Source organism: Emticicia fluvialis (assembly GCF_024793945.1).
Taxonomy (GTDB): Bacteria; Bacteroidota; Bacteroidia; order Cytophagales; family Spirosomataceae; genus Emticicia; species Emticicia fluvialis.
On record NZ_JANUSD010000004.1, the window covers coordinates 229547 to 344889 of the forward strand.

Genomic DNA, 115343 nt, shown 5'->3' on the forward strand with positions numbered 1-115343 from the left:
TTTCAGGTTTGTATTATCAAATTGCTAATTATTAGCTATTTATGTCTTGTTTTTTTTATTTTAATCTTCTTTTAATGCTCGTTTAATTTGGGTATAATTCAATAAATACAATTTTGCTGAATCAAAATCACAAAAATGATACGGATTCACTACGCCTTTTTATGGATAAGCCTTCTGGCAGCACCAATTGCCAAAGCCCAAGACTCGCTGAGCCTGACCCTACCCGATGCAGAACAACAGTTTAACCAGAAAAATCTCCAGTTAATTGCTGCCAGACTTGGTATTGCAGAAAGCAAAGCCTATGAGATTCAGGCCGGTTTAAAACCAAACCCATCGGTTTACCTTGAACACATGCCTTATAACACGCAAAAAAAAGAAATAGGCGGTTTTAGCAGCAACAATGCACAGCAGGTTGTGCAATATCAGCAGTTAATTGAGGTGGCAGGTAAAAGAAGCAAGCGATTGGCATTGGCCAGGTTAGGAACAGAACAGGCGCAAAATCAGGTTCAGTCGCTATTAAGAGACCTGCAATATGCCCTGCGCACTACTTTTTATGACCTATATTACCAGCAACAGCAATTAAAAGTGTATGATGAAGAAATTCTGACACTTCAACAAACGGTAAGTCTGTATCAGCAGCAATATGATAAAGGCAATGTGCCTTTAAAAGATTTGGCTCGTCTGAAAGCATACCTTTTTAATCTGAATAGCGAGAGACAAACGATTCTTGCTACCATTGCCGACGACGAAGCCGACCTGAACATTTTAACAGCCAACCGAGGCAAATATTTTATAGCTGCCGCCAATTTGCCGGAGGTAAACCTTGGACAATTTAAAATAGGCGATTTATTAACACAGGCAGAAGACAACCGGAGCGACCTGAATTTAATAAAAACCGGCGTAAAACTTGAAAACCAGAATCTGGTCTTACAAAAAGCCTTGGCGAAGCCGGATGTGAACCTTCAATTTACATACGACCGAAACGGGGGGTACATTTCCAATTATCTGGGTGTAGGTGTTGGTGTTACATTGCCGTTCTTTAATAAAAATCAGGGAAACATAGAGGCCGCCAAAATCAGGGTTCAGTCAGGTCAGGCTGCTTTGCAGGCCTACCAGTTGCAGGTTCAGCAAAATGTAATAACGGCGTTTAATAAGGCGCTTCAGGCAGATAAAATGTACCAGACCTTTGATAATCGTTTTGCTGTAGATTTTTCAAAACTCATTGATGGCGTTATACTCAACTACAAAAAACAGAATATTGACGTGGTTGAATTTATAGACTTCTTTGATTCTTATAAAAGTACGGTTATAGAGTTTAATCAATTACAAAACAACCGTATGAAAGCCATTGAAGACCTCAATTATGCTGTTGGCAAGATAATCATCTAAATAATAAAGCGGGTATACTGCCAATTGCAGCCTGGGTGAAGTTGATAACCTTCGCCCAAAAAAAAGTACTAACCAAATAAATGAAATATAAAATAAAAAAGAAATGAAAACGCTTCGTGTATTCAATATAGTTATTTTCTCATCTCTTATCTGCCTTTCGTCTATCGGGTTTACCTCATGCACTGACGCTGGAGGTGAAGAGAAAAAGACTGATTCTGCCGATAGTTCCTCGCCTTTATCTGCAGAACAAATGAAAAGGCTGGTGACAGAAACTGCTGAAATGAAGACAGTAGCCAACGACCTGAACCTGACAGGAAAAATTCAGTTTAATGAAGATAAAATTGTAAAGGTATTTCCGTTAGTGGGTGGGCATATTGAAGATGTTAAAGTTGAACTGGGCGACTACGTAAAAAAAGGGCAGGTACTGGCCATTATTAAAAGTGGTGACCTAGCCGATTTGCAGCAACAAGCCATTACGGCTCGCTCGCAATTGTCGGTAGCGCAGAAAAATGCACAAGTGGCAGAAGATATGTCTAAATCCGGGTTGGCATCTCAAAAAGACCTGGTAGCTGCGCAAGAGCAATTACAGGCAGCCAAAGGAGAATTGCACAGGGTGGCCGAACGCCAGAGTATTTTGGGTGGCAATGGTGCTGCTTATGTAGTAAAAGCACCAGTAGGCGGATATGTGGTTGAGAAAAAGGCTGCCCCCGGTATGGAGTTACGGTCTGATGACCCCGAGAGCCTGTTTACGATAAGCAATCTTGACCAGGTATGGGTTATTGCTAATGTGTATGAGTCTGACCTGGCCAATGTAAAGCAGGGTTATGCCGCCGATATTTCAACGCTTGCTTATCCGGATAAAGTATTTAAAGGTAAAATTGATAAAATTTTTGATGTGCTTGACCCGTCATCAAAAACTGAGCAGGTAAGAATTGTATTACCTAATAATGATAAAAACTTTTTTCTGAAACCCGAGATGTTTGCTAACGTGCATCTTGAATATGCCGGAACCGACCAGAAAGTGGCTGTTCCTTCTAAAGCAATTGTATTTGATAAAAGCCAGAATTTTGTGGTGGTTTTGAAAGGCAGTAAAGACCTGATGATAAAAACGGTTGATGTTTACAAATCAACAGGCACAACTACGTATCTGAATAGTGGCCTTGAACCGGGAGAAAAAGTTGTTACCGAAAATCAGCTTTTAATTTATCAGGCTTTAAACAACTGATAAACCGGTTAGGTTATTAATCTATTATTTTCGATTCAGCATAAAAACAGGTCTTTTGTTTCAGCAGAGCCACCGGCTTCCTGCATGGCCCCAGACCGTGCCTAAATCACAAAAACCATGAACAAATTCATAAAAAATATAATAGCATTTTCATTGAAAAATAAGTACTTCATATTTTTCATGACACTGCTTGCCATTGTAGCCGGGTTTATCAGCTACCAGAACACTCCGGTTGAGGCTTTTCCGGATGTAACCAATACACAGATAACTATTATTACGCAGTGGCCAGGCCGTAGTGCAGAAGAAGTTGAAAAGTTTGTAACTATTCCGCTTGAAATTGGTCTGAATCCGGTTCAGAAGAAAACAGATATCAGATCTACCACCGTATTTGGTTTGTCGGTAGTAAAAGTAATGTTTGAAGATGAGGTAGATGACGCCTTTGCCCGCCAGCAGGTAAATAACCTGCTGCGTGAAGTTGACCTGCCCGATGGCGCCAACCCTGAGGTAGAGCCTCCGTATGGTCCAACAGGTGAGATTTTCAGATATACCCTTGAAAGCCCGACAAGAAGTGTGAGAGAACTAAAAACACTGCAAGACTGGGTTGTAGAAAGAAATCTGAAAAGTGTGCCAGGTGTGGCCGATGTGGTGAGCTTTGGCGGCGAAGTAAAAACTTATGAAATATCTGCCGACCCACGTCGGTTGCTCGACTATGACATTACACCGATACAATTGTATCAGGCGGTGTCGAATGCTAACATAAATGTTGGTGGAGACGTAATTGTAAAAAACTCTGAGGCTTACGTTGTGCGGGGTATAGGGTTACTGAAAGGCGTTAAAGACATTGAGAATATTGTAATTAAAAACAGCAACGGTGTGCCCATTTATGTTCGCAATGTGGCTAATGTGTCAGAATCAGCACTGCCAAGATTAGGGCAGGCTGGAAGAGACGAACGCAGCGACGTGGTTGAGTGTATCATTGTAATGAGAAAAGGCGAAAACCCAAGCCAGGTAATTGAAAAAGTAAAGGCAAAAATTGAGGAAATCAACACCAGTATTTTGCCTAAAGATGTAAAAATCAATACTTTTTATAACCGCGAAAACCTCATTCATTTTGCTACCCATACAGTAACACATAACCTGTTAGAAGGAATAATATTTGTTACCTGTATTGTGTTTATTTTCATGGCCGACTGGCGCACTACCGTAACGGTTTCTATTGTTATTCCGCTGGCATTGTTGTTTGCTTTTATATGCCTGCGCTTAAAAGGTATGTCGGCCAACCTGCTTTCAATGGGCGCTATTGATTTTGGTATTATTGTTGATGGCGCGGTGGTAATGGTTGAAGGTATTTTTGTAACGCTTGACCAGCTCTCGCACAAAATAGGTATGGAGCGTTTCAACAGGTTGTCTAAACTGGGTTTGTTGAAAAAGACCGGAACCGAGCTAGGTAAAGCCATTTTCTTCTCCAAAGCCATTATTATTACCTGTCTGATGCCCATTTTCAGTTTTCAGAAAGTAGAAGGGAAGATGTTCAGCCCTCTGGCCTGGACCCTTGGTTTTGCCTTATTGGGCGCCTTGATTTTTACCCTTACGCTTGTGCCGGTTCTTGCCAGTATACTGTTAAAGAAAAACGTAAAAGAAAAACATAATTTCTTTGTTGATTTTATTGAAAAGAAATCACTGAAGTTGTTCTCATACACTTACAAGCACAAAAAGGTTAGTATTATTATAGCAGCGATTCTGGTTGTGGTAGGTTTCTTTAACTTTAAGTTTTTAGGTACCGAGTTTCTTCCTGAGCTGAACGAGGGTTCAATTTATGTAAGAGCAAGTATGCCCATGAATATATCGCTGGAAGAGTCGGTAAAACAAACCCAGCAGATGCGCGCGATATTCCGTAGTTTCCCTGAGGTAAAACAGGTTATTTCTCAAACCGGAAGACCCAATGACGGTACAGACCCAACCGGGTTTTACAATATTGAGTTTCTGGTAGATATTTACCCTAAAGAAGAATGGAAACGGCACATTTCAAAAGAAGAGCTGATTGACGAAATGAATAAGAAGCTGGAAATTTATCCGGGTGTTCTTTTTAACTTTTCGCAACCTATTATGGACAACGTTGAAGAGGCTGTGTCGGGCGTAAAGGGTAGTATAGCGGTTAAAATATACGGACAAGACCTGCCTACTTTAGAGAAAAAAGCCTTAATGGTATATGACCAACTAAAAACCGTAAAAGGAATTGAAGACCTGGGGGTTATCAAAAACATTGGCCAGCCTGAATTAAGGATAGAGCTTGATGAACAAAAGCTGGCACTTTACGGAGTAAATAAAGCAGATGCCCAGGCGGTTATTGAAATGGCAATTGGTGGTAAAGCCGCTACCCAAATTTATGAAGACGAGCGCCACTTTGACCTCCGAATCAGGTATGCGCCGCAGTTCAGAAACAATGAAGAGGCCATTGGGAATCTGATGATACCTACTTCAATTGGTAACCAGATTCCGTTAAAGAGTGTGGCGCATATTTACTCCCAAACAGGTCCGGTTCTGATTTTCAGAGAAGCCAACCAACGTTTTATTGGTGTTAAGTTCTCTATCAGAGGCCGCGATATGGGGTCGGCCATTGCAGAAGCGCAAAAGAAAGTAAATGCAGTAGTTAAGCTAGATAAGGGATATAAAATGAAATGGGCAGGTGATTTTGAGAACCAGCAAAGAGCTACTGCCAGACTGGCTCAGGTAGTGCCTATCAGTCTTTTGCTCATATTCCTGATATTGTTTGTGCTTTTTGGCAATATTAAAGATGCCGCCCTTGTGCTTACCAATGTACCTTTTGCAATTATCGGTGGCATTGCCTCATTGCTTATATCTGGCACCAACTTTAGTATATCGGCGGGTATCGGGTTTATTGCGTTGTTTGGTATCTGTATTCAGAACGGCGTTATTTTGATATCGGTATTCAAGAAAAACCTGCATGAGAAAATGACACTTAACACGGCTATCTATGAAGGGGTGCGCTCAAGGGTTCGCCCGGTTATTATGACAGCCCTCATGGCCATGATAGGTTTGATACCTGCTGCCATTTCAACCGGTATTGGTTCTGAAACCTCAAAACCGCTGGCAATCGTAGTTATTGGCGGGCTTATTACAGCCACAGTTTTAACACTTTTCGTATTTCCGCTTATTTTCTTCGTGTTTTATCGTAAGAAATTTGCAGCTGCACTTGAAGAGTAATCTTTGGATACAATATTTTTTTTATATTTCACGGTAGTTTCTAATAACAGGGGGCAATGCCCTCTGTTATTATTTGCAAAAAACATTTGAACCTAAAAAACAGCTTTATGAATAAGGATATTCTGAATGAAGAAGATAATGCAAACCTGTCGTTTGGTGACAGAATGGCTGATAAGATAGCCACCTTTGGAGGAAGCTGGACATTCATTCTGTCGTTTATTGGTTTTTTAATAATCTGGATATTTATTAATATTTTCTGGCTAAAAAACCGTGCTTTTGACCCTTACCCGTTTATATTACTTAATCTGATATTATCTTGTATAGCAGCTTTGCAGGCGCCTGTTATTATGATGAGCCAGAACAGGCAGGAGGAAAAAGACAGAGAGCGCGCAAAGATTGATTTAAAAATCAACCAGAAAGCGGAGAAAGAAATCAGGAGCCTGCATAAAAAACTGGATTTGCTGATAAAACAGCATGAGGAGTTCAGACATGAAATGAATGAACGCCACAAATAATGCTGAAAACCCAGGTTCGCTCAATAATAAGCATGCAAAAGTTCGTTTCCTTTCATCAGAATAGGCAGCGAGTCTACATCTCTTAAAAAGATGAGGTCTTTTTCAAACTCATACATCTGGTAGCTTTTATTAAACTCTGCGTCTCCATCCAGCAGGCGTATGGTATCCAGCGCAAAATTGGCACCCCCGGCCGCAAAGCACTGGGTGGTAGCAATATGCCTGATGTTTACCTCTGTTATATACGGCTTACCGTTTTCATCTTCTTTCAGGTCTACCGTAAAAAAACCGTGTTTTTGAGCGTTGGTGTAGGCAAAAAGGTAGTTCATAGCTCTTTCAACCTCATGAACCAGCAATGGGTCATTGATTAACCTTCCGAATGAAACATTTCCTGTTATGCCAGATGGTGCCACTTTAGCCATAATGTATTTCATTCGCTCGCAGCAGGCGGCCCTCAGAAATGCACCTTCATAGTATAGCACCTTACACGCCAGATTTCGGCCCGGCAGGTATTGGCTTGCCATAAATTCCTGCACGTTCGGGTTAATTTCAATCCAATTGCGCAAGGCGGTTTTATTTTCAATTTTCAAAGCGCCCAGGCCACTGGTGCCCGTGGTGCTTCGTACCCAAAAGCTTTTATTGAAGGAATCGAATATTTCGTCGGCATTATAGTTGTCTCGAGTAAAAGTAATCGACAAGGGGGCCATGTCTATGCACTGAAGCACATCTGTCATACGTGATTTATTAACTAACAACTCTGCAATGGCGTTATCAGGTATTAAAGTTTTGCAGGGTAAATTACCGGCGGCTTTCCTTTTGCTCCATTCAATTACTTCGGCCTCTGGCAAAATAACAGCCATATCAATGCTTTGCTCGGTAATTAACTTTTCTATTACCGGCCAGTAATCGGGGCTGCCAGCTGGTGGCACAATAAAAGTATGATTGAATAATTCGTTCTGATAAAGCCCAATAGCTAAGGGGTTGGTATCGGTTCCGATAAGTTCGAAACGTTTGTAAACGGAGTATTTTCTTAGTGCGGTGGCAAAACTTCTTGGGGTAGGGCCGCCAACACCGGTTATAAGTATTTTCATGCTATAATTACAATCTGGTTCTTAAAATCCTTCAAACAATAGCAATAGCTAAACTGCTTAAAATGTAAATTTCATGCACATCCGGTAAAACCGGATTATTTTTTACTTCTGGATAATAAAAATAAGATATGTGAAAATTAAGTTGTAAAATACTTTTACCATCACAGCATTGTTCTTAATGCAATATTGTAAAAAAAAATTTATTTTACAAATATTCAATTAGCCAGAGGCTGTCAATGATGTTTATAGAATAAAGGTTTGGCAACTTTAAGTATATAAAGGAAAAGGATAGAGTTGATATGGATGAAACAATAAATTTGTTTAGTCTCAAACCTGAAAAAAAAGCAAATGCCTGAAAGACCGTAATTCATATTGAAGCCAGGTCTTTCAGGCATTTGCTGTGAAACTCACAAACAACTTATTAATAAGCCCTTGCAAAAATAACTCTTTTTGATGAAGGTTTGCCAGTTAAAATACACTTGCCTTCTTCCTCTTTAGTGTCTAACGGAATACAGCGGATAGTCGCTTTGGTAAGCTCCTTTATTTTTTCTTCTGTTTCTGAGGTACCATCCCAATGGCAATGCAAGAAACCACCTTTTTCTATCTGTTCTTCAAATTCCTGCCAGGTGTTTATTTCAAAAGAGTTTTCTTTTCTGAAATTCAATGCTTTCTGATAAATGCTCTCCTGAATTTCATTCAACAAATCTTTTACATAAACGGCTATGCCTTCTATTGCACGTGTTTCTTTGCTTAAGGTGTCTCTTCGGGCTACTTCTATTACACCATTTTGTAGGTCTCTCATACCTATGGCCATGCGTACAGGCACCCCTTTTAGTTCATATTCTGCAAATTTCCATCCCGGGCGGTTGGCGTCGCTGTCATCAAACTTAACGCTGATACCATAAGATTTAAGCTCTTTGATAATTGGCTGAATGGTCTCTTTAATGGCCGATAAATCTTCTTCACCTTTATAGATAGGCACAATAACTACATGTATTGGCGCTAATTTTGGAGGAAGCACAAGCCCGTTGTCGTCTGAGTGAGCCATTATTAAGGCACCCATTAAACGTGTGCTCACACCCCATGACGTACCCCATACGTGTTCCAGTTTCCCCTCTTTCGACTGGAATTTCACATCAAAAGCTTTTGCGAAATTCTGCCCAAGGAAGTGGCTGGTACCAGCCTGAAGGGCTTTACCGTCTTGCATCATGGCCTCAATACACATGGTTTCTTCAGCACCGGCAAAACGTTCATTTGCAGACTTGAAACCTTTTACCACTGGTACAGCCATAAATTCTTCGGCAAAAGTGGCATATACATCAAGCATTTGTTTGGTTTCTGTCAAGGCCTCTTCGCTGGATGCATGGGCGGTGTGTCCTTCCTGCCAAAGAAATTCGGCCGTACGTAAAAACATACGGGTGCGCATCTCCCAACGCACTACATTGGCCCACTGGTTAATCAGTATCGGTAAATCACGGTATGATTGTATCCAGTTTTTGTAGGTACTCCAGATGATGGCTTCACTGGTAGGTCTTACAACTAATTCTTCTTCAAGTTTAGCTTCAGGGTCAACCATGAGCGAGCCAGGTTTATCCGGGTTGCTTTTCAATCTATAATGCGTTACAACGGCACATTCTTTGGCAAAACCCTCGGCGTTTTTTTCTTCAGCTTCAAACAAACTTTTGGGTACAAAAAGCGGAAAATAAGCATTGGTATGCCCTGTTTCCTTAAACATGTCGTCAAGGGCGCGTTGCATTTTTTCCCAGATTGAATAACCATAAGGTTTTATAACCATACAGCCTCTTACTGCCGAATTCTCGGCCAAGTCTGCTCTTTTAACTAATTCGTTGTACCACTCCGAATAATTCTCACTGCGTTTTGGAAGACCTTTACTCATAATTGTCAGTTAAATTAAACTTTATCGCCTGTAATGAATCTAACAGGTGTATATTTACGTTATATCTATAAAAAGCACAATCCTGCCTACTTTTAATTAAACTTTCATTTGGATTGGCTTGCAAAGATAAGTTTTTATATTAAGTTTGTCATAGTTAAATTCGTTACTTTTAGGTAATCTGCGGTAACGGGATGCGATGTAAAAATCTGGTTTTACTGGTTTCTAAATTTTTTTTAATTTTTTCAATAAGCCATACAACCATTTAAGGTGCCTGTGCATCATTCACATAGACAACAGGTTATATTTGCTCACAATTAATTCAATATAAAATGAACACTTTCAAATCTTTCAGGTATCTGTCGGTTGCAGTGCTTTTGGGTGCCTGGGGTTGTAGTCAGAAGCAGGTTGCCACCAAGGGCGATTATGATGACTTGTACGGTTCATCAAAAGATGCCCCCGAGGTAGCTTATAAAACATCTACACGACCTTCCATATACCAGAATCCTGACTTTGAAGATAATTTGCGTTATCAGAGAGAAGAGTCGCCAGTTCAGGCTGAAGGAACTGATGAATATTATGATGAAAATTACGTAAACTCACGCAAGGTGAAACGTTCGTATTCTGCCGAGCCGGGTTATTCATCAGGTTTCTCAGACGGATATCAATCAGGTTGGAATGATTATGCCTGGAGCCAGCCAATGGGATGGGCAAGTCCGTTCAGCCGTTTCGGATATTATTCGCCATTCGGATATAATTCTTTTGGTTACAATAGCATTAATATCGGTTTTGGTTTGGGCTTAGGCATGGGTTATGGTGGTTTCGGTGGCAGATATTATGACCCTTTCTGGGGAAGCCGCTTTTATGACCCATTCTGGGGCGGTGGTTTTTACAGCCCATATTACAGCTCTATTTATTCTCCTTGGGGATACTCTCCTTGGGGTGGTGGTTTTTACAGCCCTTACGATTATTATGGTTATGGTGGATACTACGGTGGTTACCCGGGCTATTATTACAACGCAACAGCGGGTGTAGTTGGCGCTGCAAGAAACCGTACTTATGGCCCACGTGACGGTGGCAGAGGCTCAGCTTACTATAATGATCGCTTCAATAATACCGCTATCAGAACCAATGAAAGCGGACGCCGGTCTGATGGAAGCAATGCCAGAACTACCTCGGTAGGTAGCGGTGGCAGAACTTATACCGGAAATGATGGTTATTATGCCGCACCAAGAAGAAACGGAGGCTATAACTCTTCATTTGATAATACCCCGAGCTCATCGCGTTCAAACAGCAGCAGTAATGATACTTACTACGCCCGGCCTCGCCGAAACGGTGGTTACGAAACGCCCGGCAGTAGCAGTAGTTCATATAGCCGTCCGTCTTCAAGCAACACCCGTTCGTCTAACAGTTGGTCAAGTGGTAGCGGAAACTCATCAAGAGGTTCTGACAGCTGGAGAAGCTCAGGCTCCTCAAGCAACTCAAGCTGGAGCAGCGGAAGCAGTAGCCGTGGTTCAAGTTCAGGTAGCAGCAGTAGCAGCGGCGCCTCACGCGGCGGCGGTGGTGGTGGCGGCGGAAGCCGGGGTCCAAGATAATAACCTGCCGGCCGAACAATTGAACGATGGTGCTTGTTAAGCTCTTGCGAGCGTACGTGAAAACGGTTTTATTTTGTAAAATATTCAGAAACCTCGCTGAATCAACTTTGTTTGGCGAGGTTTTCTATTAAATGAAAAAGCTTTTTTGTTGTACCCTTAATTTAGAAGAATGGTAAAACTTATACACGGTTAATACCGGTAAATGCATGTTGTGGCATGCAGGCTGATTCTTCAATCATAAAGTATAAAAAAAATGAAAATCTCACGCATTCTGATTACCGCGTCCTTTCTTTCAGGAGCAATCGGAGCCAAGGCACAATTAAGTTTGGGTGGCCACTTTTATGGTGAAGAAGCCCTCAGATTCTCGGAAACAAAAATTTCAGGTTCGGCCCGTATGCAGGGTTTAGGTGGTGGATACGTTTCTTTAGGTGCAGATGCTACCAATAATTACACTAACCCCGCCGGATTAGGATTTTACAATCGCTCAGAGTTGAGTATTACCCCTGTATTAAATTCTATTAATACTTCTTCGGTATATGCCGGTGAACAATTCGGCAGATCTTCTACCAGTCCGAACATCGGGCAGCTAGGGCTTGTTTTTAGCAGTGGTGGCGTTGGTACAAGAAAAAAACGCTCGGCATTTGCCATTACCTATTCAAGACAAAATAGTTTTTTGAGTGATTTCCGCTATAACGGTCTTAATCAGCGAAGTTCAATGATGGATTTTTTTGCTCAAAAGGCTTCACTGCGCGGTGCAGATTCTAAAACACTTGATGATGAGTTTAACCCTAACACCGGTACGGCGTTTACTTCAACGTCAATGTATTACCAGGCCTACATGATAGACCCATCGCAAAATGGCGGAGCGCCTTACAGCAAAATTGAGCAGGCTCTTCCGGCTGACCAGGTAGGTAATGTTTCGGCAACTGGTTCTACCAGCCAGTGGAATCTTGGTTATGGTATCAACTTTGACGATAAAACCTATATAGGCCTTGGTATTGGTTTTGTTAGACTGAACTATGAAAACACCAATTCGCATAGTGAAAGATTTACCAACGGAGTTATTTTTAACGGATTTGACTATAACGAGAACCTGTATGTTAGAGGCTCAGGTGTGAACTTTTCACTGGGCGCTATTTACAAAGCAACAGAGTCAATCAGTCTGGGTGCCAGTTTAACTACCCCTTCCTGGATTAGTGTTAGCGAAATTTATAATTCAAACATAAGAACAGACCCCAAACCCGGAAACCCGGTAATTCCTTCTAAAGCTTCTAACTATGTGGCTACAGAAGAGAACGTATTTTCTTATAACCTTACTACCCCATTAAGAGCCAGTGGTGGCGCTACTTTCTTTTTGCCTAACAAAGCAGGTTTTATTACTGCTGATGCCGAGTATGTTGGTTATAGAGGAATGGGAATAAAAGATACTCAGGACAAAGACTGGAGTTCTGATCAGAAACGTGGTATACAATCAACTTATGTAGACGCTGTAAATGTAAAAGTAGGGGCTGAGTACCGTATTCAGAGTATAAGATTACGCGCCGGGGCCAAATATATGCCAGACCCTTACAAAGTAAAAGCAGATAATCTGGACCGCTCTCAAATGTTGTTTACTGGTGGTATTGGGTACCGATCTTCCAAATTCTTTATTGATTTGGCAGGTGTATTTAACCAGTTTAAAGGCGCTTATACTCCTTATGAATTGTCTAATCCGGCAAATTATGGTTCTGCTGCCTTAACTACCAAGGCAACCAGTTTTGTGGTGTCGGTTGGTACATTCTTCTGATAAGGTTTTGGAAATGATATTAAATAAATGAAATACAAAGGTGTATAAACAAAAATGACAACCCGCAAGAGTTGTCATTTTTGTTTTACCGGATTTTCCTGGCAAATTCAGCCTCTAAAATCCAAAGAATGGCATCGGGGTCGGTGTCTCCCTCAATGGTAATATCGGCCTGTTGATAGTAGGTCAGGCGTTCATTATATTTTTCTGTTAATGTGTCAAGCAGATTTTTATTCTCGAGGTCATAAAGGGGTCTTTCATTTTTCTTCGATAACTGCATTCTTTCCAACAATCTGTCGGGCTTTACATCCAGAAAAATACTGATACCATTTTCTTTGATATACGCCAGTCCGTCCAGAAAACAAGGTACACCTCCTCCTGTGGCAACTACAGAACGCATATCTTTTTGAACTTTCTTCAACTGCTGATTTTCTACCTTACGAAAATATTCTTCGCCGTTTAATGCAAATATTTCAGAAATCTTCTTTCCCTCTGCAAGCTCAATCCGGGCATCTAAGTCAATAAATTCGTATCCTAAACTCTTGGCCAGTTGCCTCCCCAAAGTACTTTTACCTGACGACGGCATGCCAATCAAAAAAATGTTAGTAGTCATTCTGTCTGCTTGGGCGTAATTATTAAGTATTTAGTATATAACTATTTGAGCAGTTTAGTTAAATCTTCTTTATTGGGTATGCTATTGTTGCCCCATTTGCCTTTTACCACTCCGTTTTGTAACAAAATCACGCAAGGATTTGTTCGTGCCATGGTTTTTAATACGGCGGCATCGGCAGTAAAATAAGGAATTGAAAGGACATTGGCCTGCCTGAAGGCTTCAAATTCTGTTTGAATGGCCGAAGTTAATATAATGGGTTTTATACTGCTGCCTTGCACGCTTCCGGCCAAAGCTTTTATCTCAGTTATTTCTGCCTCGTTTACGTCTTTTATATTCTTGAAAACAAACAACAATTTATTGCCAATAAAAGTAGAATCAGTATACACGTTTCCCTGCGCATCATTCACAAAATAATCGGTGATTTTTGGTTTCACTTTATCATCATTCAGAGTAATGGATGTTACATATTTATATGTAGTGGTATCCATCAGAAACTCTGCCGATTTTACCTCTTCGTTGGTTTTTTTGTTCAGAAAAGTATATTCAAAAACGGGTTTAATGCCCGTGGGTTTCATCTGCTCGGGTATGCTTTTGCCAACTGCATAAGGAAGGAAATCAATAGGAGGCAGGTAACGGATGGCGTAAATGCCAATACCAAACGAGACTACCGAAACCAACGCCATAACACTATGCAGGTTAGAATCTTTATACCCGTTTCTGTATATAAATATAATTACAATCAGTACCGTAAGGAAAATGTCCTTGTTGAATGACGTCCACGGTTTTAGTTTCAGAAAATCGCCAAAACATCCGCAGTCTGTTACTTTATTAAAATACGCAGAGTAAAAAGTAAGGAAAGTAAAAAATACAATAATGACAAGCAGCAACCACGAGGTGATTTTCATGCGGTAAGAAAGCAACGTAGCAACACCCAGAATAACCTCTAATGCGCAAAAAATAAGCGACAACGCAAGCGAGTTATGCGCAAAAAACATAAAGAAGCCCTCTAAAGCTGGGATATCCTGCGAGAAAACCTCAAAATATTCTTCCAGCTTTATGCCTGTTCCTACGGGGTCAACTACTTTTACAAAACCAGAAAAAATAAAAATGACACCCACTATGATGCGAGCAATTTGTGCAGGTATTTTCATAAAAGAACAAGGTAAAGTTCGAACAGCCTATTGAATTATAATTTAGTTTTCTGCTTGTAGCGCTTTATTGCTGGCTTTGTGCCTGGCCCAGTTTTATCATGCAGAAAACAGCATAATTGATGATGTCCTGATAGCCAGCCCTTATGCCCTCAGAAACAATGGTTTTGCCCTGATTGTCTTCAATTTGTTTGATTCTGAACAGCTTCATTAGAATGATATCAGTCATTGAACCCACGCGCATATCGCGCCAGGCTTCACCGTAGTCATGGTTTTTATTAAATAAAAGTGCCATTACTTCATCTATTTCCTTATTGTACAGTTCATGCAACTCATCAAACGGAATCTCAATTTTTGTTTCGTCCACCAGCTTTTGTTGAATAAGGGCCATTACGCAATAATTGATAATGCCTATAAACTCTGGCACTATGCCTTCGTCTACTTTGCTGAAGCCTTTATCCTGGATGGTTCTGATGCGCTGTGCTTTAATAAAAATCTGGTCGGTGATGCTCGGAAGGCGCAGAATACGCCACGAAGTGCCGTAATCTTTGTTTTTTTTCTCGAAAAGATCCTGACAAATTTTTATAATATATCTGTATTCAAATTCGGTCTGATTCATGCGCACAATCCAAAAAAGGATAATTTTAAGGAATTCCGGAATATATAATCTATTATTGCAAAACTATAAAACTTCATGGCTATAAACAAATGTCAACCTTAAAAAGCAATGCCCTGGTGTGTCTTCCGAATGGACGATTGATGGATTTAACACGTCCGTCAGTAATGGGTATTCTCAATATTACACCCGATTCTTTTTTTGAAGGAAGCCGTTATCTGGCAGCGCCACAACAGATTGTAGATGTGGCAGGGAAAATGCTGGATGAAGGCGCATCCATACTAGACATAGGCGGATACTCAACACGGCCCCATGCAGCAGATGTAAGTATTGATGAAGAAACTGAGCGAATTCTTAATGCTATAGAACCAATAGCTAGGCATTACCCCAATGCCGTTATATCTATAGACACGTTTAGAAGCGCAGTAGCCAAAGCAGCTGTAAAGGCAGGGGCATCGATAATTAACGATATAGGCGGCGGCAATTTAGACAGCCTCATGTTTGGTATAGTGGCTGAATTAGCCGTGCCTTACATACTTATGCACAGCAGGGGCAACCCGGAGACCATGAGCAGGCTGAATGATTACCACGAACTGACTGTTGATGTGCTGGGTGAACTGCAAATAAAAGTAAACAGTTTAAGAGAATCAGGAGTAAAAGATGTTATCATTGACCCGGGTTTTGGCTTTGCCAAAGGCCCCAGACAGGGTTTTGAAATGATGAAAAATCTACCTGCCTTTCAGGTGCTTGGCCTGCCAATGCTGGTGGGGGTTTCTCGCAAATCAATGATTTGGAAAACTCTGGGTATAACTGCTTCAGAAGCTTTAAACGGCACAACGGCACTGAATATGGTTGCGTTGACGAATGGTGCGAATATCCTGAGGGTACATGATGTGAAAGAAGCAATGCAGACCATCAGACTCTATGAAGAAATTTACGGGTCATCGGCTGGTAGCAATGTTTCTGATTAGACGAATAACTATGCCATAAAAAATAACAGCTCCGATAAATATCAATCCCCATGATACGAGTTTGCTTTCAGTAAAGTACAGAAAAAAAGCAGTACCTGCTATGCCCACCCAAAAAAACAAACGGGCGGTAAAACGTTGCAACTGGCGATAGTTTTTTTCTTCAAAACTCTTGGTAAACCAGTTATTACCTGCAAATGCGCTACTTGGGTGCAAATTTGACTGAAAATTACCACTGGCAAATAAAAATAATGATAAGGCCACACCGAGGTAGCGGGGAGGGATGCTTTCTCCTTCAGAATCATGCAGCACATAAAAGAAAAGAATAAAACCCAGCGCTGAAAGGTAGGAAGACCAGATTAGCCTGATGCGTTTATCGCTGCGAATCAGAAAATCGGCATTGGGTTTCTTGCTGTCAAGATACTGCATCACTAAAGGCAGGAAATAAAAGAAAAGTGCTGCCAGGCCGTATAGTACCAGAATGCGTATTTGCCCACCTAAAATGGCATAGTTCCAGCTAGCCAGCAAGTAAGCAAAAGGGGCAAGTACAATGCCAATAATGAGCATTTCGAACATCAAACTGCGTTTCATGACATTCAAAGTTTTGGTCGGCTTTTATTCAGAAATAGTGCGGGAATTAACCTGAAGACGGATTCTTGGTTTTTCGGCTGCAGCAGGTTTAAACTGAATAAACCACGCCAGAATTTCGTCCATCACAGTCATATTAAGCGAGTAATAGATAAACTGCCCTTTTTTTACGGCAGCCACAAGGTCGGCCTGTTTCAGCAAATCAAGGTGATGCGAAATGCTGGGTTTGGTCATATCAAAGCGCTCTGCAATGTCTCCTGCAGTCATGTCTCCATCTTTCAGCATCTCCAGTATCTCCCGGCGGGTGGAGTCGTTCAGCGCTTTAAATAAACTATTCATTTGGAAAAGAGAATCAGTAGTTATTGAACAAATGTTATTGATACGAAATTCTGAAAAAAAATCAGTTTTGCCAAATAATACTGCTTAAATATTTAGATAATCTTCTAAATAGCGTTTGCCTTCCGGGTCTATTCTTTGAAAAACACAATTTTGCAGCTATTTTTCTTTCTTTGGTATTTAAATCATTATATTTGCGCACACTTCATCAATAAACGCCCCATTCCTTGCCGAAGTGGGGTATTTTTTTGTTCGGCGGCAAACAGAAGCGTAATTGCTTGTGCAGATTAATGATGTAGTAATTTATCAACCAGAAGATAATGAAAGTTTTAAAGTTTGGGGGCACCTCGGTAGGCACAGTAGAAAGTATCAATCAGGTTATTCAGATTATCAAAGAGAATCTGGACGAAGGAAGTAAAATAGCTGTAGTGTATTCTGCTATGGGTGGTGTAACCAACAGGCTGATTGAGATAGGCAAGATGGCGTCGCAGTCAGACCCTGAATTTACCGAACAATTGCGTTCGGTAGAAGACAGACATTTCAATGCAGTTAAAGGGCTTATTGATATAAAGAACCAGAGCAGTGCCATTGCAAAAGTAAGAGGGCTGTTTAATGAACTGGAAGACCTGCTCAAAGGCGTGTCGCTTATAAAGGAATTATCGAACCGGACACTTGATTTAATAGTGAGTTTCGGTGAAAGGCTTTCTACTTCTATTATTACCGAGGCTTTAAAAAACAAAGGCATTGAAGCAGAGTTTTTAGATGCACGAAAGGTAATTAAAACTAATGATGCGTTTGGGCATGCTGATGTAAATTTTGAGCTGACCAATGAGCTGATTCGCAAGCATTTTGCCCAGACTAATAAACTGCAATGTATTACCGGCTTTATTGGTTCTACTATAGACGGGGTTACTACTACCCTGGGCAGAGGAGGCTCTGACTACACCGGGTCAATTTTTGGTGCTGCCCTGAACGCCAGCGTGATAGAAATCTGGACGGACGTAAACGGTATGATGACGGCAGACCCGCGCAAGGTAAAGAATGCTTTTACGATACCAACCATAACCTATGCCGAGGCCATGGAGCTTTCGCACTTTGGGGCTAAGGTTATATATCCGCCTAGTCTTACACCTGCTTTTTACAAGAATATCCCAATTAAGGTTCTTAATACTTTCAATCATAAGCACCCGGGTACGTTTATCAGCAAAACCGCCGAAACCAAAGAGTATTCTATAACAGGCATATCTTCTATTGATGACATCGCCCTCATCAATGTACAGGGTGGTGGTATGATAGGCGTGGCGGGTATATCGGCCAAGTTGTTTTCTATACTGGCCAAGAACAAAATCAGTGTAATACTGATATCGCAGGCTTCGTCTGAACATTCCATCTGTTTTGCCGTAGAGCCGAAGTCTGCCTATGGCGTAAAAGAAATTCTGGAAGAAGGATTTGCTACTGAAATAGCCCAGGGATTGTTAGATAACATAGCCATTGAGCATAACCTTTCTGTGCTTGCCGTTGTAGGCGAAGGAATGAAATCAAGCTCGGGTACATCCGGCAAGTTGTTTTCTGTTTTGGGTAAAAACGGTATTAACGTGGTGGCTACGGCTCAGGGGTCTTCTGAGCTTAACATTTCGGTTGTAATACATAAAAAAGATATTGGCAAGGCGCTTAATGCTATTCATGAAACCTTTTTTCAGGTAGATGGGCTTACGCTCAATCTGTTTGTTGTGGGTGCAACCGGGCTTATTGGCAGTACACTGATACGCCAGATTCGCGAGCAGAAAGATTACCTGAAGTCTCGCAAGAATCTGAATATCAGGCTGGTGGGTATCACCAATACCCGTAAAATGATATTGAATGAAGGAGGCATAAGCCTTGAAACCTGGAAGGAAGAATTACTGGAAAACGGAGATATAGCAAACATAGGCTCTTTTGTATCTGACGTACAGGATCTGAACATGCCCTATAGCGTGTTTGTTGATTGCACGGCCGATAAAAACATTGTTCAGTACTATTATTCGCTTTTGAGTTCAAGCGTATCAATAGTAACCCCTAATAAGGTGGCAAATTCAGGAAAGTTTGAGCAATACTTTATGCTGCAAAAAGCTGCCCAGAAACACGGCGTGAAGTTTTTGTATGAGACCAACGTTGGGGCAGGGCTACCCATTATTAACACGCTTCAGGGGCTTATAACGAGCGGAGACAAAATTCATAAAATAGAAGCCGTATTATCGGGTACATTGGCCTATATCTTCAATAATTTCAGAGTAGGCGAAAGATTTGTGGATGTAGTTAAGGAGGCCAAGGCCAAAGGCTACACAGAACCAGACCCACGTGACGACCTGAGCGGCCAGGATGTAGCCCGCAAGATTTTGATTTTATCGAGAGAATGCGGATTGAGACTGGAACCCGAAGACGTAAAAATCATCAACCTTTTGAACGATGCCTGTCTGCAAGCCAAAACAGTTGAAGACTTTTTTGTGGAATTAGAAAAAGATAATAACCGTTTTGAGCAACTTCTGGCTGAAGCCGAAGCAAAAGGCGAGGTGCTGCGCTATATTGCTACCCTGGACGAAGAAAAGGTTACCATTGAACTGAAATCGGTAGGTCGTAACCATCCGTTTTTTAATCTGGCGGGTTCAGAGAATATTGTGTCATTTACTACCGAGCGGTATAAATTTAACCCATTGGTTATTAAAGGCCCGGGTGCAGGTGCTGAGGTAACGGCATCGGGTGTATTTGCCGATATCATGAGCATCAGCAGTTATCTGGGTTAAATGTCGGTACCCATTATTGTATTTAATAGGCAGATTGAAAGCAGCCTGATTGGCAGATAATTATTTAATTGTTCAGATACCTGGCCTGGTAATTTTTTTTAACAGGCAAATTCTGACGGCATAACACTACTTAATATTTTGGAAAAAGTAATTCTTTACAAAAACGCTCAGGCATTTGATACTAAAATTCTGTTGGCTTCATCTAAATCTGAAAGCAACAGAGCCTTGATTATCAATGCACTGTCTGGTTTTAAAGGCGATTTGAAGAACCTTTCTTCGGCTCGTGATACCCAGACCATGATTCGCCTTTTGCAATCTGCTGATCCAGTTGCCGATGTGATTGATGCCGGAACAACCATGCGTTTTTTAACCGCCTATTTTACCGCAACCAACCAAAACAAAACCATGACAGGTACGCCTCGTATGTGTGAGCGCCCCATAGGTATTTTGGTTGAGGCCCTTAAAACCATTGGAGCCGATATTGAATATCTGAAAACAGAAGGGTATCCGCCTTTACAGATAAATGGCTTGTCGGCGCAGAAAAGTAGTGAAGTAACTATAAGAGGAGATGTAAGCAGCCAGTATATTTCAGCTCTCTTGATGATTGCACCCACATTACCGCAGGGGCTGACCATTCGTCTGACAGGTGAAATTGGGTCAATACCTTATATTAACATGACCCTGGCGCAGATGAAAGCTTTTGGTGTAGATGCCAAAGCCGATTGGGATGCCAAAGTGCTGACAGTTGCTTCTCAGCAATACAAGCCAACCAGCTATCAGGTAGAGTCTGACTGGTCTGGGGCCAGTTATTGGTATAGTATTGTTGCGTTATCAACCTTTGAAGACACCCGGGTAGAATTATTAGGTCTGAAAGAGAACTCATTGCAGGGCGATAGCGCTATTGTAGCTATAATGACCCAACTGGGTGTGAAAAGTACTTTTACAGCCGATGGCGTATTGTTAACAAAAATACCTGCCCAGCCTAGCCTTCAATGGGATTTTGCCAATTGCCCCGACCTGGCGCAAACCGTTGCAGTAACCTGTGTAGCCAAAGGTATTGAAGCTGTTTTTACAGGCATAGAGAGCCTTAAAATAAAAGAAACAGACCGGATTTTAGCTTTGCAGAACGAGCTTAAGAAGTTTGGAGGAAGCCTAACAGAAGTAGTAGCCAATACCGAATACAGGGTGTCTGGCTCAGGTTTTGAGTTCGGCAGCGCCCCTGTAAGCATTGCTACTTATGACGACCACCGGATGGCTATGGCTTTTGCACCGCTGGCAATGCTGACAGACGTAACCATAGAAGAACCCAATGTGGTAGTGAAATCGTACCCGAGTTTCTGGGACGATATCAAAAAAATTATTGAGATAGAACGGCAACCGGCTGCCATTGTTTCATGATTTTCATTAGCCCCTTTTGTGTATTGGGGCTTTTTTTTTAATTTTGCCAAACATACTTCTCTTATTAAGATGCAATCATTGAGTACCAAACATCTACTCGGTATAAAAGACCTTACAACAAACGATATTCAGCTTATTTTAGAAACTGCCAAAGAATTTAAGGAGGTTATTAACCGACCGATAAAAAAAGTACCTTCGCTGAGAGATGTAACAATTGCCAATGTTTTTTTTGAAAATTCTACCCGTACGCGTCTGTCATTTGAGCTGGCTGAAAAAAGGCTCTCTGCTGATGTCGTTAATTTTTCGGCTTCGGGTAGCTCTGTAAAAAAAGGAGAAACCCTGCTTGATACCGTTAATAATATTCTGGCTATGAAGGTAGACATGATTGTAATGCGCCATAGTAGCCCGGGAGCGCCTCATTATTTGTCTAAAAAAATAAAAGCCAATATTGTAAACGCTGGTGACGGTACGCATGAGCACCCGACACAGGCTTTGCTTGATTCTTTTTCTATGCAGGAAAAACTGGGAGACCTTGCCGGTAAGAAAATTGCCATTATTGGCGATATCCTGCATTCGCGCGTGGCGCTTTCGAATATTTTCTGCTTGCAGAAACTGGGTGCAGAAGTTACTATTTGCGGGCCTAACACCCTTTTGCCTAAATATATTAATGAAATTGGCGTAAGAATCTCTCATAGCGTAAAAGAAACATTACAATGGTGCGATGTGGCCAATGTTCTGAGAATACAACTGGAACGCCAGCAAATTAAGTATTTCCCTTCATTGCGTGAATATTCGCTCTATTTCGGAATCAATAAACAAATGCTCGATGAGTTGGATAAAGAAATTGTGCTAATGCACCCCGGGCCGATAAACAGGGGTGTGGAGTTATCGAGCGATGCCGCTGATTCTCATCATTCAATTATTCTCGACCAGGTAGAAAACGGCGTAGCTGTCAGAATGGCCGTACTTTATTTGTTGTCTCAGCAAAACTAGATTTTAAAAAATTACAAAAACAAAGGCATAACCGGTAAAAGTTATGCCTTTGTTTTTGTAAAGCCGGGGTTTATCTTCTTCCTCTTCTTTCCTTCCAGTTATCCCTTATTTCGGCTCTTCTTTTTTTTGCTTCTTCACGTAATTTTGTCATTTGTTCGGGTGTCAGAACACTCTCATAGCTTTTCATGGCGTCGTCGTAGTTAGACTTCATTCTTTTACGGCTGGCAAGCATTCGTTCTCTTTCTTCGTTTCTGAACTCATCCCTTTTTTTCTCCTGCTCCAGATTAATAGCCAGCATTTTCTTATATTGATCATCATTTAAGGCCAGCGATTCCTTCATGCGGTTGGTTCTCATTTCTGCGCGTTGTTCTGGTGTTTTATGAGGTCCGTCTCCACGCCCTGGTTTGTCTTGCTGGGCAAATGCTCCGGTAAGTACTCCGCCAATAAGCGTGCACACTAAAAGTATTTTTTTCATTTTTTGAATTGGTTGATTGTAAGAAAATTGTCCTTTTTACAACGTTGCAATTGTTAGAGTGAAATCATTAAAAAAGGTTTAAAAGCCATAATAAACTAATTTGATTTTCAGGATAACAGATTATGTTTTAACTTTAGGAATCAATATATATTAAACAGATGGTAAAGGTATTGACGATATATATAGGAATGTATTAATCTGTAAATAATCAGTCAGTCACGCATGCACCCAATTGGATAATTATGGATTTTGAACAAATAAAGCAGGTAATTACAGATAAGTTTGGTGAAACAATTGTACTGAAAGCTGAGAGCAATGTTCTTCAACCCAGCTTAACGGTTCCGGCTGAAAGCATTGTGGATGTCTGCACATTTATGCATGAAAACCCCAACCTGTATTTTGATTTTCTGGCCTGTATTACAGCCATTGATAACGGCCCTGCCGTTGGCACCATTGAGGTAATCTATAATCTTACCTCAATTCCGTATGAACATAATTTCGTTTTGAAGGTGGAAGTACCCAGAAATGCAGAAGGAGAGCCCTTGCCACAGGTGCCTTCAGTAGCAGGTATCTGGCGCACGGCAGACTGGCACGAACGTGAAGCCTTTGATTTGGTTGGAATTGATTTTACCGGCCACCCCGACTTGCGGAGAATACTGCTTCCGGCTGATTGGGAAGGGCACCCATTAAGAGCTGACTATCAGGAGCAGGAAGAGTACCACAGCATAAAGGTAAAATATTAATAAAAATGGTTTAGTGAGCGTATCACTAAACCATTTCTGTTTTAAATTCAGAGGTAGTATGAAACTTGATGTCCGGATTGTTCTGGATATTCATTCGTAGTATCCAGTCGGTCTCTGCCAGAAAAACCGGATTCTGGTCTTTATCATAAGCAATATAATTGCCTTTCAGGCGCACAAACTCAGCCAGCTTATCTTTATCTTCTGAGGTTATCCAGCAGGCTTTAGAATAAGGGCGGGCATCAAATCTACAGCTGGCGCCATATTCATTCAGCAGTCGGTATTGAATAACCTCAAACTGAAGCTCACCAACTGTGCCTATTATCTTACGGTTACCTGGTTGCTGGGTAAATAACTGGGCCACGCCTTCATCTGTCAGCTGCTGCACACCTTTTTCTAATTGTTTCGATTTCATAGGGTCATTGTTAATTACCTCTTTGAATATCTCTGGCGAAAAGCTTGGAATACCCGTAAATTGAAGCGCTTCTCCTTCGGTAAGCGTATCGCCAATTTTAAAAGTACCGGTATCGTATAGACCAATTACGTCTCCCGGGTAGGCATCCTCAACTACATCTTTTCTGTCGGCCAGAAAAGCAAACGGGCTTGAGAAACGCATATCTTTACTTAAGCGTACGTGTTTATAGAATTTTCCACGTTCAAACTGTCCGCTGCAAATTCTCAGGAAAGCAATTCTGTCACGGTGTCGTGGGTCAATATTGGCGTGGATTTTAAAGACAAATCCGCTGAATTTCTTTTCCTCAGGTTCCACCATACGTTTGTCTGTCATGCGGTGCACAGGCAGAGGAGACACATCACAAAAAGTATTCAGAAGTTCCATCACGCCAAAGTTGCTTACGGCACTACCAAAAAATACAGGAGCCAGGTTTCCTGCTAGGTAAGCTTCTTTATCAAATTCGCTATAAACCCCTTCTATCAGTTCTACATCTTCCCTTAGCTGGTTGGCATCTTTTTCACCAACTTTTTTGTCCAGCACCTCCGACTCCAGCTCAATCACATCAATATCGTCTTCCAGGCGTGTTTTGTTTACGGCAAAGTGGTTCATCTTTTTTTCCAGCAGGTGATACACCCCTTTAAAGTTAGAGCCACCATTAACCGGCCATGTAATAGGGCGTACACTGATATTCAGTTTTTGCTCCAGTTCATCCAGCAAATCAAAAGGGTTTTGTCCTTCGCGGTCCAGTTTATTTACAAAGATAATCACCGGCGTATTACGCATCCGGCAAACTTCCATCAACCTTTCGGTTTGTTCCTCAACGCCTTTTACGCAGTCAATTACCAGAATTACACTATCTACGGCAGTAAGCGTTCGATAGGTATCTTCAGCAAAGTCTTTGTGGCCGGGGGTATCCAGAATATTGATTTTAAGCCCTCTATATTCAAAAGTCATTACAGAAGTGGCCACCGAGATACCTCTCTGCTTCTCAATTTCCATGAAATCGGAAGTAGTAGATTTCTTGATTTTATTCGATTTTACCGCCCCTGCCGTCTGAATGGCACCTCCGAAAAGCAGCAGCTTCTCGGTCAGTGTGGTTTTCCCGGCATCGGGGTGGGCAATGATAGCGAACGTACGGCGTTTGTGTAATTCTTGAAGAAATGACATTTTTATCTAATTTTGCGAACCTGATGCTTACAGCCTTGGTCTGTAAGTGTCAAAAAAACGGCCTTTTGGCCAACCTTAAAAACGGGTGCAAAAATACGCATAAATTATGGAAGAAACATGGCAAGTTGCATTTGAATCAATAATTTCTCAGATATTAGACCGGGGCTATGGCATTTTGGACGGATTCCTGTCTGACGAAGAAATATCAGCGCTTAATGAGCGTTTTCTATTGCATTATCAGGCACAAGCGTTTAAAAAGGCTGGTATCAGTAAAAGCCATGAAGTGGTAAAGGATATAAGAGGCGATGAGATTCTGTGGCTGGAGAAAAGCAATGCCGTAGGAATAGAAACTGTATTTCTTGACCGCCTGGAACAATTTATGGGCTATGTAAATTATACCTGTTTTCTGGGGTTACGGTCTTATGAAATCCATTATGCGTCTTATCCGGTAGGTACGTTTTATAAACGGCATCTCGATAAATTCAGAAATGACTCTGGGCGAAAACTATCTTTCATTTGTTATCTGAACCAGAACTGGCAGCCTGATAATGGCGGAGAACTCGTTTTATTTTTGCCGGACGGCGACAAAACCGTTTTGCCGCTGGGTGGCAGGCTGATTGTATTTGAAAGCGATAAAATAGAACATGAAGTACTACCTGCGAACCGCGAACGCCGTAGTCTGACAGGCTGGTTACGCAGTATTGATTAATGAGAATCTTTAAATTTAGTATTGCTTTTACAAACGCGTTATATGGCTAAGCCTTTAAAGTTTTTTTATAAATTTGTACAAAATCATGAAACTATGACTTTCGAAGAATACCTGATAAGCAAAAAAATAGATAAAGATAAGTTTGCACAGGCCGAGCCTGAAAGGTTCAGAGAATGGAGTGTGCTGTTCAGCCAGATGCACCCCGAAAGTTTTACCATGCACAAGAAGTTTCTGATAAATCCCACGCGCCGCAAATACCATTTATAGTATTCTTCAGCTTTTCTTATTCAAGTCTAAAGTATCGCTTATCTACTTTTCCGGTACTTTCATCTATTGTTTTCAGGTAATGGTGTTTTTTATAAATCTTTTAATGTGAAATACGGTATTTAATGAGGGTTTGAGTGGTAATTTTGTACAAAATCAAGATTTTTTAGCCACGACAGACACCATATTTTTTAACCGTTATTTACACAAATGAAAAGAAAATTTTTACTTACAATCCTTTCATCGGCATTACTTCACACAGCTTTTGCGCAGTTTCCGGGTGGAGGAGGTTTTGGAGGAGGAGGCCGTAGTGGGGGAGGCTTCCCGGGGGGTAATCCACAGCAACAGCAAACCCCACAGAATGATGTGCCTCGTGGTTCGGCTAAAATTATTGGTATTCTGGTAGACTCTACAACCAAAAAACCTGTTGAATTTGCCTCTATTGCAGTATATGACAAAAACAATAAAGTAGTAGAAGGCTCAATGACCGATATGAACGGTGCATTTACTGTTAAGAACCTGGCTAAAGGAACTTACAAAGTGGTGGCCTCTTTTATTGGTTATAAAAATACCACATTAAACAAAGTTGATGTTCCTACCAATAAAGCAGAGGTTAATCTGGGTAACCTGGTGATGGCTACAGATACCAAAATTCTGAATGAGGTAACGGTAGTTGGGCAGGCTGCTCTTGTAGAAGATAAGGTTGACCGCCTGGTTTACAATGCCGAAAAAGACATTACCAGCCGTGGTGGAACAGCAGAAGATGTGCTAAGAAAAGTACCTATGCTTACTGTTGATATGGATGGCAACGTGCAGATGCGCGGCAGCAGCAATATCAAGGTATTGATTAATAACAAGCCGTCGAGTATTCTGGCAACGAATATTGCCGATGCCTTAAAACAGATACCGTCTGACATGATAAAATCGGTAGAGGTAATTACCTCGCCGTCTGCCAAATATGATGCAGAGGGTACGGCCGGTATTATCAATATCATAACCAAGAAAAATACCCTGCAAGGCCTTACCGGATTTGTAAATGCAGGTGCCGGTGTGCGTGGCGCCAATGCCTTTGGTAATCTTAACCTTCGTCAGAAAAAAGTAGGTACTTCGTTGAGCTTTGGTGGTAACTCAGGTTATAATACACCCAGTGACGGAAGCACTACCCGCGAAAGCTCGGTACGCGGCACAACCACAACCCTGGCACAGACTGACGCTAATAATGTGAGACGTATAAATGGTAATACGCAGTTGAGTATTGATTATGACATTAACTCAAAAAACTCAATGACATTGACTGGCCGTTTGGGTATCGGAAATTTTGATACCAGAGGGCCACAGACATCTTTACTGACGGGGTCATCAGGTGAGGTAATGCAACAGTTTACACGCTATGTGAAACAGCTACGCACCAACAACAGCCTTGATATTGATTTCAACTATACACGTACATTTAAACAGCAGGGGCATGATTTTACGTTGCTGATACAGCATGGCAGAAATACCCGTGATACTGATTTCAGAACTGACCAGGATAATAAACCATTTAATAAAAGTAACAATGATGGGCTGAATAATGAGACTACCTTTCAGGCTGATTATAACCTGCCTTTTAAAAAGAATATATTTGAGGCAGGTGCCAAGTATATTATCCGCGATGTATCTAGTGGTTATGACTTCCTGCAGTTTAACGAGCAAACCAATGATTATGTAATCATCCCGTCAAGAACCAACGACTTTAACTACGAGCAGAAAGTAAGTGCAGCCTATACTACACTTACCCTGGCTTTACCGCAAAAATGGGGCTTGAAAATGGGTGTTCGCTACGAAAATACTTCAATTAATGCCAAGTTTCAGAATTCAGACAAACCTACTACCATTGCACCTTATGATAACATAGTGCCTACGGTTACGGTGTCTAAAGATTTTCCTAAAAATCATAAGGTAAGATTCAGCTACGGTCAGCGTATTCAACGCCCGTCTCTTGAGTTCCTGAACCCTTTTGTTAACTATGCCGACCCTCTGAATATCTCTTACGGTAACCCGCTTTTGAAACCAGAGCTGAGCCATAACTTTGAAATCAACTATAATACATACTTTAAGGCTAACTCGGTTAACGTAGCTGTTTTCAGAAGATTCACCAATAATAACATAACATCAGTTCGTTCGGTTGATGAGAAAGGAGTTGTTACATCTACTTTCGACAACATTGGTAAAACCAACTTTTATGGCGCCAATATATTTTTAAATGTGCAGCCAACCAAAAGCCTTAGAATAGGTGGCGGAGCCAACTTTACATATAATCTTTTAAATGGTACCGTTGTGATTCCGGTATTACAGGCAGACAATACGTATAAGAGCAGCCTGGTGGCTATTGAAAACAAAGGATGGAACTCCAACTTCAACTTCAATGCCTCTTATACCTTTACCAAAGGCTGGGGTGCTCAGGCTTTTGGGTTCATGGGTAGCCGCCGGGTGCAATTACAGGGGTATCAGGGAGCCTTCCGTTTTTATAATATCGGGGTGAAGAAAGACTTCAAAAACAAAAAAGGAAGTTTCAATTTTGGTTTAGATAACCCGTTTGCCAAGAAGATGGTTATCAAAAGCTATGCAAGCGACCCAACCTTCGTATCCAATTCAGTACGTAATGTGTATAACCGAGGTGTGCGTTTCTCTATCAATTACTCATTCGGCAAGATGGATTTCAACGGTGGCGGTGGTTTATTCCGCAACAAGAAAAAAGTTAATAACGAAGACATCAAAGAAGGTGAAGGCGATGGCGGCGCACAAGGGCAGCAAGGTCAAGGCGGTGCCGGCGCTGGCGTACGCCCACGTTAATCACTTTCGGTTGTAATAATTAATATCCAATTTTTTCTTCCCATTTTGTGAATTTGTTACTCAGGAATAGATTCACAAAATGGGATTCTTTTTTAGAGATATCTTTATTGCTTCCGGCTTTCAGAAAATTAGTATCTTGCTTGGCTGTTCAAAAAGAGCTAAAGCTCTATCAGGATATTTTTTCGACCTGTTTACCTATCTATTGTTATGAAACTAGGCACCAACTCATTTATTTGTACTGTTCTCTTGTTGTTTTTTTATCAATCCTATGCACAAAGCACTGCTGAACCACCTGGGATAGTGATAGACTATATGGCGAAGGAGACAGGTAAGTATATTGGCTCGCCTTCGATTTGTATTTTACCTGACGGCAGCTACGTGGCATCGCATGATGAATTCGGGCCTAAATCAAAAGAGTTTGCTTCTGCCCAAACCAGAATTTTTTCTTCTAAAGATAAGGGCAAAACATGGCAGCAAATAGCTATTATTGATGGTCAGTTCTGGTCGAATCTGTTTACGCATAATGGTGCCTTGTATATTATGGGTACTAATAAGCATCATGGCAATTTCATTATTCGTAAATCGGTTGATGGTGGACACAGCTGGACAACCCCCTACAGCAAAACAACGGGTTTGTTACTGGAAGGCGAGTACCACACGGCCCCTGTGCCAGTGGTTATTCATAAGGCCAGAATCTGGCGTGCTTTGGAATACGCCACTGCCCCCACAACACGTTGGGGCAAGCGCTATAGTGCTATGATGATTTCGGCGCCTTTAAATTCAGATTTACTGAATGCAGATAACTGGAGGGCTACCAACAAGCTGCCTTATGATTCTACTTACCTGAACGGCAAATTCAATGCATGGCTTGAAGGCAATGCAGTAATTAGCAGAAATGGTGAAATGCTTGATATACTAAGAGTAGATGTGCCACAAGGTAATGCAGAAGTGGCAGCTTTTGTGAAAATTGGCAGGTATGGTAAAATGGCTGCCTTTGATAAGCAAACAGGGTTTGTACCCATGCCCGGTGCGAGTAAGAAATTTAGTATCAGATATGACAGCAACTCTGACAGGTATTGGGCATTGGTGAATACGGTGGACACACTCTATAAAAATAAAACACCTGCTTCAATTAGAAATCAATTGGCGCTTGTTAGCACTAAAGACCTGAAAAAATGGGAGATTCACCAACAATTACTGTACCATCCTGATGTAAGCAAACACGGTTTTCAGTATGTTGACTGGCAGTTTGAAAATGACGACATTATTTTTGTTTCAAGAACTGCCTATGATGATGCCGCAGGAGGCGCCAATAATTTTCATGACGCCAATTTTCTTACTTTTCATCGCATTGAAAACTTCAGAAAGGAGATTGATAAACGCTTAGAATAACTGCCGAAGTAAATATATCTGTTTATTCTGAAGCTTTTGACTGTTAATTTGTAAATAAATTTAAAAAGATTTTAATAGGAAAAGCCATATCATTAGATGTGGCTTTTTCGTTTTTTTTGTACTTTCGCAAATCACGCACAAAAAATACCAACTTATGCAAATTGGCTTTCTGGAGATAAAGTGGACAGATGTATTAGATGTTGTATTAGTAGCTTTTCTCTTATATTATATATATAACCTGGTTAGAGGTAGTGTAGCAAGTAAAGTTTTTCTAGGGTATTTGCTCATATATTTGTTCTATTTAATAGTTAAAGCAATTGGTCTGGAGCTGCTTACCCGTATAATGGAGTACTTCATGGGGGTAGGAGCGGTGGCGCTTATTGTGCTTTTTCAGCAGGAGATACGCAGATTTTTATTATTAATAGGTAAATCAACCACTTTAACCAATAACAAGTTTTTTGCCAAACTATTGGGCACCAAACTGGAGGAAGAAGAAAGTACTACTCCGCTTAAAATTATTACCGAGGCTACCAAAGCTATGTCGAGCGAGTTTACAGGTGGAATTATTGTTATTCAGAAAGATGACGATTTAAGCAAGTTTGTAGAGTCTGGCGATGTGCTTGATGCCCTTTTGTCTAAAAAATTATTGATATCAATTTTTAGTCAGTACAGTCTTCTTAACGACGGAGCAGTGGTAATCAGCCGCAACCGCATTCAGGCAGCTCATTGTATACTGCCAATTGCCAGTAGCGACGAACTGCCTACGCATTATGGTTTCAGGCACCGGGCAGCTTTGGGTATTTCGGAGGCGACTGATGCAGCCGCCATTTGTATTTCAGAAGAAAACGGCCGTATTTCTCTTGCGCTTGACGGGAATATAAAAGTTGTAACACCTGTTGAACTGGAAAGAGAACTAAGTGCCTATTTTCTTGACCAGATGCAATAAAAGGCCAGTGCGCTTTAAATGGTTTTAGCCGATACTTCCACAGTCGGTTTTTCCGGCTGTTTTCCTGTTATTTTTAAACCCATGATTACATTCTATCCGGGGCCTTCAAAGATTTACCCACAAATAGCAGGTTATCTGCAAGATGCCTTCAATGAAGGAATTTTAAGCCAGAATCACAGAAGTACTGCTTTTATGGGTTTACTTCAGGAGAGCATTGAACTTCTGAAACAAAAACTGAATATCCCTACTCATTATCACGTTTACTTTACCTCGTCAGCTACTGAGTGCTGGGAAATAGTGGCGCAGTCTTTTACTTCTAAAGGTAGTTATCATTTGTATAATGGGGCATTCGGACAGAAATGGTTTGAGTACGCGCAAAAAATTGCTGGAAGAAATGTGGCAGGGCAAAAGTTTGATGCAGAAGAAACCATACCAGTTATAACAGAGGCAACTGCCGAATTTGACGTTTTTTGTATTACTCAAAATGAAACCTCTAATGCTACTCAGGTAGATTTAAGTAATATACCGTCGCTCAATGCACTGGTGGCTTTTGATGTTACGTCGTCTATGGGTGGTGTTGCCTTAGATTGGCTAAAAGGTGATATCTGGCTGGCCTCGGTACAGAAGTGTTTGGGCTTACCGGCCGGTCTTGGGTTAATGGTATGTTCGCCCAAAGCCATCCGACAGGCAGAAATGATCGGAGAGAGGCAGCATTACAACAGCTTTTTGTTTATGCACGAGAATTTTGAGAAATACCAGACCCATTATACACCTAACGTGCTGGGTATTTATTTGCTAAACAGGGTAATGCGCCAGGTAGAAAACATTGAGTTGGTTAATAAAAAGACAGTTGCCAGAGCCAGAGATTTTTATGAGTTTATAGAAAACCAAACGGCGTTTGAGTTATTGATTAAAAATGCCCGGGTGCGCTCAGATACCGTAATTGCAATTGAAGGTAGTGCAGCCGCCATCAGGCTTTTAAAAGACAAGGCAAAAGCCGCAGGTATTACCTTAGGTAATGGTTATGGCGTCTGGAAAGAAACTACTTTCAGGATTGCCAATTTTCCGGCTATTGAGGATTGGGAGATGGAGCAACTAAAGCAAGTTTTAATTGATTTTTGAGGTAATTTTAACAGTTAAGTATTTTTAAAAACCTATATCACTCAGATAATGAACTTCAGTTTTAAAGAAATTATTTCTGTTACAATTATTCTTTTTTCAGTAATTGATATTCTGGGGTCAATACCCATAATTATTGATTTACGGAAAAAAGCGGGCGGTATACATGCTGAGCAGGCAACTGCCGTGGCCGGATTACTCATGATAATCTATTTGTTTCTGGGTATCAGCATTCTGAAACTCTTTGGGGTTGACGTGGAGTCTTTTGCAGTGGCCGGGGCATTGATTATCTTTCTGATAGGTATGGAAATGATATTGGGCCGGAATATTTTCAAGCATGAAACGTCGTCGAGTAAAGCTACTTCAATTGTGCCGCTGGCGTTTCCGATTATTGCCGGAGCCGGAACCATGACCACTATTTTATCTTTGAAGGCGGCCTATCAGCAAGAGAACATCATTGTGGGTATTGTGCTTAATCTGGTAATAGTTTATATTGTTTTAAGAAGTTCGGTCTGGATTGAAAAGAAATTAGGACAAACAGGTGCTGATATTCTGAGAAAAGTATTCGGGATGATTCTGATAGCCATTTCTATTAAGTTAGTTAAAGCCAATCTGGTTTAGAAAATATAAGGGCAAGACAAAGCCTCGCCCAATACTGATAGATTAAATTGTATGATTAAATTTGTTTTTCTAACCTAAAAAGAAGTGAACCGTGGGTTAAATAATACGTCGTTGCTTTCAAAACTGTTTTAAAATACTAAGCCGTAAACAAAAATCTATTGCCGGATGCCTTTAGCTTTTGAACAGATTCATCTGCATCAGTTTTACTGCGCTTTACTTTATTTACTTTTCTTTTGCCGTAGGTAAATATTACCATGCTCTGACTTTAATTCTACCAGATTTCCTCCACCGTTCAATTGGGTGGTTATTGTATTCTGATTGTTTTCCGTTACCGGCAGCTGAAAATCTGTAAAAACATCGTTCCATTCTGAAGTCTTGATTTTCAGGTCAGCTTTGATGGTTGGGGGTAATTCAGCCACTACTTTGCCAAAAAGGCTCGACAGATACAATCTATGGGTTTCGGTCAGATAAGCATTTACTGAGCCATGCCTGCTATATGCTTTTATGCTGCCACTTACATTCTGCAGGTAAATGTGGCCGAACTCGGTACTTGCATCAAAGTTGCCTTGCATATCTTTAACAGCCCAGCGTTGCCCGTTTTGTGGTGAGTTTTCATAAAGCATCAGGTTTAACCTCTTGGGCAGATACACGGTGTATGTTCCGTTGTAACAATTGCATACTTCCCTTATTACCAGCATTGAATCTTCCTGCAATACGTTTAATCCAAGTTGGGTATTATCTTCCAGTCCCTTTATGGGCACTCGCTTTAATCCATCAGCCTGCTTGGGTGTCGAAATTGGGTTTTCAATTTCAATCCTAATTTCATTTCCATCATAACCCTGAATATGGATATTGTTGCGATCTATTAAAATGGCGGCGTCTTTAATCGTATTTTTAGCAACAGCGGCGTATCTAACCTGCGCGAACGCAACCGGCCCTGCTATAAGGCAGAAAAGAAGTAATAGTTTTTTCATAATCAGGTTCTGGGTAATCAGGTAGCAAACCAGCAAGGCTTGCTACCCAATTGGTTGGCTTATTTTTTCTTTCTGATGTAAATATTGCCGTTGCTCGACTTTAGGTCAATAACCACACCACCACCGTTAATGGTGCCTTCAAAAGCATCAGCCTTGCTGAATGTTGAACTCACATATACGTATTGGTCTCTTTTAAAGATATCTTTTTCGTCGCAATCGCTACAATCTGCTCTGGCGGCAATTTTAGCTCTAGTGTTGCTGGTAACTTCACTTATTTCACCTTGCCCGTTTATTGTCTTAGCACCTGAACTGGCTACACTTTTGGTTTCTTTTTTGGTGGCCGAGATATCCCAGTCGGTAAACAAATCGCCATAATAGTTACGTACTTTCAGGTTAGCCTTGGCGTCAGAAGGAAGTGTTATGTCAATTGCTCCGGAAGCATTAATGGAACTGGGTGAACTTTGTGACAATTTAGAGTAAGTTACAAAAATTTTACCATAGCCGGTATGCGCTACCAAAGGGCCTGTGATATCGTTCAGATAAGCTTTAGAGTTATTGGTTTTCAGTTCAATTTCACCGGCAATATCGCTGATTACGATTTTATGCTCATTCATATTCTGGCTTTCGGTTACGCTCAAATCTAGGTTTTTAGGTACTTTAATGATCAGAATACCAGTGTAACGATTTTTAGGTATAGTAATTTTTAACAGGTTACCTTCTACTTCGGCGTTGGCACCTAAACCGGTGTTATCAACCACACCCCCGGTTACCAGTCTTAGGCCCTCAGCTTCTTTAGGTAGCTCTTTACGGTTTTCGCCTGTTTGCTCAATGGTTACCTCGTTGCCATCAACACCCTGGATACTAACAGAAGCCTGTTGAACAATTATCTGTACTTTTTTGCCCTGGCCGCTGAACGACACTTTATATGGTTTGGTTTGCCCGAAAGAATTGGCATAGGCCATGCAGATTAAAACCGCAATTATTATTTGTTTCATGATTATTTATTGGTTTAGTATGATATATTTTTCTTGAAATTTTACTGTTTTATGGTGAGCCGTTATTTTAGGATATTCTTAAGCCCTATGATTAATCGCCACTCTTTTTGTCATCATTGCTGATGCTTTTCTTAGAGCGTTGCGGTTGGCTGGTCATTTTGCCGAACTGGTATGAGAAACTCAACCTCCAGCCCTGATTATAGTATCTTGATTTAGTGGTTTGTGTAAAAGTTGGCCCCAAAAACTCACCGTTTTGTGTAAAGTAAGGTGCCAGGAAGTTGTCGAAACCTAAACCTACCGTGGCTTTTTTATTCATTATTTCTTTCTGGAACCCTACGTTGTAATAAGCAAAGCCACTTACTTTGCCTTGCAACATTACGCGTGGTGAGTTAAAGAATCCGAAGAACTGTGCTTTAAAGCCTTTTCCGAAATCATAGCTTGAATTCACATTGAAGCGGTACATCAGGTTTTCGTTCTTGGCCTGTAGGGCGGGGCTGTTCAGAATGTTGTAATACACATTTACTGCGCCGTTGGCTGTAAATTTCTTTATCTTGGTGTTTCCGCTCAGGGTTAGGCCATAAGAAGTATTCTGTGAAATGTTCTGGAATGCTAGTGTTGCTACACCTTCCTGGTCAAATGTTCTGATACGCTCAATGGCATTGTTGGTGGTACGCATGAACAATGAGGTATTGATTGACGATTCTTTGATGTACACATTATAGTTTATTTCTGCACTATGGGTTAACTCAGGTTTAAGATACGGATTACCGGTGTATGTCATCAGAGGTTCGCTGGCATTTACGTAAGGGTTCAGATACCAGAGCATCGGCCGTTGAATACGTTGCGTATAGCTTATTTTCAATTTCTGGTTTTTAGGTAAACTTCTCGACAAACTAATATTTGGAATAATGTTACCATAGTTGTTTGAGAACGGTACTTTACCAGCCAGAAACTCAGCATTGATAAACGTGTGCTCGTATCTTACACCGGCATTTATGCCCCACTTGTTTTTTGATGTACGAGAGTAGGTAAGATAAGAACTGGCCACTTGCTGTGCGTACTCAAAAACATTGGCAAGGGCAGGTACATTTTCAAAATTGGTTGAGCCATCAATTGCATTAGCCACCTGATAATCGCTTTTTACATTTCTGAAAATTGATTTAACCCCTATCTCCATGGTACTGACACTATCTAGCGGATTAGTGAAGTCGAGCTGAACCGTACCTTCATAATTAGCGCTATAGTTTGTACTTTTCTCGCGGTAATTAATTGCTTTGTTTTCGTTGGCCTGGTCTAGCTTATAAAAGCTGTCTTCGCCTTCTTTTGAGAACATGGTAAGCACATTAAATTCTCTTCTCGGTTTTTTGAAAGTCTTGGTATAGTCCAGATTCAAGGTATTGCCTTGCCAGTCATAAATCCGGTACAGATTACGGGTGAAATACTGGTTGGTTACACCTTGTGTTGAGTAATCGTTCAGGTAGTCGAAATTCATACCGTTTTTGCCGTCATACAAATTCAGGCTGGCACTCATGCGGTTCAGTGAATCAATATCCCAATCAGCAGATATAGTGCCGTATCCGTTTTCCCCATCACCTCTGAAAGTCGTTGTCTGAAACAAGGCACTTGAAACACCTTCCACATTGGTTACGCGGTTGCTTTCGTTGCCTCCCTGATTACGCCAGCGGTTAAAACCACCACGCGCCGATATACCAATTGCTTTTTGCCTGTAGTTCAACGAACCATTCATGCGGTCGTTCCAGCGTCCTACCGATAAATCGGCATTGCCATTTATACCTTGAATGCTATTCTTTTTTGTAATGATATTAATGATACCAGCTGTACCTTCTGCATCATATTTGGCCGATGGTGAGGTGATAACCTCAATCTGTTTAATGTCGTCGGCGGGTATCTGTTTCAAAACGTCTGCAATGCTGCGTGCCATCAGGTTTGAAGGCTTGTTGTTAATTAATACCTTAATGTTGGCACTTCCACGTAGTTCAACGTTTCCGTCCATGTCAACGGCTATTGATGGAATCTTCCGCAGTACGTCTCCGGCGTTGCCACCTTTAATGGTTATGTCTTTTTCTGCGTTGTACACCAGCCGGTCGGGTTTTTCTTCAAACAGTGCTTTTTGCTCAACTACTGTTACTTCCTGCAATTGCTGAGCCGATTGCCCAATTTTAATTACGCCCAGGTCCAGGTCTTCGTTTTCAGTTTTAACGTTGTTGATGATTTTGTCGCGGTACCCTACAAATGTGATTTTGACTTGATAATTGCCTTTGGTTGCTTTTGTAAGTGTAAATTTCCCTCGTTCATCGGCAGTGGTGCCTTCAATAGGGGTGTTATCTTTCAAGAGCGCCACGGTGGCAAACTCAACAGGTTTGTTAGCGGTTGAATCTAAAACAAAGCCTGTAATTTTAATTTTTTGGGCAAATAAAGACCCTGTTGCTCCTAAGAGCAATGTGCATAGTAATAGCTTTTTCATAATTTTTGTTTAAAATTTGATAGTTTATTAAGAGTAACTTCAGATTTTAAAACGTTGCAGTTTCAGGCAATTTTTTTTGAAATGAAACGGTCTTAATTCTCTGAGTCACCAACCCAAACTATCAGGGTTACCATTGTGTGAAAACCAACAAGCAAACAGTTAATACTAAAAAGATGCAGGTTATTGCTGGTTCATAAAGTAGGCAATATTACATGCTTAACACTTTTACGCTTTCCTGTGCTTTCCGTTTAACAAAGTCTTCGGTTTCATTATTTTGTAATAGCTTTTGTAATGGTTTTACGGCGCGTTTATCGCCAAGGTTAGCCAGTATATCAATCACGGTTATCTGTAATGTTGGCTCTTGTTGTGTAAGCAATGTTTGTATCAGGGCATCACGCGCTACTTTCTCATCTCCGAAGTGCGACAGCGCCTCTGCTGCTGCCGTGCGCACATTTATATTCGGGTCATTATTCAGTGTTTTAACCAACGCTTTTAATACCTCAGTGTCGGGCTTATTGATGTCGTATGAGTAATTGACTGCCTGGATTCTTTCAGAGGCCGACTCCCGCTTTAACATCGACAGCATTACCAGTTCTTTGGTTTCTTCAACATCTCTTTTTAGCTGTGTAAGTTCCTTTAAATCTCCCAGGTCTTTGTCGGCTGTTTTGCGGCCTATCAGAAAAATTCCTAATAAAAATACAACTCCGGCGGCGTATTTTAGTGCTGGCGAGTTTAACCAGCTAACGCGCATATTTCCCTTTTGTGCTTTCTCTTTTCTTTTTTGTTCGGCTCCTTTTTCTTTTTCAAGCATCATATAGAAGCCAAGGTCAAGGTTAGCGTCGGGCTCATGTGCTTCTGGCTGAGGCATATCATGATAAAATGCTTTGAGTTCTTCAAACTCAGTCTTGAGCGATTCGTTGTCTGCCAACAGGGTTTCAAGTTCCTGCTTTTGTTTAGTTGTCAGTTTATTATCCAGGTAATCGGCAAATAATTGTTCCATATCCACATTCCTCCTAATTAGTAATTTAATTTTAAAAATTCTTCTTTTAATTGTTTTAAACCTCTGTGTACCCGTACTTTTACCAACGACACCGAAATATTGAGTACGTCGGCAATTTCTTCGTATTTCAGGTCTTCATATCTGCTCAACCTTAGTACTTCCTGGTACTCCTGTGGTATTTTTTTTAAGGCTTTCTGAATTAAAAGGTATTGTTCATCATCATAATTTTCTTCTTCGGCTAAGTCAATGTTTTCGTTTAAATCTTTGTGGTTGTGCGATTGCTCTTTCAGGTAATCGTGGTAAATATTTCTGGCTATCCGGTATATCCATGTTCTGAACTCGTAACCATCTTTATAGCTTTGCCGGTAATGAATGATACGATAGAAAACCTGCTGAGTCAGATCCTGACTCGAATCACGCTCTACACCAAATCTTAAATAAAAATTATATAATGGGCGTTTGTATCTTTCGTACAAAATCGCAGCCTTATCCAAGTCGCCTCCGGCTACCAGTTGCATAGCTGCTTCGTCTGTCATAGAGAGCTTTTTCGTTTTAGGTTTCTGAATATGATTACTTGGGTACAGGTAAAAGGTTACAGCGATTCTGAAAATATTTTTGTTATTTCTTGAACAATGTCTGAACTCTGCCGCGACGGCGTACCGTTTTACCTGATTGAATGATTTAGTTGACTAAATGCATTTTAACCTGATTATTGTTAAGACGATTGAAGCAGGTATTAATTACATATCAAAACAAATTTACTTTAATGCCAATCAGTGTAATCATTTAATCTGGTAAAACGGTTCGCCGTCGCGGCAAAGTTCAAGACAACCATATCACAAATTAGTTGATGCCACAAAGTAAAATTTACTGCAAATTTGGTATTTGGTCTCATATTCAAATTAATTCATCAACATTTAAAAAATTATTCTTTCTCTTCACTTACATTTACGAAATTTTTTTCATCACACTATTATTAATTAATTATGAAATTATTACGCCTTGCACTTGTACCCTGTGCTATTTTTGGTATGACCCTGACGGGGAATGCCCAGAAGAAGGACGACAAGAAAAAAGAAGAACCTGCAAAAACTACCCAGACGCCAACCGCAACACCTCCTGTAGTTAAACCTGCCGAAACCCCCAAACCAGGGCCGAAACCTTACAAAGATGTAATTACTGATAAGGCCAAAACCAGCAAAGGATTGATAACGGTGCATAAAATTGATGAGAAGTACTTCTTTGAAATTGCCGATACCCTGCTGGGCCGTGACATAATGACGGTTACGCGTTATTCTAAAACTGCCGCCGGTGGTGGTATCTTTGGTGGAGAAGAAGTGAACCGTCAGATGATCAGATGGGAGAAAGGACCAGACAATAAGATTTTCTTACGTTCTATCTCTATCGTTATGTCAAGTCCTGATAGCACCAAGCCTATTTTTCAGGCCGTAAGAAACTCAAGCGCCGACCCAATTGTGGGTGCATTTGACATTAAAGCCATTAAGAAAGATACGGTTTCTGTAATTGAAGTAACTGATTTCTTCAAGGCTGATAACCAGATTTTTTCATTAGACCCTGTAAGCAAACAATTACTTAAAATTACAGCGCAGTTGCCAGACCGCTCGTATATTCAGCACATACGGTCTTACCCAATTAATACTGAAATCCGTACGGTTAAAACCTTTGGCGTAGTGCCGCCGTCGGTTTCTTTAATGCCTATTCCGCAAATTGGCCAGTATCTGCCGGCCTCGCGCGATGCAGGTGTGGTAACTATGGAGTTTAATACCTCAATGATATTGCTGCCTAAAGTGCCTATGCGTAAACGATTCTTCGACCAACGTGTAGGGTACTTTGCCAACCAGTACTCTGTATTTGGTGAAGAGTCTCAAAAATCAGACAACGAAGTTTTTGCTGTAAGATGGAAACTAGAGCCAAAAAGCAAAGAAGATGCCGAACGCCAGAAACGTGGTGAAGCAATTGAGCCTAAAAAACCAATTGTTTATTATATAGACCCGGCCACACCTAAAAAGTGGCAAAAATACCTGAAAGCCGGTGTTGATGACTGGCAAAAAGCTTTTGAGAAAGCAGGTTGGAAAAACGCTATCCGAGGCGAATACCTAGACCCAAAAGACAGCCTGAGCCTGGAAGATGCCCGCTATTCGGTTATCCGTTATTTTGCGGCTGATATTCAGAATGCTTACGGACCAAACGTGCATGACCCACGCAGCGGCGAAATTCTTGAAAGCCACATAGGCTGGTATCATAACGTAATGCGTTTATTGCGCAACTGGTATATGATTCAGACAGCCGCCGTTGACACTCGTGCAAGAACTAAAAATTTCAGTGATGAACTGATGGGAGAATTGGTACGTTTTGTGTCGTCGCACGAGGTAGGCCACACGTTGGGTCTTCGTCATAACATGGGTGCCAGCTCTGCTACGCCGGTTGAAAAACTACGTGACAAAAACTGGGTGGCTAAAAACGGACATACGTCTTCTATTATGGACTACGCCCGTTTTAACTATGTTGCACAACCGGAAGATGGCGTAACAGATTTGTTTCCGCGTATTGGTGATTATGATGAGTGGGCTATCAAATGGGGTTACGGATACTTTGCCGACGCCAAAGATGCCAAAGAAGAGAAAAAACTGCTTAACGAGTTAACAAAAGAGGCAACCAAAGACCCTCGCAAGAGATTCGGTACTGAAATAAGCCCTTATGACCCTCGTTACCAGACTGAAGACCTGAGCGACAATGCCATGAAAGCTTCTGACTATGGTATTAAGAATCTTCAGAGAATATTGCCCAATCTTACAGAATGGAGTAAGGAAGACGGAGAGTTCTACAAAGAGTTATCGGAGCTATATGGCAACGTGGTAGGTCAATACCGCCGTTATATTGGCCATGTTACCAAAAATGTAGGTGGTGTTTATGATACACCAAAAACCTATGACATGGAAGGTAGTGTATATGAAGTGGTGCCAAAAGCAACTCAGAAAGAAGCCGTTGCATTCCTGAACCGTCAGGTTTTTGCCACGCCAACGTGGTTAATTAACCCTGCAATTCTAAATAAAATCAATATCGAAACAGGTGTTGAAGCCATCAAGTCAATTCAGGAGAGTACCTTGAACAACCTTTTGGCCGGTGACCGTGCCGCAAGGTTGATGGAAACAGGCTCAACAAACCCTGCTAATTATAATCTTGATGAATTGATGACCGACCTGCGCGGTGGCATCTGGGCAGAGTTAAAGACCCGCAAGGCAATTGATGTGTATCGACGTAACCTTCAAAAAGTTTATGTTGAGAAGGTAATTACATTGCTGAACCCAACTTCAACAATGTTGATGTCTGTACCTCCGGGGGTAACTTACGGTTATGAAACCCGCATGGTGGACTTGAAAAAGACCGACTTGCCGTCAATTGCAAGAGCAAATCTTGAATCATTGAAAGCAGAAATAAAAGCAGCTTTGCCTTTAACAACCGACAAAATGAGTAAATACCATTTACAGGATGTGCTAAGCCGAATTGAGAAAGCTTTAGACCCTAAATAATATTGTATTTAGTATAAAACATAAAAGCGGAGGGGCAACCCTTCGCTTTTATGTTTTATAAGTATAAACTGAACTGTGCCTATCTTGAGGAATAATTTCTTTTTATAACACAAAATCAACTTTTTAAATGGTAGGAGATTGAAAAATACAATTGTCTCATATCAAAGAATGGCCCTTTTATATTAGCAGCATTGATAACAGATAATTTATTTATATTGCGTACTTAAAAAGCAAAAAATCAGAATTCGACTGGGCAAGCATTGGCATCACCTTAACTCCAGATGCAAAATCGGAAAAGGCTTACCGGTTCCGTCTAGTTCAGACCGGCTAATCACCTTAAATCCATGATGCAGATAAAACTCAAGGGCTTGGGTATTTTGCTCGTTTACATCTACTTTACTTATTTTTTGTGTGTCTATTGCATGGTTTAACAATGCTTTACCGATTCCTTTGCCAATGGCATCGGGGTGAAGAAAAAGCATTTCGAGGCTATCGTCTATGGTGCCTGAAAAACCAAGAATTTTTCCGCCTTCGTTTCTGATACTATTAAGCTCAACCATTTCGAAATAGTTATGTTCATAAATGGTTTGTTTGAAAAACAAAATGTTCTCTTCTTTCAGAAAATGATGGGTGGCTCTTACAGATGCTTCCCACAAGTCAAGCAGTTCGTCGTATTCTTTGGGTAAAACTCTTGTAATGGTATAACTTAGGTCAGTCATTATTTTAGTGTCATGCTTAGCATAATCATGTGTTTACACTGAACGCCGTTTTCAATGATGGGTTCAGTATAATTGTTAATAAAGAAATTGAATTTTATATCAGAGAGTTCAAAACCCAGCTTTTGATACAAGTATAATTGCCCAATACTGGCATTACTTGTGCCAATCAGCAATTTTTTAAAGCCCTGTTCTGTGGCAAGTCTGATAGCGTGTTTCAAAAGTAACGTACCTATACCTTGTCTTTGGTGTGCATCATCAACGGCTATATTTTTAATTTCAGCCTCTTGGGCGTTGATACTCCAAAGCACATATACACCAATAACATTGCCTGCGGTTTCAGCTATATATACTTTTGAATTGGGCAGATAGACCTGAATGGCATCTACTGATGGATCAGCAGATAATAACAATTCGCCCTCAAAAGCCTGATATGGATATCGGCCATAAGTCAGCTATTGGAAATGTCTTTTAATCGACTGACTCTTACGGATTCATCAATCATTTCTCTCAGCACGTCCATGCTAATATCTGCCATACTTTTTATGTAAATACAGCCTTTGCCTGTTTTGTGCTTACCTAATTTTTGCAGAAGTACCTCTCTTTTGTCGGGGTCCAGATACGTATAAAGACTGATGGCATCTTTTCGCGGCGAAAAAGCAACCAATGGCGCGTCACCTTCATGCCCGCTATCATATTTGTAATGATAACTGCCAAAGCCTATAATTGATGGTCCCCACATTCTGGCTTCGAGGCCGGTTTGCTGAGACATGATTTGAAGTAGCTGAAAACCGTCCGTTTTTCTTTTCTCTTCAGTAATCTGGTTCAGAAAGTCTTCTACTTTTATTGCTGTTTCGCTGGTTTTATTCTTTGCCATAAGTTTAAGAGCAATGGTTGAATTGAAACAAATATAACATATTTGTACTTACCTTTGTATGATAAACTTATAACCGAAGAATGATAAAATTAATAGTGAGCGATATGGATGGCACATTGCTCGACGACCACAAACAACTGAATGAAGAATTTTGGGAAATTGAACAGCAGCTGACCGATAACGGAATAATATTTGCTATTGCCAGTGGCCGGCAATATTATAACCTGGCCGAAAAATTTGCAAAAATAAAAGATAAGCTGATTTTTCTGGCAGATAACGGGTCGTATGTTGTGTATCAGGATGAGCAGATACATATTGACTCCCTTGACAAGGACGCAGCCAACAGGTTTATTGAAATAGGCAGAAAGGTAGAGCAGGGCTATGTAATTGTAAGTGGCAAAAACTCTGCCTATGTTGAAAGTACGGATGAGCGTTTTCTGAGCGAAGCCGGAAATTATTTTAAGCGGATAAAAGTGGTGGAAGACCTGACCAATTTAGAAGACACGATTCTGAAAGTAACTATCTGCGATTTTAATAACTCTGAAACCAACAGTTATCTGCATTTTAAGGCCTTTGAAAACGATTATAAAGTAGCCATTGCCGGGAAAATCTGGTTGGATATAAGCGACTGGGGAGCGAACAAAGGCACAGCGATAAGGAAAATTCAGGAGAAGTTAGGTATTTCTTTTGAAGAAACGATGGTGTTTGGCGATTACCTGAATGATATGGAAATGATGACAGCAGGTAAATACAGTTATGCCATGAAAAACGCCCACCCGAAAATTCTGGAAGCGGCTGGTTTTGTAACCCGCCACACCAATAATGAAAATGGCGTTTTGCAAACCATAAAAGAGATGGGTTTGGTATAACACCCATACTGAATAACAATAAAGGGCAGATGAAGAATTGTTTCAATCTGCCCTTTATTGTTATTGAATCAGATTTCAAAACTGTCAGATTCCTGATACGCTTTTATGAGCGCCTGTTCTCCTTCTTTTCCGGGTTTTGAATTACCATGCTCCATCCCAAAAATAAAGGTTTTGTTTTCGGCCTTGCTTTTGTTATAAACATGCTTGAAAATGTTTTTGTAGTTAATCTCGCCTGTTGTGGGTTCTTTTCTTCCCGGGTTATCACCAATCTGGAAATAGGCAATTTCGCTCCAGGTCCAGTCAATATGCGGAATAATGTGGCCTTCATTTTTTTGCATGTGGTAGATATCAAACAATATCTTGCATGACGGACTGTTGACACCCCGGCATATTTCATAGGTTTGGTCTGAGGTACGCAGAAATAAATTCGGCGAGTCGCTCAACGGTTCAAGAACCATTACAATGCCGTGTGGTTCAAGAATCTCGGCTCCACGGCGCAGGGCATCAATAACGTTTCCTGTTTGCACACCAATGGGCAGGTTACGCTCAAAGTCGCCCGGAACAACCGTAACAAATTTGGCATTGCAGCGCTTGGCTACATCAACTGCACGTTTGCAGCCGTTTAGAAAAATGTCAATATATTCCTTTTTACCGGCGGCCAAAGTATTGGCGCCATTGCCACCTTTATCTACTACAAAGACGCCCATTTGCATACCCAGTTTGGCCATTGTTTCGCCAATTTTGGTTTGCATTTCCGGGGTACGCCCCATCATTCCGTTATCTTCAAGTGCTGTGAAGCCTACGTCGGCCATAAATTTAAGCTGGTCTATCAAATCTTCTCCTGCCGAATGCCTGAACATACCAAAGTGTGGTGCATACTTTATCTTGAAATTGTTCTGCCCAGCCAAGAAGTTAATTTTATCAGTAAACGGAACGGCCGAAACCCCTGCTACTGAAAATGTGTTTTTAATAAAATTTCTACGTTTCATTGTTATAGTGTTGAATTAAGATGCTTTTAAAAGAGTTCAATAGAAATTACTATTTGCCTGGTGCCATGCACTTACCAGATGGCTTGTATATCATGGCAGCCTCTGGGCATAAAAAGCTTGAAATCCTGTTTTTGTAAAGTGGGCTTGTCTCCGTTTTTTACCCGCCAGAATTCAACAGCGCCAAAATGTTTGGCATATACAAAATAATCAAACACGGTAACCGCCAGATTTTTTCCGCTTTTATCAAAACAGATACTTTTGGGTAGTATTCCGTCAAATTCATAGTTGCTGATGTGGGTTAACCGGCCATCGGAGGTAAACTTCAAAAGACTTAGAGAGGCCTTTTTGGTTAGTTCTGCACTTTGCCACGGGTAATGTGTTTGTCTGGCATTGGCAACCACAACCAGGCTGCCATCTGGGCTTAGCGCCAGGCCTTCGGGGTTCTGGCCTACTTTTATCCGTGCTAAAGGCGTATGGTCTGCCTGACCCTCCAAACTAAAACGGATAATAAAAACTTCTCCGTCTGCGCCATGCTCGTCTTTTTTGGTGTCAACAAGCAAAAAAAACTTTCCATCAGCAGTAAACTGCCCGACACCGGGAGAAGAACCGACCTTGAGCGATTTACCTTGTAATTCCAAGCGGATAATTTTATTACTTGGCCCATCGCGCGTGGTTTTTACCAGAGCAATTTCGCGCTTGTCGGCCAGAGTAATAGCAAGGTAATTACCCCCCGGATGCCAATTAACATCTGTCATTTTACCTGAAGGCAAGCCCTGAGGTTTATGGATTATCCTGACGGGTTTCCCGTTCTGGTCTAACTCAAGAACCTGAAGCTCTTTTCCTTCTTCTTCTGAACAGATGGCAAGGTAGTCGCCCTGAGGGCTCATTGAAATTCCGGCTGGGTTTCTGCCCGTCGGGAATTTATATAATACTTTCGGATTACCGATATCTGCAATATCTATTACTGAGATAAATCCACCGGGTGACAGGTCTTCCTGTATATTTTTTACTTCATTAACGTTATCGGCGATTATGCCCCGGCTTTCCAAAACATAGGCAAGACGATGTCTCTGCGACACAACCATACTTTTGGAACGGTTGACTACCGAAGTAGAAACCATAAAGCTGCGGGCGTCATCATAAGACGTGCCTAACGGAAGCCGAATGGACACAAAAGCGTCTTTTGCTCCTTTTTCTTTATATAATTTGCCATCAAAAATTGCAGAGGCTGCCTGGTCTGCATCTGAAACAGCAATTAACCCTTTGGCCTCAAACTCTAAACTCTGCGAAAAAGAAGTAATACTAACAAACAGAAATACATAGGGTAGGAGGTTCTTCATAATTAGTATAACTTTGGTTTAATGCAAAAACAAAGGGTATGGTTACCAAAAGACCCTGTTAACTTTCTGCATCATAAACCACTACTTTCTCCCACAGGTGCGAGTATTTTTCAACAAAAGCAAGGTGGTCGGGGTCGGTCTGATACGCCGCCTGTTGCTCTGGGGTATCGAACACAAAGGTGATTGAAAACTGATAAGAAGAGTCAATAACAGCGCGGTTGGTATCTGCAGGCAAGCCTACGTAGGCAGTCTGAATTAAATCAATTTTTGATAGTTCAAGCAAACCTGCGTGCAATGCTTTGTGGTCTGCCTCATTAGTTTTGTCTTTTAACCAGAAAAATACAGTGTGTACGAATCCTTTTTTCAGATTAGCCATGTCAAAAAAGTGTTTTTTATTGTTTAATTATTGATAGGATGCAAAAAATGAAATGGTGCTGGTAAGAAAAGACTCAACAGATGAACTATGCGTGCCATTGTTTATACCTATGAGCTTTACGTTAGTGGCTCCTTTTTTCAACATGGCGTCATAAGCGGTTTGCGAATTGAAAAAAGGTACATAAGTATCAGCGGTGCCGTGTACCAGTTGTGTTGGGGTTTTGGGTTTCCAGTCAAAAATATCATTGTCTTTTACTGCATTCATTAATGCGGTGTCAGAACCGTTTGCAAGACTTTGTTTCAGGGCATCGGTCAGAATAGTATTAAAACTTACCGAAATGTTTGCGTTTTGCTTGTCTTTCTGAATCTGGCTGGCGTAAGGTTCAATAAAATAGCTTGTTAAAGGCCTGTTAAGTTTATAGATGCGGTCGTAGGTAAGTAATACCCAGATGTACGAAGCATTGTAGCCCGGGTTACCGTCTGTGGTGGTTGAGGCAATGGTTTTAAAACTAAGCGTTTTGTTGTATGCGCCTGCCCCACAGCTTGACGCCTTCAAGTTAAACTCGTTTGTGGTTTCTTCTTCTATTTTTTTCTGTAAAGCCAAAGTAGCAAAACCACCCTCTGAGTATCCGCCTAAAAATAGATTGTTGTTCCAGTTTATTTTTTCTTTGGCTATAAACTCTTTGGCAGCGCGTAGCATATCCAGGCTGGCAGTGGCCAGTCCTTCGCGGTGTTCGTATGTATGAGGCAAATTATTGCTTGCGCCATAGCCGATGTAATCCGGGGCGGCTACAATATAACCCAGAGTAGCTACCAGAGAAACCAGAGAGCCTTCGCCATCGCTTGTAAAGTAAGACGGGGCGTCTTCGTCATTAAAAATAGTGCCATGCTGGTAACTTACCAACGGATATGCCGCCGTACGATTGGATATTACCGGCACAACCAGTGCACCGGAGGCCTGTATCTCGGTACCATCGGTATTTTTAGTTTTATATACCAGCTTGTATTGCTTTACGCCACCTTGTATAAATAAGGCAAATGCCTGGCCCTGAGTGCCAAGCGAGGCAATAAGCTGGTCTTTTGAATATTCTTTAACTAAGGTAGAACTAACAAGTGTAACAGCCTGCGGACTGGGTTCTGAGGTTGTTTTTTCGCATGACCACGTAAAAACAGCAAGTGTGATGGATAAAAAGAAATACTTTAAGAATCTGTTTTTCATGTTGTTAGAGATTGTCAAGACAAAGTTATTAAATTAATTGGATAAGGCTCAGCCGTAAACCCCCTTTTTTGAGCCTTGATTGGTATTTTAGGTTTGCGTTTTTCTTTTGCCGGCTGGCCTGTCAATGCTGTATCATCATTGTGTTAATGCGGTTCTGAACAAAAAAAGCTGAAATGCCATTGCATGTCAGCTTGTAAGCTCAGGGCAAAAGGTTTGGTTGCCTTTACTCGTCTTTTTTGCTTTTGGTGTTCGACTTGATTGCCGCCTGAATGATATCCCACATTTCGCCGGGAATGGCACCCAGATGGTTAAATTGCCCTGCGCCGTTCAGCCATTCGCCACCGTCTATGGTTACCACTTCTCCGTTTATGTAGGAAGAAAAATCTGATAACAGGTAAGCAGCCAGATTGGCCAGTTCCTGATGTTCGCCAACGCGCTTCAGAGGCACATTGCCAAAGTCTGAAAATCTTTCTCTGAGATGCTCTGGGAATGCATCTACTGGAAACAGCCTGTCCCATGCACCTTTGGTTGGAAAAGGCCCCGGTGCAATGGCATTAAACCTGATTCCATATTTTGCCCATTCAACCGCCAGGCTTCTTGTCATTGATAACACGCCAGCCTTTGCCATGGCTGATGGCACAACAAATGCAGAGCCTGTCCAGCTATAGGTGGTTATAATGCTTAATACATTTGCCTTTTGTTGGGTTTCAATCCAGTGTTTACCAAAGGCGAGCGTGCAGTAATAAGTTCCTTTTAATACAATGTCTACAACAGTATCAATGGCGCGGTGCGATAGCCGCTCGGTAGGTGATATAAAGTTGCCCGCTGCATTGTTTAGTAAACCGTCTACTTTGCCAAATTCGGCAATGGCTTTGTCTTTCATGGCTTCAATGGCGCCGTAGTCGCGCACATCGCAGGCTATAGGTAATATTTTGCCACCAGTTTCGCTGGCCAGCTCATGTGCGGTTTCTTCCAGTACATTCAGTTTCCGGCTTGTTATTACTACGTTTGCACCCAACTGCAGAAAATATTTTGTCATTGATTTGCCCAGACCTGTGCCACCACCTGTTACCACAAAGGTTTTACCTTCTAGTGCGCCGTCTCTCAGCATTGGTTCGTTATAAGCCATTTTTGGTATCGTTTTTAATTGTTGATTTGTATTATTTCAAGAAAAATTTAGGCGAAATAATTTTTGTAAAGCTAAAATAAAAAAGCCACAGATGAAACATTCATCTGTGGCTTTTTCGAAACGAATACTCTAAAATCTGCTAACAATTATTTAGCAGCTACCAACTTCACATCAACAAGGAAATTATCGTGGATAGCTTTGTCGCCAATGGCATCAAAGAATGATTTTGACGCATATTTGCTACCGAATTTAGTGCGGTCAACCTCAAATTTGGCTGTAGCAGTAGCAGAACCTTTTTTATCTACACTTACGGTAGCAGGAAACGTGATAGCCTGGGTAACACCATTGATAGTAAGGTTACCAGCAATATCATAGTTAGCGCCACCTTTAGGTGTAGCTTTAGTGATTTTAAAGCTGGCTGTTGGGTATTTTGCTGCATCAAAGAAATCAGGGGCTTTCAGGTGGCCTGTTAGTTTAGCGTTGTATTCTGCATCTTTCAGGTCTACCACTTTAATGCTGTTGATGTCAATTACAAAATCTCCACCAACCAGTTTGTCGCCATCAACGGCAAGGTTACCACTTTGAATGTTGATAGTACCGTTGTGTTCACCGGTAATTTTTTTACCAATCCAGTTAAAAGAGCTGGCTTTGGTGTCTACTTTTAATGTTTGTGGGCCTTTTTTACCATTATCGGCCAGCGCTGAAAAACTTACTAAACCTGCAACTGCAACTGTAAATAAACTTCTGATAATTTTCATTGGTTTTGAAATTTAATTTTAAAAAGTAATTAATTAATTTAAATTCTTTATAATCAATAGATTAAGTAGATTATAACATCCTTGTTTTAATGACCTATTCCTGATTAGGCTTATTGGCTGTTTCTGAGTTTATCAAGTAAATTACTCAGGGCTTCGGCTTCTTCCGGTGTCAGGTTTGAAAATGTCGACTCCCAGCTTTCCTGCAGTACATCTATTTCTTCTAATACTTCCAGGCCTTTGTCTGTGATACGAACATCACACGCACGTCTGTCATCCTTGTTGTCGCATCTGGTAGCCAAACCCTTCAGCAGAAGTTTATCAACCAGCCTTGACGCATTAGACATCTTATCCAGCATTCGGTCTATAATACCGTTAACAGTAATCGGATTCGGATATTGCCCCCTCAAAATTCTGAGTACGTTGTATTGCTGAGCCGTCAGGTCAAACGGTTTCAGAATATTCATGTGGTCGCTGTTCATCCAGTTATTGGTAAACAGTATATTCACTACCAGTTTCTGATACGGGCTCTTAAAAGGTTTTTGTTGTTTTATGTCTTTTTCTATCGACATCTCTCTTCTCTAACTGAGTGTTATAAAGTATTTCAATTATATGTTAGTACATATATTACAAGTGTCAATGAATTTTAGTTCCTGTATCTGAAAAAAAAATTATCGGAGAGGTATGATTGTTGGAGCAGAAATGTCAAAATCGCGGAGACGAAGTGGCTGGATGCCGTCAAAAGCCAAGCGAAGATTTGAGCTAATGGCAGGTATATTAGGATAATAGCCAACACGGATCTGAAAAGTTTTTATAGTAAGGTTTTCATTCCTGAACCTGAGGCCCACACCGTATCCTCTATACAAAGTGCTTGAAAAAAGTTTTGAATCGCTCAAACTTACCAGGCCAAAATTGGCAAAAGTAAAATAGGCTATTCTGAAACCCAACAGACTTTTTTTAGAGAATAAGACAGATTCCAGCCCGAGCGTCAGTCGTTTGTCACCGATGAGGGCGTTACTGTTGACACCGATAATGCCGTCTTGCCCGCTTATGTTCAGATAATCAACCGGGTCGCGGTTAATGCCATAAGTAAAGCCAAGATTAATAAAATTACGCGACTGCACCTGCCCCAACCGCATCAACGGGCTGAAATAATAGCTTTGAAAGCTAAGAATCCCCTGTTGGGTGGTTTTTTTCTTGAAATAAGTACCTGCACTGGCCAGAAAATAAAGGTATCCGTGATTACGGCTCAGATACGTACCATTGGCATACTGAAGCGCAGCGTATTGGCGTCCGCCAAATTCTGTTTCTTCGCGGCCTACTGTCAGCGAGTGCAGGCTGCCGGTTGGTACGTCTTCGGTTCGTCCGAAACCATAAATAAGTACGTCTCTTTTATAATTTCTGGTTGAATAACCAATGCTGATTAGGGTTGTGTTGCGGTCCCAGTAAATTTTGTTGGTGTCTGCTCTTACCTCCGGTCTTGTTTTGTAATCGTAGCTTAAATTACGGGCGGCTATAATAAGTCTCTGATTATTATTAAAGCTTTTGAGCTTAAAGGCTCGGCCATACCACAGGTCAGAGTAATAATAGCCTGTCTGATAAACCATTTCTTTATCTGTTGGCGAGTTTCCAAGTTTTTTATATTCTCTTAATTTGTAATAACCCAGCTCAACGGCTCCTGCGTTTTTGGTTTCTACTGTTAGAAATGGACGGGATACCCTGATTGAATACTGGCTTAGGTCTCGTTCATAAATAGCGCTCATTTGCCCCGTAACAAATGATTTGCCAATGTAGGGTATCGTATAAATGCTTCTGTAACCCAGGGGCTGGTAGGGGTCGTCTTTCCGCCAGGTGGCTCTGTTAAGAAATGAATGGCCCGTACCCAGGAAATTCCGGTCTTCAATGCCAAATCTGAAATCGTTTATGCCGCTGGCAGAGGCATCTACATTTATAGACCATACATCTTGCACCAATACCACAACTTCAACCATTTCTTCGCTGGTCTCACTAAGGTTTACCAATATGCGTGCGTCATGGATACTAGGGTTAGCCCGCAAAAGGCGTTCGGTATCTTTTAAATATTGCGGCACAAGTTTATCGCCTTCGCCAAACAATAAAAAAGATCTTCTGATAATGCCTTCTCTAGTGTTTCTGTGCAGATTTTTGCTAAGAAAACGCTCAAATCTGTCGCCCCGTCGGGTGGTGTCATTCACTGTCGGCCCAAAAATGTCTAACTGCCTTATGGTAACTTTCTCAATTATTTTGCCTTTGTATATCTCAAACGGATTCGCATCCAGTTTGTTAATTTCGTTTTTCAGGGCATTGGTATTATACACATCTCTAAACAAAAAACCATAGAATTGCCTCCCTATCCGGCTTTGCTCCATTCTGGTTTTTAGTTTGGTATACATGACACTATCCTTGGCAGACTTGTCGCTGTCAAATTTTTTGTAGTCAGGGGTTTGTCCGAAAATGTAATGAGAAACCAATAAAAATATAAAGGTCCAATTCTTCATGCTGAAAAGATTCGATTTTTTCAGTACCGATGTTAGCATCTGTTTTGGATTAGCCGGCCATATAGCAACGCAAAGGCGGCTTATTCATTGTAAGTAAATACGAATTGTAATTAAATTGTTTGAATTAATTCAAGAATTGAAATATACGGTTTAATTGTCGGGTTTCCATATTAATTTGTTTTAACGTACCCAGAGCGTAAACTATCTATGTAAGAGATGAGTATTGTAGAAAATAGGTTGTATAGGCGCCGAAACTTTTACAATTGCTCGTTTTTGTAGCAGGTATTTATTTATTTCGCATTTTATTACTTAGTGCAGCATTATGCAATTATCAAAACCGCTTATACTGGCTTCCAATTCTCCGCGCCGGAAAGAAATCATGCACAATGCGGGTTTCGGGTTCTCAATAAAAGTAATACCAACCGATGAGGTTTTTCCTGCTGAAATGCCAGTAGCAGAAGTGCCGGCTTATCTGGCCAAAAACAAGGCCGAGTGTTTCAGAGAAACCCTGTCTGATGAGATTGTTTTATGTGCAGACACCGTTGTGATTGTTGACAACGAAATTATTAACAAACCTGCCGGTATTGATGATGCCCGAAGGATGCTCAGGCTTTTAAGCAATAAAGTGCACAGGGTAATTACCGGGGTTTGTATGATGACAGCCGAAGAAACAATTACTTTCAGCGACACAACCTATGTAACTTTTAAGCCATTGAGCGATTGGGAAATTGAGTATTACATACAAAAATGTCAGCCGTTTGATAAAGCAGGAAGCTATGGCGTGCAGGATTTTATAGGTATGATAGGTATTACAAAAATAGAGGGGTCGTTCTATACCGTTATGGGTTTACCTATTCATAAGGTTTATGAGCAGCTTCAGCGGTTTATGGTTGTATAGTTTCTGCTGTTTAAAATTTAATCGGAATGATTGAGTACCTGACTGATACCAGTCTGACCTTAAGCCTGATAGCACCGTTAAAACAGACGGTTCATGTGGTGGGCGAGTTTAACGCATGGCAGGTAATTGATGAATATGAAATGCAAAAACAGCCTGATGGTGAAACTTTTGTAATTACCATCAATAATCTGAAGCCTGACCGCGAATACGCCTATCAATTTCTGATTGACCGCAAAATTGCTATCGCAGACCCTTACACTGAGAAAATTCTGGACCCACAGTTCGACAAGCTGATTCCTGCCAATACGTATCCTAATCTGAGAAGATACCCATTCGATAATCCATTTCGCGGCACGGTATCCGTATTACAAACGAATCCTGAAGAGTATAATTGGCAGGTTGAGTCATTTTTGCCACCTGCCAAAGAAGAACTGGTTATCTATGAATTATTGATTAGAGATTTTGTTGAGTCGCGCAAATACCGAGATGTGGCCAACTATATTCCTTACTTTAAACAACTGGGTATTAATGCCATTGAGCTGCTACCGGTGCAGGAATTTACCGGAAATGATTCGTGGGGATACAACCCCACTTTTTATTTTGCCTCTGACAAAGCCTACGGTACCAAAAACGACCTGAAGTATCTGATAGACAAATGCCATGAAAATGGCATAGCAGTAATACTTGATGTAGTTTTTAACCATGCCGATAAGCATTTTTCTTACTACAAGGCTTATGAGAAGCCCGGCAAAGCTGACGAGGAGAATCCTTTCTTTAATGAGCAGGCTACGCATCCTTTCTCGGTGTTCTTTGATTTTAACCATGAAAGCAGGTACACGCAGGCCTTTTTTGATGATGTATGCCATTTCTGGCTTACTGAATACAAAGTTGATGGGTTCCGGTTTGACCTCACCAAAGGTTTTACGCAGGTGTTATCATATCCTGATGTGCAGAGGTGGTCAAGCTACGATGCCAGCCGGATAAAATTGCTGAAACGATTTTATGATAAAATAAGAACTTACCATAAAAAATGTTATCTGATTCTGGAGCATCTGGCAGCTAATGACGAAGAAACCGAACTGGCCGATTATGGTTTTTTACTCTGGGGGCATCTGAATCATCAGTTCAGGAATCTGGTTAGAGGTAAAAAAGATAGCGTATCCTGGTTGAGCCATCAGAACAGAGGTTGGAAATACCCACACCTGGTAGGCTATATAGAAAGCCATGACGAAGAACGCCTGGTATTTGACGGCCTCAGAAAATTAAAAGACTTACCCACAGCACTTGCCCGCGCAAAAGCTGCTGCGGTTTTGTTTTTTATTTACCCCGGGCCAAAGTTATTCTGGCAATTTGGCGAATTCGGGTACGACATCCACATTGATTTTAACGGCCGCACTGGTGTAAAACCCATCAGGTGGGAATACCTGAAAAACCCCGGCAGGCAAGCCTTGATGGAAGTTTACAGGCAAATGATTCATTTCAGAAAAAATATTGTTGCATGGAAAGATGGAGAATTCATTGAGGATTCAGACAGTTTAGTGAAGCAAATCAGTATTAATCACCCTGAAATGCAAATCAGATTACTGGTAAATTTTGGTTTGAAAGACGCCTCGGTAAAAAGTAATCTGGAAGCAGGAATCTGGTATGATTTTTTTGGCGAGACAACCCGGGAAATTGCAGAGGGGAAACAGAAAATATTATTAAAGGCAGGCGAATACTACCTGTTTACTACAAAGAAGATAAACAAATTTTAAAAATGAGAAAAGACGACCTGGTGATATTTTATAACGAGCCCGATGAAAAAGTATATGTAAAAGTGCCACCGGGTTATGAAACGCATTACCAGCTATCTAATCTGGCCGGGAAAATCCTGCAGGAAGAAGTACATACAAAAGCCCTGCACGATTTTGATCTGGCAGGGCTTCCGGAAGGTATATATTTTGTTATCGTAAATCAGGATGATGTAATCCGTTCAAAGAAAATCATCAAAAATACCTGATTCCTAACGGTTCATAGTCATTAAAAACTCTTCGTTGGTACGTGTTCCTTTCATTTTGTCAAGCAAGAACTCCATAGTTTCCATAGGGTTCATGTCTGCCATATATTTACGCAGCAACCATACTTTCTGAAGGGTTTCTTTATCCATCAGGAGGTCTTCACGACGGGTACCCGAAGCAAGAATATCAATAGCCGGATACACACGTTTATTAGACAACTTACGGTCAAGCTGCAACTCCATGTTACCGGTACCTTTAAACTCTTCAAAAATTACCTCGTCCATTTTAGAGCCGGTGTCTATCAGGGCAGTAGCAATAATGGTAAGCGAGCCACCATTTTCTACATTACGGGCTGCACCAAAGAAACGTTTTGGCTTATGGAGTGCGTTGGCGTCAACACCACCGGAAAGTATTTTACCCGAAGATGGAATAACCGTGTTATAAGCACGTGCCAGACGCGTAATAGAATCGAGAAGAATAACAACATCATGACCGCACTCAACCAGGCGTTTGGCTTTTTCAAGTACCAGACCAGACACTTTTACGTGGCGGTCGGCGGTTTCGTCAAACGTAGAAGATATTACTTCTGCGCGCACACTGCGCTGCATGTCGGTTACCTCTTCCGGGCGTTCGTCAATCAGTAGTATAATCAGGTATATTTCCGGATGATTACGGGTAATAGCATTTGCAATTTCTTTCAGCAATACAGTTTTACCTGTTTTGGGCTGTGCCACAATCATACCACGCTGGCCTTTACCAATAGGCGCAAACAAATCAAGCACACGCGTAGAATAAACATCTGGTTTGCTGCTTAGTTTGATATGTTCGTTAGGAAACAAAGGCGTGAGGTATTCAAACGGTATACGGTCGCGTATCTCTTCGGTAGTTTTACCGTTTACAGATAGCACCTTAAGTAAGGCAAAGTATTTTTCACCTTCTTTTGGGGGGCGAATGGCACCCTTAACGGTATCTCCGGTTTTAAGGCCAAAAAGCTTTATCTGCGACGGCGACACGTAGATGTCGTCGGGGCTTGCCAGATAATTGTAGTCGGCAGAACGAAGGAAACCATATCCGCCTTCCTGCATTATTTCCAGCACACCTTCGTTTTCAATCAAACCGTCAAACTCTTTAATAAGATTATTGAACTGTTTCTTGATAACCTTGGTGTAGTCGTCAACAAAGCGTTTGTCTTCTTTTTGTTCAACAATATCCGGAACGATGTCGTCTGTCAGGCCTTCAAATTCGCTCATTTCTGCGTCAATTTCAGACAAGTCAAAGTCTTCTGCTTCTTCCAGATTCATAATCGGCTCAAGGTCTGGCACAAGAAGCATATCCGGCTGTGGCTGGGCATCTTCATTCACCGGCTCAGGGGCAAATGATGGAGAGAATTCAGGTGCAGGGGCTTTATCAAACAGCTTTTTGCTGCCAACTTTTTTCTGTGGCTCTTTTGGCATGGCATTCATATCAGCTGCTTTGTTGTCGGCTGTTTTATTTATTCTGGTTCGGCCTTTCTGAACTTTATTATCGTTAAAGAGTGGCTCTTCAAAGTTACTTCCGGTTGCTTCGGCAACTTCCTTGGGTAAATTAAAAGTTAATTTATGGGACTGGTGTTCCAAAATCTTTTCAATTAATTCCGGCTTCGAGGCATTGCGGACATCCTTAATGCCCACTTCAATACAAATTTTTCTTAACTCTGATAGAAGTTTCAGATTCAGTTCTTCTGATGTATACATACGTGAGAATCAACTATACTATTTTGCGATGGTTAGAGACTAAAATCGATGCTGAAAAAAGAAAAGGACATTATAAGTTTGTGAACAGTTGAAAGCAAATTACAGGCAGTATTTGAACACTAACGGTTAAAAAGTATTTTACTTTAACTGGAGATTAATTTTAATTTTACTTAGTATCAAAATTTAACTATAATCAGGGATAAACCCGAATTAAGAAATTAGCAAGCAATATTTGGATTGTAATTTCAGAAATTGATTGATTCAAAGAGGGTGTTTTCTTAATTCAGAAAGCCTATTGAAGTTAAACTGGGATTTGAATGCAATTATATGGCAAATATTTTAGAAAATCAAAATTTTCTTAAAATATTTTTTTATCGGTACGCTTTTTTGATTCAACCGTATCGGTATGTCCTAATTTTCAGCCTTATGATTTTGTAACACTAAATTACAGGCTGAAAGTTCAATCTTTTTTAAATTAATTTAAAACTTTGGGGCCTTGTGTGTTTACACCAGAAACATAAGCATTGCAGTGTATGCTTGCTTTTTCGAAGGCTGTTTTCATAGCCATAGATACTTTCTCGGCGGTTTCCTGCCCACGGCTGAAAGCAAAAACAGATGGCCCGGCACCAGAAATACTGCACCCTAAAGCACCGGCTTCAAGGGCTGCATTTTTTACCTCCCAAAATTCCGGAATCAATATAGAACGAACAGGCTCAATAATAAAATCTACCATTGAGCGGGCAATCAAATCATAATCAGACTGCATAAGCCCGGCAATCATACCGGCTACGTTACCCATCTGAGCAATGGTATTTTTCATTGATACCTCATTACGTAGTATGTAACGGGCATCTTTGGTGTTTACTTCAATATCGGGGTGTACTATTGTTACAAAAAGCTCTTGCGGGGTAGGCACATTAAAAAAATCAAGCGGGTTGTAACTACGTATTACCACAAATCCTCCCATTAAAGCCGGTGCTACGTTGTCGGCATGGGCTGCCCCACAGGCTATACGTTCGCCTTCCATGGCATAAGGCAGCAGGTCTTTAACCGGTACAGGCCTGCCCAGTAATTCGTTTACGGCAAATACCCCGGCTACCGAGCTTGCCGAGCTACTACCCAGACCACTGCCCAGTGGCATTTTTTTATGCAGCTCAACATTAAAGCCTTGCGCCAGTCCCAATTTTTTAAGGTAGGTAATAACCGGAACCGTAACCGCATTTTTTTGAGGGTCAAGGGTTAGTTTGCCATCCTCACCGCTTATTTTTGTAATTACTATCTTCGAATCGTCCCTTTTAGAAATGATAACTTCGTCGCCAGGTGCATCAACAGCAAAGCCAAATATATCAAAACCGCAGGCAACATTAGCAACAGTGGCAGGTGCAAAAACTTTAATTGAATCCATCAGGACAAAATGAGATTTAGGTTCGCTCAAAATTAATCTTTTTGAAGCATTTACAGAAATATTTTTAAGTGCGCCATTAATTTGAATATGCAGGATGAACGATCATTGGTTTTTTTCTGCAAATTTAATAAAGAAATGCCACCTAAATGATTGCACTTAGGTTACTTTTTACTACTTTTCGCGCTTTAAATTGATTTGGTCCGCAAATTAATTTTAAACCTTTTCATTTTGTTATTTACAAAGTGTTTAGGTTTCGGGGTTACAACGGCCCAAATCAATAAAATAAGGGTTTATAAACGGCATGAATATTAATTTCTAACCTAACCAAATATTAATGTATACAACAATTAAAAGAAATTGAGACCATGGAAAATCTACGCACAATTTTTACTGATTTCCCACTGGAAGTTTTAATAATATGGTTTTTGCTAACAGGGTTTTTGTGGTGGTTTATGAACAGGGAGCTTGGTAAGTGGAAGTCAAAAACTACAGAGTTATTGAATAGAATAAAATTTCTGGAAGGAGAGTTAGACGCCTGCCGTAAAACCAGAATATCGGTATCAGTTGATTCGGGTGCTACTACCGGCCAGACGGCTGGCTTTGCAGGCACCAGTGTAGCAAATGTTGCATTGCCCCCGCCAGTAAAAGACGACCTGAAAATTGTTGAAGGCATTGGGCCTAAAATTGAAGAACTTTTCAATAAGGCAGGTATTTATACATTTGCTCAATTGGCTGATACGCCGGTTAGCAAAATGAAAGAGATTCTTGACAAAGCAGGTAGCCGGTTTCATATACATGACCCTACTACCTGGGCCGACCAGTCTTCGCTGGCACGAGATGGGAAATGGGACGAACTAAAAAAATGGCAGGACGAACTCTATAAAGGGCGGCTATGATTCAGGCGCTTTGGGTGGTGATATAAAAAGTAATTTTAGGGTCTCCTGCATTATAAATGTCGGAGATTTTTATTTTTAAGGCTTAATGGTTAATATCTTAAAATTTAAAAGAAAATCTAAGTGCAATTATAATCTGCGGGTTGCTTTTTTCTGGCTGAAAATGCAAATCTTTAAAAAAAAATACCGTGATTCGCATTCTGATTTGAAGCAGACCCGGTCTTTTTTTTTTAATTTCTGAAAGCTGGTAGAAAGGTGCTTCAAAGCGTTGGAAATTATTTTTGAAAAATGAAACGACTTGCCATTTTAGCCTCGGGTTCTGGTAGTAATGCTGAAAAAATCATAAACTACTTTGCCAATAATGAGGCCGTTAGCATAGACTTATTACTTACCAATAATCCGCAGGCAGGTGTTATTGAAAGAGGCCGCAGGCTTGGTGTGCCGGTAGTGGTTTTTGATAAAAAATCATTTTCGCATACAGACAGGGTAGTAGAAATATTAAAAAAACAGGAGATTGACTGGGTTATTCTGGCGGGCTTTTTATGGTTGGTACCTGTCAGTTTAATCAGCGCTTTTCCTGATAAAATTATCAATATTCATCCGGCGCTTTTGCCGAAATATGGTGGTAAAGGTATGTGGGGGCATTATGTGCATGAAGCGGTGCATGCCAACAAAGATACCGAGTCGGGCATTACTATTCATTTTGTGAATGAAAAGTATGACGAGGGAAAAATTATTTTTCAGGCAAAATGTGAACTGGCAGCGAGCGATTCGCCTGACGATATAGCTGCGAAAGTTCAGGTGCTTGAGCACAGGCATTTTCCTGAAGTGATAGAGGAATTGATTTCAGGCTAAAAAATCTTTGGCTTATGGTACGTATTTATTATAAAGAGGGTAAGCAGGTAAAGAAAGAAACAGATGTGCGTGAGATGGCGCATCTTAAAAACGTAATGTGGGTTGACTTGCAGTCGGCGTCTCAGGACGAAGAGGAATGGATTGAGGCCAAAAGTGACATCAGTTTTCAGACACCGCAGGAAATAGTAGAAATTGAAAGCAGCGCCCGCTACTTTGAACAGAATAATACAATTAATGCCAACTCTAACTTTTTAAAAGCAGACCACGACGGCTATCATTTTTATCCGGTATCGTTTCTTATCCGCGACAACGTTTTGTTTACTTATCGCCATGGCGATTCCAGAACTTTTGCCGATACCGTAAAAAAAATTAAGCTGGGCGAAGAAGTTTTTAAAGACGGCGTAGATATTCTTTTGCTGCTGCTTGAAACCCGTATTGAATCTGACGCTGACCTTTTGGAGAACATGACCAAAGAGGTAAAGAATATCAGTAAGGCCCTAAGCAGAGAAAAGAAGCCGAAACAGGCATCATTGCTTAAAATCAATAACCTGCAGGAGAACACGATGCTCATCCGCGAAAGTATCATAGATAAGCAAAGGGTGCTTTCTCAGATACTCCGCAGTGCGTATTTCCCAGAAGACCGCAAAGAGCGGCTCCGAATTGTGTTGAAAGATATTACCTCACTACTTGAATACACCACTTTCAATTTTGAGCGTTTAGAGTATTTGCAGGATACCTTCATGGGTTTGATTAACCTTGAGCAGAACGAAATTATCAAGATTTTTACGGTAGTTACCATAGCCTTTTTACCACCTACGCTTATTGCAGGCATATTTGGTATGAATTATCAGGTTATACCTTCTTCTGAATATAAGTATGGTTTCTGGATAGCGGTGTTTCTGATGGTTTGTTCATCACTGCTGTTTCTTTTCTTTTTCAAAAAGAAAAAATGGATTTAATTCCTGATGTGTAAGGCACATTGCTTTATAGTTTATTTAGTACGCTTAACAAATTAATTGTGACGGGTTATGCCAGTTTTACCAGTTAATACCGAGTATCGTCCTCCCAGATGGCAGTTCAATGCCCATATTCAGACCATTTATCCAAGTGTTTTCAGAAAAGTTGCAGTGCAATACCAGAGAGAAAGGGTAGAACTGGATGATACAGACTTTCTTGATCTGGACTGGTCTTTTGCGGGACCTAAGCCCGGCAAAAAACTGATTATTGTTACGCATGGCCTTGAGGGAGACTCCACCCGCCATTATGTAACCGGAATGATAAAGAAATTTAACAGTGCCGGGTATGACGGCCTGGGTTGGAATTGCCGTAGTTGTAGTGGAGAAATGAATCGCCTGCCAAGGTTTTATCATCATGGCGATGTAGACGATATACGTTTTGTGGTAGAGTATGCCATTAAAAAGCACCAGTATGAAGAGGTAGTGCTGGTGGGTTTCAGCATGGGCGGCAGCATGACACTCCGTTTAATGGGCGATAAACCAGAAGCGCTGCCAGAGCAGATAAAATGCGGCATAGCGGTGTCGGTACCATTAGATTTGTTTACCTCTGTTTACGAGTTATACAAACCCGGCCGCCAGTTTTATATGAAGCGGTTTATAAACAAACTGGGTAAAAAAATAAAACTGAAAGCAACGCAGCACCCGGGTAATGATTTGCTTAATCATGAAGGATACGAGAAAATAAAAAACTTTGAAGACTTCGATAACCGGTATACTGCCAGGCTTTACGGCTTTAAAGATGCGCATGATTTTTATAATCAGGCAGGAGCCAAGCCTTACCTAAAAAACATTACCAGACCCACTTTGATTATTCAGGCGCAAAACGACCCATTTTTGTCGCCGGAGTGTCTTAACCTGGGCGATGCCGCCGAAAACCCGCACCTATATTTACAGATACTGCATTTTGGAGGGCACGTAGGCTTTATGTTACCCAATTCTAACGAAACCTGGGTGGAAAGAAGAGTACTTGACTTTGTAAATACAGACATCAGCAAACTAAAATAGAACCTTACGGTTGATAAAAAGTAACAGAGATGGAAAAAATGCTAAAAACCACATTCTTTTATAATACATTCGAAAACTGGCTATGGTTTTTAGGTATACTAATTATCGGGTTTCTTTTTAAGAAAATTCTTTCGGTTAATTTAACCAGACTCTTTTACAGGGTTATGAAAAGAGAGACCAGGAGTATTCCGGCAACGCAATTTGTTGACCTGCTCAGAAGCCCCACAGAGTTTCTTTTATCATTGCTGATAATTTACGCTGCTTTTAATGAGATTATCTTCCCGCGCAAATGGCGGATAATTCCATTAGGTAAAATGCGGGTTTCTGATTTTTTTGACCGTGTGCTTGATACCCTTTTTGTGGTAGCCATTACCTGGATTCTTATCAGGCTTGTCAGATTCTTTGCTTTGGTGTATTTAAAACGGGCAGAAGAAACAGAATCAAAAAAAGATGTACAACTGGTGCCTTTTTTCAGAGACATCATCATCGTAGTTATTTCTTTCGTTTCTTTTTTTATGCTGCTGGGTTTTGTTTTTAAACAAGATGTGGTAAGTCTTATTACTGGTTTAGGTATTGGTGGTGTGGCTTTGGCACTGGCTGCGCAGGCAACTTTACAAAACCTATTTGCCTCTTTTACTTTGTTTACCGAACAACCCTTTATAGTGGGAGACGACATTGAGCTGGGCAACATGGTTGGCAAGATAGAGAAAGTGGGTTTCAGAAGCACCCGTATCAGAAATGTGGATGGCAGCCTGGTGGTGGTACCCAACCAGATGCTTGTGTCGCAGTCTTTAAATAATATATCGCAGCGAATGGAGCGAAGACACAAGTTTTTTGTGAGGTTGCAGCTGGATACACCCATTCATGAGGTAAAAAAAGTGATGGAAGATGTACAAAGCCTGCTCGATAATCATGAAAACATAAGTACCGGGGCTCATGTGAAGCTAGACACCATTGGTGAGTACTCAATAAATGTATTGGTTGTGTTTATGGCGGCAACTGCCGATTACTGGGAAAGCAAGCGTATCCGTGAAGACATCAACCTCGGTATTATGAGCATACTTGATAAACACCAGTTAGAGCTGGCAATGCCTACCACCACGCTTACCAGCCCGGCTGATGAAAAAAATATTGATAACGACTATTAATTAAGCACAGACAACAAAATGGCTCGTATTGCATTAATAACCGGCGCAACTTCTGGCATTGGTAAAGCCACAGCTATTGCTTTTGCTAATAGCGGCATTGATTTAATTATTTGTGGGCGCCGGCAGGAGCGTTTAGACAGTCTGAAAGATTACCTTTCTGCCAAAGTAAACGTAACCACTTTAAAGTTTGATGTAAGCAATAAAGTAGAGGTGGTTAATGCCATAAATTCATTGCCAGACGAATGGCGGGCAATTGATATTCTGGTTAATAATGCCGGTAATGCACATGGGTTGTCGCCCATTCAGGATGGCGATACGGACGATTGGGATGCGATGATAGACGGCAATGTTCAGGGGCTTTTATATGTTTCCAGGGCAATTATCCCCGGCATGGTAGAGCGCCAGGCAGGTCATATTATTAATCTTAGCTCTGTAGCGGGTAAGTACACCTATGCCAACGGCGCGGTTTATTGCGCTTCAAAAGCAGCTGTTGAAGCCCTCAGTGAGGGTATGAGATTAGACCTTACCCAGCATGGCATAAAGATAACCAATATTGCCCCCGGGGCAGTAGAAACAGAGTTTTCTTTAGTGAGATTCAAAGGAGACACAGCACGTGCCGAAAAGGTATATGAAGGCTTTGAACCCATACAGCCCGAAGATGTGGCCGACGCCATTTTATATGCCGTAAATACCCCGGCCAGGGTTACAATTGCCGACATAGTGCTGTATGCCAAAGCGCAGTCAGCGCCCACAGTTATACACCGAAAATAAAGTAATCTTAAAACTTAATTTAATTATCAGGATGGCCTTTTTATTTGGAAAGGCCATTTTTTTTGCTTTAAATCAATCCGTATGGCCAGGCCTGTTTTAAGTGCCAAATGGCTTTTTGATGGTTGTATTTTAAAAAAGAATTCAAAATCTTGTTTTCTAACAATTCAAGTAAGATATTTGCAACATCAATTCAAAAGATACTTTCTTGTAGCTCATGGATTGATTTATACAGACGAGAGGAGAGAATAGGCTCTGAGAACCTCGGGCAACCTGTCCCGCTACTTGCGATAAGGTGCCAAAACCTACCGGAAGGTTCAACCAACCATTCGGGCTTATAAACCAATCATAGACAAATCGTTTTAAAATTGGTTTTGTTTGCCGTACTGCCGTAAGGTAGGCTTTTTTTATGTACGCTGAGTTTCTGTATGTCAGAAATCAGGTTGAAGATTTTGTATAAAAAAATGGAGAACCAACAGATATTTCGCTACGAAGAACCTTTTAAACTTGAGTCAGGCCAGTGGCTGCCTGAGTTCCAACTGGCATATACCACCTTTGGCAAACTGAATGCCGCAATGGATAATGTCATTTGGGTATGCCATGCTTTTACGGGCAATGCCAACCCAACCGATTGGTGGAATGGCCTGATAGGCGAAAAACGATTGTATAATCCTTCCGAACATTTTATTGTTTGTGCCAATATTCTGGGGTCTCATTATGGGTCTACTAATGCACTCAGCAAAAACCCGGTAACAGGCGAGCCTTATTTTCATGATTTCCCGTTTATTACCATCCGTGACGTAGTGCGGTCATTAGACCTGCTCCGCCAGCATCTGGGCATTTATAAAATCAATACCGTACTGGGTGGTTCGTTAGGGGGGCAGCAGGCTTTGGAGTGGGCCATTATGCAGCCAGAACTGATAGAAAACCTGATTTTGTTTTCAACCAATGCCATTCATTCGCCTTGGGGTATAGCCTTTAACGAGTCGCAAAGAATGGCAATCTCGGCAGACCCAACCTGGACAGAACGTAACCCTAAAGCCGGCATGAACGGCATGAAAGTGGCGCGTTCAATTGCTTTGTTATCTTACCGCAATTATGCTACCTATAACCGTACGCAGTCGAGAGATGAAGGGCAGGTTGACTTTTTCCGTGCCAATACCTACCAGAATTATCAGGGCGAAAAGCTAGGCAAACGTTTTAATGCGTTTTCTTACTGGACACTCTCCAAGATGTTTGATTCGCATGATATAGGCAGAGGGCGCGGTAAAGTTGAAGAAGTGCTGGCAACAATACAATCAAAAACACTGGTGATTGGTATATCGTCTGACGTGCTTTTTCCGCCGGAAGAGCAAGAGTTTATTGCGCGTTGTATTCCGGAGGCCTCTTATACTGTTATAGAATCTTTATATGGTCATGATGGCTTTCTGATAGAGTTTGAAGCTATGACAGATACAATCAGAAATTGGAGTAAAAACCTGAAATTAATTAATGAATGATTGAGCAAGCAGCGATTCCAGATTGCAGACAACAAAGCAATCTATTCGCAAATCATTCATTTGCCAGTACATACCTCAATTTAAAAGCTCTGAAATACCCGTAGTCGGTAGTTTTCGGTTAGCTTTTTGCTTCTTAAGCTATTCTGTAATATGGTAAATAACGGAGATACAGCCGTAAGGCCTGCCGCCAGAGGCAACTTAGGGTTAGTTATGGGGTCTACACCCCATGCCGCCCATTCAATAAGCAGGTAAGCAAAAGGCGAAAAATTGGCTATGCCAAAGTTAATGCGCTTTTTAGGATACTTGTAAATGCTTTTTACTTCGCTCAGTTTTATTTCTACGTATTCATATCGGTTCATTACTTCATTGAAAGTCGTGATTACAAAAGAAGAATCTGAGATGCTGAATAAATCATCTTCGTAGCTGATATTGTCTTTCGTTGTAAACCTGAACACATCTCCTTTATAGAACTTTTTACGTTTGCCCGATCTTACTTTTTCAAGCACCAGATATTTGTCTTTAGAGAACAGGCTTCTGGCCTGTGCAGGGTCTTTTTTATATAAAAGTTCTTCTACCGATTTGGCGTCCTGATGGTGAATCTCCTGCGCAATGGCAGCAGTACTAAGGCACAGCAATAACAAGCAAAGTAATTTTTTTAGTTTTGGCATACAATTGTATCAGCTAATAATATAAAGCAAATATAGAGTATAGATTTAAAATTCAGGAATAAAGAAAGCCGTCGACTCACATTTTGTCGTTAACAGACACCCCTCCCGAAACAATCAGTTTCATAATTTCTGCACTGGGTAAATCAAGCATCTGCACGTTTTCTCTGGGCACCAATACCAGATTCCCCGAAAAAGCATAGCTATGCGGAAAATACACAGCCACTAAATCATTAACGCCCAAACTACTTAAATCATTTTGCGTAATAAAGCCAATTTTATAAATGCGTGCATCTTTGTTCATCAGCACAATGGCACCCTGATTAAACTTTCGTTTGTCGCCTACAAATGCCGATATTAAATCTTTAAATGCAAAATAAAAGATTCTTACCAAAGGAAGATGTCTGATGGTGTTTTCAATAATATTCTGAAGTGTCTGCGGAAGCAACACAGAAAAAATAAAACCAATCAGCATAGTTCCGAAAATAATAATCAAAGAGCCAAGCCCCGGAATAAACAGGTCTTCGTTCGGATTGGCCGTAGGGATACGAATTCTGATAATGTTATCTACAAAATCAAAAGCGCCCAGCAATATAAAGAAAGTAAACCCAAGCGGAGCTACGAAAAGCAGGCCACGAATAAAATAAGAAAATAAGCGACCAATAAATTTTCTGCCGGACATAGTTAAAATATTAATAGTATCATGTTATAAGGTAGCTAATATTTCTAACGCTTTAACTATTTGAAAAGTTTTGAAAATACTAATTATGATTATAAGACCTGCGATTACCTAAACAACACGTCAGCTTTGTCAGCCAATTTATAAACCGTATTATGCAAACGTAGCATCGGGCTTTTAAAATATAGTGCGGTTAATAGCGTTTTTACAATGAAAATTTACGGGTATGCTTGGGCTTAAAAACATTTTGCGAACCCAATAAAAAGTACTACTCTTGCAATGAATTAAAAAACGTATATAACCGGTATTACAGTACCCGATTAACCATTTCAATAAATATTATTTATGAAGAAGATTCTGCATCTGTTTTTGTTTTTGCTGCTGACGGCCCAAACTTTTGCACAGAACCTGAATATACCCATTCAGAATGACCCTGCCGTAAAAACAGGAACCCTGAAAAACGGTTTAAAGTATTACATAATGAAAAACAGTGAGCCCAGGAATAGAATGGAGCTTCGGTTGGTTATAAATGCAGGCTCTATTCTTGAAACAGACCAGCAACGTGGGCTGGCGCATTTCATGGAGCACATGAACTTCAACGGTACAAAAGAGTTTCCTAAAAATCTGTTGGTTGATTTTCTACAGAAATCAGGTATGAAATTCGGTGCAGACCTGAATGCAGTTACCAGTTTTGATGAAACCATATACCAATTGCAGGTGCCAACAGATTCAGCCAGATTGTTTGAGCGCGCCTTTCAGATATTGGCGGACTGGTCTCATTATGCAACGCTTGACACCGCAGAAATTAACAAAGAAAGAGGTATTGTGCTGGAAGAAGAAAGAGCCAGGCTGAAAAACGCACAGGGTAGAATTCAACAACAATTATTGCCCTTGTTGTTGAACAACTCAAGATACGCAGACCGCCTGCCAATTGGAAAGACAGAAGTGCTTACTACCTTTAAACCCGAACAGATTGTTAAGTTCTATCATGACTGGTACCGCCCTGACTTAATGGCCGTTGTTGTGGTGGGCGATTTTGACCCTTCAAAAATAGAAAACCTGATTAAAGAAAAATTTGCGAATATACCTACAGCTAAAAATGCTCCGAAAAGAGTAAAATATGAAGTAGCGCCAAGCAAAGGTACGCAAACCAAACTGATTGTAGACAAAGAAATGCCACAGTCGGCTTTTCAGATGCTTACTCGCTTTCCTAAAAAGACGATTCGTACCCAAGCCGATTTACGTGATGCCTATGTTGATATGCTTTTTAACCAGATGGTAAATACCCGCCTTCAGGAAATCACTAAAAAGCCCAATCCGCCGTTTATATTTGCCATTATGGGCTATGCTCCGTTTATGGCAGGGCTGGATGTATTTCAGGTTATTACGGTTCCTAAAAATGCTGATGGCATGGAAACCGCCATAAAAGCAATTATGAATGAGCATGAGCGAATCAGACGTTTTGGGTTTACAGCAGGTGAAATGGAACGCGCCAAAAAAGAAATTTGGACATCGGTAGAAAAAAGTTACAAAGAAAAAGACAAAACGAAGTCGGCCTATTTTGTGAATCCACTTGTTGTCAATTACCTGACAGGCGCTGCGTACCTTAGCAGCGATTTCAGATATGAGTTTGCAAAAAAATACCTGGAGGGCATTTCGCAAGCTGATATATCTGCTATGATAAACCGGATTTTTAAAGAAGATAACCGTCTGGGTGTGGTGATAGGCTCTGAACGTGACAAGGAAAAACTGCCATCAGAATCTAAAATTCTTGAGCTTATCAATGAAAAAAATCCTGATCTGAAACCTTATGAAGATGAAGCAGTGGCAAAGTCTTTACTTGAAAATATACCTGCAGGCACAAAGGTAGTAACAGAAAAGAAAATAGATGGGGTAGGGGTTACCGAACTTACATTTGGCAACGGAGCAAAGGTAGCTTTGAAACCAACAACTTTTAAAAACGACCAGATTCTGTTTTCGGGGGTTAGTAAAGGAGGAACCTCACTTTATAGTGATGCTGATTATTTTTCAGCCGAACTTGCCTCGATGGCGGTGTCACAAGCAGGAGTAGGTAAAATGTCTGACACCCAGCTTGATAAATTTCATGCCGGAAAAGTGGTAAATGTGTATCCTTACATTAACGAGTTAACAGAAGGGGTTTCTGGCAGCACAAGCCCTCAGGACCTTGAAACAGCGCTACAGTTAATGTATGCTTATTTGGTACAACCGCGCCGTGACGATGAAGTGGTGAAGAGTTTTCTTAAAAACCAAAAAGAACTGATTGCCAACTCATTGAAGACACTTACGCCAGAGAAGGTTTTTAACGATACCATTAATACGGTATTGTACCAGAACAATTTTCGCAGGGCATCTATCAGACCAGAGCATATAGACAAAGTAAATCTTGACCGGGCGTACGAGATATACAAAGACCGTTTCAGCGACTTCAGCGATTTCACCTTTGTGTTTACCGGTAGTTTTGAGGTTGATAAAATAAAGCCTTTATTGGAAAAATACATTGGCGGGCTGCCTTCAACCAAACGTTCGGAAACATATAAAGACCTGCATATTGATAAAGTAAAAGGCAAATTAGAAAAAACTGTTTTCAAGGGTCTGGAAGAGAAGGCCTCAGTCAGTCTGCAGTTCTACGGCGATTTTGATTTCAATGAAGAATTGCAGGTGAACCTGGATGCGCTTGCCGAGGTACTGGATATTAAACTGACAGAGAAACTACGTGAAGAAGCCGGTGGTGTTTACTCGCCCAGTATTGATGCTTCTTATGAAAAACTACCTACCCCAACCTACAGCCTAAACATTTCGTTTGGTTGTAGCCCTGCCAATGTTGACAAGCTGGTTAAAATAGCGCTGGATGAAATACAGAAGATTAAAACAAATGGCCCCGAAGCAGTAGATATAGAGAAAGTGAAAGCGGAGGAAAAACGCTCAGCCGAATTGCAGGTTAAAGAGAATGGTTTCTGGGACTCTTACCTTACCGAACAATACCTCAACAGCGAAGACCTGAACTATATTAACCGTTACAGCAAAGAACTGATTGATAAGTTAACCGTAGAAAGCGTGAAAAAAGCCGCAAAGCAATTAATAGGCGATAATTTTGCCAAATTTGTATTGCTGCCAGAAAAGAAGTAAGCAGCTATAAACACAAAAAAACGGGAGCCGATTGTAAAAAATACGGCTCCTGTTTTTGTATATATGAACCAGTTTTAACCCGTAATTCAATGCAATAGGTAAGATAACCAGCCACACAGGGGCGTGCCATTTAACCGACGGCAGGCGGTAAAAGTTAACATCTATTGGTGGGCAATTATTTCTTTAATCGCCACCAAACAAACAATGCACGTATGGCTAAAATCAATACTACTGGTATTAATGAATAATTGATTTGCTGTGGCAAAAATGCCCAGCTCATGAGGAGCAGAGTCAGAACAATGCCATAAACCAGAAAGCTTTTGACCAACCAATCAGGCGATTTGTCTTTCTTTAAAAACAAGGCTACTGGAAAAAGAAACGGGAAAGCCCAAATAATATTAAGATTGTATTCTGTAACGCCGTGATTGGTAAAGAACCACAGAAAAGCAATTATCCAACCCGCAATACCAGTTGCGGTAAAAAACACCTTATCGAACAGAAAAGTATTATTATTCTTTTTAAACTGAAAAAAGGTGCCTATGCCAACCAATACAAACAAGCCCCAGAATAATATATTAGGTGTTATTTTTTCTTTTTCAATGACTTTGCCATCAAAAATATCCGGGTTTAAATCGTATTTTCTCAATACTAACGGTTGCCAGTTGCCATTTCTTTTTATTCTGGCTTTATCAAAAGCATCCATGAGGTTGTCTGGCAAAAACATAGCACCTGAAGCCCCGGTTAATTGGTCAGCCGGTAGCCCAATGGCCAGGTCCATGCCAAAATCTGCCCATAGTTTTTCGTTTTTACGGGCATATTTATCAATCCACTGGCGGTAGGTGCTGTCGTTATGCAAAGTAGCCGAAAACTGTAAGCTGTCTCCGCAAACACTTTTCATCACGTCGCGCAGCCTGCTCGAACAATTATCATAGAAAAACTTATAGGCATATTCCCGGTTTTCCGGCCTTAAATTATTTAACAGAAAATCATAAGTGGCCTGCTTCTGCTCTATTGATAAATTGAGCATCTGCTCGGTTACCAGGCGGCGTTCGTAGCTCCAGCCGTAAATTTCGTTATCAAAATAATCGGCGCTTATTTTATATGGTAGAGTACCTCTCAGAAATTTAATGTAGAAACCTTCAGTGCTAAACTGAAAAGACCCATAATTGTAGACAATATCTATACCCTGCATTGGGTCTTTAACCCTGATGGCACTATGACCAAAAGTTGAATAGAGGGCGTCACCCGGAGATATGGTCAGTAAACTAACAGAAGCGTATGGAGAAAGCTTTTGTGCATTAGAAACAACAGACAGAAAGGCAAATATCAGAGCTAAGGTGTATTTTCTCATTCAGAATAGTGTTTTATGCAAAGTTAAAAATAAAAGCACACAGGTATCAAATACCTGTGTGCTTATTTAAATAGTTATGCTAAAATTAATACCGGTTTATTTTAATGGAAGAAAGACCGGCATCTGCATCAATCTTTATTTTTTTAGAGGTGCTTTCGTAGCCCGGTGTTCTCCATAGCCCGCTTTTAACTTTTTCAAAGCCATCCAGTTCTTTAGAGTTCAGCGCGCCGTCCATGTGTAATTCGCAGCCTACACCCTGCGGAACACTGATTTTTACGCTTGTAACACCAGAATTAATGTCTACGTCTACGTTATCAACTTTATCGCCCAGTTTAACATCAATGTCGGTGGCTCCGGTGTTCAGGTCTAGTCTTTTAACTTTGTAATCACTGAAATCAAAATCCAGTTCACCTGCGCCAATGCCCATTTCAATGTCCCATACAGGGGCTTTGTTCAGTTTAATCAGCACAGTATTGTTTGAATTTTTATCGCTGTCAAAATTCAGGTTAAAGCCTTTTCCTTTTTTACCTTTTTGCTCAAATTCAACTGTTTTTATACCATTATTCACCTCTTCGGTAAGGGTATATCCGGTTTTGTAACTCAGGTTGGTTTTAGCTTCAAATAGATTGGATGTTGTTTCTTCCAGGTCAAATTCTGCAGCACCACCCGCCAGTTTCAATTTGGCTTCCATTACGTCTGTTCCCATCGGAACCGAGTAGTCGTTTTTGTATCCATCATTGCTTGACGAGTCACTGTCTGAGTTATAGTTGTCATCATCATCATCGTCAATAGTTACGTGCCAGTCGTTATCAAACTCGTCTTTGAAATTGCTTACGCCGTCATCAACACAGGTAAAAATGCCAAGAGGTATAGCAAAGGCAATTAACAAAGCAGAGGCGGCATTAAAAGCGGTACGACTGCGATTCAGGAAAGCAAAGACTCCGGCTAAAATCAGCATTAGTGGCCAGAAGCGGGCAATCTGGCGAAAAGACCAGTTGAGTTCGAACCAGTCAAGATTGGTGCCCAAAAACAGGATACCTATCACAATAAGTATGGCACCCAGAAAGATATTACTGCTTTTTCGTTCCATTGTGTTATGAGTTTAGAGCCCTGTTATTTACCTGATGGGTAATAAAAACCCTTCCCCGTTTTTTAGGTGATGCCCATAGCGGGAAAGGGTAAGGGAGTGAGCGTTATTAAAGGTTAATATCTGAATCTTGTTTTGGATAATTCGGAAAATTATCATCCTTACGGTCTCTGACAATTAACCATACACCTAAACCAACCAGAATAAGTGGCCACATCTGGCCAATGTATCTCCAGAGGTTTATGTGAAACAAGGTATTAAATGAGAAAATAATCCCAAGAATGATGAGGATTGCTCCTCCTACCAGATTATTGTTTTGATTGCGACTACTCATAGTTGTATAATTTGAGGTTTCTGAATTAATAGTTCCGGTACTTGCTGGCGCTGTAAAAACATAAGGGTCTTTTACTGGTAATACAACCCATAAAATAATGTAAGTCAATACAGCTGGAAACGGGGTAAAAAACAATAGTACAAAAACAGCCCGAATAAGTGTAACGTCGGTATTAAAATATTCTGCCAAACCCTGAGCTACCCCGCCCAATTTTTGGTTTTGAGTTATACGATAAAGTCTGCCTTCCATTTTTTTTATATTTGTGGGGCAGGTTTTTCATCTGCCCCCGGTTAACTTTTCTGTGTCTCTCAGGAATTTATGATGATGTTGTTATCTCTCATTATCGATTCCTTGGTTGGCATTATCATCCATAGAACAATGTATGGGATAACCGACGGGATTGGAGCAAAGAATGCTACCACAAATAATACCCGTACCAATGTAACATCAATATCAAAATACTCAGCTAGTCCGGCAGCTACACCACCCAACATTTTGCTACTTTTAATTCTATACAATCGCTTTTCCATTTTCTTTATTTGTTTATGTTGTTTAGTTTTTCAACCACTATTGTGTGATTGATGAAACAAAGATATGGGCTAAAAACGGTACTATGTATAGCAAACTACATGAATGGAAATTTTTAATGTCAAAGGGATAAATTGATGGACGATTTCACGAAACATTGTCCGGAATTTCTCAATTTTTCAATAAATATGTGTAGATGCCTTTTAACAAATATAATGAAAAAAGTAGTAGAGTAAAAATAAAATTCTGATAGTCAGACTTTTAGGTATTGTTTGGTAGAAAATGTACCTGTGGTTAGTCTATCTCCAATAATTCCAGAATTTCGCTTAGTTCATCATAATCTTTATAACCGGGCCTAATCTCGTGGGTGCCTTTCAGGGCAATGCCTTTTATAGATGTATCTGCCAGCAATTCATGAATTTTGTCGGCATCAATGCCAAAGCCCAGAATTACAGGGTGTTCATGTGCATACTCTTTCAGACGGAACAAGAAGAAATCACTAAATTCTTCACCTTCTATCAGGAAATACTCAACAAACGAGCCATAAAGTTTCAGGTAATCTTCCAGATACGCACTTTCGGCCTTAACTTTCAGTATAATAGGTTTACCGACATCGGCAATTCGTGGCAATAAGCCCGGGTCGGCAATTTGTAGCAGGTCAATTTCATAGTTTTGCAGCAAAGCAATAACTTCATTATAGTCGGTAGTTTCTGTCTCACCTACAATTTGCACACCGGCAACCCACGACTGAATCTCTTTCAATTTTTCAGGAGGGGTGTAATCATTAGAGAATTTATCCATCACAAAGCCAATCATTTCAACGCCCATACCTGCACAGTAACGTGCATCAGATAAATTAGTGATATTACTTACTTTAACCAGTGTTTGTAGTGCCATTGCAGAAATCTATTAAAATCAGGCTTCAAAATTAGTTCAGAACTATTCAGAATCAAATTCTGTTGAGTAATTTTGCAGATTAATTAACTAAAACGGTAGACTTTGAATCTACGACTGTTATTATCATGAGTAAACACGGACGAATTCTGGTCGCCATGAGTGGCGGCATCGACAGCTCTCTGGCAGCAGTACTGCTACATGAGCAAGGTTACGAGGTCATTGGTATGACCATGAAAACCTGGGACTACGCCTCTTCTGGCGGAACAAAAAAAGAAACAGGTTGTTGCAGTCTTGATTCAATTAATGATGCCCGTAACATTGCTGTTAGTCTGGGTTTTCCGCATTATATTCTTGATATCAGAAATGAGTTTGGCGATTATGTAATTGACCATTTTACCGGAGAGTATCTGGCTGGCAGAACCCCAAACCCATGCGTACTTTGTAACACACACATTAAATGGGATGCGCTTTTGCGCCGCGCCGATAAACTTGATTGCGAGTTTATAGCCACCGGGCACTATGCCAATATCAGAGAAGAAAACAGTCGGTATGTGATATCTAAGGGAGTAGATACCTGGAAAGACCAGAGTTATGTGCTTTGGGGTGTTTCGCAGGAAAGCCTGTCGCGTACCCAACTTCCACTGGGGCATCTTAAAAAAACAGAAATCAGGGAAATGGCTACCGAAAAGGGATTTTTTGATTTGGTAAATAAATCTGAATCTTATGAAATTTGTTTTGTGCCAGATAACGACTACCGTGGTTTTTTGAAGCGGAGAGTTGAAGGCCTTGAAGAAAGTGTAAGGGGTGGCAACTTTGTAATGCAGGATGGCCGGGTGGTTGGTAAACATGAAGGATATCCTTTTTATACCATCGGGCAGCGTAAGGGCCTGGGTATTGCCCTTGGCAAACCGGTTTTTGTTACTGAAATCAGAAAAGATACGAACGAGGTTGTATTGGGAGAAGAAAAAGACCTTGAAAAAGACGGAATGATGGTTGGCAAGCTGGTAATGCAGAAATATGAAAACCTGATTGACCGTCCGCTTGAAACCATAACCAAGGTGCGTTACAAGCACGAGGGTTCGCCGGCTGAAATCATACAGGAAGGCGACAAAATGAAAGTTTTGTTTCATGAACCTGTGAATGGCATTGCACCTGGCCAGGCCGCTGTTTTCTATGAAGGAGACGATGTAGTTGGTGGAGGATGGATTCTGAAGAGTTTCAAGCAATAAGGCTTTCAGAGTTGCGTTTTATTGTTTAATTGGAGGATTTAACCCGTTATTCAGAATAGTTGAGATTAAAAGTGCGCCAGTTTCTTATAAACCGGTGCACTTTTTTTATGATGTAGTAACAAATAAGTTATCAGGTCGTTATATTTGGGATAATTAACGGCATATTCAATGAGAAAGATTTTACTATTCGTTTCAGTATTTATTTATCAGTTTTCGGCTTTGGCACAAAACCAGTATCTGGTGGTTTTTAAAGACAAAGCTAACTCTACGTATTCCGTTAACAAACCAAAAGAGTTTCTTTCAGAGCGTTCAATACAGAGACGAGCCAAACAGAAAATAGCCATCACCGAAAGAGACCTGCCACCTAATACGGCCTATCTGGCTGAACTATCTAAAGCCGGTGCAAAAGTTTTGTATAAATCCCGCTGGCTGAATGCAGCGTTGATAGAAACCAATACCGCCACATTAGATAAGATTCTGAAATTTTCTTTTGTTAAGGGTCTGGAGGGCGCTGGCGATATCCGCAATGCCCGTTTGAATACCGATGCCGTCGTTAAAACCAAAAAAGATAAATTTGCTGCTGAGCGCACAGCCGACAACAGCTTATCGCAAACCCAGTTAGCCATGTTAGGTGCAGATAAGCTGCATCAGCGAGGTTTCAAAGGTGAAGGTATGCTGATAGGCGTGCTGGATGCCGGATTTCTTAATGCGAATAATCTAACTTTTTTTAAAGATTTATATGCCGAAAACAGGGTGCTTGGAACCTACGACTTTGTAGCCAATGAAAAAAGCGTTTATGAAGACGATAACCACGGCACACGCGTATTGTCTTGTATGGCTGCCTATGAAGATGGTAAAATAGTTGGTACGGCCTACAAAGCCTCTTATTTATTGTTGCGGACTGAAGATACGGCATCTGAAACCAGACGCGAAGAGGCCAACTGGCTTTTTGGTGCTGAAATGGCCGATAGCGTAGGGGTAGATGTTATTAATTCTTCTTTAGGATATACTACTTTTGACGACCCAAGTCAAGACTACAAGCGTACAGATCTTAACGGAGACAGAGCCCTGGCAACACGGGCGGCAGATTGGGCAGCCCAGGCTGGTATTTTGGTAGTTACATCTGCCGGAAACGAGGGTAACGATAGCTGGAAATACATTGGCACACCTGCCGATGCTGATTCGGTGATTGCAGTGGGGGCGGTATCTGCCTCAAGAGTGATAGCTTCTTTTAGTTCTTATGGTCCTTCTGCCGACGGTCGGGTAAAACCTGAGTTGGCCGCTATGGGGCAAAGTACATTGGTAGGCGGGGCAAATAATACTATTGTAAATAGCAATGGTACTTCGTTTGCTTCTCCATTGCTGGCTGGTTTTGCAGCGTCTTTCTGGCAGGCTTATCCTGAATTTAACAATATGCAGATACGCGATTTCCTGATACGGTCTGCCAGTCAGTACGAATCACCAGACGACAGACTTGGTTATGGAATACCCAATTTTGAAAAAGCAGCGCAACTGGCAGAACTTGAACAGCTGAAAGCGGTTATAAAAAAAGAAGGTAGAGACGTGGCCGTTTTCCCAAATCCGTTTAATGAAAAAACAGGAGCCGTAAAAGTGTGGATACTGAAAGATAATGCCGGCAAAAACTTTGAGTTTAATCTTGTAGACATGACCGGAAAGGTTATCTGGTCTATGGTTACTGACCAAAGATATGTAACGTTGCCATCAGACTATTGGCAGGCCAATTATATTTTAAAAGTAAAAGGAGAAAATCTTAATTTTTCTACCAGGGTCATAAGAAATTAGACGAATATCCGGCTGAAGAATAGCGCCAGCGGTAGTTAACTTTTAGGGCGCATCTGAATTTTAAATTAAATTAGCTTATAATTTTTATATTCGCCGATCCGCCAGCCTGTCAGCCGTTCAATGAAAAACAAAACCTTGTTTTTTAAAGAGTACTTTTTTTCTGCTACATTGAAATGAAAGTTCCAGTCGGCATTTTCAATTCTACTACGCATTACTTGAGGGTGTGTTCCATGAAATACACTTAACGAATCAATTTTAGAATAATCGAATTCGGTATCTGCCAGTTGCATTTTCTCTATTTCTTCAGGTGTATGCCAAAGCGCATGGAAACTCCTGACTTTTTCGGCCATTTTCTTTGGGGGCCTCACCCAGCCGTAATGGTAAATATGCGCATCAATAGGTTTTACACACAACTTGGTATTATCTGTTTTTCTGAAACCCTGGGCATCGCGGTAAGAAACCACGTTTCCTGTATGTCTGAAAACCCTTATTTCGTTTCTATACCATTTTCTGGAGTCGGCCACATAATTAAACGATCCATAAAAGTGGGTGTACTTAAATAGTAAGCCTTCTACTTCTAAATCAGCCGCATATTGTTTCATAGCCAGCCTGATGGCATTATGGTATTGCTCATGCACTACCTCGTCGCACTGAATATAAAAGGCCCAGGTGGTATCTTTACTAATGGCATCAATTGCCTTATTGGTTTCTACTGCCAGTACACGTCCACCAGTTTTCAGGGTTTCGTCCCATTCGGTTTCAATAATCTTTATTTTATCCGATTTTATGGATTGAATGAGCGACAGGGTCTCGTCTTCTGATTTTCCGACGGCAACTACAAATTCATCACATAGGGGTAAAACCGAAGTGATGGCTTCCAGGGCAGGGTAATCATATTTAATAGCGTTCCGTACTATGGTAAAACCTGTTACTTTCATAATGCCCTTAGTGTTTTTCGTACCATTCTCATCATTGATTCAGAATCATTCAGGCTTTCAACGCTGGCAAGTTCAACCCACTGCAGGCCGTTTGATTCTTCGTTTACTAATAAAGGTAGCGTTTTATCGGCGCTGAACAAAAATCGAACGTCATAATGCAAATGTGCCGGTATGCCTTTTCGTTCGGGTATAGTGTGTATATCAATGTCAAATATGTCGTTGCTTATTACATTTATTGCATTCAGGCCGGTTTCTTCTTGTGCTTCTTTCAGGGCAACGCGTAGAACGTCATTATCACCGTCGCAATGTCCGCCAGGTTGAAACCATTTGTTCAGTTTTCTATGATGCATCAATAATACAAACTGCCCTGAATCGTCCAGAATCCACGCTGACCCCGTTACATGCCCGATAAGCAGCTCTCTGTCAAAGCATTGATCATTGTTTTGAACAAATGCTGTCATTTGTTCTTTCATGGCCGATTCACCGGCATCAGCTCCTGTATGATTGTGAAGCAATTCAAGCAATTTTTTTCGATGCATACCTCAATTTATTGTTAATTTGCATCGAAAATTAGTTTAATAAAACAACGAAACATCACAATTACATGAAAAAAATTACGACTTTTATTACAAGTTGTTTATTGTCAGCAACTTATACTTTTGCTCAGGTTGCTCCTGCTCCAAGCCCGGCCGCTACGGTGTCTCAGGTTGTTGGTACTACAAAAATTTCGGTTGATTATTCCCGCCCTGCCTTAAGAGGCCGTGAGATATTCGGCAAGTTAATTCCTTTCGATAAAGTGTACCGTACAGGCGCTAATGCAGCTACAAAAATTGAAACCTCGGCAGATATAACCGTGCAAGGCAATATTCTGAAAGCCGGTAAATATGCCATTATGTCTATACCAAATGCCAATAGCTGGACAGTTATTTTCAGCAAAGACCTGAATGTTACAGAGCAAAATTATAGTCAGTCAAACGATGTATTGCGTGTAACAGCCACCCCGAAGGCAGTACCGGCGGTAGAATCATTCACTATTGATTTTTCTGATGTGAAAGACGATGCTGCCAACCTGAATATTTCGTGGGAAAAAACCAAAGTAACTCTGGCTATTGGTGTTGATAATGTAAAAGCCATGGAAGCAGCGATTGCCATTAAAAGCAACGATGCAGCAGCGGCATTTCAGCAAGCGGCAGAGTATATGTTTCAAAAAGGTCTTGATTTGAATAGCGCGTTGTCGATGGTCGATAAATCATTGGCCCTGAAAGAAAATTTTCGCAACAACTGGGTGAAAGCACAGATTCTTGACAAACAAGGTAAACCTGCTGAAGCATTGGTTTTTGCACTTAAAGCACAGACTTTAGGTAACGGTGACGGCGTTTATCCGTTCTTTAAAGACAGTATTGAAAAGGGAATCAGCGAAATAAAAGCTAAAATTCCTGCTGTTCCTGAGCCGGCCACAAATACAAAAAAGAAAAAGAAGGCCTGATTTGATTCAGAGCTTTTGAATTGTCCCGGCCATGAATTGAATCTGGCCGGGATTTTTTTTGCAGCAGATTCAAAAGGCAATTCAAAGAAAATCATTCAGTTATTTGATGAAATAAGATTTCCAACTAATTTTAAGTCATTAAGAAACTAAACCGGACCCAATGCGAATTATGGTATAGAGTAAAGGCACTCAATTAATAATTTGCTTAATCACCCATTCACTCATTACCTTAAATGGCAACTGAATCAATCGCTTCAAAGAAGCAGACTCTTTATATTATTTTATGCGGCATTTTTCTAACTAATGCCATTATAGCTGAAATAATAGGTTCAAAAATCTTTTCTGTTGAACAAACCTTGGGTATTGCACCCATGCAGCTACCGCTCTTTGGTCAAAAGTTTGACTTCAATATGTCGGCGGGGGTACTTAACTGGCCCTTTGTATTTGTTACTTCTGATATTATCAATGAGTATTTCGGTAAAAAGGGGGTGAGAAAAATCTCTTACCTAACGGCCATGCTTATTGCTTACGCCTTTGTAATCATTTATATTTCTACTATTGTTACTCCGGCTCAGTTCTGGGTTAACCATAACAACAAAGATTTTTCAGGCAATGCACTGAATATTAATGATGCATACAAAATTATTTTCCGTCAGGGGCTGGGGATTATCCTGGGTTCAATTATTGCATTTTTAGTAGGGCAAATACTTGATGCTACTGTTTTTCATTGGTTGCGTACTTATACAAACAACAAAATGATTTGGCTGAGAGCCACGGGCTCCACATTGGTGTCCCAGTTGATTGATAGTTACGTGGTAGTATTTATTGCTTTTTATGTCTTTAATAACTGGACCTTAACGGAGGTATTTACAACCGGAACGAATAACTATATCTATAAATTTGTAGTGGCGGTGTTACTGACACCAGTGATATACCTGGCACATGGTATGATAGATAAGTATCTGGGCAAAGAACATGCCCATAAAATAATTGATGAGGCTACTTTTACGCCGATGTAACACGGAGTGCCACTCCGTGGAACGTTCGGCGGAGTGATACTCCGCAGTGGGTTAAAGGGCAGCCAGATTACTGCTCTTTAACCTCAGGTAATTTAGAAAAATCTACATTACAAGTGCCGCATCCTTTGGCACAACCTCCATTTTTGGCTGTAAATTGTTTTCTGACCATGTTGCCCAAATAAGCCAGGGCGCCCAGAAAAACCGCTCCGATTATAATATTTTCAATCATCTTTTTCCTAATGCTTGCAAAATGTGTTGGTAATGGTGTTCAGAATGCCAGGCATATAAAGCGATAACTTCCTGAATTTCAAACGACTTCTGGTATCCACCATGATAATAAGTTTTCTTTAAAGACACTTCATCAAGGCTCCTGAACAGATAGACCATCCGCTGGTGTACACCTTCTAAAATTTGTAATGAAGGTTTAATGGGTAAACTATGGTCTGGTAATTGCGCCCATGCACCTTCATCATAACCTTTTATTGCAGGATTTTGTTCAGTTAAAGCAAACCGAATACGGGTAAACATATGGATATGGCTCTCGGCCATGTGATGAACCACCTGGCGGACAGTCCAACCACCCTGCCTGTAAGGTGTGTCCAGTTCTTCGTCATTCAATTTGGCCGTCAGCGCTTTTAACCGGGCCGGAAGTTCTTCCATTACTTTTATATGAGCATTGGTATCGGCAAGCGTGTATTCCCTGCCATATACAAAATCGCCAATAGGGTATTTTAGTTGTTCAAAAGTAAGCATAAAAAAGAAATTGTATTAAATTCAGAACCAATGTTTTTGAATCTCATCGAGCAGCTCTTTATGAACTGCCGAACCAGCCACTACATCGCCCCTGAAAAGGTGTTCGCCCGTGCCTGAAAAATCTGATACAAACCCACCTGCCTCGGTAATTAGCAGAATTCCTGCAGCCATGTCCCACGAATTAAGGTTGTATTCGTAGAAACCATCAAAATAACCACATGAAACATAGGCGAGGTCAATAGCTGCCGAGCCCATGCGGCGTAAACCATGCGTTTTCTGCATCAACGATTCCAGTATCTTCAGGTATTTGTCCTGATTATCAAACTTGTAATAAGGGAAACCTGTAGATAACAGGCTTTCTCCCAGATGTTTATTAGCCGATACGCTGATGGCCTCACCATTTCTGAAAGCGCCTCCTCCTTTGGTAGCAGAGAAAACCTCTCCTGTGCAAACATTATAAACCACACCTACCAGCACATCTTTACCTTGAGCTAATGCCAAGCTTACCGAATAATTAGGCAAACCGTGTATAAAATTGGCCGTTCCGTCCAGCGGATCAATAATCCAGTTTAAGCCATCAAAATCTTTGGTTTCTACAGTTCCTTCTTCTGTTATAAATCCTGCCTCAGGCAAAATAGTTTCCAGTCTGCCTACTATCATTTTTTCTGTTTCTTTATCAACGTACGAAACTACATTATTGGTGGCCTTGTATTCTACCGATGCCGTGCTGAACTTCTTGGCTTCTGAAGCAATAAATTCTCCTGCTTCCTTTGCAACCAGAACAACTTCACTGCATATTTTTTCTAAATCCGCTAAGTTTTGTGACATTTTTTGCTTTTTGTGTGTTTAAAATTTATTAAACTTTCTTTGATTTAATGCCCAGTTTATTTGGCTGATGCGGTTGTTTTTGCCAACCGTTGGGTATTAAAATTTGTTGTTTGTGATGGCAATTTTAAGAAAAAATATTTGCTTTGTCGTTGTTTTATTTTGTGCGTTTGCAAAATAATTACTTAAAAGAAAAATATTAACACTTAGTTAATAGAACACCGCTGATAACCAGCGCTTTGTAGGTTTGATTTTAAAATATAATGAACATTAAAGAAAAGAGACTCAGACAATTTACCGAAAGAATATTTCAGGCACTAGGCTGTTCAACTAAGGATGCTAAACTGGCAGCAGATGTGCTGATTACTGCCGATTTAAGAGGAGTAGATTCTCATGGTACTGCCAGATTAGTTGGCTATGTAAGATTATATGATAATGGCCGCCTGAATCCTGCACCGCAAATCAGAATTATCCATGAAACACCTTCCACGGCAGTTATAGACGGCGATAAAGGCCTTGGCTTGGTAGTAGCGCCATTTGCCATGAAAGTAGCCATGAAGAAAGCCAAAAAATACGGCTCAGGATGGATTTCGGTACAGAACTCAAACCATTTCGGGATAGCCGGTTACCATTCAATGCTTGCTTTGCAGAATGATATGATCGGCTGGGCCATGACAAACGCCGCCCCGTTGGTAGTACCTACTTTTGCTACCGAAATGATGTTGGGTACAAACCCGATTGCGGTGTCTGTTCCGGCTGGTAATCAGCCACCGTTTGTGGCCGACTTTGCAACAACCGCAGTGGCCTATGGCAAAATGGAAATTTTGCAAAGAAAAGGTCTGCCTGCTCCGATAGGATGGGTGCAGGATGCAGCGGGTATGCCGACTCATGATGCCAATGCAGTTAAAAATGGTGGGGGTTTATTGCCCTTGGGAGGTGACCGCGAACACGGCAGCCATAAAGGGTATGGGCTGGGTGCTGTTGTAGATATTTTTTCAGGCGTTTTATCAGGTGCTAACTTTGGCCCCTGGGTTCCGCCTTTTGCAACGGCGGGTTTTCATGGTGTGGCAGCCGAACAGGTGGGTAAAGGCACTGGGCATTTTCTGGGTGCCATGCGGATTGACGGTTTCAGACCCAAAGAAGAGTTTAAGGCCAGTATGGATACATGGATTGAGCGTTTCAGAGCCGCTAAGCATGTTGAAGGCAACCCGGTTGTAATACCCGGAGACCCGGAACGCGAGCTGGAGAAAATCAGAAGAGCAGACGGAATACCTTTGAATGAAAAGGTGGTAGAAGATTTACAAACATTGGCTGAACGCTTTGGCGTGAAATTCTGAGCGGTAGAAACTTAACCTTTTTAATATTAAATATTGAACAAAAAGCGCTTAACAAAGGGCCGCAGGATTTTTCAGCTAAGAATTTATGATATTTTTTTCGTAATTTTGCAGTTCAAAGAAAGCTGAATACATGAAGAAAATTAAAGTTGGTCTGGTACAGATGTCTTGCACGGCCGATGTTGCAGAGAATATAGATAAGGCCATTGAGGGAATTAAAAAAGCTGCCGGTAATGGTGCCAATATCGTTTGTCTGCAGGAATTATTCACCTCGCTATATTTTTGTGATATAGAAGACCACAGTAATTTTAATCTGGCAGAGGCTATTCCAGGGCCAACTACCATTAAGTTGTCAGCAATTGCCCGTGATCTTAATGTAGTAATAATTGCTTCATTATTTGAAAAACGGGCCGCCGGTTTATATCATAATACCACGGCCGTAATCGATGCCGACGGCACTTATCTGGGTAAATACCGCAAAATGCATATTCCTGATGACCCGGGTTATTACGAGAAATTCTATTTTACACCCGGCGATTTAGGCTACAAGGTTTTCGATACCAAATTTGCTAAAATAGGGGTGCTTATCTGTTGGGACCAGTGGTATCCTGAGGCTTCCCGTATTACAGCCTTAATGGGCGCTGAGGTGCTGTTTTATCCTACCGCTATTGGTTGGGACGTTAACGAGCCGCAGAATGAGGCCAACATTGAACAGTATAATGCCTGGCAGACCATTCAGCGTAGCCATGCTGTAGCTAATGGGGTACACGTGGTATCGGTAAACAGGGTAGGGCGAGAGGCTGAGCAGCAATTCTGGGGAGGTAGTTTTGTGGCCAATCCGTTCGGAAGCCTGTTATATCTGGCATCGCATGATAAAGAAGAAGTACACGTGCAGGAAATTGACCTGGCATTAACCGAAAAATACCGCACCACTTGGCCGTATCTTCGCGATAGAAGAATAGACAGCTATGAGCCCATCCTGAAAAGATATATAGATTAACATTATCCAAAGAAAATATCGGCCTGCCGAGGTATAATAAAACATTTAAATGCTTACCATAAACAATTTATCGTTCTACTTTGGCGGAAGAGCCATCTTTGAAGGAGCGAGTCTACAGATTAAACCAAAAGATAAAATCGGTTTAATTGGTCTGAACGGAATGGGGAAATCTACCCTTTTGAGACTGATTGTAGGCGAATACCAGCCAGATGGCGGTAATATCAGTAAAGCCGGTGACTGTACCATTGGTTTCCTGAATCAGGACTTACTTTCTTACCAGACCGAAGACTCCATATTGTCGGTAGCCATGCAGGCTTTTGAACGCGAAAACTACCTGCAAATAGAAATTGACAAAGTGCTGCACGAGATGGAAGTAAATTACCGCGATGAACTGGTTGATAAGCTGGGGCATTTGCAGGAAGAGTTTGACCATCTGGGGGGCTACACCATTCAGTCTAAAGCTGAAGAAATTCTGGAAGGGCTTGGTTTCCGTACCGAAGAGCTACACATGCCTTTAAAGCAGTTTTCCGGTGGATGGCGAATGCGCGTTATGCTGGCGAAGTTGCTTCTGCAAAAGCCCTCATTATTGTTGCTTGATGAGCCTACCAACCACCTTGACCTTCCGTCAATTCAGTGGGTTGAAAAATATATATTGAATTACGAAAACGCCGTTGTGGTGGTTTCTCACGATAGAGAGTTTCTGGATAACGTTTGTAACATGACGGTAGAAGTTACCCAGAACAAACTTTGGCCTTATGCAGGTAATTACTCATTCTTTGTAGAAGAAAAAGCTCTTAGAAACGAGATTCAGAAAAGTGCTTTTGAAAACCAGCAGGCGCAGATACGCCAGACTGAACGTTTTATTGAGCGTTTTAAAGCCAAAGCGTCCAAGTCTCGTCAGGTGCAGTCTCGTGTGAAAGCCCTGAATAAACTGGAACTGATTGACGATGTAATTGATGCCTCGGCACGTGTAGCATTTAAATTTAAATTCAGTGTTAATCCGGGTCGTCAAGTTATGGCTTTAGAGCATGTTAACAAGGCTTATGGAGAAAAAGTAATTCTGAAAGACTCAACTATAAACATAGAGCGCGGCGACAAAATTGCCCTGATAGGCGCCAATGGAAAGGGGAAATCAACATTGCTAAGAATTGTAGCAGGTAGCGAACCTGTGGATGGCGTAAGAAAACTGGGTCATAATGTAAATTTCTCTTTCTTTGCCCAGCACCAATTGGAATCTTTGCATTTGGATGAATCTATCCTGGAAGAATTAAAATATGCCGATTCAGCCAAAACAGAAGCTGAATTGCGTTTGATTCTGGGCTGTTTTCTTTTTAAAGGAGAAGATGTATTCAAGAAAATTAAGGTGTTATCAGGTGGAGAGAAATCACGTGTGGCTTTAGCCAAGGTATTGATATCTGAGGCTAATTTCCTGCTACTTGATGAGCCCACCAACCACTTGGATATGCAGTCGGTGAATATCCTTATTCAGGCCCTGGACCAATATGAAGGTACGTATGTGGTGGTCTCTCACGACAGACACTTTGTGAGCCAGGTTGCTAATAAAATATGGTACATCGAAGACCACCAGATAAAAGAATACCCGGGCACTTACGACGAGTATGAAACCTGGGTTGAAGATAACAAGGCTAACCGTCCGTCAACTGTTCCGGTTCCGGCTCCAGCAAAAAAAGAAGAGAAACAAACTCCGGTTGTTGACGCGCCAGGGAAAAACAAAAATGAGATTAAGAAGCTGGAACGCGAGATTGAAGAAATAGAAGCAAAAATAACCGAGCAGGAAAAGAAAAAAGCGCTTCTGGAAGAAAAACTGGCCGACCCAAAGGTTTTTAATGATGCTGCTGCATTGCAAAAAGCAAACACCGAATACGAACAAGCCAAAGCTGAATTGAAAAAGCTGAACGAGGTTTGGGAAAACAAAATGTTGGAGATTGCCTAACAAAGAGTACTGATAATATTTATTATAACAGCATCACGTAAAACGGGTGCTGTTTTCTTTTGTATATGCTTGTAAACAAAAGAAGCTCATCTGATGGCCAAATGAGCTGCTTTTGTTATATTAATTGAAGTGAATTTCTGAAATTATCTGATGATGCTGAATAATCTGCTCCAACGAATTTTATTCAGGAAGTTTCCGTCTTTATTAATCGACATCCAGATGAAAACTGCTTTACCAACAATGTGGTCTTCAGGCACAAATCCCCAGAAACGTGAGTCGTCAGACCCATGGCGGTTATCGCCCATCATAAAATAATAGTCCTGCTTAAATGTGTATGATGTAATTGGCTTGCCATCCAGAATAATCTGCCCGTTTACATATCTGGCATCTTTGTTACCGTCAAAGGTGGTAATGATTCCTTTGTAAAGCGCCATATTTTTTTCGTCAAGCTGTATCGTTACTCCCTTTTTAGGTACGGTTACCGGCCCAAAATTGTCTCTGTTGAAAGGAAACAACCTTGAGTTATACGGAAAAGTATTGATTCCGTATTCGGTTGTGTCTCCTTTGGTTGCAATAATGGGGGTAATGCTTTTTACAAAGTCAAGCGCCTTAATATCTTTTATTGCCTGGTCGGTGGCTTTTACATAATAGACCGTTTTATCTGTCTGATGCAAATCTTCTTCGTATTCGGTAATGTCTAATTTCTGAAAAATTTTCTCGTTTACCTGGGTAGTGGCTTCAATGGCATACTCGTTCTGCAAACCCGGAGGGTTCGGGAAAACTTTGTTATTCACATACGCCTGACCAGCCCTTACCTCCACTACATCTCCTGGAATCCCGATACAGCGTTTAATATAATTGGTTCGTAAATCAACCGGATATTTGTCGTATCCGCCAAATTCATCAGGTCTTTCAGGGCAACCAGGGTAGTTGAAAACTACCACATCACCGTTTTTTACATGTGTAAAGCCCGGTAATCTGTATTGAGGCAACTGAATGGCATCAGAATACGAAGGTATATCTGTAAACCAGATTTTCTGGTGCGTAAGCGGCACCTGAAGTATAGTTTTAGGCGTACGGGTGCCGTAATGCAATTTACTTACAAAAAGGAAGTCGTTGATTAACAGGCTCTTTTCCATAGACCCCGTAGGAATGGTATATGCTTCCAGAAATAACCACCGGATCAGCGTTGCTGCTACCACGGCGAATAATACTGAGTCTACCCATTCTCTTAGCGCCGACTTCTTTTTTGCTGGTTTATTTCCGGCCGTTGATTGAACTTCTGCCATAAGGACTTGCTCCTGATAGGAGATTTAATGGTTTAGTGATATCGGTTAAAAAAATAAATGATTAAAAGCCTAACATATCGTTCATTCCAAAAATTCCGGTTTTGTTTCGCAGCCACTCGGCGGCTATTACAGCGCCTAAAGCAAAGCCATTCCGGCTGTGGGCAATATGTTTTATTTCAAGCTGGTCAACATCAGATATATACTTTATCTCGTGGGTTCCGGGAACTTTACCCTCTCTCGACGACCAGATTGGAACCTCGTTTTCCTGTGCTATCTGATTATTTATCCAGGTAGTTTTATTATTAAGATTTTCGATCAGCCCCTGTGCTAAAGTAATGGCAGTGCCACTGGGAGAATCTTTTTTTTCTGTATGATGTATCTCGTTGGTAGAAACTTTGTATTCGCCCATGTAAGGGTTCATCAGGCGGGCAAGTGCCTTGTTGATTTCAAAGAAAAGGTTGACCCCAATGCTATAGTTAGATGCATAAAAAAAGGCGCCGCTGTTATCCTGGCACAGTTTTTCAATCTCGGGCTTGTGCTGAAGCCAACCGGTTGTTCCGCAAACTGCCGGCAAGCCAAACTCCATACAATATTTTAGGTTGCCATAGGCAGATTCAGGCGAACTGAATTCAATAACAACATCGGTATTTTCGGGGATAACAGACAGAAGCTCGGTACGGTTACCGATATCTATTTTTGCAGAAATTTCGTGTCCTCTTTGTAAAGCAATCTGCTCAATTACTTTACCCATTTTTCCATAACCTAAAAGGGCAATACGCATATATTTTATGTCAGATTCTATTTAAATTTAAAAACTAAACTGGCACCCACCGCACTGCCCATAAAAGTAGGCTGAACGCTGGGTTCAAATTTGATTGATATGTCGTCGCTCATATCAAAGTTTTTGAGGTGGGCAGACACATTAGCCTGCACTGCCTGGAGCGCCCAGCCAACTGCAAAAACGATAACCGTCAGGTCTCTATAACGGCGATAAGTATTTACCACGGGCTCAACCTGGGCTTTGGTAAATGGGCCTATCTGCTTATCAGACTGCTTTATGCCTATACCCACATAGTTGTTAAGCATTACTTCGGTAGCTCCACCAACAACTAGTTCGGTCAATTTTCCTTTATAGTAATGATACCGGTGGTTATTAACATAAAACGAGAAAATGCCTCCGGCTGCTGCGCCGTAAACAATTGGCATAACCCAGTATTCTTTGTTGGTGGCTTGCCCCCAACCGGGTAGTATCAATGAGCGAATGAGCGCCTTTCGTGCAGGATTTGCTTTTTTTGCTGAATCTGCCTTGAAAATTCTGCTTATAAAACGGGCTCTTCCGGCTGAATCTGCTTTGATAAGTCTTTTACCTAAACCCGCAATTCTGGAAGAGTCAATCAATATTTTTTTCGACGAATCGGTTTTGGCCGTATTACTTTTTACAGTATCTGTTTTTTGCGCAAAAGAAATATTTGTTGTCAGTAAAAGTATAACCAGCATCCGAACCATATTCCGAAATTTTAATTGCGTAATGAGAGACAAAAATAGGTTCTCCTCTTTCTTTTTACAATCATTTAACAAATATTAAACTATTTCTTGGCTGATTTTAATCCTGATTTACTTTTATTGCGCCTAAAATTCTGTCTAATTCATCTTTTGATGCAAACGGAATTTTGATTTCACCCTTATGATTATCGTCGGCCTTTACCTGTACTTTGGTGCCAAAGTACCCCTGAAGACGAAACTGTAACGACGAAATCTCTTGTTTTAAGGTATTCTGGTTTTTGCCTTTTACTTCTTCAGAGCCTATGGCAGCCAGTCTTCTTACTTCTTCTTCAATTTTACGAACCGACCAGCTCTCCTCAATTACTTTAGTAAAGAGTTTTATCTGGGTTTCGCTATTATCTATATTTATCAATGCCCGGGCATGGCCCATCGTAATTTCATTGTCGCGCACGGCTGCCTGAATTATATCAGGTAATTTTAGTAAACGCAGATAGTTGTTAACAGTAGTACGGTTTTTACCTACTCTGTCGCCCAGTTCTTCCTGTTTCAATTGAAACTCACTAAGCAGGCGATGGTAACTCAGGGCAATTTCTATGGCGTTCAGGTTTTCACGCTGAATGTTTTCAATCAATGCCATTTCCAGCATTTGCTGGTCGTCGGCAGTACGCACATAAGCAGGTATTTTGGTCAGGCCTGCCAGTTTAGATGCCTGCAAACGGCGTTCGCCCGATATCAGAATGTATCTGCCCGGGGTTTCTTCTTTAACAGTAATAGGCTGAATAATACCCAGAATCTTGATAGATTCTGACAATTCCTGAAGCGCCTCCTGGTCAAAGTGGGTTCGTGGCTGATACGGATTGGTTACAATAGAGCTAATCAGTATCTCGTTCATTGAACCCGGTGATTCAGCTTTGCGTGGTATAACGTTATCATTGTCAGTACTTCCGGAGTCTGATAATAATGCGCCCAGCCCACGCCCAAGCCCGGTCATACCTTTTTTTGTATTGAATGTTTTAGCTTCCATAGGTTTTCATGATAAATGGGTCTTGCTTTCAGGTTCCCAAATACATTTGGTTTAATTCATCTCCAACACTTATCAGTTTTCGGTTACAAGCTTTCCGTTCTTGATTAATATCTCACGTGCCAGATTCAGATAGCTGATAGCCCCTTTACTGTCGGCATCCTGAGCCAGAGCAGGTACACCATAACTCGGCGATTCAGATAACCTTATGTTTCGAGGTATGAGGGTCTGAAAAACCATGTTCTTGAAGTGCGTGGTTACTTCATGCACCACCTGGTTTGACAGCCTCACGCGCAGGTCATACATGGTTAGTAAGATACCTTCAATTGTAAGGGCCGGATTGAGACGCTGCTGGATAATCTTGATGGTGTTCAGCAATTTACCCAGCCCTTCCAGGGCAAAGTACTCGCATTGCACCGGAATAATCACCGAGTCGGCAGCTGTAAGGCTGTTAATAACTATTAAACCTAAAGAAGGAGAGCAATCGATGATAATGAAGTCATACATATCTTTCACATCATTCAAAGACTCTTTCATCTTTTCTTCTCGCTTCGGAAGGTTAATCATCTCAATTTCAGCGCCCACCAGATCAATGTGTGACGGCAGCAAATCAAGATTCGGGAAGTCGGTCTGAATGATAATGTCTCTGGGACGAATATCATTAACCATACATTCATAAATGCTGTTTTCTACTTCCTTGGGGTTCAGGCCAAGCCCGGATGTAGTATTTGCCTGAGGGTCTGCATCTATGATAAGCGTACGGAACTCAAGGGCAGCCAGACTGGCCGCCAGATTGATTGATGTGGTTGTTTTACCTACGCCGCCCTTCTGGTTGGCTATTGCTATTATTTTTCCCATTTTTAGTGGTTCGAGAAAATTACGGATTCAAATATCCGACTTTTAATGTTAAGAAACAATTAAATGTTCCACGACGTGGATAAAACGTTCCACGATGTGGATAACATCTGATTGGGCCATACAGCGCATTTTTTCTATTCAATTTTCTAACCTGAATAGCGAAATTTGTTCGTTTGTTGTCTTTATTGCTTTCTGTTGTATTATCTTTGCCCCATGCGTTACTTAATTGAATGTTCTTACAAAGGTACATCATTTCATGGCTGGCAGGTGCAGGAAAACGCCGCCACTGTGCAGGGGCATATTGAGCAGGCTTTATCTACCGTTCTGAGAGTTCCAACCCAGATAGTTGGCAGCAGCCGTACTGATGCAGGCGTGCATGCGTATCAGCAGTTTGCCCATTTTGATTCAGAAACGCCCCTGAGCCAGATAGACAAGCTGGTTTATGCCGTGAACGGCATCTTGCCCAAAGCCATAGCGGTAAATAAAATAGCTGTGGTAAATGACAATTTCCACTCCAGGTTTGATGCCACCTACCGGCGTTATCTTTATAGAATAGCACTTCAAAAAACACCATTCTGGCAGGATTTTTCTTATTTTTACCGGGCGCCGCTTGATATTCGCCCAATGAACGCGGCAGGAGAGATAATGAAAAATCATATTGATTTTCAGTGTTTCAGTAAAGTGCATACAGACGTGGCCACATTTAATTGTAAAATTGAATTTGCCCGCTGGGAACAGCAAGACCAGTTTTTGCTGTTTCATATCAAGGCCGACCGTTTCTTGAGAGGTATGGTGAGGGCCATTGTGGGTACTATGCTTGAAGTTGGTACCGGAAAAATGAGCCTGGATGCGTTTGAGCAGGTTATTTTATCAAAAAACAGGCAGAAAGCCGGAAGAGCTGTACCGGCCGAAGGGCTCACATTGGTAGAAGTGGGCTACCCAAACGGATTAATTACCTGACAAATCATGAAAATAAGCGTTGAAAAAATTACTACACCCGAAGACCTTGAAGCAATTAAGGGTCTGTTCCGGGAATATGAAAAGTTTCTGGGTGTAAGTCTTTGCTTTCAGAATTTTGAGGAAGAACTGGCCTTGCTACCTGCCAAATATGCCGAGCCGGAGGGCTCTATTTTTCTGGCTATTGTAGATGGCAACCCCGCAGGTTGTGTAGCATTATGGAAACTGGAAGATGGCGTTTGTGAAATGAAAAGGTTATATGTGAGGCCGGTTTATCAGGGTATCGGGCTGGGAAAAAAACTTGCCCAGACGGTTATTGATGAGGCAGCAAAAAAGGGCTACCGTAAAATGAAGCTCGACACACTGAAAAGGCTGGCGGCCGCCAATAAATTGTATCATGCTTTACAGTTTACGGAAACCCAACCGTATAACTACAATCCTGAAGGCGACGTAGCCTATTTTGAAAAAGATTTAGCATAATGGCCTTAATAAGCAAAGATATTGAACTGGCAGTGAAGCTTTTGAATGCCGGTGAGGTGGTCGGAATTCCGACCGAGACGGTGTATGGATTGGCCGGCAACGCCTTGAACACCGATGCAGTAGCCCGGATATTTGAAGTAAAAAACCGACCAACCTTTGACCCGCTTATTGTGCATACCCACAGCATTGAGCAGTTTGAAAAATACGTAAATGTAACTGATGAAAGGGTTTATGCCTTAGCTGAAAAATTTATGCCCGGGCCGCTGACCCTCTTATTACCAAGAAAAGAAATAATTCCTGACCTGGTTACATCAGGCCTGAACACCGTAGCCTTCAGAATACCCAATCATCCGTTAACGCTGCAGTTATTATGTCAATTGGATTTCCCATTGGCAGCGCCTAGCGCCAATCCGTTTGGTTATATTTCTCCAACAAGTGCGCTGCATGTGAATCATCAGTTGGGCGAGCAGATAAATCTGATTCTTGATGGGGGAGAGTGTCAGGTAGGCATTGAATCAACTATTGTTGGTTTGGCAGGAAATGAAACAATTGTTTACAGAAAAGGTGGTTTATCGATTGAAGAAATTGAAAACGTGGTAGGTAAAGTGCAAATAATTGAGCATTCGTCTTCCAATCCGAAGGCGCCCGGTATGCTTAAAAGCCATTATGCACCAAGAAAACCCCTGCTTCTAACCAGTCATGATTCAGAAATCACTTCGAGTAACGAAAAAGTTGCTTATCTGGGCTTTAACGAATTAAGAGCCGATATACCTGTTGAGAATCAACTGCTTTTGTCGCCTTCCGGCAATTTCAAAGAAGCGGCTAAAAATCTGTTTGCTTACCTGCGTGAGTTAGACAACAGAAATGTTGAAGTTATATACACCAGCCTACTGCCGGAAAAAGACCTTGGCAGAGCCATAAATGACCGTATCAGGCGGGCTACTGTAAAAGATTGAAAATCAATTAGATATCACCTTGAATTCAACCCTTCGGTTCTTCTGGCGTGTTTCTTCGGTGTCATTTGATGCCACTGGCTGTTGCTGCCCTTTACCCGACGATGTCATGCGAGATGCGGAGACTCCCTTGTTGAACAGGTAATTTGAAACAGCCTTTGCCCGCAATTCAGACAAGTATAGATTCAGCCGTGGGTCTCCCACGTTATCGGTATGGCCAATAATCTCTATATTCACTTTCGGATTCTCTTTCAGCATTTGAACCAGTTTATCTAATTCGGTATATGATTGCTGCTTGATAATTGGCTGGCTCTGGTCAAAAAATACATTTTCCAGTTTTACAGGTTTACCTATTTCAATACTTTTAAAGTAATTGTCGGTAAAGGCTGTTGCCGGAGCAATAATTGTTTGTTTTGGTGGGGTAACTGGCTCAGGCACCTTGTCAATATTTTGTTGAACTGTTTTCTCTTCATTTTTTACTATCACCGGCGCATCGTTCTTGGGTTTGTTTTCAACCGGCTGGGGTGCCTTTTTTATCTCTGCTTTTTCAAGCAGCACATCAAAAGAAAAATTTCCAGAGGCCAGATTCAACAAATTAATGTCAGCTGTGTACAGCTTATAATCATCAGCATGTACACGTAATGTGTATTTCTTTCCGAAATCTGCCGGAGGTATGGGCGTTGTGGTTCTGCTGTTTTCCATTAAGGCAAGTTTATCATTATCAGATGCCACAAAAGATACCCTTGCATGAGGGATAGGCGCACGGGTTTTAGAATCGAGGGTGTTGAAGGTAAAAATATACCCGTTCTTTTTCAGGGCAATCATCAGCACATTGTCAACCAGCTGGCTTGGGTTTACAGTTGTTTTAGATGCCTGGTATCCGGGGGCAGATATTTCAATTTCGTAGATTTTATCGGCACTCAATGAAGCCTTGTATCTGTTTCTCTCTGCATCTAATATCCCTTTAACTGGTGTTAAATCGGTTGATAACTTAAAACCGGCCGGTAATATACTTTTTGTGTAAAAGTCTGTTGCAATAAAATAGGTTTCTTTCACAGGTACCCGGGCTAATTTCAGGTACAAGGTTTGGTTATCTTTCACCAGCGGTGCGTTGTAGGTAATATATCCCTTACTTTTAACCTCGGCGGTGTAGTTTTCAGCTAACTTGAGTACGGCTTGCCATTCCGACTGCACATTGGTGGTCTGCAAAGGAACTACTTCATTGGTTGCATTGAAGATGGTTAAGCTGGCCCCGGGTATGTTTAGTTTAGTTTCTTCGTCTACTACTATTAATCTGTATCGGTTTGATGGCTTCTTTTCAAGTATAATATCCTGAGCAAATTGCCTGCGCGAAATCAGTTCTTTTAAATCTACGTTTTGGTTGGTCTGGGTATATCCTTCCGACTCCACTTCAACTGAATACTCGGCATCCGGTGATAAATTGGCCGAAAAACCATCTTTTTCAATGCGTGCCGCAATAGACTGCCTGGTTTTCAGATTGATTATCCGCATCCGGGTATTGATAATAAATTCCTTCGTGTCTTTATCTACTATCCTGAATAAAAAGTTATAGTTTTCTCTTTTCAGCGGAAAACGTTTCATGGTAATGTTGGCCCCGGGATACTCAGTTCTGATGCTTTCAAAAGAAAGTTGTTCTGTAAAGGGTTTATAACCTTCTGCAGTTATTTCAATGGTAAACTTTTTTTTAGGGCCAATTTCAATTTTGTATGGATTGTCTTTGTCTGATTTACCTGTAAGTGTGGTTTCTTCAGGGCGAATAACCCTGAATGAGGCCGGAATTGTCTCTAACGTGATGGCATCAATGGCGCTCAATGCTAAAGGAGCCGAGTCATTTTTTTTAAGACTCAGACTAATAAATCTGTCGATTGGCCGCACAATTTTTTTGGGGTCAACTGCGTCTATTTCAATCTCTGAGCGTTGATAGCCCGGAGCTTCAATAGTCACAAAATAGCTCTTGGTTTTATCAAGTTTAGCTTTCCATTCGCCAGTTTTGACGTTGAGCACTACCTCTATATCCTGATTATTTTTATCTTTTATTTTTACCAGTGTGTTGGTTATGATTTGTTTATCTCTGGCGTCGGTAAAAAGGAAAACGTATTCGTCAATGACCGGAACCGACTGGAAAAAGCTGGCCTCGTGAGAGATATGATTAATCCGGTAATCAGTATCAGGTTCGGAAACTGATTTATTGTTAGCAAAAGCCGTACAAATGCATTGAAATGTAAAAACAGCAGTAAGTAAAACTGAAATTCTCATAGAAATCGGCGAATATATCTGATGTCGCTTATTTAATTATATCCCATTAGAACGAAGAATTCGAAATGAATTGTAAGTTTTTATGAAATTATGTTGTTTTGTTAAATGGAAGAAAATGCAAAAAAAACAGTTTTAATTGATTTACACTATCTACCCTGTACTCAATTTTTTTCTGCGGTGCTGGAGGCCGATGCGCTGATGCTGGAAAGCCATGAACACTACATCAAGCAAAGTTACCGTAACAGATGCTATTTATTGGGTGCCAACCAGGTTGAAATGCTGATTGTACCAGTGGTTGACGGCAACAAAAAAATTCTGGTAAAAGATATCCGGATAGATTACCAGCAAAGGTGGTTTGATAACCACTGGCGTACCATCAGGGCGGCTTATGGTAAATCGCCGTTTTTTGAGTTCTTTGGCGATTACTTTCAGAACACAATACAAAAGAAGCCAACTTTTTTATGGGACCTTAATTTTGAGTTGCTGACAATTTGTCTGAAATTATTACAAATTAACAAGACAATAAGTCTGACTGAAAATTATGAAAAACAACCGGATTCTTCTATTTATGACCTTCGCGGGCTAATAACACCTAAAAAAGCCTCTGAAAACGCAATTCCGTTTCATCCGGTGGCATATCAGCAAAACTTTGGCAGTGAATTTGTACCTAACCTTAGCGTAATTGACTTGTTGTTTTGCAGAGGCAATCAATCTTTAGGAATTTTAAAGAAATCTGCCCGAAATTGAACAGAGTTTGTTAATAAATCGTTATATTGCAAATGCAAATGTTTTGCTTAAACCAAATATTTGAGTCTTAAAGCAATATTGACCATTACAAAATTTTGAATTATGGAAAAATCGAATCAGCTGATTTTTTCATCTAATCTATCGTAAAATTAAATGGAGCCTAAATTTTCACAAAAAGTCAAAGACATCATTACCCTTGCCCGTGAAGAAGCACTTAGGCTTGGTCATGATTACATCGGAACAGAACATTTGATTCTGGGGATGATCCGCGATGGAGAAGGTATTGCTTTAAATCTACTGAAAGGGGCTGGTGTATCGCTTGAGGAGTTGCGTATTACAATTGAACAAGCCACCAAGGGAACTGCGACCAATAACATTAAAAATTTGGCAAACATTCCGTTAACGCGCCAATCTGAAAAAGTTTTAAAGATTACTCATTTGGAGGCCAAAATCTTCAAATCTCAACTCATAGGAACCGAGCATCTGTTATTAGCGATTCTGCGCGATGGGGATAACCTCGGTGGACAGATTTTACAGAAATTCCACCTCAACTACGAGCAGGCCAAAGAAATGTTAGACTACCAGCTAACCGGCCAGAAACCTGTGATGGAACGCCCTGAAACAGATGACGATGATGAAAGATTTTTAGGTGGCGGTGCCGGAGGTTACTCTCAGCAAAGAAATGACCCCAAGAACCCGGAAAAATCGAAAACGCCAGTACTGGATAATTTCGGTCGTGATTTGACCAAGCTTGCCGAAGTGGGCAAACTAGACCCGATTGTTGGACGTGAGAAAGAAATTGAGCGTGTAGCACAGATTCTTTCAAGACGTAAGAAAAATAACCCGATTCTGATTGGTGAGCCTGGTGTTGGTAAAACAGCCATTGCCGAAGGCCTTGCTTTAAGAATTGTACAGAAAAAAGTGTCGAGAATCCTTTTTGGTAAAAGGGTAGTAACGCTGGATCTGGCTTCGCTGGTGGCAGGTACCAAATACCGTGGCCAGTTTGAAGAAAGAATGAAAGCCGTGATGAACGAGTTGGAGAAATCGCCGGATGTGATTCTTTTCATAGATGAGATACATACCATCGTAGGTGCCGGTGGAGCCAGTGGCTCATTGGATGCCTCTAATATGTTTAAACCAGCTTTAGCCCGCGGGGATATCCAATGTATTGGTGCCACCACGCTTGACGAGTACCGTCAGTACATTGAAAAAGACGGAGCTTTGGCTCGTCGTTTCCAGATGGTAATGGTTGAAGCCACTTCTATTGAAGAAACCATTGAGATTCTGAACAACATTAAAGATAAGTACGAAGATCACCACCACGTTAACTATACGCCTGAAGCGTTGGAATCTGCGGTTAAATTATCTGAAAGATACATTACCGACCGCTACTTGCCAGATAAAGCCATTGACGTATTAGACGAAGTAGGGGCTCGCGTACACATCAATAATATTTCGGTACCACCGGATATCGTAATGCTGGAAGAGCAGGTAGAACTGATTAAGAAAGAGAAAAATCAGGTGGTGAAAAGCCAACGTTATGAAGAGGCAGCACAACTGCGCGACCGCGAGAAAAAACTGTTGGAGCAATTGGAAAAAGCCAAAATAGCCTGGGAAGAAGAAGCCAAAACCAAACGTTATAACGTAACAGAAGATAACGTTGCCGATGTAGTGGCCATGATGACTGGTATACCAGTGAAACGTGTGAACATGAATGAAGGAGAGAAAATCCTGAAAATGGGAGACGCCTTGAGAGGAAGAATTATTGGCCAGGACCCAGCGGTTGAAAAACTCGTTAAATCTATCCAGCGCACACGAGTGGGTTTAAAAGACCCTAAAAAGCCGATTGGTTCGTTCATATTCTTAGGGCCTACTGGTGTTGGTAAAACAGAGTTGGCCAAAACACTGGCAGAATATCTTTTTGATAAAGAAGATGCCCTTGTAAGAATAGACATGAGTGAGTACATGGAGAAATTCAGTATCTCTCGCCTTGTCGGAGCGCCTCCCGGATACGTTGGTTATGAAGAAGGTGGCCAGTTGACAGAGAAAATCCGCAGAAAACCTTATTCGGTAGTTTTGTTGGATGAGATTGAAAAAGCTCACCCGGATGTTTACAATATCCTTCTTCAGGTTCTGGACGATGGTGTGTTGACTGACAGCCTGGGTAGAAAAGTTGATTTCAGAAATACAATTATTATCATGACCTCGAACATCGGGGTGCGTGACCTGAAAGATTTCGGAACAGGCATTGGTTTTGCTACCAAGGCTCGTAACGAAAATCAGGACGAAATGGTGAAAAGCACAATTCAGAATGCTTTGAGAAAAACCTTCTCGCCTGAGTTCCTGAATCGTCTTGACGATGTAATTGTGTTCAATTCTCTGGGTCGTGAAGATATCCATAAAATTATTGACATCGCATTGAAACGCCTTACTTCTCGTATCAGTAGTATTGGTTATAAAATAGAACTGACCGAAAAGGCCAAGGATTTCCTGGGTGACAAAGGATATGATCAGCAATATGGCGCCAGACCATTAAATAGAGCGATTCAGAAATATGTGGAAGACCCACTGGCTGAAGAGATTCTGAAAGGAGAAACCAAAGAAGGAGATACCATTCTGGTTGATTACAGCGGAGAAGGCGAATCGCTTACTTTTAAAGTAATGAACAACGAAGCCGAAATTGAAAAGTAAAATTTGAGTTTCTTGGTAAATAAACAACAAAGGCACGGCTTTTAGCTGTGCTTTTGTTATTTTTGCGCTTATGATTTTTGATTATCTGAAATATATTTTTAGTGCCGGAAATGAACACGACCTCCATTCACCTTTTTTATTTGATTTTTATACAAAGGTGCTTAAAAATTCAGAAACTGCTGACGCATTTAAGGCAGTGGAGGCATTGAGAAAATCGTTGTTGAAAGATGAGAGAACAATTGAAATAACCGATTTTGGGGCGGGTTCAAAAATTAACAAATCGAACCTCAGAAGGATAAAGGACATTGCCCGAAACTCGCAGAAGTCTCCCAAACTGGCGCAGTTGTTTTTCCGGATAATTCGCTATTTCAATTACAATCAGATATTTGATTTAGGCACTTCATTGGGTATTACAACGGCTTACATGGCCACTGCCAGTTCTGCTGCCAAAGTTTATACGTTTGAAGGTTGTCCGCAAACAGCGGCAGTAGCCAGCCAAAACTTTCAGAAATTGGGTATTACAAATGTTGAGATTATAACCGGAGACCTGAACGAGACCCTTCAAAACCAATTGCAGCAAACAAACCGAATTGATTTTGCTTTTTTTGATGCCAACCACAGATACGAGCCCACCGTTGATTACTTTGAAAAGTGTTTAGCGAAAGCACACGAAGACACGTGCTTTGTTTTTGACGATATCTACTGGTCTGAAGGCATGAAAAAAGCCTGGGAACATATCAAAAACCATCCGCGTTCAACAATTACTATCGATATTTTTTATGTGGGTATCGTGTTTTTCAGAAGCAAACAGCCTAAGCAGCATTTCATACTAAAATTTTAAAGCAAAACACTTTTCATATTTAAGTTGCACCAAACTAAAAGGCCTTTTTAGGTGTTAGGTAAAAACAGAAATTATAGAGCAACCATGTTAGATATACAGAAAATTAGAGCAGATTTCCCGATTCTGGATGAGCAAGTGAATGGAAAAGATCTGGTATATTTTGATAACGCAGCCACTACCCAGAAACCTTTGCCGGTACTGAATGCACTGGCCAATTACTATGGGCATTATAACGCTAATATTCATAGGGGAATACATAATCTGGCCGAGAAGGCAACTGCAGCATTTGAGGAGTCACGCAAGGCCATTCAGAAATTTCTTAATGCCAGACTTACCGAAGAAATAATTTTTACATACGGCACCACAGATGGTATTAATCTGGTGGCACAAACATACGGGCGCGCATTTTTAAAAGCCGGTGATGAAATCATTATCAGCACAATGGAGCATCATTCAAACATTGTGCCCTGGCAAATGCTTTGTGAGCAAAATGGTTGTATCCTGAAAGTGATACCCATAAATGACAACGGAGAGTTGATAATGGAAGAGTACGACAAGTTGTTGTCAGAAAAAACCAGGTTTGTATCGGTAGTACATGTTTCTAACGCTTTAGGAACTATCAATCCGGTAAAACAGATTATTGAAAAGGCGCATCAGGTAGGAGCAAAGGTGTTGATTGATGGCGCACAGGCTACTTCTCATATAACTATTGATGTGCAGGATTTAGATGCAGATTTCTATGTGTTTTCTGCACATAAAATCTATGGACCGACGGGCATGGGTGCTTTATACGGCAAAAAAGATATTCTTGATGCCATGCCACCTTACCGTGGCGGTGGAGAAATGATTAAGGAAGTTACTTTTGAGAAAACCACTTATAACGAATTGCCATATAAATTTGAGGCAGGTACCCCAAACATTGCAGACGTTATTGCAGTTAAGTATGCACTTGACTACGTAAATGCGCTAGGGAAAGAGAATATTGCAGCCTACGAAAACGAACTGCTGGCGTATGCAACCGAGCAACTGTCGCAGATTGAAGGACTCAAAATTATAGGTCAGGCAAAAGAGAAAGTATCTGTAATCTCATTTGTGATTGATGGCGTACACCCGCAAGATATCGGGGTGATTCTCGACCAGCAGGGTATAGCCGTTCGCACGGGGCACCATTGTACCCAACCGTTGATGAAACGATTAGGAATACCCGGAACTTCAAGAGCCTCATTTGCTGTTTATAATACCAAAGATGAAATTGACAAACTGGTAAAGGGTATAGAAAAAGTAAAGAAAATGGTACTTTAATTAACCATAAACATAAGCATGACCATTAACGAAATACAGGATGAACTCATTGAGGAATTTGAACTTTTTGATGACTGGGAAGGGAAATATGAGTATATCATTGATTTAGGAAAGAAATTGCCGAAACTGGCCGACGCGTATAAAACAGAAGAAAATATAATAAAAGGCTGCCAGTCTGTTGTTTGGCTGCATGCTTATATGAATGGCCATAAACTGATATTTGAAGCAGACAGCGAGGCCATTATTGTGAAAGGCCTAGTGAGTATGCTCCTGAAAGTGCTTTCTGGCCATACGCCGGAAGAAATTCTTGGGGCCGACCTTTATTTTATTAATAAAGTAGGTTTAAGCAGCCACCTGGCACAAACCCGCTCAAATGGGCTTGCCTCAATGGTGAAACAAATGAAAACTTATGCAGTTGCGTTTCAGTCTTTAGAAGAAAATAAATAATATCCCAATGACCGACCAGGAACTTAAAGATAAAGTAGTAGAAGCCCTGAAAACAGTATATGACCCGGAAATACCAGTAGATGTGTATGAGTTGGGTTTAATATACGACATCAAGGTTTTTCCGGTTAATAATGTTTACTTATTAATGACACTTACCTCTCCTTCATGCCCTTCAGCGGAGTCAATACCTGTTGAAATTGAACAGAAAGTTAAGGCCATTGAAGGCGTAAGCGATGTAAGTGTTGAACTAACTTTTGACCCTCCGTACACCACCGAGATGATGTCTGAAGTAGCCAAACTGGAATTAGGTTTTATGTAATATGATAGTCCGGTTTATTAAAAAGAAACTGACCCCTTCTGTCTGGTAAGCCGGTTAATAAGTATTTTTTAAACCCCTGCGGGTCGGGGACTTATTCATAAATGTCATGTATCCTCCACATTTAGTAGCACCTATGAAAGCCGAATTAGTAAATGTCGGCTTCCAAGAATTACTGACTCCGTCAGACGTTGATAATTTCATTGAAAACCAAAAAGGAACATCTGTTGTAGTAATTAACTCCGTTTGTGGTTGTGCGGCAGGTACTTGTCGTCCGGGTGTTAAACTGGCATTAGACCGTTCTGAAGTAAAGCCAGATAACCTGGTAACTGTTTTTGCAGGTGTTGATACCGACGCCACTCAGCAATTACGCTCATATATTCCGTTCCCTCCATCGTCTCCGGCTATTGCCATTTATAAAGATGGTGAGCTGGTACATTTTGTAGAAAGACACCACATTGAAGGCCGTTCGGCAGAAATGATTGCCACACACCTTACAGCCGTATTTGAAGAAATAGGCGAAGAGGCGTAAGCCAAATTAATAAAGAAAACCTCACCTTTTATTTCTCTTGTATCAGAATGAGAGAACAAAGGTGAGGTTTATTTTCAGGCAGCTATCTGAAATCAGAAGTTTGGCTTTAAAAGGTATTTGGCATAAAAATCAGTAATTACCTTTACTGCATCTTCTGCGGTATCTACCAGCTTTATCAGATTCAAATCTTCCGGGTTAATATTCCGTTCGCTATTGCACATGGTTTCTTTCAGCCAGTTCAGTAAACCGCTCCAGTATTCAGTACCGACCATAACAATCGGGAAGCGCGCAATTTTCTTGGTCTGAATCAGCGTAAGGGCTTCAAATAATTCATCAAGCGTTCCGAAACCACCGGGCATTATAATAAAACCCTGAGAGTACTTCATAAAGCATACCTTACGGGCAAAGAAGTAGTCGAAATTAATGCTTTTGTCAGGGTCAACATAAGGGTTGGGTACCTGTTCAAAAGGTAGTTTAATGTTTAGTCCTACCGACTTACCTCCGTTTTTACTGGCGCCCAGATTCCCGGCCTCCATAATACCCGGGCCACCGCCGGTTATAACACCATAGCCTTTTTGTACCAGTTGCTCGGCTATTTCTACCGATAGTTTATAGTATTTGTGGTCTGGTTTGGTTCTGGCAGAGCCATAGATTGTAACACAAGGGCCAATTTTGGCCAGTCTGTCAAAACCATCTACAAACTCAGCAACAGTTTTAAGTATTTGCCATGAATCCTGGCTATGAATTTCGTTCCATCCTTTTTCAACAAATGCCTCACGGATTAACAACTCCTCGTTTGATTCTATTTCGTTTTCGCTCATAGTTATAATAATAGAAAGTTTGTCGTGCAAAATATAATTCTTCCCTTCCAATATCACAGGAAATGGATTATGAAAACGTATATTTGCAAAAAAAAGTTTGAACCAACAAATTTATATCAATGAAAGTTGCAATAGGCGCCGACCATGCCGGGTACGAGTACAAGAATATTATCTTACAATGGTTGCAGGAACAAAACAATGAAGTAACTGATTTTGGCCCAGATTCGGGCGATTCAATGGATTACCCTGATACGGCACATCCATTGGCAAGTGCGGTTGAAAGTGGTGAATATGAATTTGGTATTCTGATATGCGGTAGTGGCAATGGCGTATGTATGACAGCCAACCATCATAAGGGAATCAGAGCCGGATTAGCCTGGAATGTTGAGGTAGCAGAACTGATTCGCCAGCATAATAATGCCAATATTATTTGTCTCCCTGCCCGCTTTATTGACATTGATTTGGCCAAAGCTTGTGTAACTACTTTTCTGAATACAGCTTTTGAAGGAGGCAGACACGCCAGAAGAGCCGATAAAATATCATGCTGATACTACGGTTTATCAAAGGAAGTTTCAGAACTTCCTTTGATAAACACCTTTCATATCTGTGCTTTTGTAATCAACTGCCAGTGCCGGCAGGCGTTCAAAAATCTTAGGAACAACGTTTTGCTTGTCGATAATTATTTTCGGAGGGTCTTTTTTGAAATTATCGAAAATATTAATGATACTCTCGTAATTGTCGGGGTTTTGTAAGTCAATCTTAGACAATTCCCAGTTCAGGTAACAAGTAGCGGGCGTTCCCCATTTATACTCATCAATTCTTTCGCCTATTATCAGCATCTTTTGGCCACGCATATTTGCGGGCAGGTCACGAGGCTTTATTCTCATATCAGACAATTGCTCAAAGCCTTTACCAAAAATTGGCGTAGCGCCCTGATACTGAACAAACAAAATAACCAATACTAATGATGTGAAAATAAACTCTGGTAAAAATGTACCCTTAAAATGCAAAAAGAAAGCCGTACAAAAAAAGGCAAAGCACGGAATAAAAATAATAAACTGCATGGGCGACACCGTTGGCGAAAGAAACAAAGCCAGTAAGGCCACCACAACCCAGAGGAGCATAATCTGCTGGATACGCTGCTGATAATTGCTGTATCTGGTTGCCTGAGACTGCCGAAGGAAGCCCAGAAATGCAAAGGCTGCAGGTAATGTTATAGCCAACAGCGAGCTCTTGAAGTCTTCGAGGCTATATTGTTTTATTTTCAGCATTCCGTTGAACCAGTTATACTGAAATTCGTCGAGGCTATCGTTAAAATAAAAAAACAGGGCGGCTAGTACTACAGGAATAATAAAGCCAAGCAGGGTAAGGAAATACTGTCTTAAATTGGCGTTGGTAAAGAAAATAAGCGAAGCGGCACACCAGATAATAAAAACCATGGCAGGCTGATAAAACAATACGGCAATACCAATGTATAAGCCGATTTCAAAAACTTCGTCTGACACACCTTCGCGGCGTTCTAATTGCTTAATGGTTTTGTTAAAAGCAAAAAGCAGAAAAGTAGTGGCCAAAAGAACCGGCGATAACTTGCTCATATCGAACGACAGATTCATGAGCAATATATACAGCAAACCGGGGGCATAGTTTCGTTCAAGAAACGCGTGGCGCGTGTTACATATAAAAACAAAATACAACGCCTGAAAATACACCAGCAGCATGGCAATAAACTCATACGCAAACTGGCTACGCCCGAAAGATAAATCAATGAGCCAGTAAATGAATGCCGACAGCGGACCAACGTTTGTCCATAACTCTTTATAGAGAAAGTTTCCTTCATGAATCTTCTCTCCAACCAGCATCCATTCCAGTTCGGGTAGTAATACAGGTAACTTTTCCCCCAGAAAAGGAAGCTTCAGTAAAATCACCAACAATAGCAATGACAGAAAATGGAAAAGCGTATTGAATCTGAAAAACGTTAGCAAGGCTGTATTGTTTATATATTTTTGGCAAAGTTATGAAAAAAGTGCTTGATGCGCGTAACTTTACTTTACATAACCGAAAATAGTGCTGATATTTGTATATTATTATTGAATTTGAATAAAATGGAATCGAAAAGACAAAGACAAGTAGCGAAACAAATTCAGAAAGATTTGGGAGAGATTTTTCAGAGAGAAATGAAACAGGTGTTTGATAAGGCTTTTGTTACAATTACAGACGTAAAAACTACTCCCGATTTAGGTATTGCCCGTGTTTACTTGAGTTTTTTATTAACCAAAGATAAAGAAGGACTGCTGGAGAGCATCAGAGAAAACACCAAAATTATCCGTAATCACCTCGCTGCGCGCGTACGTCATCAATTACGTATTGTACCCGAATTGCAGTTTTATCTGGATGATACTGCCGAATACGCCCAAAAGATTGAGAATCTTTTTGCCGGTATAGTTATACCACCTGCCACTGAAGAAGACGAAGAAGAAGAGTAAACCAGATACCTAAGATAACTTACGAAACAATTTGAATCTAGCTTTTTTAATAGCCAGACGTTATTTTTTATCAAGAAAGAAAAGAAGTTTTATTAATTTCATTTCTTTCATGTCTATGTTGGGCATTGGGGTAGGCACCATGGCAACTGTGGCAGTTTTGTCGGTTTTTAACGGCCTTGAAGAACTAAACAGAAGCATTTTTAAGTCGTTCGACCCGGATATTAAAATAACTGCTTCCTTAGGTAAAGTTTTTACGCCTGACGCCGGTAAATTGGCTCAGCTAAAAAACCTGCCGGGTGTTGATTACGTTACGGAAGTAATTGAAGACAACGCCCTTGTAATGTATCAGAACGGCAAAATGGTGGTTACGCTCAAAGGCGTAGATGATACATTTCAAAAAAACAGTCGCCTGAAAGGGTCTTTGGTAGAAGGGCAGTTTTTGATTAATCAGGATAGCATTGATTACGCCTTTATAGGTGGGAATGTCTACGGCGCTTTGAATGTCTCGCTTGATAACGTGCTTGAACCACTGGAAATCTGGTATCCAAAAAATCAGAAAAAGCTATCGCTCATTCCGGAAAACAACATTAATAAAAGAGTTCTGAATATTTCTGGCGTTTATGCATTGGAGCAACTGCACGACGACTACGTGTATGTGCCTCTTTCTGTAGCCAAAGAACTGACAGAATATACCAGCCAGCGCACAGCTTTGGAAGTTCAGCTGAAACCAGAAGCCAATACAGAAAAAGTACAAAAGGAGATAGACAATATTTTTGGAAGCAAGTATGTGGTAAAGAACAGAGAAGAGCAGAATGCCAATTTGTTCAGAGCAATTAAAATAGAAAAATTGTTTATTTTTATTGCCCTTATTTTTATAATCGGCGTGGCATCGTTCAATATTTTCTTCTCTTTAACAATGTTGGTGATTGACAAAAAAGAAGAAGTCAGGACATTATATGCGATGGGCGCCGATGATTCGTTAATAAAGATGATATTCTTTAGCGAGGGCGCCATAATTTCAGTTATCGGCACTGTTACCGGCCTTGTTTTGGGGCTGGTTTTCTGTCTGACACAAGAACGCTTCGGGTGGTTGGGCATGGGAATGGATACCGCGCTGATTGATGCCTACCCGGTTAAAATCAATCCGTTTGATTTTCTGATTACTGCTGTGGCCGTTATCATTATTACCTTGCTGGTTTCTTATTTTCCTGCCAGGCGCGCTACCGGTCATATCTGACTAATAAATGTTTTTTTCAATGAACCTACTCTATAAAATTTGCTTGCCGGCACTTTTTGTTACACAATCGTTTGCGCAAGACCTAAGCCTGCTGTCTAAGAAATGGATACTGCTGAATAGCAGAATCGAAAATAAAGATATTTATCTGGCTTCTTACAGCCCTTCAAAACTAAAGGCTGATTCGTTTGTTATTCATTTTCTTCATGATGGTAAAATCGATTATGATTATGAGACCAACCACACATCAAAACATAGCAGAAGAACGGAGTTTCTTGACCTTGACACCGAGGTTTCGGGATGGCAATATGAGGCTTCCGAAAATATAATGTCCCTGACACTGAAAGGGGGTTACACCAGCATGGATGAATTTAACTTTAAACGGAGGTACAAAATTGAAAAAATAGTCGGAGGATATGTGCTGAAAAACACCACAGATATAGTTAATGAACTTACAGTGGTTAGTGTGCCAACGCAACCGGAGGTATCGAAATTATTGGTTAAAGAAAGTAATGTTGCACCTGCCGCCATGGCAACAAGCTTTGTTGAAGGCCATTTGCCTGAATCTACAAAAGAAACGGTGCATGAAAAAGCCTTAAATGTAAAAGACCATAAAGCCATAAGTAAGGCCGTATTAATGCCAGCCAGACGCTGGATTCTGGTAGGAAATAAAATAACTAAAAATGTTATACGTTTAACTTCTTTTGACGCATCAAAATTCAGAATCAATACGCTGGTGTTAAATTTTGAGGCCGATGGGAAGATTAGCTATGAGTATGAAATGGACCCTGACCTGGAAGCTTGTGCTGGCATAAATTTTCTGGATATTGATACCGACGAGTCTGGATGGGCTTTTAACGATACTACCAATGTGCTAACATTAACCATTAAAGGGGGGGTATCAAGTCTGGACGATTTCAAGTTTAAAAGAGATTACAGAATTGAACAAACAGGTAACGAGTTTGTGTTGCATAAATTAACCGAACACTATTTTATAGATTTTAAAAAGCCGCATCGCAGCAGATAAAACCAATGGCATTTAATATAGGTAGTTCATTACAAAACTATAAGTGGGGTAAGTACAACAAAATTTTATTTAATCAACAATGTAGCCTTATGATGCGCAAGTATTTTCTGTTTATATTTTTGAGCATTACTTTTAGCATTCAGGCGCAGGAAATGCAACGTCTGGTGCCTGCAAATGGTAGATATAATCCGGAACGCACCAAAAAAAATGACCTGATTCATACAAAACTTGAATTGAGGCCCGATTGGAAAAAACAATATATGCACGGAGTGGCTACCATAACTTTTAAGCCACATTTTTATGAACAGCATACACTTGAACTTGATGCCAAAGGTTTTGAGATTCAGAAGGTAACCATGAAGGGTCAGAACCTGAAGTTTGATTATGACAAACGTGTACTGAACATCAGCCTTGGGAAATCAATCTCCAGAAAAGATACAGCTCAGGTACAGATTGTTTATGTGGCCAAACCAAACGAACTCCCATCAGGAGGCAGTGATGCCATAACAGCCGATAAAGGTTTATATTTTATCAATGCCGATGGCACAGACCCTGAAAAGCCCAGACAAATCTGGACTCAGGGAGAAACTGAGGCCAATTCCTGCTGGTTTCCGACTATTGACACGCCCAATCAGAAAACCACGCTTGAAATTTATATTACCTTAGACAAAGCCTTCGCAGACGCCCGGTATATTACCCTTTCTAATGGAAAACTGGTGTCTTCAAAGATAAATACTGATGGTACCCGCACCGATTACTGGAAACAGGATAAACCCGCTGCCCCGTATCTTACCATGATTGCCATCGGCGATTTCAGAAAAGTAGTTGACCCTCGCTACAAGACTTTTGAGGTAAGTTATTATGTAGAGCCAAAGTTTGAAAAATATGCCATGAATATTTTCGGGCGTACACCCGAAATGATTACTTATTTTGAAAACCTGCTGGGTGTAAAGTATCAATGGGATAAATACGCCCAGATTGCAGTAAGAGAATATGTGTCGGGCGCTATGGAAAACACCACCGCAACCGTGCATGGCGATTTTATTCAGAAAGATAACCATCAGCTGGCAGATGATAATGATGATGGAGTAATTGCCCACGAGTTATTTCACCACTGGTTTGGAGATTTGGTAACCTGTGAGTCGTGGTCGAATCTGCCATTGAACGAATCTTTTGCCAATTATTCAGAATACCTCTGGGCGGCGCATAAGTACGGACAGGATGAAGCCGATTTAGTGGCTCATATAGCTTTTAACCAGTATTTTGGCGAAGCCCAGGAAAAACAGGAGCCTCTTATCAGATACAGATATCATGATAAGGAAGATATGTTTGATTCTCACTCTTATGCCAAAGGAGGCAGGATTTTGCATTTGCTTCGTAAACAGGTGGGCGATGATGCTTTCTTTGCCGCACTGAAGCTGTATCTTACCCAGAATGCCTTTAAAACAGCCGAATTAGACCAACTCAGACTGGCTTTTGAAAGTGTAACAGGCGAAGACTTCCACTGGTTTTTTGACCAGTGGTTTATGAAACCCGGCCACCCTGATTTACAGGTTTTGCAGCAGTTTGCCAACGGTAAACTAAAATTAACAATCAATCAGGTTCAGGATACCACTTATGCCCCTGTTTACCGATTGCAGCTACCTGTAGAAGTTTGGGCTAATAATCAGAAAACTACCCATGAGGTGGTAATTGATAAAGCTACGCAAACTTTTGAGTGGCCATTTTCGGCTGCTCCACAAATGGTTTTGCTTGACCCTGAGAACGTGCTGGTTGGAAGAATTTTGCATCAGAAAACCCAGGAAGAGTATATTTATCAGTATTACCATGCCGAGCGTATTCCGGCTCGTTTGCTGGCGCTTGAAATACTCACCTTTGAGCCTGATGACGACAGCACTGCTACTAACCCGGCTCTTGATAAAACCATAAGAAAGGTATTGCTTGATGCAACCAAAGATAAATTCTGGCGGATACGCCAGCTGGCTGTACAGAAATTTAATGATTATGACGGAGACGATTTTCTGGAAGTAGAAAGAGCTTTGCAGAGCCGCGTGCAGTCTGACGACCGCTCTTATGTGCGTGCCGATGCCATTCTGGCAATGAAGGGTTTTCAGAATGCACAGAACGATAAGCTATTTCGGCAGGCACTTACAGACACCTCTTACACGGTTCAGGCTGCTGCGCTTGAGGCGATTCTTGCCAGCAGGCCACCAGATGCAGAAGAACTGGCAAAAAAATATGAGCAGTCTGGCATCACAGACATTTTTGCTGCCGTTGGCGGTTATTATGCCGAATCTGCATCGCCAGAAAAATTCAACTGGTTTTATGAACATTTAAATAAAATGAATGGCGGAGACTTGTACCAGGTTTTAGGTATATTTGGTACTTATCTGGTTAAATCGCCACAAGATGTTCAGAAAAAGAGTCTGCCTCTGCTAAAGAGAATAGCAATGAATAATACCCAGTGGTATGTAAGATTTGCCGGTATGCAAACGCTGGCCCTGCTTACTGATATTCCGGAAGCCAAGGCGCTTCTGAAAGAGGTAATAGCTGCCGAAAAAGATGAGCGTTTGCAAAAAGTATATCAGCAATATAAAGATTTGTAAACAAATGTTCTCAGTTTTGAGAACCATAATGTTTTAATCCACTCTATGAACAGGAATCTGAAAGATGGTCTGAATTTTTTCTCAAAGGTTACCCCGGCTCGCGCCTGGAACGCCCTTAAGAATGTATCCAGTTATATAGAGTCTAAATTGACCGGCAAACCTGTACACAGAGGATTACCCATTGCCATATCAATTGAACCTACCACCTCGTGTAATTTGCGCTGCCCGGAGTGCCCCAGCGGTTTAAGGAGTTTTACCCGCCCGACTGGTATGCTTGAAGAGAAGCTATTCAAACAAACCATTGACGAACTCTCGGAGACACTTTTATATCTTATCTTCTATTTTCAGGGTGAGCCTTATCTGCATCCCAGGTTTCTTGATTTGGTAAACTATGCTTCTCAGAAAGGCATTTACACGGCTACATCAACCAATGCACATTATCTGAGCGATACCAATGCAAAAAGAACCGTGGAATCGGGTCTTGACAGGATGATTATTTCTATAGACGGCACCACACAAGATGTTTATCAGCAATACAGAGTAGGAGGGAACCTCTCAAAAGTAATAGAAGGTGCCAGAAATATTGTAAAGTGGAAGAAAGAATTGAAATCGGCAACACCACATGTAATTTTTCAGTTTCTGGTAGTAAAACCCAACGAACATCAGTTAGAAGAAGTAAAACAACTGGCTGCTGAAATTGGCGTAGATGAAATAGCCTTTAAAACAGCACAGATTTACGATTATGAAAACGGTTCAGATCTTATACCTACCATTGATAAATATGCCCGCTACGCCCAACAAGCCGACGGCAGCTACAAGATAAAAAATAAACTACTGGACCACTGCTGGAAAATGTGGCATTCGTGCGTTATTACCTGGGATGGACTGGTGGTGCCCTGCTGTTTTGATAAAGACGGAGAATACCGGCTTGGAGACCTGAAACAAACCAGCTTTAAAAACCTTTGGCAAAGTACACCTTACATCAATTTCCGGCAGTCGCTTATCCGGTCTCGTTCTGAAATAGAAATGTGCAAAAATTGCACCGAGGGAACCAGGGTGTGGGGTTGATATTTCGCCATTCATTTTATAGATTTGCCCTTCTTTCATTTTTTAACCAACCGAACCTCTATGAAGCTCGACTTACGAATTAAATTAATGCTCATGATGTTCCTGATGTTTGTTACCTGGGGGTCATGGTACGGACAAATGGGCAAATACCTTTTTACTACACTTAAGGCCACCGGCGACCAGATTGGGCTGGCTTATACTACCTTTTCAATTGCTTCAATTGCTGCTCCATTTTTTATGGGCTTAATAGCCGATCGCTTTTTTTCAGCGCAAAAAGTAATGGGAGTTTTGAATATTCTAGGTGCTGTTATTCTTTATTTTCTGATTCAGGTAAAAAGCGCCGACACTTTTATATGGTACATTCTGGCCTATACGCTCACTTTTGCGCCTAATCTGGCGTTGTCGAGCTCTATTGCCATGAACCAGATGAAAAATCCTGAAAAGGAGTTCCCGACTATTCGTGTTATGGGTACCGTAGCCTGGATTGTAATTACCAATATTATCGGATACTTTGGCGTAGGTGATAAAGTTGAAATTTTCCAGATTGCCATGGTTACATCTTTGGCCTGGGGGTTGTTTGCCTTTACTTTGCCTGATACTCCTCCAAAGGCTACCAAGGCTACCTCGTTCGGACAGATTCTCGGTACAGATGCCTTTGTGCTTTTCAAAGACCGCTCGTTTCTGGTTTTCTTTATCAGTTCAATTCTGGTTTGTATTCCGTTATCGTTCTATTACGCGCATGCCAACCTTTCGTTAACTGAATCGCACATGACCAACGTTGAAAACAAGATGTCTTTAGGGCAGGTTTCTGAGGTCTTATTCATGTTACTGATTCCATTTGCCTTAACCCGCTTTGGTATTAAGAAAATGTTGATTGTTGGTTTAATTGCCTGGATTATCCGCTTTATATGCTTCGGTTACGGTGATGGTATTTCTTCAGAGTGGGTTCTATACATTGCCATTGTGCTGCACGGCGTATGTTATGATTTCTTCTTTGTAACCGGCCAGATATATACAGACAACAAAGCAGGCGAAAAAATCAAGAGTTCGGCTCAGGGACTTATTACCTTGGCTACTTATGGTGTTGGTATGGCTATTGGCTCACTTCTTTCTGGCCGTGTACTTGATATTTACACTACAAAAAATGCAGCCGGTGAGTCTATTCATAACTGGCAGGGGGTATGGATGGTTCCGGCAGGTATTGCGGCAGCCGTTTTGATTTTCTTTGTATTAATATTTAAAGACAATACACGTAAGGCAAATTAAGAAATTGTTTTATCTGCGTATCATAAAAAATGCTCTATCGGCCGATAGAGCTTTTTTTATGATACATTAAGATTGTTTATTCTTTAAATTTAAGGGCTTCCACTACCCGCATTTTAGATACAATAAATGTAGGAATCGTTATTACCGCCAGTATCAAAATAACGGTGGCAATGTTCAGAATGGCTATTACTGCCCAGTCCCACGCAATGGGTACATGGTCAATATAATAATTTTCAGGGTCCAGCGGTATCAGCTTAAAGTAAAACTGAATAAAGCTAAGCCCAATACCCAGCATATTGCCATATACCATACCTTTCAGAATAATTTTCAAACCATTATAGACAAATATCTTGCGTATCTGGGTGTTATCAGCTCCAAGCGCTTTTAGCATGCCTATCATGGAGGTTCGTTCCATCATCATTACCAGCAGAACCGATATCATATTAAAAGAAGCAACCACCAGAATAAGCCCCAGTACAATCAGTATGTTTTTGTCCAGCAGGCTAAGCCAGTCAAAAATTGCCCTGAACATATCCGTAACGCGCTTGGCTTTCATGTTGAGGTCAATTTCTGAATTTATGGTTCCGGTGGCATAATCCAGGTCATCAAAATTTTTGAGAAAAACCTCATAGTGGCCACAGGTGTTGTTATCCCACTCGTTCATTTTCTGCACCAGAGCAAGGTCGCCGACAATAAAGTTCTTGTCAAACTCTTCCAGTCCGGTTTCATAAATGCCAACAACTTTTACTTTTCTTACTCTGGGTGGGCTTTGTATAAAATAAACAAGCACGTCATCGTTAAGTTTTATTTTTAATTGTCCGGCAATGCGCTTGCTGATTATTACTTCGCTTGAAAACGTAGAATCTGCAAAGTTTAATTGTCGCCCTTCAACCAGATTCTGCGAGAAAACATCCCAGTCATAATCTTTACCTACGCCCTTTACAATAATCCCTGCCAGTTCTTCATTAGATTTAAGCATGCCTGCCTTGTTTGCAACTGCCTGCACGTGTTCAATCATTGGGTTTTTGCGGTATCCGGCATAAAAATTTGTTTTTATTGGCATCGGAATTTCCTCATACGATTGATTCAATGTAATTTTGCTCACTTGTATGTGTCCGCTAAGGCTGAAAAGTTTATCTTTGATGGCCTGTTTATAGCCAATCAGGATTCCGAAAGAAATTATCATTACAGCCAGGCCAATGGCAATGCTGGCGATACCGACTTTAACTACCGTAGAGGTAAAAGATTCAGACTTGGTTTTCTGGATTCGTTGAGAGATAAAGCGGGGTAAATTCATATTTTGTTCAATACAGGCCTGCAAAATTGCCGGGCAGCGTTTTTTTGCCCAAGATTTTACAAAACTATCATTTTTGTTTATTATTACCTTTATATTTTAAACAAATGAGCGGGCAAAGCATCGGTTTTTACATCAATAAAAGCCGTTTGATAATGGTCAGGAAGCTGACAAAAAGATGTAATTCATGAATCAGAAAATTAAGCTGCTTTTCTTTAAAATAGGTATTCTGGGATTAGCCACACTCGGAACCATCGAAGCCTTATATCAGATTAACCCCTATGCAAAAAAAGAAGCAGAGATATCGTACACTGCAAGTATAATAGAAAAATACGGCAGGCTCAAAGCGCTTCCCTCACCCAAAATTGTATTAGTTGCAGGTTCTAATTTTGCTTATGGCATTAACAGCCAAATGATA

104 protein-coding genes and 1 riboswitch (1 of these 105 cut by a window edge) are annotated in these 115343 nt (G+C 41.0%); of the genes, 56 read left to right on the forward strand and 48 right to left on the reverse strand.

Annotated features, from left to right (window positions below):
- Positions 1 to 135 precede the first annotated feature (135 nt).
- The 4 genes from NZ848_RS06480 to NZ848_RS06495 all read left to right on the forward strand — a co-directional run bounded on the left by NZ848_RS06480 (position 136) and on the right by NZ848_RS06495 (position 6354).
- Positions 136 to 1389: a TolC family protein gene (locus NZ848_RS06480; RefSeq protein ID WP_259014838.1), complete on the forward strand. Its 1254-nt coding sequence runs from the start codon at positions 136 to 138 to the stop codon at positions 1387 to 1389.
- 103 nt (positions 1390 to 1492) lie between these two features.
- Entirely contained in the window at positions 1493 to 2614 is a 1122-nt protein-coding gene (locus NZ848_RS06485) for an efflux RND transporter periplasmic adaptor subunit (protein WP_259014839.1), read from the forward strand.
- A gap of 117 nt (positions 2615 to 2731) precedes the next feature.
- Entirely contained in the window at positions 2732 to 5839 is a 3108-nt protein-coding gene (locus NZ848_RS06490; protein WP_259014840.1) for an efflux RND transporter permease subunit, read from the forward strand.
- Between the two features lie 107 nt (positions 5840 to 5946).
- A complete protein-coding gene (locus tag NZ848_RS06495; RefSeq protein ID WP_259014841.1) occupies positions 5947 to 6354 on the forward strand; it encodes a DUF1003 domain-containing protein in 408 nt (135 codons plus the stop codon).
- A gap of 20 nt (positions 6355 to 6374) precedes the next feature.
- Here the strand turns inward: NZ848_RS06495 and NZ848_RS06500 are convergent, their stop codons facing one another.
- A complete protein-coding gene (locus NZ848_RS06500; RefSeq protein ID WP_259014842.1) occupies positions 6375 to 7442 on the reverse strand; it encodes a hypothetical protein in 1068 nt (355 codons plus the stop codon).
- Between the two features lie 421 nt (positions 7443 to 7863).
- Positions 7864 to 9339 carry a proline--tRNA ligase gene (gene proS, locus NZ848_RS06505; protein WP_259014843.1) on the reverse strand — a complete coding sequence of 492 codons (1476 nt, stop codon included), beginning with the start codon at positions 9337 to 9339 and terminating at the stop codon, positions 7864 to 7866.
- A gap of 329 nt (positions 9340 to 9668) precedes the next feature.
- Between proS and NZ848_RS06510 the strand changes: the two genes are divergently transcribed.
- Both NZ848_RS06510 and NZ848_RS06515 read left to right on the forward strand, forming a co-directional pair.
- A complete protein-coding gene (locus NZ848_RS06510) occupies positions 9669 to 10931 on the forward strand; it encodes a hypothetical protein (RefSeq protein ID WP_259014844.1) in 1263 nt (420 codons plus the stop codon).
- A 253-nt stretch (positions 10932 to 11184) separates the two neighbouring features.
- A complete protein-coding gene (locus NZ848_RS06515; protein ID WP_259014845.1) occupies positions 11185 to 12717 on the forward strand; it encodes an OmpP1/FadL family transporter in 1533 nt (510 codons plus the stop codon).
- An 85-nt stretch (positions 12718 to 12802) separates the two neighbouring features.
- Here NZ848_RS06515 and NZ848_RS06520 read toward each other — a convergent pair whose 3' ends face one another.
- The 3 genes from NZ848_RS06520 to NZ848_RS06530 form a co-directional block, all read right to left on the reverse strand.
- The gene (locus NZ848_RS06520) at positions 12803 to 13327 is read right to left on the reverse strand and encodes a shikimate kinase (RefSeq protein WP_253534673.1); all 525 of its coding nucleotides are present in this window, start codon (positions 13325 to 13327) and stop codon (positions 12803 to 12805) included.
- 41 nt (positions 13328 to 13368) lie between these two features.
- Positions 13369 to 14478, reverse strand: a complete 1110-nt coding sequence (locus NZ848_RS06525; protein ID WP_259014846.1) for a BT_3928 family protein — start codon at positions 14476 to 14478, stop codon at positions 13369 to 13371.
- A gap of 64 nt (positions 14479 to 14542) precedes the next feature.
- On the reverse strand, positions 14543 to 15094 hold the full coding sequence (locus tag NZ848_RS06530; RefSeq protein WP_253534677.1) for a DUF1599 domain-containing protein: 552 nt from the start codon (positions 15092 to 15094) through the stop codon (positions 14543 to 14545).
- Positions 15095 to 15183: 89 nt separating this feature from the next.
- On the opposite strand from NZ848_RS06530, the gene folP reads away from it, so the two are divergent.
- Positions 15184 to 16062, forward strand: coding sequence for a dihydropteroate synthase (gene folP / locus NZ848_RS06535; RefSeq protein ID WP_259014847.1), 879 nt, complete (start codon positions 15184 to 15186; stop codon positions 16060 to 16062).
- On the opposite strand, the gene NZ848_RS06540 is transcribed toward folP, so the two are convergent.
- Together NZ848_RS06540 and NZ848_RS06545 are read right to left on the reverse strand one after the other, a co-directional pair.
- The gene (locus tag NZ848_RS06540; RefSeq protein WP_259014848.1) at positions 16033 to 16650 is read right to left on the reverse strand and encodes a hypothetical protein; all 618 of its coding nucleotides are present in this window, start codon (positions 16648 to 16650) and stop codon (positions 16033 to 16035) included. The two genes, folP and NZ848_RS06540, sit on opposite strands and share 30 nt — an antisense overlap.
- A 24-nt stretch (positions 16651 to 16674) precedes the next feature.
- Complete coding sequence (locus tag NZ848_RS06545) at positions 16675 to 16986, reverse strand: autorepressor SdpR family transcription factor (RefSeq protein WP_101727892.1); 312 nt, start codon at positions 16984 to 16986, stop codon at positions 16675 to 16677.
- A gap of 317 nt (positions 16987 to 17303) precedes the next feature.
- Here NZ848_RS06545 and thrA point away from each other — a divergent pair, with 317 nt between their 5' ends.
- The 3 genes from thrA (at position 17304) to NZ848_RS06560 (ending at position 22154) form a co-directional block, all read left to right on the forward strand.
- Positions 17304 to 19763, forward strand: coding sequence for a bifunctional aspartate kinase/homoserine dehydrogenase I (gene thrA / locus NZ848_RS06550; protein ID WP_259014849.1), 2460 nt, complete (start codon positions 17304 to 17306; stop codon positions 19761 to 19763).
- A gap of 138 nt (positions 19764 to 19901) precedes the next feature.
- Complete coding sequence (locus NZ848_RS06555; protein WP_259014850.1) at positions 19902 to 21161, forward strand: 3-phosphoshikimate 1-carboxyvinyltransferase; 1260 nt, start codon at positions 19902 to 19904, stop codon at positions 21159 to 21161.
- A 69-nt stretch (positions 21162 to 21230) separates the two neighbouring features.
- On the forward strand, positions 21231 to 22154 hold the full coding sequence (locus NZ848_RS06560; protein WP_101727968.1) for an aspartate carbamoyltransferase catalytic subunit: 924 nt from the start codon (positions 21231 to 21233) through the stop codon (positions 22152 to 22154).
- A gap of 70 nt (positions 22155 to 22224) precedes the next feature.
- On the opposite strand, the gene NZ848_RS06565 is transcribed toward NZ848_RS06560, so the two are convergent.
- Positions 22225 to 22629, reverse strand: a complete 405-nt coding sequence (locus tag NZ848_RS06565) for a DUF4890 domain-containing protein (protein ID WP_259014851.1) — start codon at positions 22627 to 22629, stop codon at positions 22225 to 22227.
- Between the two features lie 242 nt (positions 22630 to 22871).
- Here NZ848_RS06565 and NZ848_RS06570 point away from each other — a divergent pair, with 242 nt between their 5' ends.
- The gene (locus tag NZ848_RS06570; RefSeq protein WP_259014852.1) at positions 22872 to 23372 is read left to right on the forward strand and encodes an NADH-quinone oxidoreductase subunit C; all 501 of its coding nucleotides are present in this window, start codon (positions 22872 to 22874) and stop codon (positions 23370 to 23372) included.
- Positions 23373 to 23397: 25 nt separating this feature from the next.
- On the opposite strand, the gene NZ848_RS06575 is transcribed toward NZ848_RS06570, so the two are convergent.
- A complete protein-coding gene (locus tag NZ848_RS06575) occupies positions 23398 to 24990 on the reverse strand; it encodes a peptide chain release factor 3 (protein WP_101727887.1) in 1593 nt (530 codons plus the stop codon).
- Between the two features lie 106 nt (positions 24991 to 25096).
- Between NZ848_RS06575 and NZ848_RS06580 the strand changes: the two genes are divergently transcribed.
- The 7 genes from NZ848_RS06580 (at position 25097) to NZ848_RS06610 (ending at position 32876) form a co-directional block, all read left to right on the forward strand.
- Positions 25097 to 25699: a 2OG-Fe(II) oxygenase gene (locus NZ848_RS06580; protein ID WP_259014853.1), complete on the forward strand. Its 603-nt coding sequence runs from the start codon at positions 25097 to 25099 to the stop codon at positions 25697 to 25699.
- Between the two features lie 93 nt (positions 25700 to 25792).
- Positions 25793 to 25966 carry a hypothetical protein gene (locus NZ848_RS06585; protein WP_173830566.1) on the forward strand — a complete coding sequence of 58 codons (174 nt, stop codon included), beginning with the start codon at positions 25793 to 25795 and terminating at the stop codon, positions 25964 to 25966.
- Between the two features lie 207 nt (positions 25967 to 26173).
- Positions 26174 to 28798 (forward strand): TonB-dependent receptor domain-containing protein, encoded by a 2625-nt coding sequence (locus NZ848_RS06590; protein WP_259014854.1) that lies wholly within the window; start codon positions 26174 to 26176, stop codon positions 28796 to 28798.
- 312 nt (positions 28799 to 29110) lie between these two features.
- A complete protein-coding gene (locus NZ848_RS06595; RefSeq protein WP_259014855.1) occupies positions 29111 to 30190 on the forward strand; it encodes a sialidase family protein in 1080 nt (359 codons plus the stop codon).
- 154 nt (positions 30191 to 30344) lie between these two features.
- Complete coding sequence (gene cdaA, locus NZ848_RS06600) at positions 30345 to 31136, forward strand: diadenylate cyclase CdaA (protein ID WP_253534705.1); 792 nt, start codon at positions 30345 to 30347, stop codon at positions 31134 to 31136.
- Between the two features lie 81 nt (positions 31137 to 31217).
- Positions 31218 to 32258: an aminotransferase class V-fold PLP-dependent enzyme gene (locus tag NZ848_RS06605; protein WP_259014856.1), complete on the forward strand. Its 1041-nt coding sequence runs from the start codon at positions 31218 to 31220 to the stop codon at positions 32256 to 32258.
- A 48-nt stretch (positions 32259 to 32306) separates the two neighbouring features.
- A complete protein-coding gene (locus NZ848_RS06610; protein WP_259014857.1) occupies positions 32307 to 32876 on the forward strand; it encodes a MarC family protein in 570 nt (189 codons plus the stop codon).
- A 218-nt stretch (positions 32877 to 33094) separates the two neighbouring features.
- Here NZ848_RS06610 and NZ848_RS06615 read toward each other — a convergent pair whose 3' ends face one another.
- The 5 genes from NZ848_RS06615 to NZ848_RS06635 form a co-directional block, all read right to left on the reverse strand.
- Positions 33095 to 33850, reverse strand: coding sequence for a hypothetical protein (locus NZ848_RS06615; protein ID WP_259014858.1), 756 nt, complete (start codon positions 33848 to 33850; stop codon positions 33095 to 33097).
- 59 nt (positions 33851 to 33909) lie between these two features.
- Complete coding sequence (locus NZ848_RS06620) at positions 33910 to 34845, reverse strand: DUF4097 family beta strand repeat-containing protein (RefSeq protein WP_259014859.1); 936 nt, start codon at positions 34843 to 34845, stop codon at positions 33910 to 33912.
- A 91-nt stretch (positions 34846 to 34936) separates the two neighbouring features.
- The gene (locus NZ848_RS06625; RefSeq protein ID WP_259014860.1) at positions 34937 to 37330 is read right to left on the reverse strand and encodes a TonB-dependent receptor domain-containing protein; all 2394 of its coding nucleotides are present in this window, start codon (positions 37328 to 37330) and stop codon (positions 34937 to 34939) included.
- A 208-nt stretch (positions 37331 to 37538) separates the two neighbouring features.
- Positions 37539 to 38330: a HEAT repeat domain-containing protein gene (locus NZ848_RS06630; RefSeq protein WP_259014861.1), complete on the reverse strand. Its 792-nt coding sequence runs from the start codon at positions 38328 to 38330 to the stop codon at positions 37539 to 37541.
- 17 nt (positions 38331 to 38347) lie between these two features.
- A complete protein-coding gene (locus tag NZ848_RS06635; protein WP_259014862.1) occupies positions 38348 to 38866 on the reverse strand; it encodes an RNA polymerase sigma factor in 519 nt (172 codons plus the stop codon).
- Between the two features lie 450 nt (positions 38867 to 39316).
- Here NZ848_RS06635 and NZ848_RS06640 point away from each other — a divergent pair, with 450 nt between their 5' ends.
- Entirely contained in the window at positions 39317 to 41881 is a 2565-nt protein-coding gene (locus tag NZ848_RS06640; protein ID WP_259014863.1) for a zinc-dependent metalloprotease, read from the forward strand.
- A gap of 266 nt (positions 41882 to 42147) precedes the next feature.
- Here NZ848_RS06640 and NZ848_RS06645 read toward each other — a convergent pair whose 3' ends face one another.
- Genes NZ848_RS06645 through NZ848_RS06655 form a run of 3 tightly spaced genes read right to left on the reverse strand, consistent with a single transcriptional unit; the run spans position 42148 to position 43474 of the window.
- A complete protein-coding gene (locus tag NZ848_RS06645; protein WP_259014864.1) occupies positions 42148 to 42600 on the reverse strand; it encodes a GNAT family N-acetyltransferase in 453 nt (150 codons plus the stop codon).
- Positions 42600 to 43010, reverse strand: coding sequence for a GNAT family N-acetyltransferase (locus NZ848_RS06650; protein ID WP_259014865.1), 411 nt, complete (start codon positions 43008 to 43010; stop codon positions 42600 to 42602). The genes NZ848_RS06645 and NZ848_RS06650 overlap by 1 nt, the downstream gene beginning before the upstream one ends.
- A gap of 38 nt (positions 43011 to 43048) precedes the next feature.
- On the reverse strand, positions 43049 to 43474 hold the full coding sequence (locus NZ848_RS06655) for a DUF1801 domain-containing protein (protein WP_259014866.1): 426 nt from the start codon (positions 43472 to 43474) through the stop codon (positions 43049 to 43051).
- An 80-nt stretch (positions 43475 to 43554) separates the two neighbouring features.
- Here NZ848_RS06655 and NZ848_RS06660 point away from each other — a divergent pair, with 80 nt between their 5' ends.
- Complete coding sequence (locus NZ848_RS06660) at positions 43555 to 44343, forward strand: HAD family hydrolase (protein ID WP_259014867.1); 789 nt, start codon at positions 43555 to 43557, stop codon at positions 44341 to 44343.
- A 68-nt stretch (positions 44344 to 44411) separates the two neighbouring features.
- Here the strand turns inward: NZ848_RS06660 and NZ848_RS06665 are convergent, their stop codons facing one another.
- From NZ848_RS06665 to NZ848_RS06700, 8 genes are all read right to left on the reverse strand, one after another.
- Positions 44412 to 45332 (reverse strand): hydroxypyruvate isomerase family protein, encoded by a 921-nt coding sequence (locus NZ848_RS06665; RefSeq protein WP_259014868.1) that lies wholly within the window; start codon positions 45330 to 45332, stop codon positions 44412 to 44414.
- Positions 45333 to 45403: 71 nt separating this feature from the next.
- Positions 45404 to 46672: a WD40 repeat domain-containing protein gene (locus NZ848_RS06670; protein ID WP_259014869.1), complete on the reverse strand. Its 1269-nt coding sequence runs from the start codon at positions 46670 to 46672 to the stop codon at positions 45404 to 45406.
- Positions 46673 to 46730: 58 nt separating this feature from the next.
- Positions 46731 to 47048 carry a Dabb family protein gene (locus NZ848_RS06675; RefSeq protein WP_259014870.1) on the reverse strand — a complete coding sequence of 106 codons (318 nt, stop codon included), beginning with the start codon at positions 47046 to 47048 and terminating at the stop codon, positions 46731 to 46733.
- 27 nt (positions 47049 to 47075) lie between these two features.
- Entirely contained in the window at positions 47076 to 48266 is a 1191-nt protein-coding gene (locus tag NZ848_RS06680) for an alpha/beta hydrolase family protein (protein ID WP_259014871.1), read from the reverse strand.
- A gap of 223 nt (positions 48267 to 48489) precedes the next feature.
- Positions 48490 to 49395, reverse strand: a complete 906-nt coding sequence (locus tag NZ848_RS06685; RefSeq protein ID WP_259014872.1) for an SDR family oxidoreductase — start codon at positions 49393 to 49395, stop codon at positions 48490 to 48492.
- A 146-nt stretch (positions 49396 to 49541) separates the two neighbouring features.
- On the reverse strand, positions 49542 to 50153 hold the full coding sequence (locus NZ848_RS06690; RefSeq protein WP_259014873.1) for a YceI family protein: 612 nt from the start codon (positions 50151 to 50153) through the stop codon (positions 49542 to 49544).
- Between the two features lie 110 nt (positions 50154 to 50263).
- The gene (locus NZ848_RS06695; RefSeq protein ID WP_101727864.1) at positions 50264 to 50722 is read right to left on the reverse strand and encodes a MarR family winged helix-turn-helix transcriptional regulator; all 459 of its coding nucleotides are present in this window, start codon (positions 50720 to 50722) and stop codon (positions 50264 to 50266) included.
- Positions 50723 to 50821: 99 nt separating this feature from the next.
- Positions 50822 to 52705, reverse strand: a complete 1884-nt coding sequence (locus NZ848_RS06700) for a hypothetical protein (protein WP_259014874.1) — start codon at positions 52703 to 52705, stop codon at positions 50822 to 50824.
- 283 nt (positions 52706 to 52988) lie between these two features.
- Here NZ848_RS06700 and NZ848_RS06705 point away from each other — a divergent pair, with 283 nt between their 5' ends.
- Genes NZ848_RS06705 through NZ848_RS06715 form a run of 3 tightly spaced genes read left to right on the forward strand, consistent with a single transcriptional unit; the run spans position 52989 to position 55563 of the window.
- Positions 52989 to 53564 carry a Maf family nucleotide pyrophosphatase gene (locus NZ848_RS06705; protein WP_259014875.1) on the forward strand — a complete coding sequence of 192 codons (576 nt, stop codon included), beginning with the start codon at positions 52989 to 52991 and terminating at the stop codon, positions 53562 to 53564.
- A gap of 26 nt (positions 53565 to 53590) precedes the next feature.
- Positions 53591 to 55318 carry an alpha-amylase family glycosyl hydrolase gene (locus tag NZ848_RS06710; RefSeq protein WP_259014876.1) on the forward strand — a complete coding sequence of 576 codons (1728 nt, stop codon included), beginning with the start codon at positions 53591 to 53593 and terminating at the stop codon, positions 55316 to 55318.
- Between the two features lie 2 nt (positions 55319 to 55320).
- Complete coding sequence (locus tag NZ848_RS06715; protein ID WP_101727861.1) at positions 55321 to 55563, forward strand: T9SS type A sorting domain-containing protein; 243 nt, start codon at positions 55321 to 55323, stop codon at positions 55561 to 55563.
- 3 nt (positions 55564 to 55566) lie between these two features.
- On the opposite strand, the gene rho is transcribed toward NZ848_RS06715, so the two are convergent.
- Together rho and NZ848_RS06725 are read right to left on the reverse strand one after the other, a co-directional pair.
- The gene (gene rho / locus NZ848_RS06720; protein ID WP_253534747.1) at positions 55567 to 57294 is read right to left on the reverse strand and encodes a transcription termination factor Rho; all 1728 of its coding nucleotides are present in this window, start codon (positions 57292 to 57294) and stop codon (positions 55567 to 55569) included.
- A 475-nt stretch (positions 57295 to 57769) separates the two neighbouring features.
- Entirely contained in the window at positions 57770 to 58699 is a 930-nt protein-coding gene (locus NZ848_RS06725) for a homoserine kinase (RefSeq protein WP_259014877.1), read from the reverse strand.
- 365 nt (positions 58700 to 59064) lie between these two features.
- Between NZ848_RS06725 and NZ848_RS06730 the strand changes: the two genes are divergently transcribed.
- From NZ848_RS06730 to NZ848_RS06760, 7 genes are all read left to right on the forward strand, one after another.
- Complete coding sequence (locus tag NZ848_RS06730; RefSeq protein ID WP_259014878.1) at positions 59065 to 59595, forward strand: hypothetical protein; 531 nt, start codon at positions 59065 to 59067, stop codon at positions 59593 to 59595.
- A gap of 285 nt (positions 59596 to 59880) precedes the next feature.
- A complete protein-coding gene (purN, locus tag NZ848_RS06735) occupies positions 59881 to 60447 on the forward strand; it encodes a phosphoribosylglycinamide formyltransferase (RefSeq protein WP_259014879.1) in 567 nt (188 codons plus the stop codon).
- A 14-nt stretch (positions 60448 to 60461) separates the two neighbouring features.
- Positions 60462 to 61406 carry a magnesium/cobalt transporter CorA gene (gene corA / locus NZ848_RS06740; protein ID WP_253534754.1) on the forward strand — a complete coding sequence of 315 codons (945 nt, stop codon included), beginning with the start codon at positions 60462 to 60464 and terminating at the stop codon, positions 61404 to 61406.
- 69 nt (positions 61407 to 61475) lie between these two features.
- Positions 61476 to 62468 carry a YheT family hydrolase gene (locus tag NZ848_RS06745; RefSeq protein ID WP_253534756.1) on the forward strand — a complete coding sequence of 331 codons (993 nt, stop codon included), beginning with the start codon at positions 61476 to 61478 and terminating at the stop codon, positions 62466 to 62468.
- Positions 62469 to 62497: 29 nt separating this feature from the next.
- On the forward strand, positions 62498 to 63616 hold the full coding sequence (locus tag NZ848_RS06750; protein WP_259014880.1) for a mechanosensitive ion channel family protein: 1119 nt from the start codon (positions 62498 to 62500) through the stop codon (positions 63614 to 63616).
- A gap of 18 nt (positions 63617 to 63634) precedes the next feature.
- Positions 63635 to 64387 (forward strand): SDR family NAD(P)-dependent oxidoreductase, encoded by a 753-nt coding sequence (locus NZ848_RS06755; protein WP_259014881.1) that lies wholly within the window; start codon positions 63635 to 63637, stop codon positions 64385 to 64387.
- 221 nt (positions 64388 to 64608) lie between these two features.
- Positions 64609 to 64728, forward strand: a riboswitch (SAM riboswitch).
- A gap of 120 nt (positions 64729 to 64848) precedes the next feature.
- A complete protein-coding gene (locus NZ848_RS06760; protein ID WP_259014882.1) occupies positions 64849 to 65883 on the forward strand; it encodes a homoserine O-acetyltransferase family protein in 1035 nt (344 codons plus the stop codon).
- 80 nt (positions 65884 to 65963) lie between these two features.
- Here the strand turns inward: NZ848_RS06760 and NZ848_RS06765 are convergent, their stop codons facing one another.
- Positions 65964 to 66551, reverse strand: coding sequence for a hypothetical protein (locus tag NZ848_RS06765; RefSeq protein WP_259014883.1), 588 nt, complete (start codon positions 66549 to 66551; stop codon positions 65964 to 65966).
- Positions 66552 to 66627: 76 nt separating this feature from the next.
- A complete protein-coding gene (locus tag NZ848_RS06770; RefSeq protein ID WP_101727852.1) occupies positions 66628 to 67230 on the reverse strand; it encodes a DUF502 domain-containing protein in 603 nt (200 codons plus the stop codon).
- A 342-nt stretch (positions 67231 to 67572) separates the two neighbouring features.
- On the opposite strand from NZ848_RS06770, the gene NZ848_RS06775 reads away from it, so the two are divergent.
- The gene (locus tag NZ848_RS06775) at positions 67573 to 70374 is read left to right on the forward strand and encodes a M16 family metallopeptidase (RefSeq protein ID WP_259014884.1); all 2802 of its coding nucleotides are present in this window, start codon (positions 67573 to 67575) and stop codon (positions 70372 to 70374) included.
- Between the two features lie 175 nt (positions 70375 to 70549).
- Here the strand turns inward: NZ848_RS06775 and NZ848_RS06780 are convergent, their stop codons facing one another.
- The 5 genes from NZ848_RS06780 to NZ848_RS06800 form a co-directional block, all read right to left on the reverse strand.
- Positions 70550 to 71725, reverse strand: coding sequence for a DUF4105 domain-containing protein (locus NZ848_RS06780; RefSeq protein ID WP_259014885.1), 1176 nt, complete (start codon positions 71723 to 71725; stop codon positions 70550 to 70552).
- Between the two features lie 85 nt (positions 71726 to 71810).
- Complete coding sequence (locus tag NZ848_RS06785) at positions 71811 to 72815, reverse strand: LiaI-LiaF-like domain-containing protein (RefSeq protein ID WP_253534770.1); 1005 nt, start codon at positions 72813 to 72815, stop codon at positions 71811 to 71813.
- A 106-nt stretch (positions 72816 to 72921) separates the two neighbouring features.
- Positions 72922 to 73395: a PspC domain-containing protein gene (locus NZ848_RS06790; protein ID WP_253534772.1), complete on the reverse strand. Its 474-nt coding sequence runs from the start codon at positions 73393 to 73395 to the stop codon at positions 72922 to 72924.
- A 59-nt stretch (positions 73396 to 73454) separates the two neighbouring features.
- On the reverse strand, positions 73455 to 73676 hold the full coding sequence (locus NZ848_RS06795; RefSeq protein WP_101727847.1) for a PspC domain-containing protein: 222 nt from the start codon (positions 73674 to 73676) through the stop codon (positions 73455 to 73457).
- A 292-nt stretch (positions 73677 to 73968) separates the two neighbouring features.
- Entirely contained in the window at positions 73969 to 74571 is a 603-nt protein-coding gene (locus NZ848_RS06800) for an N-(5'-phosphoribosyl)anthranilate isomerase (protein ID WP_259014886.1), read from the reverse strand.
- Between the two features lie 125 nt (positions 74572 to 74696).
- On the opposite strand from NZ848_RS06800, the gene mnmA reads away from it, so the two are divergent.
- Positions 74697 to 75800, forward strand: a complete 1104-nt coding sequence (gene mnmA / locus NZ848_RS06805; protein ID WP_259014887.1) for a tRNA 2-thiouridine(34) synthase MnmA — start codon at positions 74697 to 74699, stop codon at positions 75798 to 75800.
- A 168-nt stretch (positions 75801 to 75968) separates the two neighbouring features.
- Positions 75969 to 77603 carry a S8 family serine peptidase gene (locus NZ848_RS06810; RefSeq protein WP_259014888.1) on the forward strand — a complete coding sequence of 545 codons (1635 nt, stop codon included), beginning with the start codon at positions 75969 to 75971 and terminating at the stop codon, positions 77601 to 77603.
- A gap of 65 nt (positions 77604 to 77668) precedes the next feature.
- Here NZ848_RS06810 and NZ848_RS06815 read toward each other — a convergent pair whose 3' ends face one another.
- Positions 77669 to 78541 (reverse strand): glycosyltransferase family 2 protein, encoded by an 873-nt coding sequence (locus NZ848_RS06815; protein ID WP_259014889.1) that lies wholly within the window; start codon positions 78539 to 78541, stop codon positions 77669 to 77671.
- Positions 78538 to 79080 carry an NUDIX hydrolase gene (locus tag NZ848_RS06820; protein WP_259014890.1) on the reverse strand — a complete coding sequence of 181 codons (543 nt, stop codon included), beginning with the start codon at positions 79078 to 79080 and terminating at the stop codon, positions 78538 to 78540. The genes NZ848_RS06815 and NZ848_RS06820 overlap by 4 nt, the downstream gene beginning before the upstream one ends.
- Positions 79081 to 79145: 65 nt before the next feature.
- On the opposite strand from NZ848_RS06820, the gene NZ848_RS06825 reads away from it, so the two are divergent.
- Both NZ848_RS06825 and NZ848_RS06830 read left to right on the forward strand, forming a co-directional pair.
- Entirely contained in the window at positions 79146 to 80027 is an 882-nt protein-coding gene (locus tag NZ848_RS06825) for a DUF2911 domain-containing protein (protein WP_259014891.1), read from the forward strand.
- Positions 80028 to 80260: 233 nt separating this feature from the next.
- Positions 80261 to 81046 carry a queuosine precursor transporter gene (locus NZ848_RS06830; protein ID WP_101727840.1) on the forward strand — a complete coding sequence of 262 codons (786 nt, stop codon included), beginning with the start codon at positions 80261 to 80263 and terminating at the stop codon, positions 81044 to 81046.
- Between the two features lie 67 nt (positions 81047 to 81113).
- Here NZ848_RS06830 and NZ848_RS06835 read toward each other — a convergent pair whose 3' ends face one another.
- From NZ848_RS06835 to NZ848_RS06845, 3 genes are read right to left on the reverse strand one after another with little or no spacing between them, the layout of a single operon-like run.
- Entirely contained in the window at positions 81114 to 81275 is a 162-nt protein-coding gene (locus NZ848_RS06835) for a FeoB-associated Cys-rich membrane protein (protein ID WP_259014892.1), read from the reverse strand.
- Positions 81272 to 81799 carry a YfiT family bacillithiol transferase gene (locus NZ848_RS06840; RefSeq protein WP_259014893.1) on the reverse strand — a complete coding sequence of 176 codons (528 nt, stop codon included), beginning with the start codon at positions 81797 to 81799 and terminating at the stop codon, positions 81272 to 81274. Before NZ848_RS06840 ends, NZ848_RS06835 begins: the two co-directional genes overlap by 4 nt.
- A gap of 21 nt (positions 81800 to 81820) precedes the next feature.
- On the reverse strand, positions 81821 to 82627 hold the full coding sequence (locus NZ848_RS06845; RefSeq protein WP_259014894.1) for an inositol monophosphatase family protein: 807 nt from the start codon (positions 82625 to 82627) through the stop codon (positions 81821 to 81823).
- 260 nt (positions 82628 to 82887) lie between these two features.
- On the opposite strand from NZ848_RS06845, the gene NZ848_RS06850 reads away from it, so the two are divergent.
- The 3 genes from NZ848_RS06850 (at position 82888) to NZ848_RS06860 (ending at position 86912) form a co-directional block, all read left to right on the forward strand.
- A complete protein-coding gene (locus NZ848_RS06850) occupies positions 82888 to 83961 on the forward strand; it encodes an Ldh family oxidoreductase (protein WP_259014895.1) in 1074 nt (357 codons plus the stop codon).
- Positions 83962 to 84091: 130 nt separating this feature from the next.
- Positions 84092 to 84958, forward strand: coding sequence for a carbon-nitrogen hydrolase (locus NZ848_RS06855; protein WP_309600821.1), 867 nt, complete (start codon positions 84092 to 84094; stop codon positions 84956 to 84958).
- Between the two features lie 49 nt (positions 84959 to 85007).
- Complete coding sequence (locus NZ848_RS06860) at positions 85008 to 86912, forward strand: ABC-F family ATP-binding cassette domain-containing protein (RefSeq protein ID WP_259014897.1); 1905 nt, start codon at positions 85008 to 85010, stop codon at positions 86910 to 86912.
- Positions 86913 to 87055: 143 nt separating this feature from the next.
- Here NZ848_RS06860 and lepB read toward each other — a convergent pair whose 3' ends face one another.
- The 5 genes from lepB to NZ848_RS06885 form a co-directional block, all read right to left on the reverse strand.
- A complete protein-coding gene (gene lepB, locus NZ848_RS06865; protein ID WP_259014898.1) occupies positions 87056 to 88201 on the reverse strand; it encodes a signal peptidase I in 1146 nt (381 codons plus the stop codon).
- 61 nt (positions 88202 to 88262) lie between these two features.
- Complete coding sequence (gene dapB / locus NZ848_RS06870; protein ID WP_259014899.1) at positions 88263 to 88982, reverse strand: 4-hydroxy-tetrahydrodipicolinate reductase; 720 nt, start codon at positions 88980 to 88982, stop codon at positions 88263 to 88265.
- A 17-nt stretch (positions 88983 to 88999) separates the two neighbouring features.
- On the reverse strand, positions 89000 to 89707 hold the full coding sequence (locus NZ848_RS06875; protein ID WP_259014900.1) for a DUF5683 domain-containing protein: 708 nt from the start codon (positions 89705 to 89707) through the stop codon (positions 89000 to 89002).
- Positions 89708 to 89804: 97 nt separating this feature from the next.
- Positions 89805 to 90728, reverse strand: coding sequence for a ParB/RepB/Spo0J family partition protein (locus tag NZ848_RS06880; RefSeq protein ID WP_253534794.1), 924 nt, complete (start codon positions 90726 to 90728; stop codon positions 89805 to 89807).
- Positions 90729 to 90800: 72 nt separating this feature from the next.
- Positions 90801 to 91583, reverse strand: a complete 783-nt coding sequence (locus tag NZ848_RS06885; protein WP_101727831.1) for a ParA family protein — start codon at positions 91581 to 91583, stop codon at positions 90801 to 90803.
- A gap of 213 nt (positions 91584 to 91796) precedes the next feature.
- Between NZ848_RS06885 and truA the strand changes: the two genes are divergently transcribed.
- Genes truA through NZ848_RS06900 form a run of 3 tightly spaced genes read left to right on the forward strand, consistent with a single transcriptional unit; the run spans position 91797 to position 93976 of the window.
- The gene (truA, locus tag NZ848_RS06890) at positions 91797 to 92543 is read left to right on the forward strand and encodes a tRNA pseudouridine(38-40) synthase TruA (RefSeq protein WP_259014901.1); all 747 of its coding nucleotides are present in this window, start codon (positions 91797 to 91799) and stop codon (positions 92541 to 92543) included.
- 6 nt (positions 92544 to 92549) lie between these two features.
- Positions 92550 to 93020, forward strand: a complete 471-nt coding sequence (locus NZ848_RS06895) for a GNAT family N-acetyltransferase (protein WP_259014902.1) — start codon at positions 92550 to 92552, stop codon at positions 93018 to 93020.
- Positions 93020 to 93976, forward strand: a complete 957-nt coding sequence (locus NZ848_RS06900) for an L-threonylcarbamoyladenylate synthase (RefSeq protein ID WP_259014903.1) — start codon at positions 93020 to 93022, stop codon at positions 93974 to 93976. The genes NZ848_RS06895 and NZ848_RS06900 overlap by 1 nt, the downstream gene beginning before the upstream one ends.
- A gap of 3 nt (positions 93977 to 93979) precedes the next feature.
- Here the strand turns inward: NZ848_RS06900 and NZ848_RS06905 are convergent, their stop codons facing one another.
- Positions 93980 to 96250 (reverse strand): OmpA family protein, encoded by a 2271-nt coding sequence (locus NZ848_RS06905; protein ID WP_259014904.1) that lies wholly within the window; start codon positions 96248 to 96250, stop codon positions 93980 to 93982.
- A 105-nt stretch (positions 96251 to 96355) separates the two neighbouring features.
- On the opposite strand from NZ848_RS06905, the gene NZ848_RS06910 reads away from it, so the two are divergent.
- From NZ848_RS06910 to NZ848_RS06940, 7 genes are all read left to right on the forward strand, one after another.
- Positions 96356 to 96997, forward strand: coding sequence for a WbqC family protein (locus tag NZ848_RS06910; RefSeq protein WP_259014905.1), 642 nt, complete (start codon positions 96356 to 96358; stop codon positions 96995 to 96997).
- Positions 96998 to 97150: 153 nt separating this feature from the next.
- On the forward strand, positions 97151 to 99688 hold the full coding sequence (locus NZ848_RS06915; RefSeq protein WP_253534806.1) for an ATP-dependent Clp protease ATP-binding subunit: 2538 nt from the start codon (positions 97151 to 97153) through the stop codon (positions 99686 to 99688).
- A gap of 157 nt (positions 99689 to 99845) precedes the next feature.
- Complete coding sequence (locus tag NZ848_RS06920; protein ID WP_309600822.1) at positions 99846 to 100529, forward strand: O-methyltransferase; 684 nt, start codon at positions 99846 to 99848, stop codon at positions 100527 to 100529.
- Positions 100530 to 100613: 84 nt separating this feature from the next.
- Entirely contained in the window at positions 100614 to 101831 is a 1218-nt protein-coding gene (locus NZ848_RS06925; protein WP_259014907.1) for a cysteine desulfurase, read from the forward strand.
- A gap of 18 nt (positions 101832 to 101849) precedes the next feature.
- Positions 101850 to 102278 carry a SufE family protein gene (locus NZ848_RS06930; protein WP_253534811.1) on the forward strand — a complete coding sequence of 143 codons (429 nt, stop codon included), beginning with the start codon at positions 101850 to 101852 and terminating at the stop codon, positions 102276 to 102278.
- 7 nt (positions 102279 to 102285) lie between these two features.
- A complete protein-coding gene (locus NZ848_RS06935; protein ID WP_101727822.1) occupies positions 102286 to 102597 on the forward strand; it encodes a DUF59 domain-containing protein in 312 nt (103 codons plus the stop codon).
- A gap of 106 nt (positions 102598 to 102703) precedes the next feature.
- Positions 102704 to 103126: a BrxA/BrxB family bacilliredoxin gene (locus tag NZ848_RS06940; protein ID WP_101727821.1), complete on the forward strand. Its 423-nt coding sequence runs from the start codon at positions 102704 to 102706 to the stop codon at positions 103124 to 103126.
- A gap of 92 nt (positions 103127 to 103218) precedes the next feature.
- Here NZ848_RS06940 and NZ848_RS06945 read toward each other — a convergent pair whose 3' ends face one another.
- The gene (locus NZ848_RS06945; protein ID WP_101727820.1) at positions 103219 to 103947 is read right to left on the reverse strand and encodes an LOG family protein; all 729 of its coding nucleotides are present in this window, start codon (positions 103945 to 103947) and stop codon (positions 103219 to 103221) included.
- 119 nt (positions 103948 to 104066) lie between these two features.
- Between NZ848_RS06945 and rpiB the strand changes: the two genes are divergently transcribed.
- Complete coding sequence (gene rpiB / locus NZ848_RS06950; RefSeq protein WP_101727819.1) at positions 104067 to 104495, forward strand: ribose 5-phosphate isomerase B; 429 nt, start codon at positions 104067 to 104069, stop codon at positions 104493 to 104495.
- A gap of 24 nt (positions 104496 to 104519) precedes the next feature.
- Here the strand turns inward: rpiB and NZ848_RS06955 are convergent, their stop codons facing one another.
- On the reverse strand, positions 104520 to 105929 hold the full coding sequence (locus NZ848_RS06955) for a hypothetical protein (protein WP_253534816.1): 1410 nt from the start codon (positions 105927 to 105929) through the stop codon (positions 104520 to 104522).
- Between the two features lie 120 nt (positions 105930 to 106049).
- Between NZ848_RS06955 and rbfA the strand changes: the two genes are divergently transcribed.
- The 6 genes from rbfA to NZ848_RS06985 are packed head-to-tail and all read left to right on the forward strand — an operon-like array spanning position 106050 to position 113631.
- Positions 106050 to 106430 (forward strand): 30S ribosome-binding factor RbfA, encoded by a 381-nt coding sequence (gene rbfA, locus NZ848_RS06960; RefSeq protein ID WP_259014908.1) that lies wholly within the window; start codon positions 106050 to 106052, stop codon positions 106428 to 106430.
- 31 nt (positions 106431 to 106461) lie between these two features.
- Positions 106462 to 107667: an ABC transporter permease gene (locus NZ848_RS06965; protein ID WP_259014909.1), complete on the forward strand. Its 1206-nt coding sequence runs from the start codon at positions 106462 to 106464 to the stop codon at positions 107665 to 107667.
- A 19-nt stretch (positions 107668 to 107686) separates the two neighbouring features.
- A complete protein-coding gene (locus tag NZ848_RS06970) occupies positions 107687 to 108691 on the forward strand; it encodes a hypothetical protein (protein ID WP_259014910.1) in 1005 nt (334 codons plus the stop codon).
- Between the two features lie 5 nt (positions 108692 to 108696).
- Positions 108697 to 111297 carry a M1 family metallopeptidase gene (locus tag NZ848_RS06975; RefSeq protein WP_259014911.1) on the forward strand — a complete coding sequence of 867 codons (2601 nt, stop codon included), beginning with the start codon at positions 108697 to 108699 and terminating at the stop codon, positions 111295 to 111297.
- 45 nt (positions 111298 to 111342) lie between these two features.
- Positions 111343 to 112365, forward strand: a complete 1023-nt coding sequence (locus NZ848_RS06980) for an SPASM domain-containing protein (RefSeq protein ID WP_259014912.1) — start codon at positions 111343 to 111345, stop codon at positions 112363 to 112365.
- Positions 112366 to 112425: 60 nt separating this feature from the next.
- Positions 112426 to 113631: a nucleoside permease gene (locus NZ848_RS06985; protein WP_259014913.1), complete on the forward strand. Its 1206-nt coding sequence runs from the start codon at positions 112426 to 112428 to the stop codon at positions 113629 to 113631.
- Between the two features lie 76 nt (positions 113632 to 113707).
- On the opposite strand, the gene NZ848_RS06990 is transcribed toward NZ848_RS06985, so the two are convergent.
- A complete protein-coding gene (locus NZ848_RS06990; protein WP_259014914.1) occupies positions 113708 to 114928 on the reverse strand; it encodes an ABC transporter permease in 1221 nt (406 codons plus the stop codon).
- 184 nt (positions 114929 to 115112) lie between these two features.
- Here NZ848_RS06990 and NZ848_RS06995 point away from each other — a divergent pair, with 184 nt between their 5' ends.
- Positions 115113 to 115343 carry the start of a hypothetical protein gene (locus NZ848_RS06995; protein WP_259014915.1) on the forward strand. 732 nt of this gene lie beyond the right edge of the window, so only the first 231 of its 963 coding nucleotides appear in the window; its start codon is at positions 115113 to 115115; the stop codon falls past the right edge of the window.

Excerpts from the sequence above, each read along its gene's own strand:
- NZ848_RS06785 (WP_253534770.1), bottom strand. The coding sequence starts at position 72,815 with ATGGAACGAAAAAGCAGTAATATCTTTCTGGGTGCCATACTTATTGTG.
- NZ848_RS06910 (WP_259014905.1), top strand. The coding sequence starts at position 96,356 with ATGGAAGAAAATGCAAAAAAAACAGTTTTAATTGATTTACACTATCTA.
- NZ848_RS06645 (WP_259014864.1), bottom strand. The coding sequence starts at position 42,600 with ATGACTGACCTAAGTTATACCATTACAAGAGTTTTACCCAAAGAATAC.
- NZ848_RS06570 (WP_259014852.1), top strand. The coding sequence starts at position 22,872 with ATGGATTTTGAACAAATAAAGCAGGTAATTACAGATAAGTTTGGTGAA.
- purN (WP_259014879.1), top strand. The coding sequence starts at position 59,881 with ATGAAACGACTTGCCATTTTAGCCTCGGGTTCTGGTAGTAATGCTGAA.
- NZ848_RS06760 (WP_259014882.1), top strand. The coding sequence starts at position 64,849 with ATGGAGAACCAACAGATATTTCGCTACGAAGAACCTTTTAAACTTGAG.
- NZ848_RS06855 (WP_309600821.1), top strand. The coding sequence starts at position 84,092 with ATGAAGAAAATTAAAGTTGGTCTGGTACAGATGTCTTGCACGGCCGAT.
- NZ848_RS06640 (WP_259014863.1), top strand. The coding sequence starts at position 39,317 with ATGAAATTATTACGCCTTGCACTTGTACCCTGTGCTATTTTTGGTATG.
- NZ848_RS06705 (WP_259014875.1), top strand. The coding sequence starts at position 52,989 with ATGCAATTATCAAAACCGCTTATACTGGCTTCCAATTCTCCGCGCCGG.
- NZ848_RS06655 (WP_259014866.1), bottom strand. The coding sequence starts at position 43,474 with ATGGCAAAGAATAAAACCAGCGAAACAGCAATAAAAGTAGAAGACTTT.
- NZ848_RS06790 (WP_253534772.1), bottom strand. The coding sequence starts at position 73,395 with ATGGAAGGCAGACTTTATCGTATAACTCAAAACCAAAAATTGGGCGGG.
- NZ848_RS06915 (WP_253534806.1), top strand. The coding sequence starts at position 97,151 with ATGGAGCCTAAATTTTCACAAAAAGTCAAAGACATCATTACCCTTGCC.
- NZ848_RS06850 (WP_259014895.1), top strand. The coding sequence starts at position 82,888 with ATGAACATTAAAGAAAAGAGACTCAGACAATTTACCGAAAGAATATTT.
- rho (WP_253534747.1), bottom strand. The coding sequence starts at position 57,294 with ATGTATACATCAGAAGAACTGAATCTGAAACTTCTATCAGAGTTAAGA.
- NZ848_RS06660 (WP_259014867.1), top strand. The coding sequence starts at position 43,555 with ATGATAAAATTAATAGTGAGCGATATGGATGGCACATTGCTCGACGAC.
- NZ848_RS06565 (WP_259014851.1), bottom strand. The coding sequence starts at position 22,629 with ATGAAAAAAATACTTTTAGTGTGCACGCTTATTGGCGGAGTACTTACC.
- rbfA (WP_259014908.1), top strand. The coding sequence starts at position 106,050 with ATGGAATCGAAAAGACAAAGACAAGTAGCGAAACAAATTCAGAAAGAT.
- NZ848_RS06625 (WP_259014860.1), bottom strand. The coding sequence starts at position 37,330 with ATGAAAAAGCTATTACTATGCACATTGCTCTTAGGAGCAACAGGGTCT.
- NZ848_RS06725 (WP_259014877.1), bottom strand. The coding sequence starts at position 58,699 with ATGGATTCAATTAAAGTTTTTGCACCTGCCACTGTTGCTAATGTTGCC.
- NZ848_RS06590 (WP_259014854.1), top strand. The coding sequence starts at position 26,174 with ATGAAAAGAAAATTTTTACTTACAATCCTTTCATCGGCATTACTTCAC.
- NZ848_RS06700 (WP_259014874.1), bottom strand. The coding sequence starts at position 52,705 with ATGCTAACATCGGTACTGAAAAAATCGAATCTTTTCAGCATGAAGAAT.
- NZ848_RS06560 (WP_101727968.1), top strand. The coding sequence starts at position 21,231 with ATGCAATCATTGAGTACCAAACATCTACTCGGTATAAAAGACCTTACA.
- NZ848_RS06820 (WP_259014890.1), bottom strand. The coding sequence starts at position 79,080 with ATGCATCGAAAAAAATTGCTTGAATTGCTTCACAATCATACAGGAGCT.
- NZ848_RS06990 (WP_259014914.1), bottom strand. The coding sequence starts at position 114,928 with ATGAATTTACCCCGCTTTATCTCTCAACGAATCCAGAAAACCAAGTCT.
- NZ848_RS06975 (WP_259014911.1), top strand. The coding sequence starts at position 108,697 with ATGGCATTTAATATAGGTAGTTCATTACAAAACTATAAGTGGGGTAAG.
- NZ848_RS06880 (WP_253534794.1), bottom strand. The coding sequence starts at position 90,728 with ATGGAAGCTAAAACATTCAATACAAAAAAAGGTATGACCGGGCTTGGG.
- NZ848_RS06775 (WP_259014884.1), top strand. The coding sequence starts at position 67,573 with ATGAAGAAGATTCTGCATCTGTTTTTGTTTTTGCTGCTGACGGCCCAA.
- NZ848_RS06485 (WP_259014839.1), top strand. The coding sequence starts at position 1,493 with ATGAAAACGCTTCGTGTATTCAATATAGTTATTTTCTCATCTCTTATC.
- mnmA (WP_259014887.1), top strand. The coding sequence starts at position 74,697 with ATGAGTAAACACGGACGAATTCTGGTCGCCATGAGTGGCGGCATCGAC.
- NZ848_RS06580 (WP_259014853.1), top strand. The coding sequence starts at position 25,097 with ATGGAAGAAACATGGCAAGTTGCATTTGAATCAATAATTTCTCAGATA.
- NZ848_RS06925 (WP_259014907.1), top strand. The coding sequence starts at position 100,614 with ATGTTAGATATACAGAAAATTAGAGCAGATTTCCCGATTCTGGATGAG.
- NZ848_RS06860 (WP_259014897.1), top strand. The coding sequence starts at position 85,008 with ATGCTTACCATAAACAATTTATCGTTCTACTTTGGCGGAAGAGCCATC.
- NZ848_RS06750 (WP_259014880.1), top strand. The coding sequence starts at position 62,498 with ATGGAAAAAATGCTAAAAACCACATTCTTTTATAATACATTCGAAAAC.
- NZ848_RS06615 (WP_259014858.1), bottom strand. The coding sequence starts at position 33,850 with ATGAAAAAACTATTACTTCTTTTCTGCCTTATAGCAGGGCCGGTTGCG.
- NZ848_RS06490 (WP_259014840.1), top strand. The coding sequence starts at position 2,732 with ATGAACAAATTCATAAAAAATATAATAGCATTTTCATTGAAAAATAAG.
- NZ848_RS06545 (WP_101727892.1), bottom strand. The coding sequence starts at position 16,986 with ATGAATAGTTTATTTAAAGCGCTGAACGACTCCACCCGCCGGGAGATA.
- NZ848_RS06810 (WP_259014888.1), top strand. The coding sequence starts at position 75,969 with ATGAGAAAGATTTTACTATTCGTTTCAGTATTTATTTATCAGTTTTCG.
- NZ848_RS06670 (WP_259014869.1), bottom strand. The coding sequence starts at position 46,672 with ATGAAGAACCTCCTACCCTATGTATTTCTGTTTGTTAGTATTACTTCT.
- thrA (WP_259014849.1), top strand. The coding sequence starts at position 17,304 with ATGAAAGTTTTAAAGTTTGGGGGCACCTCGGTAGGCACAGTAGAAAGT.
- NZ848_RS06830 (WP_101727840.1), top strand. The coding sequence starts at position 80,261 with ATGGCAACTGAATCAATCGCTTCAAAGAAGCAGACTCTTTATATTATT.
- NZ848_RS06780 (WP_259014885.1), bottom strand. The coding sequence starts at position 71,725 with ATGAGAAAATACACCTTAGCTCTGATATTTGCCTTTCTGTCTGTTGTT.
- NZ848_RS06745 (WP_253534756.1), top strand. The coding sequence starts at position 61,476 with ATGCCAGTTTTACCAGTTAATACCGAGTATCGTCCTCCCAGATGGCAG.
- NZ848_RS06895 (WP_259014902.1), top strand. The coding sequence starts at position 92,550 with ATGAAAATAAGCGTTGAAAAAATTACTACACCCGAAGACCTTGAAGCA.
- NZ848_RS06940 (WP_101727821.1), top strand. The coding sequence starts at position 102,704 with ATGTATCCTCCACATTTAGTAGCACCTATGAAAGCCGAATTAGTAAAT.
- NZ848_RS06595 (WP_259014855.1), top strand. The coding sequence starts at position 29,111 with ATGGCGAAGGAGACAGGTAAGTATATTGGCTCGCCTTCGATTTGTATT.
- NZ848_RS06755 (WP_259014881.1), top strand. The coding sequence starts at position 63,635 with ATGGCTCGTATTGCATTAATAACCGGCGCAACTTCTGGCATTGGTAAA.
- NZ848_RS06525 (WP_259014846.1), bottom strand. The coding sequence starts at position 14,478 with ATGAAAATACCTGCACAAATTGCTCGCATCATAGTGGGTGTCATTTTT.
- NZ848_RS06510 (WP_259014844.1), top strand. The coding sequence starts at position 9,669 with ATGAACACTTTCAAATCTTTCAGGTATCTGTCGGTTGCAGTGCTTTTG.
- lepB (WP_259014898.1), bottom strand. The coding sequence starts at position 88,201 with ATGGCAGAAGTTCAATCAACGGCCGGAAATAAACCAGCAAAAAAGAAG.
- NZ848_RS06530 (WP_253534677.1), bottom strand. The coding sequence starts at position 15,094 with ATGAATCAGACCGAATTTGAATACAGATATATTATAAAAATTTGTCAG.
- NZ848_RS06900 (WP_259014903.1), top strand. The coding sequence starts at position 93,020 with ATGGCCTTAATAAGCAAAGATATTGAACTGGCAGTGAAGCTTTTGAAT.
- NZ848_RS06885 (WP_101727831.1), bottom strand. The coding sequence starts at position 91,583 with ATGGGAAAAATAATAGCAATAGCCAACCAGAAGGGCGGCGTAGGTAAA.
- NZ848_RS06815 (WP_259014889.1), bottom strand. The coding sequence starts at position 78,541 with ATGAAAGTAACAGGTTTTACCATAGTACGGAACGCTATTAAATATGAT.
- NZ848_RS06500 (WP_259014842.1), bottom strand. The coding sequence starts at position 7,442 with ATGAAAATACTTATAACCGGTGTTGGCGGCCCTACCCCAAGAAGTTTT.
- NZ848_RS06770 (WP_101727852.1), bottom strand. The coding sequence starts at position 67,230 with ATGTCCGGCAGAAAATTTATTGGTCGCTTATTTTCTTATTTTATTCGT.
- NZ848_RS06985 (WP_259014913.1), top strand. The coding sequence starts at position 112,426 with ATGAAGCTCGACTTACGAATTAAATTAATGCTCATGATGTTCCTGATG.
- NZ848_RS06605 (WP_259014856.1), top strand. The coding sequence starts at position 31,218 with ATGATTACATTCTATCCGGGGCCTTCAAAGATTTACCCACAAATAGCA.
- NZ848_RS06930 (WP_253534811.1), top strand. The coding sequence starts at position 101,850 with ATGACCATTAACGAAATACAGGATGAACTCATTGAGGAATTTGAACTT.
- NZ848_RS06800 (WP_259014886.1), bottom strand. The coding sequence starts at position 74,571 with ATGGCACTACAAACACTGGTTAAAGTAAGTAATATCACTAATTTATCT.
- folP (WP_259014847.1), top strand. The coding sequence starts at position 15,184 with ATGTCAACCTTAAAAAGCAATGCCCTGGTGTGTCTTCCGAATGGACGA.
- NZ848_RS06685 (WP_259014872.1), bottom strand. The coding sequence starts at position 49,395 with ATGGCTTATAACGAACCAATGCTGAGAGACGGCGCACTAGAAGGTAAA.
- NZ848_RS06795 (WP_101727847.1), bottom strand. The coding sequence starts at position 73,676 with ATGGAAAAGCGATTGTATAGAATTAAAAGTAGCAAAATGTTGGGTGGT.
- NZ848_RS06875 (WP_259014900.1), bottom strand. The coding sequence starts at position 89,707 with ATGGTTCGGATGCTGGTTATACTTTTACTGACAACAAATATTTCTTTT.
- NZ848_RS06730 (WP_259014878.1), top strand. The coding sequence starts at position 59,065 with ATGGAAAATCTACGCACAATTTTTACTGATTTCCCACTGGAAGTTTTA.
- NZ848_RS06585 (WP_173830566.1), top strand. The coding sequence starts at position 25,793 with ATGACTTTCGAAGAATACCTGATAAGCAAAAAAATAGATAAAGATAAG.
- NZ848_RS06575 (WP_101727887.1), bottom strand. The coding sequence starts at position 24,990 with ATGTCATTTCTTCAAGAATTACACAAACGCCGTACGTTCGCTATCATT.
- NZ848_RS06520 (WP_253534673.1), bottom strand. The coding sequence starts at position 13,327 with ATGACTACTAACATTTTTTTGATTGGCATGCCGTCGTCAGGTAAAAGT.
- NZ848_RS06620 (WP_259014859.1), bottom strand. The coding sequence starts at position 34,845 with ATGAAACAAATAATAATTGCGGTTTTAATCTGCATGGCCTATGCCAAT.
- NZ848_RS06970 (WP_259014910.1), top strand. The coding sequence starts at position 107,687 with ATGAACCTACTCTATAAAATTTGCTTGCCGGCACTTTTTGTTACACAA.
- proS (WP_259014843.1), bottom strand. The coding sequence starts at position 9,339 with ATGAGTAAAGGTCTTCCAAAACGCAGTGAGAATTATTCGGAGTGGTAC.
- NZ848_RS06765 (WP_259014883.1), bottom strand. The coding sequence starts at position 66,551 with ATGCCAAAACTAAAAAAATTACTTTGCTTGTTATTGCTGTGCCTTAGT.
- NZ848_RS06840 (WP_259014893.1), bottom strand. The coding sequence starts at position 81,799 with ATGCTTACTTTTGAACAACTAAAATACCCTATTGGCGATTTTGTATAT.
- NZ848_RS06675 (WP_259014870.1), bottom strand. The coding sequence starts at position 47,048 with ATGGCTAATCTGAAAAAAGGATTCGTACACACTGTATTTTTCTGGTTA.
- NZ848_RS06935 (WP_101727822.1), top strand. The coding sequence starts at position 102,286 with ATGACCGACCAGGAACTTAAAGATAAAGTAGTAGAAGCCCTGAAAACA.
- NZ848_RS06665 (WP_259014868.1), bottom strand. The coding sequence starts at position 45,332 with ATGAAACGTAGAAATTTTATTAAAAACACATTTTCAGTAGCAGGGGTT.
- rpiB (WP_101727819.1), top strand. The coding sequence starts at position 104,067 with ATGAAAGTTGCAATAGGCGCCGACCATGCCGGGTACGAGTACAAGAAT.
- NZ848_RS06945 (WP_101727820.1), bottom strand. The coding sequence starts at position 103,947 with ATGAGCGAAAACGAAATAGAATCAAACGAGGAGTTGTTAATCCGTGAG.
- NZ848_RS06905 (WP_259014904.1), bottom strand. The coding sequence starts at position 96,250 with ATGAGAATTTCAGTTTTACTTACTGCTGTTTTTACATTTCAATGCATT.
- NZ848_RS06495 (WP_259014841.1), top strand. The coding sequence starts at position 5,947 with ATGAATAAGGATATTCTGAATGAAGAAGATAATGCAAACCTGTCGTTT.
- NZ848_RS06540 (WP_259014848.1), bottom strand. The coding sequence starts at position 16,650 with ATGAAACGCAGTTTGATGTTCGAAATGCTCATTATTGGCATTGTACTT.
- NZ848_RS06515 (WP_259014845.1), top strand. The coding sequence starts at position 11,185 with ATGAAAATCTCACGCATTCTGATTACCGCGTCCTTTCTTTCAGGAGCA.
- NZ848_RS06980 (WP_259014912.1), top strand. The coding sequence starts at position 111,343 with ATGAACAGGAATCTGAAAGATGGTCTGAATTTTTTCTCAAAGGTTACC.
- NZ848_RS06690 (WP_259014873.1), bottom strand. The coding sequence starts at position 50,153 with ATGAAAATTATCAGAAGTTTATTTACAGTTGCAGTTGCAGGTTTAGTA.
- NZ848_RS06630 (WP_259014861.1), bottom strand. The coding sequence starts at position 38,330 with ATGGAACAATTATTTGCCGATTACCTGGATAATAAACTGACAACTAAA.
- NZ848_RS06825 (WP_259014891.1), top strand. The coding sequence starts at position 79,146 with ATGAAAAAAATTACGACTTTTATTACAAGTTGTTTATTGTCAGCAACT.
- NZ848_RS06835 (WP_259014892.1), bottom strand. The coding sequence starts at position 81,275 with ATGATTGAAAATATTATAATCGGAGCGGTTTTTCTGGGCGCCCTGGCT.
- NZ848_RS06680 (WP_259014871.1), bottom strand. The coding sequence starts at position 48,266 with ATGAAAAACAGATTCTTAAAGTATTTCTTTTTATCCATCACACTTGCT.
- NZ848_RS06845 (WP_259014894.1), bottom strand. The coding sequence starts at position 82,627 with ATGTCACAAAACTTAGCGGATTTAGAAAAAATATGCAGTGAAGTTGTT.
- NZ848_RS06695 (WP_101727864.1), bottom strand. The coding sequence starts at position 50,722 with ATGTCGATAGAAAAAGACATAAAACAACAAAAACCTTTTAAGAGCCCG.
- NZ848_RS06635 (WP_259014862.1), bottom strand. The coding sequence starts at position 38,866 with ATGACAGACGAAGCAGCTATGCAACTGGTAGCCGGAGGCGACTTGGAT.
- NZ848_RS06710 (WP_259014876.1), top strand. The coding sequence starts at position 53,591 with ATGATTGAGTACCTGACTGATACCAGTCTGACCTTAAGCCTGATAGCA.
- NZ848_RS06715 (WP_101727861.1), top strand. The coding sequence starts at position 55,321 with ATGAGAAAAGACGACCTGGTGATATTTTATAACGAGCCCGATGAAAAA.
- truA (WP_259014901.1), top strand. The coding sequence starts at position 91,797 with ATGCGTTACTTAATTGAATGTTCTTACAAAGGTACATCATTTCATGGC.
- corA (WP_253534754.1), top strand. The coding sequence starts at position 60,462 with ATGGTACGTATTTATTATAAAGAGGGTAAGCAGGTAAAGAAAGAAACA.
- NZ848_RS06610 (WP_259014857.1), top strand. The coding sequence starts at position 32,307 with ATGAACTTCAGTTTTAAAGAAATTATTTCTGTTACAATTATTCTTTTT.
- dapB (WP_259014899.1), bottom strand. The coding sequence starts at position 88,982 with ATGCGTATTGCCCTTTTAGGTTATGGAAAAATGGGTAAAGTAATTGAG.
- cdaA (WP_253534705.1), top strand. The coding sequence starts at position 30,345 with ATGCAAATTGGCTTTCTGGAGATAAAGTGGACAGATGTATTAGATGTT.
- NZ848_RS06480 (WP_259014838.1), top strand. The coding sequence starts at position 136 with ATGATACGGATTCACTACGCCTTTTTATGGATAAGCCTTCTGGCAGCA.